Source organism: Nostoc sp., assembly GCF_036919575.1.
GTDB lineage: Bacteria > Cyanobacteriota > Cyanobacteriia > Cyanobacteriales > Nostocaceae > Nostoc.
In genome coordinates this window covers 1-101,363 of sequence record NZ_JBALBY010000051.1, presented here as the reverse complement: position 1 = coordinate 101,363, position 101,363 = coordinate 1, and the positions used below count along the sequence as shown (strand labels likewise).

Here is a 101,363-nt window from a genome sequence, read left to right as displayed (position 1 = left end):
GGAGTTCAAAGACTCATTAATGGAGTTCAAAGACTCATTAATGGAGTTCAAAGACTCATTAATGGAGTTCAAAGACTCATTAATGGAGTTCAAAGACTCATTAATGGAGTTCAAAGCCTCATTAATGGAGTTCAAAGGCTCGTTATATAGTAGACATCTCCAGAAATTAAATATGCGTTACCCAGAACCCTTGTAGAGACGTAGCAGTGCTACGTCTCTACGTTCTTTTTCACCAGATGTCTAGTCTAAACCTAACTTCTACCTTAAGTTGACACGTATGAGGATTGCTGTGCCCCTACTGCGTGGTCTATTTACCTGAAAATAGCTGTAAAATCTTACCAAACGATGTAAAGGTTTCAAACTCAGGGATGATGAATAATTAGCAATTAAATTGACAAAATCACACTATAAAAAGTGATATTAAGCGATAGACAGCGATCGCAAAGGACTGACGGGCATGATTAAATCTTGGATGGTGATTGGAGGTGTGGCTTTCTTAGTTGCCTTGGTGGCTAACGTAATTACGCCTAGCGATCGCCAATGGTTCAACCGCTTACAACGACCCAGATGGCTAACTTTTGAGGGTGCGATTCCAATTATCTGGACTGTAATATTTATTTGCGGTGCTTGGTCAGCTTATATTGTCTGGGAAAAAGACCCAGGAAGCACCTCAACCTGGTTAATCATGGGTTTATACTTGCTTTTAGAAATTATTACCATTGCCTATACGCCTGTAATGTTTAAGCTTCGCAGTCTGAAAGTGGGTACAATTCTTGGTGGCACAGGTTTTTTCATTTGTGCTTTATTGATACTTGCAATCTTAACTATTTCTGGTTGGGCAGCATTGTTACTAGTTCCTTATTTGCTTTGGAGTCCCATTGGTACTTATACCACTTGGCAGATGATCAGTCTCAATCCTCAAGATGCCTAAGATTCGTACCAGCGAATGATTCAACCTCAGCCCTAAATTGTCAAACTTGCAGTGTAGGACTTGACAAAATACACAAAGCTTGAGTGCATTATGATTCCATCTTGGATAATAATTGGGGCTGTAACTTTCTTTATCGCTTTTGGTAGTTTCTTGATTACGCCGCGTGATATTAAATGGTTCGCACAGTTAAGTCGCCCTCGCTGGCTAGTTTTTGAGCCGCTAATTCCCCTCATCTGGACTGTGATTTTTATTAGCGGTGCAGCTTCAGCTTATATTGTCTGGCAAAAAAATCCCGGAAGCTTAATTACTTGGCTACTAATGGCTTTGTACCTCTTGGTGGAAATTATCACCGTCGCCTACATACCTCTAATGCTGAGGTTTCGCAGTCTGAAAACTGGGGAAATTCTTGGCTTAATCGGTTTGATTTTAGCCGTTGTCCTGGGAATCTGCGTTTTACCAATTTCTCTAATGGCGGCGCTGTTACTCCTTCCCTATCTAGTTTGGACTCCCATTGGTACTTACACTACCGACGAGTTAAGGGAGTTAAACCCTCAAGATGCATAAAGAAGAATTTAGAAGTCAGAATTCAGAATTCAGGAGTCAGAACAAGAAAGTGGGGAATGAGCGCTTATCGTCCCTTGGGCGTTCCGCAGGAAAGATTTAGTGTAGATATCTCTAAAAAAGAATATAGAGACGTAGCAGTGCTACGTTTCTACAGGAATTCTGGATAACGCATATTTAGAGCAGTTTTCATGTATTTGAACCACATCTGTCGTAGGGGCACAGAAAAAGCTCATTGGTGTCAACTTAACGTGAAAGCCAGCCTAGAACCAGCTTTTAGCAGATTATCTCGTTATCTCGTTAAGAGTCTCCGACTGGGAATGCCCCTCATTGAGGCTCCGCCTCTCTTCCTGGCGGCAGAGCCACCAGGATCTGCATTTCCAGCCAGAGGCTGGAAACGAGGTTTTAAAGGGGTTTGAGCTTAGGTTGACACGCATGAGCATTGCTGTGCCCCTACCCGCGTGGTCTATTTACCTGAAAATAGCTGTAATTTCTGGAGATGTCTTGTGATGTTTCACCATTTATGGGACTTCCAAGAAATAAATTATCCAAAGAAACGAACCACAGAGACGCAGAGAACACAGAGAGAAGAGAAATAGAGAGGATTTTTGCGTCAGTTTTGGGATATTTTTTTATTTGGAAGTCCCTATTCAGACGCTCACGGACTCCAATTCAATTCTGATAGGACTTACGCACTCAAAACCTGAAACCTCGTTCGCGTAGCGTGCGCGAAGCGCACTCCCCCCTAACCCCCCGATAAATTGGGGGGGATCTAAAAAGCCCCCTTTTTAAGGGGGTTGGGGGATCTCTTATGCGTAAGTCCTATCTGAATTCTGAATTCTGACGCCTCGGCGGAGCGTCTCCGGCTCCGCTCGTGAATTCTTTTGTGATAACGCATCTATAGAAGACGCCCATAACGTGCGGTGACAGGATTGGCTGGATTGGATTGATTATTCAGCCAAGCCCACATTTGATCGCCAACAGAAAAATGCCACCACTCTCTAGGATTGCGTTGAAAGCCTGCTTTTAACATGACATCCCGCAATAGCTGACGGTGAGCATGATACTTTTGTGATTGTTGATGGTCGCTATTGGCATAATAATCGGGATGCGATCGCTCTGACATTTCATCAATCGGCGAACCCATATTCACTATTTGTCCGGCATCATCTACTAGCGTCACATCCACCGCCGCACCTGTACTGTGAGGAGGGGGAGTTTTTTCATCTAAACTTGGTACAGCCCAAATTTCATAAACCGCTTTCCAAATCTCTTGGCGAAGATTCGGTGATAATTCCACCTCAGTCAGTCCCCTGTCCTGCACTGCTTGGGCGAAGCTGTAATCTACCATAAACTGTTGGACTGCGATCGGGCGATAGGCATCAAAGATTTGGATACGCCAGTTAGGATGCAAAAGATAAAGGTAATTTTGGGCTTGGAGCAAATTTTCAATCACGCTTTCACGGAGATAATAAGGGGAGTGTTCGCCATAAATGGCACCCAACTTTTCATAAGGATGGGGAGATTCCACCGCAAACAGTTCTAAAGGAATCTCTATTAGCAGTTCACCACACTCGAAAATTGGGATTTGATGATAAGCCCTCATCTAGTCAGCCACATAAAAATTACTACGGATTTTTACGAAAGCATAGCATTCTGTGTGATTATTAAATAAAAATCGTCACATGCAGCATTGCAACGCCAACATCTAACATCCAAAATCCAAAGTTGAGTATGGAGTTAGGGGCTTTTTTTTGATAATATTGAGCTTTGGGGCGATCGCTACTAAGTCCTTGTGCTAATTCGGTTTTACTTAGGGACTGGACGAGACTCAATCCCAGAGACTTACTAGAAATGCTTTGGGTGTAGGCGGGGTTGAGGTAAGAGACGTATTTTGGTTTTCTTGCGACGTAAGTTTGGAAGAAAGGTAAACTCAAAACGTTCATGTAACGACGCGCCTGGGAAGCATCGCCAATCATATCGGCAGGTAATGCTACTTGTTGATTTGCAGGGTTGCCATTGCCAATAGTGGAAAAGTGCGTTCCACCTACAAGCATGACGAGATACTTTTGTGAATTCGTAAACCAGGAGAAAGGTAAAATTTGCTCGGCTAAAGCTGGTGCAACTGTATCATCACTACTGCTGACAATCATCACTGGAGTTTTTGTTTGACTTAAGCCAGCTTTGCCGAAAATAGAACTAGTTATGGGATTAACTGCGATCGCGGCTTTCACTCTCTCATCCCGCAGGTTATAATCCTTGTGAGAGGTACTGATGCTCAGTTCTAAAGCACGACACTGGAGCAGTAAAGACATATTCCAGGTATTTTGCAGTGCTGCTGGTTGACAGTCTTGTTTTAGCTGCTGAAAGTTGATTTTAGCACCTGCCAAGGCCAAAGCTGTGTAACCTCCCAAAGATTGACCAAATACTCCGACTTGTTGCAGATTTAACTTACCTTTAAACCGTGAATCAGATTGATTATCTTTTTCCAATTGATTCAATATATATGTCACATCCATTGGTCGGTCTTTAAATTCACCTGGTTCTGCAACTTCAATGGCGCGTCTATTCAACAGCGAACGCAATTGTTTAGCATCACTACCAGGATGATTGGGAACGACGACGGCAAATCCGTAGGAAGCTAGATGAGTGGCTAAATATTGAAAGTTGCTGCTGTCTAAACCCAAGCCGTGAGAAATCACAATTATCGGTGCTGTGTTCTGGACGTTGGGAATGTAAACATCAGTTAATAAAAGCCGATTGCGTGTTGAGTCAAAAAACTTCAGGGTGTATTTTTGTGACTTCAACTTTCCCGGAATCTGTAAATCGGGCAATTGTGAGAAATTTGGTTGGGAAATGGTAGCAGCTTCTATTTTAGACTTTTGGGAAACAGCTGCGATCGCCCGATGAGTTTGATTAACAAGTTTCTCCAATTCCGTAGCTATTTCCAAAGTCTCTGCGACATCAAGGCGAATGCTGCTGTTGGGATATTTACGCAACACATTCAAAAGTGTCAAGCCGGACGATTCCGCAGAGGCTAAAATTAGCGCCGAACGCAAAGCATCAAATTCTGGTTCTGACTGAGGAGATTTGGCGATAATCGCTTGCGCCAACCGATGCAGCAAAAATTCTCCTTGTGGTGTGTAGAGAAGTTGCGAAACTACTACCGGACTAACTTTCACACGATTAAGTAAAATCCGCCGCAATCCTTGAAGCTTTTTAAGAGGCAGATATTGCTGATAAGCTGCCAAATCGTTGTCAATTATACCTGTTTTGGCGTAGTTTTCTAAAGCACTGACTGAAATGGAAAGCTCTAAAGCTGAATAAGATGCATAAATCCGCTCTGCTGCCAAGACAGAATTACTAATTCCAAACGTTGGCAGCACCATTGAAAGAGCCAGCAATAAAGAATTTTTTCTGAGGGTGCTAGCCCAATTACCAAACAAACTATTCATCGCTCAACTATTTCGGTGGTCTGGTGTTATCAGGTGTTGGCTTTGGTAGTTATTCGGGCGCCCTGCTTGGTTTACTTAAAGTTATCGAAACAGAATTCAGGAGTCAGGAGTCAGAGGATGTTTGAAAAGTCGTTGGCTGTGATTTTAATTGCATTTTTACCCCCCTTAATCCCCCCTTAGAAAGGGGGGAAACCGGAAAATCTAGTTCCCTCCCCAATCCATCGGGGAGGGTTAGGGTGGGGTAAAAAATATTTGATACATCAATGATAACTTTTCAAACACCCTCTCAGAATTCAGCATGAATTATGGATTTAGCTTGCTTCAAATAAGGGGTATGAATAGGTTTAAAATCCCCACGAAATCTAGGATTTAGTACAATACGGTTCAGTTAGCGCCAAAAAACCCTCAGATGCGTAGGTTGGGTGGAGGAACGAAACCCAACATTTTCGCGGGTTTGTTGGGTTTCACTTCGTTCCACCCAACCTACGATTATCCTTAACTGAACCGTATTGGGATTTAGTAGTAAAAAAAGTAGTGATTCCCAATTAACCAGTAATTGACTCTGACTTCTGATTTCTTCCTCAAGGATTTTTTTGGCTATCAGGTCAAAACTCTACAGAGTTACACTGATGGGTGAAGTATCCATATTTAAATAGGCTAACCAATTCAAAATTCAAAATTAATTACGAATTACGAATTACGAATTACGAATTATTTTGACTCCAGTAGTTTGCCTTCACTATTAAATCATAGCAAATCAAAAATACCCTGCATCAGTATTTATGTTGTAGCTTTGAATATAGCACGAATTTACTAGATGAAAAACCTAGTAAAAATCCTGAAAATCATTTTTATCGAAACACAATTCAGGAGTTATGAGTCAGTATGAATTCTGTACGACTCGCTCTAATACCATTTCTTTGTGAGGCTGTCGCCAATTTTTCTTTCTTTCTTTGTGTCCTTTGCGCCCAACTCTTAGAGACGCTGCGCGTAGCTTGCTTCTGGGCAGGAGTACGCGGTTCGTTCCTCATATAGTTTGGCGGTTCTTCATGCAGAATTGGTATAAGCATTCTGAATTCTGACCGAAAAAGCGGATGAATAATCGGCGTTTTTGCACCCCCACAAAACTAGAATTTTTGGTGGTGCAACAATTCCTGCGCCGGTCCCAATCCCCGACTGATTGATTCTGACTCCTGAATTCTGACTCCTGAATTCTGACTCCTGAATTCTGACTCCTGAATTCTGACTCCTGAATTCTGACTCCTGAATTCTTCTTCAACAAACTCTTGTGGAGTAAGTATATTAACAGCCCAGCTAATCCAACTTAAATATAGAATAGCTTACCTACCCTAGCCAAGTTTTTGTAGTGATATGGCGTTTTTTGTTCACATAAAATTAGTAAACTACGTAATTACTTTACAAGAATAATAAATTTAAAACTTGCTCACAGATGTATAATTTTTTTCGTTGTTATTTTATGACAAAAACTATGGGGATTATACCCATAATAAGCTTAGTAGTCTTTATTACTGGCTTATCAATTTATTTGCTACTAACCTCAAAAGGTCGATTTTTACTCAAATCTTTGGTGATAAAAATAAAGCGCCAAGGGCAGAGATTCAGAGATGGCAAGCTTAACTACCTCAGATCAAGATTTTCAAAGACTATAACAATTGCTGCCATTATTCTGGTAGCAGTAATAGCTGGAAATAGTGTATCAGCGCAAGTTACGGGGTCGCCTCGAGTTTCGCTCAAGAGCGTATCGGTTCCAGAGCCTAATAATCTTGGAGACTTCGTAAAAGACAAAGTAGCTGCAATCAAGTTAGGAAAAACTCTTTTTTGGGATATGCAGGTTGGGAGCGACGGACAGACCTCCTGTGCTAGTTGTCACTTCCATGCTGGAGCCGATAATAGATCCAAAAATCAGATCAATCCTGGGCTTTTGCGGGTCAACGCCGATGGTACACCGAATCCAGATACAGCTTTTAATGTAGGTGGCGCACCAAACTACCAGCTCAAGCCGGAAGATTTTCCCTTCCACAAGCTGTCGAACTCCAATGATTCTAAAACTGTTGTGTCTGACCGTAACGATGTCAGTTCCTCTCAGGGGGTCTTCAATACGAAGTTTGTTAATGTCAAACCTGGTAGTGCGGAAGACCAAGTAACAAATGAACGCGATCCCGTGTTTAATGTGGGAGGTACGAATGTGCGCCGCGTCCAGGCGCGCAACACGCCAACCGTAATTAATGCAGCATTCAACTTCCGCAACTTCTGGGATGGAAAGGCGCAAAACATCTTTAATGGGGTGAACCCCTTCGGTTTAAGAGATCCTAACGCCTCTGTGGTCAAAGCACAAAACCCAAATCAACTCCAATTTGTCAAAGTCAGCCTGAATAATTCGTCTTTGGCTTCTCAGGCGCTGGGTCCGCCACTCAGTTCCACCGAGTTGTCTGCTGATGGTCGCACTTTTCAAGAAATTGGTAATAAATTCGGAGGAGTTGACAAGAAAAAATCTGTCACCGGACTGCCGCAAGATGATCTTATGCTCGGTCCATTACTCAATTCCATTCAAGAAATTGATGATAATCTCTCGCAAATTGACAACATAAATTCTCTGAGCGGACTGCTGCAAAATGTTCTGTCAATTAGCGGTACAAAGCTCCCCCGAATACTGGCGCAAAAGTTATCTACCCTCAGACCACTAGGCAAACAGGTTGTGCATCCACAAGACAGCGTTTTAGGTGCAAACAGTAGATGGCCTCAACCCGGACTGAAGGATAAAACCTACGAACAGCTGGTTAAAGATGCCTTTAAGCCGGTGTGGTGGAACTCTAATCGACTCATCCAAGTTGATGCTCAAGGTAGACGGACTTTTGTCAACACGCCTGATAACTCTTCCCAAACCAATGAGTACACGGTGTTGGAGTATAACTTCTCGCTATTCTTTGGGCTGGCGATTCAGTTATACGAGTCTACACTCATTGCCAATGATACGCCATACGATCGCTTCTTGGAAGGAAACACCAACGCCCTCACCGTGCAGCAGCAACAAGGGAAGAAACTATTCGAGGGCAAGGGGTGCATCGGTTGCCATAGTGGGTTGGAATTAACATCTGCTTCAGTGAGCAGCGTGGCTCAAGGCGGACGAATCAAACGTGCGCCGTTTGGTGCAAAATCCGCTGAAGACACTGGCTTCTTCAATATTGGTGTCAGACCTGCCACGGACGATCGCGGTTTGGGTGGTAATGACGGTTTATCTGCTAACGGCCCAGGTAATCCCCTCTCTGAGGCACGGTTGGCTCAACTGGGGACATTTAAGAATCTCCTGGGACAAGACCCCCCTATCCTGACTCCACCGTTGAATTCAAGTGAGAGCGTAATTGCAAACGGAGCTTTCAAAGCACCTGGGCTTCGCAATGTGGAACTCACCGCCCCCTACTTTCACAACGGAGGTCAGGGGACTCTAGAGCAAGTGGTTGATTTTTACAGTCGGGGTGGTGACTTTGGAGCTCTTCCCCCGCTGAATCTGTCACCAGCGGAAAAACAGCAATTGGTCGCCTTTTTAAAAGGACTCACCGATGAGCGAGTTCTCCATGAGAAAGCACCTTTTGACCACCCGCAACTGTTCGTCCCCAATGGACATCCGGGTAACTCTACCTCTGTTACCAATGACGGCACTGGTAACGCTACAGATAGCTTACTGGAAATTCCTGCTGTTGGTAGAAATGGTGGTAGTGGCACTCGAAATTTCCTGAATTAATCCCATTTCAGGAAATACTTGTAGGACTTACGCATAAGAGATCCCCCAACCCCCGATAAATTGGGGGCTTTTTATATCCCCCCAATTTATCGGGGAGTTAGGGGGGAGTGCGCGAAGCGCACGCTACGCGAACGAGGTTTCAAGCTTTGATTGCGTAAGTCCTGTTCTTGCTGGCAATGCAACTCCTGGTGGCTCTACCGCAAGTTACGGAGGCGGAGCCTCAATGAGGGGCATTCCCAGTCGGAGACTGGGAACGAGATAAGAGCTACGGTGTATACACAAGTCAAATTACCCCCCTTAACAAGTTTAGGGGTTTAAATCCCCGTCACAAAACGTAATTGCGAATTGGGAATTGGGAATTGCGAATTGCGAATTGCGAATTGGTTTAATCCCCCCGATATATTGGGGGGAAACAGGAATCTGGTTCCCTCCCCAATATATCGGGGAGGGTTAGGGTGGGGTAAAACTGACGCCAAAACACAGGTGAGTAAACTATTTAAGACTTGTGTATACACCGTAGCCAACTAAGAGAGGAACAGACTTGAACTAAAGTTCAACGCAGAGAGAAGTTCGTTGACAGATCACGTTAAAAGAAATCAGCCATCCAAGGCGACGCACCTGCAAATATTTGCGTAGCTGCTGAAATAGCCGTTTCTGTCCCATGCAGTTTTCCCACTTGTTGCAAATGGTAGGGGGTGAACAAACTTGTATATAGTGGTGCTAGTTCTCGAACATCTAACTGCAACTCACCTTTTCCACCTTTTGTAACTTCACCGCGTCCATTGGCGACAGAAAGAATAAATTTACCATTATTTCCAGTTAGCAAATTATCTTGAATATCTAAGTGCAGTTCAGCTTGGATTCCCGAAGGATAACCCCGCATCTCCAGCGCCTTGACTACATCTACTACCCGCAGCAGCCAACGCATCGTCTGCCTGAGTTTGGCAGTTTGCTCTGGTAGCAGCAATGTCAGGGAATCAATCACAGAACTTCTCCATCGCACCCGTTCAATTTGAGAGCGATGAGTGGCAAGAAAAGACCAAAAACTTTGTGCAGCCACATCTGTGAGAATTACCCAATCTTTGATCCGCAGAATTGCGCCATCCTCTTTTGAATGTTGGCTAAAGAGGATGTAGCCTTGGGGTTTCTCTTTGCTACCGATAAAATATGCGTAAAATGTTTCTTTCTCATCTGGCTGGATTAAGCGCTCCCAAATTGCGGGATGTCGGTCTAAATATCCAGGCGTTTGTCTCGCTTGCTGCTGATATAGTTCATGAAAGACTTGAGGATTGATACTCACTATTGGTTGCAAAGGTAGGGGTTGCTCCCGCACTTGGATAGTGTTAGTAGCAACTTCCCAATTACACCAGCTACCCCCCTGCTCATATCCGACTTTTCGATACAAAGTTTGCACTGCTGGATAAAGAGCGGAGAGCGGTATACCTCTAGCATAAAGTTCTTTGAGGGTGTGCTGCATGAGTGCGATCGCAGCTCCCGAACCGCGATACTCTGGAGCAATACCTACTACCGCAATTCCGGTCATTGGTACACGCACACCACCCCACCACTGACCCATATCCAAAGTTGCCAATCCACCAATTAATTGCTGTGACTCACGAATAATGCGGAAATTTTCTACGCCAAGGAGATTGATATAAGCTTCCTCGCCACCAAGCCCACTGATGAAACATTGCTCAAAGATAGTTTCAAGCTGTTTAATATCCTGTGGATGGGCAAGAGTGCTGTATTCAAATTGAGACATCATCTCTCATACCATTAATAATACAAAACCACAATCATACTATCTCAGCCCCTTTCGAGCCAGGACAGACATGATACTCAGCCCTGCTGCGCCATCCAAGCGAGAAAACCCAAAATTTGCTCAACTGGAGGGAGGGGGTAATCTGTAAGGTCAATGGACGCGCATTGCTCTTCCAGCTTCAGAAACCGCCAAACCGTGCCACTACTCACTGTTCCGTAAATCGTCGAAATCGGCTGTTGCTTTTGTTGGTTAAAGCGTTGAGCTGCAACCATTTCGGCGAGGCATTGACCTAGCGCTGGTTTCAGGTCTTCCTTTTTTGCTTCCACTAGAATCACCGCAGGAGCTTTGATAAATAGTTGTTCTGGGGAACGACTAATGAGAAACTCAACATAGCCAGTGAGTTCAGCCTCCGGTTCTACATTGAATTCCTCGCCAGAGAAAACGCTAATCTGTCCTTTGAGTTGGCGTTTCACTTCCAGTAAGACAGGATTGATGATGCCCTCAGAACGGGCTTTCTCACTACTCACTGCGATCGCCCAGGGAATTGTTTCTTTAAGAATATCCACTAGCAAAGAGGTAGGGGTGAGTGAGGGAATTTCTGGCAGGAAACGACCCCCTTCAACGATTGTGAGTTGGAAATCCTCTACAGCTTTTTGAAGAGTGAATTTACTATAAGGCATAGATTTATAATTATTAGAAAGTATGAAGATTAACTAAACATTTTACAGGCTTGTCTTTGCGATCGCTCGCTTGTAGAATGACGGTAGAAAGTAGCGAAGGTTAAAGGGCATGCCTGCGGGGGTTGTCTCTTTCATGGGGTGTTACTTCGACGTGAAAGCTATGCTGGTAAAGCATTATACTCTATTTTTAACTTCTATTTTGTTTAAGTCCCGATAACAGCTTTATAGTCCTCAAGTTGGACTTTAAAACCCAAAATTTTGACCTTCTGAGGCTCGACTTTGACCTTCTGAGGCTCGACTTTGACCTTCTGAGGCTCAACTTTGACCTTCTGAGGCTCAACTTTGACCTTCTGAGGCTCGACTTTGACCTTCTGAGGCTCGACTTTGACCTTCTGAGGCTCGACTTTGACCTTCTGAGGCTCAACTTTGACCTTCTGAGGCTCGACGTTGACCTTTTGAGGCTCGACTTTGACCTTTTGAGGCTCGACTTTGACCTTCTGAGGCTCGACGTTGACCTTCTGAGGCTCAAAACTTGGACTTTAAAACTTGGCTGATATTAAAACTAGCATTTACGCAAAAGGTTTGAGAATAAGCTGCATATAGGAATCATATTTGATTTCTGAAAAAATCTCGGTAGTAGGTTGGGTGGAGGCTTTGCGTAACCCAACATCCTGATATAGGACTCGTATTTAATTTATGAAAAAAATCAGTACGCCCCAAAAAGGCTTCTTCTCCACTCCCTGTCTACGCAAATAATTATGGCTAGGCCACACTGCACGAACACAAATCAAAGCAGACTGCTATATATGTTGGGTTGCGCTCCGCTCCACCCAACCTACGTCTATGTCTACGTCTAATGCACTATTTTAGTCTAGAGAGTCCACTACGTGCATTTCACTAATCTTATACTAGTACAGCACGGCGGAAGTAAACCACCCATTCCAAATCAATAAAACGTTTACGTTGTATTAATTTTGACTTGTAAAGTACTTCTCAAAAAGGATTAACTTTATTTAATATTGTAGCGAGACAATTTTGATGGCAATGTCTCAATTAAGTTGTACGATGGGAACAAACTTATCCAAAACATTTCTTCCCGGACTGCTAACGATAAAGTTTATGAATGGACAACACCACGTATTCCCTTAAAATAAGGCTATTTTGTTCCCATTTCTAGCTGGAAAGACCAAAATCAAAATATATTCGGGCAGTTGCAATTGTAGCGGAATGGGAAAATGAAAAGGATAGCTGGCTAAACGCAAACCTCTCAACAAGGTTGACAGTGTGGCAGTGGTTGGAATTGTCATCGTTTCTCACAGTAAACAACTAGCTCTGGGTGTGCGGGAACTCGCCGCGCAAATGGTTCAAGGCCAAGTTTCCATCGCTGTTGCAGCAGGTATTGAAGATTCGGAAAATCCATTGGGGACAAATCCCATTCAGGTTTATGAAGCGATCGCTTCTGTTTTTTCTGATGATGGTGTTTTGGTATTAATGGATTTGGGTAGTGCTTTGCTGAGTGCAGAAATGGCAATAGAGTTTCTGCCAGAAGCACAGCAGCAAAAGGTGCATTTGTGTGAAGCACCTCTAGTAGAAGGGGCGATCGCTGCTGTAGTGGCGGCGGCGGCTGGTAGAAACATTCACCAAGTCATAGCGGAAGCACGCGGCGCACTCCTAGCAAAAGCAACTCAATTGGGTGTAGTTAGTCGGGCGTTGTCAATTGTCACCCCAACAACCCATGTAGAATCAGAATCACCAACGCGAGAAATCCGGCTGATTGTGAGCAATCGTTTAGGATTACACGCCCGTCCCGCAGCGCAGTTTGTGGCCACCGCAGCCCAATTTAAATCCCAAATTCGGGTGCAGAATTTAACGAGAAATACTGAGCTAGTCCGGGGTGACAGTATTAACCAAGTTACAACTTTAGGAGTGCGTCAAGGACACGAACTGGTAATTACTGCTACCGGTTCTGATGCAGATGAGGCGCTGGCGTCATTACAGGCATTATTCGCAAATAATTTTGGTGAAGATAATGCTGCCTTGAATTATCCACTAGCATTTCACCATGCAGTTACCTCAGCAACTCCCGGCGAACTTTTGGGAATAGCAGCTTCTGGTGGAATAGCGATCGCACCCGTTGTTAATTATCAGCCTACTCACATTTCTATTCCGCAATATCATGTAGATGATGTGGAGGCAGAGTGGCAACGAGTACAAGCAGCAATTCACGTTGCCCGACAAGAAATCCAAGCAGTTTTCTCACAAGTATCTGTTCAAATTGGTGACGCTGAAGCCGCGATCTTCGATGCCCAACTACTATTTTTAGAAGATCCAGTACTGCTGGAAGGGGCTAAAGAGCGCATCTTAGAACACCATCTAAATGCTGAAGCAGCTTGGCAAGCTGTTGTAGATGAAGTAATTACTTCCTACCACAGACTTGAAGATTCTTACCTGCAAGAGCGAGTTGACGATGTTGTAGATGTCGGCCAAAGAGTGCTGCGATTACTAGCTGGGAATGCCCCCGCTAATCTGCATCTTCAAGAAGCTGCAATTTTAGTGGCGACTGATTTAACCCCCTCTGATACGGCTCGACTAGATCCGACAAAGGTCTTGGGTATTTGTACTACTTCTGGTAGTGCCACTTCCCACAGCGCAATTATCGCCCGGACATTGGGTATTCCCGCAGTTTTGGGAGTGGATGCTCAGGTGTTGCAGTTGGCAAATGGTACACTTATGGCACTTGATGGTGAAAGTGGCAAAGCTTGGATAGAACCAGAATCACATATCCTGGATTTGCTGACAGCAAAGCAGTCAGCTTGGCAAACTACCCAACAGCAAGCACGAGCTACAGCCCACCAGCCAGCAATTACTCGTGATGGTCAGCAAGTTAGCGTCTTCGCCAATATTGGTAGTATAAATGATGCCCAAGTTGCTGTGGCTAACGGTGCAGAAGGCGTGGGACTACTCCGCACTGAGTTTCTTTATCTAGATCGGACAAGCACCCCCACTGAAGAAGAACAACTAGCAGTGTATCAGGCGATCGCCCAAGTTTTAGATCATCGTCCGTTGATTATTCGTACCTTGGATGTCGGTGGTGATAAGCCACTTCCCTACCTGAGAGTAGGGTTAAGAGAAGCTAACCCTTTCTTAGGCTGGCGGGGAATTCGTTTCTGTTTAGATCATCCAGAACTCTTCAAAACTCAGTTGCGGGCAATTTTGAGAGCTAGTATAGGACACCAAATTAAGATCATGTTGCCGATGATTGCCACTGTCAGCGAGGTACGTGCAGCTAAAGTAATTTTGGGCCAAGTGCAGGCGGAACTAAATCAAGCTGGTATCGCATTTGATGCCGCGATCAAAGTCGGAATTATGGTGGAGGTACCGTCAGCAGTAGCGATCGCTGATCGGTTAGCGGCGGAAGTAGACTTCTTTAGTATCGGCACTAATGACCTGAGTCAGTACGTTATGGCTAGCGATCGCACTAATCCCCGCGTGGCAAATTTAGTTGATGCGCTACATCCAGCAGTGTTGCGAATGGTGCAGCAAACTGTTCAAGCTGGCCATGCGGCGGGGATTTCGGTGGGATTATGTGGAGAATTGGCAGCAGATATTTTAGCAACACCAATTTTATTAGGTTTAGGACTGGATGAATTGAGCCTGAATCCCCAAAGTATACCTGCAATCAAACAGGCGATCGCTCGGTTAAGTAGAGTTGAAAGTGAAGCGATCGTGGCATCAGCATTACAACAAGATTCCGCAGTTCATGTCAGGGAGTTAATCTCAACTTCAGTTACTCCCCCTGCCTAATAGCTCATTATCAAGCGTCAGGCAAAGCAGCTTGGTAGCGAGCCTGGAGCCGTGCCATCACTTCTTCCCCATTTAACAGTTCGCCCCTGTCAGCTTGGTCAATACCCTTTTGAATTTCCTGTTGCAAGCTTTCTAGCTTCAGTTGGTTTAGCTCCTCTTCAAGCTGCTGCAATCGATTCAGCATCTGCTGGAAAACACGAGCATCTTGAACCACCACTGCTGCTTCGCCATTCACCGTTAAGATCAGTGGAGCTTTCGTTTCTTTGATTTGCTCAACATAGTTGCTGGCATTGCGCCGGAAGTCCGTTAACGAGTGGATATTTTCAAGGTTAACCATAATAGCATCTAATTAAGAACCTAATTCGATACTATTTTCTTTTGGTCTACGCGTCAACGAGAAAAGCAAATCCGTATCATCGGGAATCTTTGTGTCAGCTAATCGAGGAATGGAGACGGCGAATAAATCCGAGAGCGGTTCCCATACACGAGTTGATTCAAAATATAAAGCATTAAATTTTCTGACTGCCTTCTCGTGCTAAATTACTAAAACTTCGAGTTGGGAAACTCCGGTGAAATTCCGGGACTGTGCCGCAGCTGTGATGGGATCACCCAAGTCAGAATGCCAACTCTCAGGACACACTCACCGTCTACTCTCCGCGTTGCACGGGGAAGGAGTTCTAAGTTTGGTTTCTGGATTTGCCACTTGTCCTGGCCTGTTTTATGCTACACCCGCCGCAGATGGGATATTATCTCGCATTAGAATACCAGGTGGGATTATTAGTAGTCAGCAGTGCCGTGCGATCGCAGATATAGCAGAACAGCACGGTGGCGGCTATGTGGATGTGACTAATCGAGCTAACCTACAAGTCCGCGAAATTCGCACGGGGATAAATGCTGAGGTTTTGAAGCACCTACAAGATATGGGATTGGGTTCTGGCAATCCTGTTGTAGACCACATCCGCAATATTATGACGAGTCCAACAGCTGGTATCGACCCCCAGGAATTAATCGACACTCGCCCTTTCGTCCAAAGTTGGGATGATTATATTGCTGCACATCCGGCGCTTTCGGGACTGTCGGCAAAATTTAGCGTTTGCTTTGATGGTGGTGGGATAATTCGGGTGTGCGATCGCTTGAATGATATCGCCTTTGCTGCTGTCTTAGTTAACGGTAATGTTTATTTCCGCCTCCATCTCAGTGTAGGCGCAAAGGGTCAACCGCCTAGCGATATGGGAATTTTGTTACCACCAGATGAATGTTTGCCCGTCTTGGCAGCTTTGGCGGATGTCTATCTAGTTCATAGTAATACTACGAGTCAGAGTCGGCTACGTCTCTTAGAGTTATTAAATACTTTGGGTTGTGAAAATTATCTCCAAGAAGTTCAGCAGCGTCTACCTTTTTCTGTTTTATACAGTGAAACAAGAAAAGACCTAACCCCCCAACCCCCTTCCCTGCAAGGGAAGGGGGAGCAGAAGTATCAGCATATTGGCATCCATCCCCAACGTCAGCAAGGCTTATTTTACCTTGGTGTAGTCTTGCCCCTTGGACGATTGGAAAGTAAACAGATGCGGGGTTTGGCAGATTTAGCAGCAAAATATGGTAGCGATACTCTTAGGTTAACTCCTTGGCAAAATTTACTCCTTACAGATATTCCTCAGCAATGGGTTGTTGATGTTCAAAGAGAAATTGCTTTCTTAGGATTAGATACCTCTGCAAGCAATATCAAGAGTGCATTAGTTGCCTGTTCTGGGAAAAAAGGTTGTGCTGCTTCTGTAACGGATACCAAAGATCATGCGTTGACATTGGCAGAGTATCTTGAAACTCGCCTTACTTTGGATTGCCCAGTGAATATCCACTTTAGCGGCTGCGAAAAATCCTGCGCCCAGCATAGCAAGAGTGATATTACTCTGCTCGGTGTCAGCATTGAGGCTGACAATGGAACTGTTGAGGGCTATCACGTTTATGTTGGTGACAGCAAGCAGAAATTCGGACGTGAAATATATCAATATGTGACTTTTGCCGAACTACCTGCATTAATAGAGCGGATGCTATATGTATATAAAATTCAACGGATAAATTCTAATGAGTCCTTTGGGGAATTTGCTAATCGATATGCGATCGCCCAATTACAGAAGTTAATAAATACAGATAATTAATTACTCCCTTCACGGTGCAAGATTACCTAATTCCTCTGTTTCTGTTCCTCTGTGTTCTCTGCGCCTCTGCGGTTAATTAAATTAGCTATTCTTCTACTCAGAAATGAGTATCTATATTAACAAATCAATCCAAAATCCAAAATCCCAAATTGAATGCCCGACTACATCCGAGACGCCAACGAAATTTACCGTAATTCCTTTGCAATCATCCGGTCAGAAGCAAACCTAGATGCGCTACCACCAGATGTAGCAAAAGTTGCGGTACGTCTCATTCATGCCTGTGGGATGACGGATATTGTCACTGACTTGGGATATTCATCAACAGCAGTACAATCCGCCAGAGCCGCACTAGCAGCAGGAGCGCCAATTCTATGTGATTGCCGGATGGTTGCCGAAGGCGTTACCAGACGGCGGTTGTCTGCAAACAATCAAGTTATCTGTACGTTAAACTATCCAGAAGTGCCAGAAATTGCCCAGCGTCTAAATACTACAAGGTCGGCAGCAGCTTTAGAATTATGGCGATCGCACCTTGAAGGAGCAGTGATCGCAATTGGTAATGCGCCCACAGCACTATTCCGGCTCTTAGAAATGCTCGATGAAGTAGCTGACAAACCTGCTATAATCTTAGGCTTTCCAGTGGGGTTTGTCGGTGCAGCCGAATCGAAAGCAGCACTGGCAGCAGACAGCAGAGATGTACCATTTTTGACATTATACGGTCGGCGCGGTGGAAGTGCGATCGCGGCAGCAGCAGTTAACGCCCTGGCAACGGAGGAAGAATGAATATGAAAACCAAAGGTCGTCTCTATGGAATTGGTGTCGGCCCAGGCGATCCCGAACTATTGACTCTGAAGGCGCTGCGGCTATTGCGTGCGGCTCCGGTGGTAGCATATCAATCAGCCACAGATAAAGCAAGTATTGCGAGAGCGATCGTCGCACAGTATCTTCCTGGCAATCAAATTGAGGTGCTATTTCACCTACCCCGCGCTTTGGAGCCAGAAAAGGCAAAGTCTATTTATGATAAAGAAATTCAACCAATCGCCGACCATTTAGCGGCGGGTCGAGATGTCGTAGTGCTGTGCGAGGGTGATCCATTTTTCTATGGCTCATTCATGTACCTGTTCACACGGTTATCTGACAAGTACGAAACAGAAGTTGTCCCCGGAGTTTCCTCGCTGATGGCTTGTCCGGTAGCCTTGGGTGTACCTTTCACCTACTATACTGATATCCTCACAGTCCTACCCGCCCCATTGCCAGCAGAAGAACTGACTACACATTTGCTGATCACCGACGCAGCCGCAATTATGAAACTAGGTCGTCACTTTACCAAAGTGCGCGATATCCTGCATAAATTAGGGCTAGCATCACGGGCAAGATATATTGAGCGGGCATCAACGTCACAGCAACGCATCGTACCCCTAGATGAAGTTGATCCAGCCGAAGTACCCTATTTCTCGATGATTGTGATTCCAACTAAGAATCGACTGTGAACAGTCAAGCAAGCGTTTGTCTTGATACCAATTCTGTATGAAGATGCACTAAACCATATTTAAGTACAAGAAAGAAAAACGAACCGCAAAGAACGCAAAGGAGAGGCAGCGCGTTGCGGGGGTTCCCCCCGTTGTAGCGACTGCCGTCACAAAGAAAGAAAGAAAGAAAGAAGTTAAAAGGGTTTGGCGCAGCTTCACAAAGAAATGGTATGGGGAGCATCTCAGTGAAAGCAAATACACTACACCAGAAGATTCCTGCTCCCTCTCCGAACTCACGGAGAGGGCTGGGGTGAGGTTTAGGCTTTCTACGAAAGTGAGACGCTCCCAATGGTGTGAGCTATTTCAATGAAAGTTAGACCTACCTTTCTTTTTGGTAAAGGTATTGTTTAGCATAAAGAAATACTTCAATAAAATTTGATGGCTCCTAATAGCACCTTCACTCCTGAAACGATCGCTGCTGGCTTTCATGCCCTGTCTGACCCCCTACGGATTCAGGTATTAGAACTGCTGCGCTCTCAAGAACTATGCGTGTGTGACCTGTGCGACCACCTGGGAACCACTCAGTCTAAACTGTCTTTTCACCTGAAAACCCTGAAACAAGCTGGTTTAGTTCGCGCTCGTCAAGAAGGGCGCTGGATTTACTACAGTCTCAATCTGCCGCAGTTTGTTGCCCTAGAGCAGTATCTAGCAGAATTCCGCCGCTTTAGCCCAATATTACCGATTCGTCCTCCCTGCGAGACTTAAAAATCCATCAATTTTTTTTTGTAATGTTTTGTTTACTTCTACCTCTATAGAGATTTACAAATCAATTTTTTTTGATATGATTTCAGCAGGTCGGCACAACAAAACCCATGTATGTTTAGTTTTATAAAAACTGTGTGGTCAGCGATTTATAAGCTGTTTGCTGATTTTACATTTTGTTACATAGGTTAATTTTTTAACACCTACTTACTTAGATATACTCTTGATATAATTTACAGGGATGGTGTCTATGAAGACAACAGCAAAGGAATTAGCGATGCCTGGGTTGGGCTACGCCTACGTACTGGGGATGTTGGCTTTGATGACCAGTTGCACAGTAGCATCCAACCCATCTGCTCAAACTCAGCAGTCACAGAATGGGACTAAGGGAAGAGATTCTGGTAAGGCTGCAACAACAATAATTGAAATTGATGGTTCTAGCACGGTATATCCTATTACGCAGGCGATCGCTAAAAACTATCAAGCTGACTCAAAGAATCAGGTGCAGGTTGCAGTTAATATTTCTGGTACTACTGGCGGGTTTGAAAAATTCTGTGCTGGAAAAACCGATATTAACGACGCTTCCCGACCGATTTTGAAGGCAGAGATGGAAACTTGCAAGAAAAATGGTGTGGCGTATATGGAGTTTCCCATTGCTTTTGATGCGCTTACCGTCGCTGTTAATCCCCAAAACGATTGGGCAAAAGACATCACAATAGCAGAATTGAAAAAGATTTGGGAACCCGAAGCCCAAGGGAAAATCACTCGCTGGAACCAAGTACGTGCATCTTGGCCAGATCGCCCACTTAATTTGTATGGTGCTGGGAAACAGTCTGGTACTTTCGACTACTTTACAGAAGCAACTGTAGGTAAAACTAGAGCCAGCCGTAATGACTACACAGCGAGTGAAGATGATGAAGTATTGGTAGATGGCATCAGCAAAGATCCAAATGCTTTGGGTTACTTTGGCTATGCCTATTACGAAAAATCCCAAAATAAATTAAAAGCGCTGGCAATTGACAACGGCAAAGGTGCAGTACTGCCATCACGTCAAACTGTAGAGAAAGTTCAGTATCAGCCCCTTGCTCGACCTTTGTTTATCTACGTTAATTTGCGGGATAACCAAAACAAAGTATTAGTAAACAAATTTGTCGAATTTTACATTGATAAAGCACCAACAATAGCAAGTTCTGTGGGCTATATACCTTTACCAAATGATAGCAAACGCCTCAATTACGTTCACTTATATCAAGGCAAAGTGGGAACAGTATTTGAAGGAAAAGCAGAGATGAAACTGACAATTGGGGAATTATTACGAAAGGAAGGACAGTTTTAGGTTTGGACAATCATCCAAACCAACTAACTTGTTCATTATGAAACTTTGAATGTAGCAATATGAACCCCATGATGAACAAAAATGCTTCAAAACGCCTCTCCTTTATTGACCGCTTCCTGACCTTGTGGATTTTTTTAGCAATGGCTATCGGTGTTAGTCTGGGCTATTTCTTTCCGGGAGTAGAAGCGTTTATCAATCAGTTCCAGGTGGGAGCAACCAATATACCGATCGCCATCGGGTTAATTCTGATGATGTATCCGCCCTTAGCCAAGGTGCGATATGAAGAATTAGGGGATGTATTTCGCAACGGAAAAATTCTGGGTGTGTCACTAATTCAGAATTGGATCATTGGGCCAATTTTGATGTTTGCTCTAGCGACTATCTTCTTACACGGTTATCCAGAATACATGACGGGATTGATTCTGATTGGATTAGCCCGATGTATTGCAATGGTAGTTGTGTGGAGTGACTTGGCACGAGGCAATACAGAGTACACGGCTGGATTGGTTGCTTTCAACAGTATCTTTCAGGTCATCTTTTATAGTCCTTATGCCTGGTTTTTCATCACTGTACTGCCGCCACTATTTGGGTTGCAAGGCAGTGTTGTTAATGTCAGCATTGCCGAGATTGCCAAAAGTGTGTTTATCTATCTTGGTATTCCCTTTTTAGCTGGATTTTTCACTCGTTACTTCTTAGTAAAAGTCAAAAGTAAGCAGTGGTATCACGAGAAATTTGTGCCTAAAATCAGCCCGATCACGCTGATTGCTTTGTTATTTACAATCGTAGTTATGTTCAGCTTGAAAGGAAATTTGATTGTTCAAATTCCCTTAGATGTGGTGAAGATTGCAATTCCGATGATCATCTACTTCGTGATCATGTTTGTGGTCAGCTTTTACATGGCTTGGCGCGTTAAAACAGACTATTCTAGAGCCGCAAGTGTAGCGTTTACATCGGCAGGAAATAATTTTGAACTTGCGATCGCAGTGGCGATCGCAGTGTTTGGCATTAATTCGGGTGTTGCTTTTGCTGCCGTTGTCGGACCTCTGGTGGAAGTGCCTGTATTGATTGGTCTTGTTAATGTTGCTTTCTGGTTGGAAAAACGTTATTTTTTGCCATCTGAATCGAGAACCTGATAAATTTACTCAGATTATTTGGAGGAGTTGAACTATGAAACGTGTGATGTTTGTCTGCAAAAAAAATTCTGCGCGTTCCCAAATGGCGGAAGGTTTTGCTAAAACTCTTGGTAAGGGAAAGATTGAAGTGATTAGCTCTGGGTTAGAAGCAAGTCAAGTTAGACCAGAAGCGTTCACGAAGTGACTCTGAAAGAGTATCGCTACCATGAAAGAAATTGGTATCGACATTACCGACCAACACTCCAAACCCTTGAGTGATTTTAAAGCGCAAGACTTTGATGTAGTAATTTCTTTGTGTGGCTGTGGCGTGAATTTGCCGCCGGAGTGGGTGACACAGGAAGTATTTGAAGACTGGCAATTAGATGATCCAGCAGAACAACCAGAAATTTTTTCGAGAGTCCGCGATGAAATCAAAGAACGGATCACTCAATTGATCGAGTCTGTCAATAAAGAAATTATACCTGTTCAATAAAGATTGCGATGACTTATGCTGTCTCGGTGTTGGCGAAAATGGAGATTTGGCTTTTAACGATCCAGGAGTAGCAAATTTTCAAGATCCTTATTTCCCACTGAAGAGCGATGCCTACGCCGGGCTACGCCTACGCACTTGCGGGTTAATCTGGCGCTGAATACTTTACGGTAAGCGGTTTTGTCCCGATGTCGTCAAAATCTCAAATAACGACATCTATATCTAAATATATGGTTTGTGATAATGAAATAGATTTTTTGGGAATAATACAGCTAGTCCTTCTCTAAGATGATGTTCTTCATGATGAATATGCCAGAAAATATATTAGACCAATTCGATCACCTTTACAAACTACAGCCAGGAGTAGCAACAAAAATAAAAAATTTTATTTTAAAAACGTTTAATTATCAGCCCAAAATAGGCATTCTTGGTAAGACAGGTGTAGGTAAATCAAGCCTCTGCAACGCTCTTTTTGGAAAAGACGTTGCACCTATCGATCACGTTACGAGTACTACACGAAAACCTGAGGAATATCCAGTAGGTGTGGGTTCAGGAAATATCAAACTAGTTGATTTCCCTGGTGTAGGTGAGAATCAAGAGCGAGATATGGAATATAAGACTTTATATTCTGAACAGTTACCAGAATTAGACGTAGTTTTGTGGGTTCTAAAAGCAGATGACAGAGCTTTTAGTACTGATGAAGAGTTTTATCACAATGTCGTCAAGCCTCACTTGGTATAAGGTAAGCCTTTTATCATTGTGCTGAACCAGGTTGATAAGGTTGAACCGATGGATGAATGGAATTCAAACAACTGTATTCCTGGGTGTGAACAGCAAAAAAATATTGATGCCAAGATAAAGGATGTTGCTAAAAAGTTTGGTCTTGATACCAAAAACGTTATCCCAGTCTCCTGTGGTAAAAAATATAACATGGTAACACTTGTGGAAACAATTACCTATGCAATCCCTAAAGAGAAAAAGTTAACGTTTGTAAATTCTGTACTAAATGAAAATCGTTCAGAGAAAGCTAAGGAGGAAGCCAAAAGTGGTTTTTTTAAAGAATTCGGTGAATTTACGAATACTGTACTAAATGAAAATCGTTCAGAGAAAGCTAAGGAGAAAGCCAAAAGTGGTATTTTTGAGCGATTAGGAGAAGATATCGGAAAATCTCTAGCAGGAAACTCAGGTAAAGATATTGGAAAAACCCTTGGTAATTTTGTAGATAACAATATTGTTATTAAACTTCTTAACGAGTTTGCTAAACTTGTTTTTCCTTGGTGGCCATTCTCATAAACTGAGAATGGTTTTAAACCATCCTCAGTGGCTAAAGCATATCAGGAGTTTAACGAAGACGACACTATCAAGGATTCGCCCTACCGCGATCGCATCATAGAACAAAGCACAGATTTCTCATAAGTTAAAAAAATACTCATTTAAAAAGCTAATCAAGAGCGATCGCGTTGCCAACGCCAAAGGCGATCGCACTCATGGGCAGCACTTTTGTTCAACTCACTGTAATAACTGTTCCCATACTCTCATTCGCCAATCTATCCACCGCACATACGGCATAGGTTCCCGCTAGTTGGACAGTAGCGAAGGTTGTGCCAGCAGACAAAATTCGCCCAATCGTCCAAGTATCGCCACTCAGCCGATAAAGTGTCCAAGAACGAACTGGCTGATTATCTCCGGGCTGCCAACTTAGTTTGCGGTTATTAACTTGTAGTCCAATGGGGGGAGGGAGTGGTGTTGTATCCTGCCAAGACAAAGTTGGCGGTAATGCAGGTTTGTTATAAAGCAGACTTTGGAATTTATCAGCAATGCCTTGACTATTTTCCCTCAAAACACTGAGATTAAAGAAGATATTCCCCAGTGATAACTGTCCAGCTTGGCTACGACTAATTTTCACCTGCTTTTCAATCTCATCACTCTCCCGACTCTTGTTGCTTGGTTCTGTCAGATTGTTACCAGCGTAAACGTGTCTTTGCTTTGTATTTACCTCTGTCCACCACTTTAGCAACGCCGAATAACTTTGTTGGGTTTGATCTGTGCGCCAGTAAAGTTGAGGAGCAATATAATCAATCCAGCCTTGTTCTAACCATTTCTTCGAGTCAGCATATAGCACATTGTAAGCATCCAAGCCAGTAATACCAGCAGGTTGTCCGGGGCGATAAATCCCAAAGGGACTAATACCAAATTTAACGTCAGGTTTGGTTGTTTTAATCCCCTGCCAGAGGCGCTGTACCATTTTGTTAACATTGTCCCGTCGCCAGTCGCCAAGGCTGAGTGTACCACCAACTGCCTTATATGCAGCATAAGTTTTATCATCGGGGAAAGACTGTCCCTCGATGGGATATGGATAGAAATAATCATCTAAGTGAATGCCATCAACATCGTAGCGCTTCACTACGTCGATAATTACGTTGTAAGCTCTGTCCTGAACTATTTTCAGTCCTGGGTCCATCCAGCGTTGAGTTTTCCACAAATAAACGCTTTCTGGATTGGTAACTGCTATGTGGGGACGGACAGTTTTGGTTGAGTCGGTGGAAGTGCTAGCGCGGTAGGGGTTAAACCAAGCATGAAGTTCAATATTGCGCTTGTGACATTCTGCGATCGCAAACGCTAAAGGATCATAAAATGGTTCTGGTGCTTCACCCTGAGTTCCTGTAATCCAAGCACTCCAAGGCTCTAATTTGGATTCATATAAAGCGTCTCCCTCCGGTCGCACCTGAAAGATCAGGGCATTGAAGTTGAGCGCTTGTAATTTAGTAATAATCTCGCTGAGTTCAGCTTTTTGTTGGGCAACAGAAAGTCCCGGTTTGGAAGGCCAATCACCATTCCACACAGATACTACCCATACCCCCCGAAACTCCCGGCTATGATTTACCCTAACACTACCGATAGGTGTGGGCGTGGGCGTGGGTGTTGGTGTTGGTATGGGCGTGGGTGTTGGTATTGGTGTTGGTATGGGTGTTGGTGTTGGTGTTGGTGTTGGTATTGGCGGCTGCACTAGGTAACTAGAAGCAATTTTTTCTGCCTGACCTAAATACACCAAAGCTTGATAAATAATCACTGCCACATCTGCGCGGGTGGCTGCGAGATTGGGATTGAGTAATTTCAGATTTGGGAAACTAACCACCAATCCAGCCCTAGTAGCAATAGCTATGTGATTTCTACCATACCCAGGAATCTGAATAGAATCTTGATAAATTTGTGGGAGTGCTGAGAGGAGGTCAGGTTTCACTTTGGTAGCAATTTCTAAGCCTGCTACCAAGGAAACGAAAACTTCTACTCTAGTAATTCGGTTAGCGGAACGGAAGGTATTATCAGGAAACCCACTAATAAATGCTTTTTCGTAAGCTGCTTGAATGGCCGCTGCTGCCCAATAATTAGTTGGTACATCAACAAAGGGGACATACTGCCGCTTCTTGGGAACTGTGGGAAACGCCTTAGCAATTATGGCGGCAAACTCAGCGCGGGTGAGTGAGTTATCGGGGCGATAAGTTTCATTCGGCAATCCACTGACAATACCACGTTGGGCTAAGGCTGTAATAAATAAGCGTGCCCAATGGTTTTTAAGATCCGAGAAGGGAGGAGTAATAGATACCATTGATGAAAAGCAGCTAGCTGATCTTGATTTTGATTTCCTTAGTTAATTTAGCAATATTCACAGCGTAGGCGTAGCCAGCCGTAGGCATCGCTGCTGCAATGTCTGGTAAACTTTCACTCTTGAAGTTTGGGCATTGGGCATGGGGCATGGGGCATTGGTTATTCTCCTTGTCTCCCCCATCTCCCTCATCTCCCTCATCCCCCCATTCCCCACTCCCCACTCCCCACTCCCATCTACTAAGCAGTTTGGTCAGAAGGATTCGAGGTAGAACGCACGTTCAATGACAACATGACGCGTGAAATGCCGGTGAAAATAATACTGATACCAAGTAGTGTCCCAATCAGCCAGGGCGCATTGAAAGGCCACTGGAACCAAATCATTGCACCTAAGACCAGCGTAATAATACCATCACCTAGTATCCACGTCCAGTTATCTTGCGGACGTAACTGGAATGCCAGAATTAACTCAAATGTGCCTTCAGTCAGCAAAAAAGTGCCAAGCAATAGAGTCAATGTCAAAACACCCGTATAAGGGTAAACAAACAGCATTATACCGGTTGCAATATAGAGTCCGCTCAAGAGAAGCTTCCAAATAAAACCGCCTCGATCGCGGGTTTGAGTGGCATAAACTAGTTTTGTAAATCCGGCGAAAATCAAAATCGCTGCAATCCAAGTTTCGGCGAATATGGTGCTGAAATTAGGCACTGCGATCGCAATAATCCCCAAGATACTCAGGAGAACACCAGTTATCAGTGACCCATTAATATCCTTGTTAGGCTCTCTAGAAATGTTGCTTGTCATAAAAATCTTTTCCCTATTCTTAAACTCAACTCTACATTTAGGTTAGGGAATTTATGAGTAACAGGGTATGAACCCTAAGATAGACTCATCAGTATTAACTTAATCCCGATCATAAGAGTTCTGCAAGATTGCTTAGGCGTTCATAAACAGCAATGAGACGATCGCCTTCAAGTTCAACAGAACTATTTGGATAATTCTGAATGGCTCCAAGCAGTGTAACTTCACCCTTTTGTTTAATAGATGCACTTAAAGCGCTTCGCAACGCCTGTTGATCTAGTTGTCCTGCGGGAGGGTGAACTACTTCACCAATTTGGTTAACTAAAATTGGCCCAGCCCAACTAGACAGTAAGCTATTTAAAAAGGCAGGATCGGCTTTGATTGGGGCTTTCAGTGCCTTACGAGCTAATGCGGGGTCTTGTTGAGCCGCCTGCAAATAAGCCGTTAACGTCGGGGTAGTCTTGCCCATTTCTGTAAACTGACTTAATTCTTCAACAGATATTTGCCCCTGAAAAGTACCATACTTTAAAACAACTTGCTCGGCAGCATTAGCATTACTTGAGAATAGAACAATAGCGCCTACGCCTAAAGCTAGTGTTTGAGTGAGTAACTTAGTGAAGTTCCTATTGTTGAATCGATTGAAAAGTTGATAAATCTGCATTTTGTCTAAGTTGATAATGGTATGGAGTGTACATAGGCAAAAAACGCCTATGTCTTAGTATTAAGCGCTTTCATTAGGCGAAACAGCATGAGGTAGTATTGATTTATCTTCGTCTAAAGTTGGCGCAGGTAGTCCCAAATGTTTTCTTGCAGATTCTTCAGCTAGCTTTCGATCTTGCTCGTTCTCGAACTGACTTTCATCTAACAAATGAGGGTTTTTTGCCGCTTCATCTCGGCTTGGTCGATAGCCATTTTTCCACCTGTACTTCCAGTCCATAATTTGAAAAGCAGATATACTGCAATTTGATTTCCTAGTTCTTCATCGTAGGCGTTTCATAGAAAATGATACTCCTGCTATAGGTTGAAGAGGCTCATTCAGAGGGTACAAATTCACATCTTCTGAGAGTAAGAATACTCTAATGGGCAGGAATTGATAGATTAGCACGCTGAGAACAGGTTATGAGTGGCTCGCATATAATAACTATTGTCATCATCTGCGTAGGCGTAGCCAGCCGTAGGCATCGCTGCTGCAATGTATTTTGAAGAAGAATTCAGAATCCAGAATCCAGAATTCACCAATCTTTCAGTCGGGGATTCAGACCCGCGACTTTCTTGTTGACCACCAAATTTTCTTGTTTTGTGGGGGTGCAAAAACTCCGATTATTCATCCGCTTTTTCGTTCAGAATACCCAACTGAATTCTGACTCCTGACTCCTGAATTCTGTTCGATAAACTTTCATTGAAAGCGGCGGGAAACTCCATCTCCAGGTGTCTGTAGAGGGATAGCCGCCCCGCCGCTTTAGTGATTAAGCTGTTGCGCCTTTAATTTGCACTAATATTTTTTCAATATGATTGTGGGGTGGGGTTCTTGGGCCGAGAACCCCTATATTCAATTTAAACAGCACCTGCTAAAAGTTAGGTGTTGATTAAAGCAACAGGTACAGAGACATTTGCCACAGAGGAATTATTGAGGATAGGTTGGCGGGTTTTCAAGTCAAATTTGAAGCCATGTGGCAAAATATGAAGCTTTGCTCCGCAAATTGCCAAAGATTCATCCTTTAAAATTTCGCCCATATTGTTATATGTAGCCTCTGATTCATCAACAATCGTAACTGCACCTGCACCAATAACTTCAATTTGGTTATCTGTAACTACCATAGCGGTATTCTCGTCAATACCGAATCCTAAAACCGCAGGCTGTAGTATCAAAGCTGAAATTAAGCGTCCCAAGCGTCCGCGCTGGGAAAAATGCTGGTCAATTACCACCCCTGGTAAGAAGCCTAGACCGGGACCCATTTCGACAGTTTCAATCCGAGGATGTGTTTCTGAGTCGCCTTCCACAATCATTACGTCTGGCATCACGGCAGCTCCAGCGCTTGTGCCTCCAATAACTATACCTTCAGAGAAGCGTTTGTGAATCGCCACATCAATTTCGGTGTCCTTGAGGATGCTGGTAATGCGAGCCTGGTTTCCCCCAGTAAAAAATATCCCAGTTGCTTTATTAATTGCTTGCAATGCGGTAGATGAAGATGCATCTTCGCGGGTTTCTGTATCAATAATGCGAACATTCTCCGCTCCCAGCCGCTCAAAAACTCTAATATAATTCTCTCCCACTTCTCTTGGTAATTCTGTCGCCGCCGTTATAATTACAATGTGCGCCTTCGTTCCCCCAGCCCGTCGTACAAAGTCCCGCAAAATTTGGCAATCTCCATCCTTGTCTTCGGCTCCCCCAATAATTACCAGTTGTCGTTTGGGATTACTCTGTACCATGATGCCTCCTAATTTAAGTTAATAAATTTCACTAAACCATGACAATTAAAACTATCCAAACATCCCTTTGGTAGATTACCTGATAGAAGGTAGTAGTGAACTACCCTGCCGTAAGACGGACATAGCTCTCCCAATTCATCGGGAATAGCCTCCAGAACTGCGTAGTTCTATTGGTCTTACATTCCCTCCTCTTGTCAGGAGTCCTGGTTCCCAAGACCCAAATCTTTTTCTTGCAACATATACCTGAAAGCTAATGGTTTTCGCTTATGGCATTGATGGTCAAGACATAAGCTACCTTACCAAAAAATGCTGGGGATTGGTCATACATCTGGTATTGATTTTTTGCATCAGCAAAAAATCAATACCAGATGCAATCCTCACCCCCCGCTCACAATCCCCACCCTACTAAGAGTTGAGGGTGGGGACTTCCGGGATATGTTAAAATTTGCCTAGACGCAAAGCGGTGAGGGTGTCGCAGTCTTCTCTACGAGACGCTGCGCGTTGGCAAAGCCTCTCGTAGAGAAGGCGCTTGGTGTCGATTGCGAACTCCCGTTCGCCCTTGGCGTGCCGGAGGCATCACCCGGAGGGCTAGTCGTTAGATATGGCAATCAAACCAAAAGATTTCTCCGAAAAGTTACATCCAAAATAACTATTTAATAAAATCCACAGCGTCAACTGCCTCTAGAGAGATTTTCTAAAGGCATTATTGACTATCTTGCTAATTGATTGGAAATTTATGGTGCGATCGCGAGTGAGTGCAATTAGATAATCTGATGGCAAGTCCTAATGAATGCGACTTCTGTAAAGCAAGTTAGTTAAGAAAAAACGTGCTTGTTCTAGTGGCAGATGCCTGGGTTTGCCTTGGTAGACAATTTGATACTCATTTATGTCTGGGCCATCACCATGCCCAGAGATCAGCTTTTGGTGAAAAGCTTCCTCAGCAAGTTCTCGAATTTCATCTCTTAGAGCAGCTTGTGTGCTATTCATAACTTTGCTGTCTTTTTAATACCCCACATTTATTATTTATACAGATTATTGGGTTGCTGTTGCACCTTTCAAAGGTTATATCTTTAACTAGTCATGAGGATGAATTGACTGTTCTTTATTCTTGACTGAAGAAAGGGGGTTTAATTATGCCTTGAGATAGTTGAAAATGCTTACTAATAGAGTTAGTGTGGGTTCTGAATTAGAGTAATGACTTTGCCATCACTCTCTAAAATTAATCTGAATCAATCTACAATCAATAAGTCTGAGTAACCATAACTCAGCATCTCAATTTCAGGGTGTTTAGCCAAAGGTTCGGAATCAATGGTTCTACAAAAAAGCAGTGATTTAGTCCGCATTAATGCTCGAAGAACGGACGTGTTTGATATTTTCAACTTCAAGCATTATATTGGTCCCAACCCCTATTTAGATACAGGGGCGCTAGTATTTGACTTTGCTTTAGTTGAGTCTAGAGAGCCTTTGCCCATTGAAGATTATATTGCCAGGATTGGCACAGACGCAGAGCGGCTTGTCGAGAGACATCACTATCGACACCTGGCCAGCCAAAGCTACGAATCTTATGCCCATCTATTTGCCCAAGTTGTGTCCGAAGTCGGAAAGCTGGACATGGATTTGCACCTTAACCATTGGAGTGTCAAGCCATATCCAAATTGCGCGCGGATTAGTGTGCAATCGCTACATGAACGCACAACTAGGGAGATAGTTTATTTTGTTTGGGATTGGTTTGAAGCCATTACCCAAGACGAAGACTTTAGCTTTGATGAGCAGCTAGTGAAGCTGCAAAATAGATTCCGCGCATCGGTCTATGGTGGTCCCACGGTTTACGCCCTATTGCGAACAGCCTACGAAAAAGGTATTCCCGCCTTTTATTTGCGGGAAGAAGGATTGATGCAATACGGCTTGGGAAAAAAACACGTCCGGGGGGTAGCAACAACATTTAACTGTGATAGTCATCTAGATTCGGAGTTTACGACCCGTAAAGATGACTGCAAGGCATTTTTAAAGACTTTGGGTTTCCCAGTACCTGAAGGTGATATCGTCTTTTCCGAGAAGGAAGCTGTAGTAGCAGCCAGACAAATTGGCTACCCAGTGGCAGTTAAGCCGGTGGTGGGTCACAAAGGAATTGGCGTCACGGCTGACGTTCAGGACTCAAAAGAACTGGAATCTGCTTATAATAGGGCACTGGCAGCGATTCCCGAAGATCAGCTAACCCGGATAATTGTTGAGAAAAGTATCTCAGGATCAGATTTTCGCTTGTTGTGTGTGAATGGTAGATTTGTTGCTGCCACAGAACGCCGTCCAGCATCGGTTGTTGGTGATGGGTATTTAACACTTGCAGAGTTAATCCGCCAAGAGAACCGCAAACCTGCACGTTTAGACACGCCAACCTCGCCGATGAGTAAAATTCAGATAGATGAAGCGATGGAACTCTACCTAGAGGAACAGCGCTTATCATTAGACAGCGTGATTGAGAAGGGACGCACTGTTTACCTGCGTAAAGTCGCCAATCTTTCAGCCGGAGGTATAAGCATCGATGCAACCCAGACAGTTCATGATGACAATATTATCTTGGCGCAAGATATTGCCCAACATTTCCAGCTAACTTGCCTGGGGATTGATGTCATGGCCAAAAGTCTCTCAGAATCTTGGAAGTCCAGTAACTTGGCCATTTTGGAAATCAATGCTGCACCAGGCGTTTTAATGCATCTTAAACCTTCTGTTGGTGAAAGCGTTGATGTGCCTTCTCATATCTTAGAAACCTTTTTTGAGTCGGGTACAGATGCGAGGATACCAATTATTACCTTTAATAAAATTTCAGTTGAAGAACTGCAAGCAACGATTGACCATATCCTTTTGCAACATCCCAATTGGACAATAGGCGCTATTTGTCGTGATGCAGTTTTTGTGAATCGCTCGAAAAAAGTATTGAGCAAAAATTACAACAGCAATGTCCAAACTTTGCTGCGTCATCCCAAACTTGATTTGCTGATTGCTGAGTATGCGGAAGACATCCTCAATGAAGAGGGTATGTTTTACCAGAGTAGTAATATCGTAGTTTTGGATAATCCCACCGAAACTGAGATGATCCTAGTGCGGGATGTTTCCGATGGTTCTACTGTGGTGATTAGAAAAGGCAACGGTATTTCTGTGCGTCGCAAAGGGTTGATTGAAGATTATACTTTGGGTGAAGATGAACCATTTACACGGGTTTATTTGAAAGAAACTGGAGCGATTTTGTAAGCTATAGCGGTTCTCGCTTGAGTGAGGTAGAAGAACCCCACCCCCAACCCCTCCCCGCTCTTCGAGAGGGGAGTATGATGTACCTTGTATGATTAGTAAACGCTATGAGTAAATAAACGCTCAACCCAATATTTCTGAATTCAAGGGCTAATCAACAGCACTCAATAAGCTAACAATTACAACTATAGGAATCCGGTTTGATTCGTGAAATTATTTGCGTAGGCTGGGAGTGGGGAGTAGGGAGTGGGGAGTAGGAAAGAAAACTTTTTGAGTGTACGCAGTTTTTTCAGAAATCAAATATGAGTCCTATATTAGAGCAGAAAGCCCACCAGTAAGAACCTGAAAGCCAAGCAGGTTTCAGGTTTTTACGTTCTTAAGAGGTGGGACGGGGAGTGGCTACAAGTGGGCATTAGTGCTAGGGAGTGTCAAAGAGTCTGGTAATGTGATAGAGATGGCTTTTGATGATTGATAATATTGATCGCTATCTTCAACCAATCAATATAAGTCTGTTCTCTTCGGATCACTAACTCCAGCACGAGCCTTTGCATCACCTGCTCACGGTTGGCAGACTCATCACTGAGTGATGGCAAATCGATGGTTTCACATTCAACAAGCTTTTTGTTTCGAGCCGCCAGTTGTTGCTCCAGTAGGTGAATTATGGTTTCATTCGACAACTGATCGGCAAAATGCAACTGGACTAGCATTGGTTCTCGGATAGTCGGTAAGGGCTGATGAGTCCCAAGCCATCGGGCAAATTCGGCTTTCCCTGGCTCCGTCACACTGTAGACTTTGCGGTTGGGGCGATCGCGCCCAATCTCAATCGTACAGGTAATCCAGCCTTGCTCAACTAGCTTATCAAGAGTTCTGTAAATTTGTGCCTGGTCTGCTGGCCACAAATGGGCAATGCATTGATCAAAGCAGCTCGTTTTCAGGTCGTAGCCTGTCATTTCTTGCTGCTGAAGAAGACCTAGAATTACATACGCTAGCGACATGAAGACTGTTTTCCCATAATTGACATTTTCTCGATCGGTTCTACACTATGTACTTCTTATAAGTTTATGCTAATATATGATTAATCCAATATAAGATATAACGGTTATAAAAAGATATGTTGATTATAATGCTTCTTAGCAAGGAAACCAAATACATCAACTGAGGTTGGGCAGATGGCTAATGGTGCTATTTGTACAAGACAGTCAGAAAGTGCCGCTCCTGTACCCCTACGGGGAAGCAAGCTATTTGAAAAGAAGGGAAGGAGGAAGTTATCACAAGAGCGGCAAGCCTTCTAGCGAGCGTCTATGCCACCATTGCTTATGCTATTCATCGCTAGCGGATCACTCAACAAACTAGTTGTTCGCTACGGTGTATCGTGATGAATACCGACGCAGAATTTATTTAAGGTATCGAAGATTATTGTAACGAGAGGATGGGTAACATTGACTTCTAACATACTTTCACAAAGAATACGTCAACATCAATATCTGCGTGATTTACGAAACAAATTACTCCACCTTCACAAGATGTTGCTGGAAACAGAACGCATTGCCTACGAACAGGTTAGTGGACGAGTATCAAGCGGAGAACTTCTTCAGCTGGTTATCGCTCATGAACAATTTGCTTGGCTACATCGCATTTCTGAGGTGGTTGTGCAAGTTGATGAAATGCTCGAAGCAGATGAACCGATAGCACTGGACGATTTTCAAAAGTTGATTGCTGATGTCCGCACGCTGATTGTACCGTTAGAAACGGGCAATACCTTCGAGAGAAAATATTACAATGCTCTCCAGCGCGAACCTGGTGCTGTGTTGGCACATGCGGAGATATCAAGGTTTCTCACGTCTGAGGTTTAAGGGTAACTTAGAGCGATTTTCAATACCTGACTTTTCACGGCAAGTCTTCTTGTATCAGAGAACGTGGCCATGAATAATATCATGTCCGCCAAATTACCCTGAATAAAAGAACCCCACCCCCAACCCCCTCCCCGCAAGCGAGGAGGGGGCTAAGATATAGCTCATATGATTAAGGAACGCTATATTCTCAAGATATTTTATGCAGAGACACAATTTTACTCGCATCTCTACAATGTCTTTCCATGACTTTTATTCGGCGTTGATAAATTCCAAATACCCATTGCTAAGTTCTTTCACCGCCAAGTCATAAAATTGCTTACCGTGTTCTGGCGTTGCTAAAGCCGGATTTGATCCCATGCGTCCATCTGGATAACGCACTCGAAAGTCAGCTGCACTATAAATCCTGTGTCCGCTTGCAACTTCTGGTGAAAGGGGTGCTTGCTTAATCGCCTCTGGATAAACGTACTGCGTTAGCGCAACTTCACTTGGGGTTGCATGAGAACCTTCTTGATCCCCATATAATTCTTTGGCTAGCTTATATACAGAACCACACATAAACCAGTTTGCCACTTGACATTGCACCTGTTGAGCATTGGGAATCTGCAAATCTTCTAAATGAGCATAAGTTTCTGAGAAAGCAGCTTTGAGAGTGGCGATGTTACCGCCGTGTCCGTTAATAAAGTAGAACTTGCTAAAACCAGCTTTGGCTAAACAAGTTACATAATCTCGTACTACTTGAATTAAAGTGCTGGGACGCAGACTGATTGTGCCAGGAAAGGAAGTATGATGTAGTGCCATCCCCACATTGATTGTAGGGCCAACGATCGCTTGAGTTGCATCACCTACACCAGATGCGATCGCTTCTGCACAAATAGCATCAGTACCAATTAACCCCGTTGGCCCATGTTGTTCTGTGGAACCAATAGGGAAAATAATCCCCTTTGATTGCTGTAAATAAGCTTCGACTTCTTGCCAAGTACTTAAATGCAGTAACATTTTTGATGATTTTCCTCAATAAAATTGCGGTGGGATGAAACATTTTTCTGTAATTAAACTCCCAATACGGTTCGGTTAAGGCAAGAGACGCGATAAGCGGCGTGTCATCAAAAAACCTTATCCGAACCGTATTGATTAAACTCCCACTAATACGATTATGAACTCTCTGGATTTGAAGTGGCCGCGATCGCACAAGATCCCCGACAACTTTTACGAAATCGGGGATCTATTTCTGCCACCACTTTTGTCTATTGACTAATCAAAGTAATAATGCTTCTTTACGTCCCTTGTAATTTCCCATATACAAGACATACCAGCGGGAAAAATTACTAAATCGCCTTCACCCATTTGCACTGGTTGTCCACCATCAGGAGTAACAACTACATCACCTGCCAAAAAGTAGCAAGTTTCTTGAGAATCATAAGTCCAAGGGAATTTTGAAACTTCCTTTTGCCAAATTTCCCATTTATAGACACCCAATTCATTGAGATGTTCTTCACTGGGTTGATGCTCAATTTTAATTTCCATATTGTGTATTTTTCTAGTTATCTTTAGCAGTAGGATTGAATATCCTCTCCACACTGATCTACTAGATAACACAAAGCGCGAAAACGCAAGTAGACGAGTTCGTTATAAAGCGGATTGAGTTTGCACATTGGCGGAATGTGGCCGATTTTGCGACCAAAAACCATGATATCACGCTCAAATGGACACTGGGCGGGAATCAGTTTAGCAATAAATTTGGCTAATTTCCGATTCTGAATCTCAATTTTGTCGAGCCGTTGACGTAATGGTTGCAATAAATCTAGTTTAGGTTGAGCAAATTGCTTTTTACTACCTGTTTGATTCCTTTCTTCAAAAGGGTTAATAAAAGCAGGCAGAAAAATACGCTGATTTTTTGTTTTAAGCATGGTTGTAGGCAAGGTTTTCCTTGTGTAGATGAACTATTTGCCGATTAGGAATCTTAGCATGTAATATGTCTGGTCAATTTGCATTGTGCTTGTAAACTCAGAAGCAAAGTAAGCAGAATGCAAATAATTTACATGGATCTTTGGGGTGAGAAACGGTTTAACTAATTGTTATTTAAACCCACCAAATGATCAATAACTGTCCCGTTAAATACAAAATAACAAAGAAAATATAAAAATGGCATTTCTTTAACTTATGGATTTCTAATCTGGAAGATAGTAATCTTATATATTATATTTAAGTACCTAGTTCTGAAACTGCCTAGTATCTACAGATGTAGTTTATGGCAGACAAAAACAGTTTTGTTGTTACCCCATATACATTTCACTAGGATTAGCTGCTAATATCTCTTCATTTTAGGGTATTGAATATCCATAAATTTGTCTGATAAGATTAGTGAAATGCACGTAGTGGACCCTCATGGCTTTAATAGTGCATTAGACGTAGACGTAGGTTGGGTGGAGCGGAGCGCAACCCAACTGATTATCAGGATGTTGGGTTACGCTTTGCCTCCAACGCCACTTGCTATAACGCGGGGAACCCGCGCAACGCAGTGGCTCCCCAACAAAGCAATTTTTTTGCAACTACGAACTTGCGAAATTCTGCACCTAGTACAGTACGGCGGAAGTAAACCATCCATTCCAAATCAATGAAACGCTTACGCTGTATTAATTTTGACTTTTGACTTTTGACTTCCGCGAAGCGTTACTAGTCCCTTTGAAGATCGGAATATTTAGCTGGTGAAATCTACTGGTGCAGTTAACTAACGTTTTGTTCTTTTACCAGAAGTGGTATATTGGCACTTGACCCGACCGAGTATAAACTATGCATAAGCCCACAGAACAGCGAAGTCGAGGTGTTGTACTCAGTACTAGAGGACACTCAGGGGTAGCAAGGAGAGTGGGCAGATGAACAAAAATACTGGGCAAGGTGGTCTTTTTTCGCTGTTTAAAGGCGTACCCCTAAGTTGCATCCTGGTAGCATTGTTCGTGGTGCAAATTTTCCTAGCTGTGGGATTGACTGCATATTTATCAATCAGCAACGGGCAAAAAGCAGTAAATGAGGTAGCTAGCGAATTGCGCCGTGAAGTTGCCAATGGAGTCGAGCAGAATTTACAAACTTATCTGTCAACCCCGCGTCAGGTACTACGTAGTAATCAAAATATCATTGATATGGGGTTGCTGAAGATAGAGAATCTTGCAACCTGGGAACCATATTTAATCGAGCAGTTAAAGATTTTTCCAGATGCGTTGGCCTTAACGGCAAGCAATGAACAGCAAGAATACTTAGCGGTCCAGAAGCTCAACGATCGCCAATTTTTACTCAGAAAAGCCTCTAAGTCAACTGGGTACGATCTCTACACTTACAGAATTGACTCTCAAGGTCAACGTACCCAACTACCAGAGGTGATCAAAAACTATGATGCGCGATCGCGTCCTGATTATCAAACGGCAGTTACCGCTAAAAAATTCAGCTTTAGTCAGATTTTTACACCCCTGACTGAACCAACACTCTTCATTAGTGCTTCTCTTCCCATTTATAACTCACAAGGTCAGTTACTCGGAGTCAATAGCACTCTAACTCACTTATCAGAGATTGGGGATTTGCTGCAAAATATCAAAGTTGGCAAGTCTGGGCAAATTTTTATTATCGAGCGATCGGGGCTATTAGTAGCAAGTTCTACAACGGAAGAACCATTCCGCTTACAAAATGGTAAACCAATTAGGTTGGCAGCTTCTCAGAGTGGGAATTCCTTGACTCAAGCAACTGCCAAATATTTAGCAACTAAATTTAGTAATCTTGACCAGATTCAAAGTTTACAGCAACTAGATTTCAGCTTTGACGGCAAACGACAATTTTTAGAAATTAGACCGTTACAAGGCGAACCAAATGTCAACTGGTTGATTGTGGTAGCTGTCCCAGAAGCAGACTTTATGGGACAAATTGATCAAACTACAATTTTTCTTTGCCTGGGAGCATTGGGACTAGCTACTATATTGGGGATTGTCAGCGCCCGTTCGATAACTCAGCCAATTTTGGACTTCAGCACGGCGACAAAAGATTTAGCTGATTTTACCAATGGTGAAGATTCGGTGGTGAAAGTACAGGGCATTAAAGAACTAGAGGTGCTGGGTGAATCTTTCAACGAGATGGCGCAGCAGTTACACAAAACCTTTATTGCACTAACTACCAAAAATCAAGAGTTAGAATTGCAAGTTAAGCAGCGAACTCAAGAATTACAGCAACAGATTCAAGACCGCATCAACAGTGAGCAAAGACTAGGACAGCATAATCGAGTACTGGCAGAACTGGCAAATCACAAAGCGGTTTTTGAAGGAAATCTGGAAACAGCATTTAAAATTATCACCGAAAAAGCAGCGAATGCTTTAGAAGTAGAGCGAGTGGGTGTGTGGTTATTTAATAGCGATGCCCTTCCCTACGAGACGCTCCGCGAACGACAGGCTCAGGGTAAGACCTACGGTGGGCTGCGCCAACGCACCAAACTACAATGTATAAGTCTCTATGAACGTAGTAAACAGAGACATTCGACAGATATAGAACGCAACGTTGCAGATTATCCGATCTACTTTAAAGCTCTGGCGGCTGCCCATACGATCACCGTCACCGATACTCGCACCGATCCCCGCGTACAAGAATTATGGAATGAACTGCTAGAACCAAATAATATTGTATCCCTAATTGATACCGAGCTTTGGGTTGATGGCGAAGTGGTGGGAACAGTATTGTATGAGCAGATTGGTATTAAGAGGACATGGGAACTGAGTGAGGAAAACTTCGTTAGCTCAATCGCGGAATTTGTCGCTCTGACTTTAGAAATATGCGATCGCAAACGGGCAGAATCCGCTCTGCGTGAGGCTAAAGAGGTCGCCGATATGGCAAATCGTGCCAAAAGTACCTTTTTAAAAAACATCAGCTATGAATTGAGAACTCCCTTAAACTCAATTCTAGAAATCACAGAGTCACTCCAAAATCAAGTGTACGGTCTTGTGAGTGAAGAACAGCGCCAGTCCTTAAATATCCTCGAATCCAGTGGTAAGAACTTACTAGAATTGATTAACCAGATCCTTGACCTTACCGACATCGAATCCAGCAAAATAGAACTGCAACTAGCTAATACTTCAATTCGGGGATTATGTGACTCCAGCCTAAGTTTTGTCAAACATCTGGCGTTCCAGAAAAATATCCATCTGAGTCTACAAATACCTGAAGAACTCGAACCCATCCAAGTTGATGAACGCCGCATCCGCCAAGTATTTATCAACTTGTTGACTAACGCGATCAAGTTTACTAAAGAAGGAGGCAAAGTCTGGATTGAAGTCCAGCCAAATTTCACAAATCACTATATCTTTTTCAGCGTGGTAGATACGGGTATTGGTATGCTTTCCGATGACCTTTTCAAATTATTTCAACCTTTTATGCAGGTTGAAAATGCCTCCACTCGTCGTTCCACAGGCACCGGTTTAGGATTAGTGATGGTGCAAAAAATTGTCGAATTGCACGGTGGGACTGTCCATGCTGAAAGTCAGTTAGGGAAAGGCAGTCGATTTACAATCAAACTTCCTTGGAAAAAGCTAGGGGAGTAGGGAGTGGGGAGTGGAGAGTTAGAATTAATTATTAATTTCACATCAAAAAAATGGCAGCAGAATGTTATTTCTGTTGCCAGTTTATAAGCGCTCATAATTCAATACGGTTTAGTTAAGCTTCTCTTCCTTTGCGACGGCAGTCGCTCATGGGGGAAACCCCCAAGACCGCGCTGCCTCTTCTTTGCGTCCTTAGCGGTTCGTTAAAAAATTGAATTTGACAAAGAGTGCTAGCCTTAACTGAACCATATTAGCCTATAACTCTAAATTGTTAAGCTAATGTACTTTTAATTTACATAACCAGGGCGGGCAAGATGCCCACCCCACAAGAGTCTTAGTTCCAGCTAATAAGCTGTTGCGTATTTAATTTGTATATTGGACGCGGGCTTTTCGGCCCGCACTACAATATTTTTTGGTTTTCGTGTTATACAATTTAGCTGCACATCAACTTATGCAAGTTAAATGTACAACAGCTTATCTAGTTTCAGGCAAGTTTACTTGCGGCTGCAAACCGCTTATTAATCTCATCCCAATTAACCACATTCCACCAAGCATCTAAATAATCGGGGCGGCGATTCTGGTAATTGAGATAATACGCATGTTCCCATACGTCATTACCCAAGATGGGATATTTGCCTTCACTTAAGGGACTATCTTGATTAGCTGTAGTTGTTACTTCCAACTTGCCACCTTTGTTACGCACTAGCCAAACCCAACCACTACCAAAACGACCCGCACCAGCTTCGTTAAACTGTTTTTTGAAAGCTGCAAAAGAGCCAAAATTTTGATTAATCGCGGCGGCTATACCTCCTGTTGGTTCTCCCCCACCTTTCGGCTTCATAATTGTCCAGAACATTGAGTGGTTGACATGACCACCGCCATTATTGCGTACTACTTTGCGAATATCTTGTGGTACATTGTCAAGTTTTTGCAACAGTTCTTCAACTGTTTTGCCTTTGAGTTCTGGGTGTTTGTTTAAGGCCGCATTCAGGTTTTTAACATAAGCTGCATGGTGTTTATCATGGTGAAACTGCATCGTTTTAGCATCGATGTGTGGTTCCAGTGCTTCGTAGGCGTAAGGTAAAGGCGGTAGTTGGATAGCCCCTGTTGTATTTGCTGTTGTGTCGGCAGTTGCAGTGTTTTCCTTAGGAGATTTCTCTGCCAATGCACAAGCATCTAACGCAAAAGTCCCCGCACCTGCTGTAAGTAAGAACAAGAAATGGCGTCGATTAATAGTCATATAAGTTTTTGCAGCGAATCCATTAACTCTCTATTGCAGTTTTTATTTTCTTAGATTATGGCGACAAAAAATTGGAAATTGGCGATTATTTATAAGAAGAATTCAGAATTCAGGAGTCAGAATTCAGTAGGAATTTTGTACGAGTGGGTGATAGCGTACTCCTGCGTCGAATTACCCCCCTTAATCCCCCCTTATAAAGGGGGGAAACAAGAAATCTACTTCCCTCCCCCTTATAAGGGGGGAGACAAGAAATCTACTTCCCTCCCCCTTATAAGGGGGGAGACAAGAAATCTACTTCCCTCCCCCTTATAAAGGGGGAAACAAGAAATCTACTTCCCTCCCCCTTATAAGGGGGGAAACAAGAAATCTACTTCCCTCCCCTTTATAAAGGGGGGAAACAAGAAATCTACTTCCCTCCCCTTTATAAAGGGGGAAACAAGAAATCTACTTCCCTCCCCTTTATAAGGGAGGAAACAAGAAATCTACTTCCCTCCCCTTTATAAAGGGGGGAAACAAGAAATCTACTTCCCTCCCCTTTATAAAGGGGGGAAACAAGAAATCTACTTCCCTCCCCTTTATAAGGGGAGGGTTAGGGTGGGGTAAAACTTTGGTTAATCATGAGGTAAGATTCTGTCGCCAGTTTTGGGATCAAATATAAACAAATGATTTAAATCGAGTTGTAGAGAAAGGCGATCGCCTGAACGCAAACGCACATCCCCACCCACCTGAATATTCAACACTACCGCCGAACCAGGTAAACCAGCCCGAATCAAAGTTTCCCTTCCCAAAGGTTCCACGACTTTAACTTGAACTGATAACAATCCTGAGTTTTGAGTACTGAGTTCTGAATCAGTGTTAATTTTTATATGTTCTGGACGAATTCCCAAATCAAAACTGTATCCCTGACGCAACTGGAATTTTTCTTTGACAACTGCTGGAATTGCTAATAACTGTCCACTGATATCAAAACCGTTATTTTCATAGATTGCAGGCAAAATATTCATTGGCGGACTGCCTAAAAAACTTGCCACCATCTGATTAGCAGGACTTGCATAAATAGTTTGGGGATCGCCGATTTGTTGAATCCGCCCGCGATTTAGCACGACAATTTTATCAGCCAAAGTCATCGCTTCAACTTGATCGTGGGTGACGTAAATAGTTGTAATGCCTAATTCTTGATGTAGCTGTTTCAATTCTGCCCTGGTATCATCGCGCAATTGGGCATCTAAATTAGATAAAGGTTCATCAAGTAAAAATACTTGTGGTTCACGAGCGATCGCTCTCCCTAATGCTACCCGTTGTTGCTGTCCCCCAGAGAGTTGTTTCGGTTTACGATCCAGCAGGTGATCCAGAGAAAGCGATCGCGCCACATTCATCACCCGTTCTTGAATGATTTTCCGGTCAACCTGACGCATTTGCAAGCCAAAGCCGATGTTTTGCGCCACACTCATGTGAGGATAGAGAGCGTAGTTTTGGAAGACCATCGCCACATCCCGTTGTCTGGCTGGGACATTATTCACCAAGCGATCGCCAATAAAGAGTTTACCTGATGTGGCAGTTTCTAAACCCGCGATCGTTCGCAAAATTGTAGACTTACCACAACCCGATGGCCCGACTAAAACCCAAAACTCGCCATCAGGAATTTCAAAGGTAATATCCTCAATAGCGGTGACGTTATTGAATCTACGCTTAATGTCTTCTAAACGAACGTTTGCCATTATCCAATTTGATATTTTGAGTTTGGGATCTGCGGCACTTTCAACTCAGCACTAGGGGCTTTTGTCCGCCCCCTCTCAATACGGTTCGGTTAAGGCAAGAGACGCGATAAATCGCCGTCTCTACAAAGGACTGATTATTGTAAAGACGGCGATTTATCGCGTCTTTGCGATCTAGGGCGTGTCATTAAAAAACCTTATCCGAACTGTATTGCGCCCCCTCTGAGAAACTGTGAGGCTGCTTTGTAAGTGCAGAAACTTGGTTTTTCTGCACAACTCTAATTAGAAATCTTAGAGCCTCATTGACGGCATCGGCATTGGGAAAAACCTCTGCAACATCAGGTTCTAAACGAATTGTTGTGTTACCAAAACTCTTGCGTTCAGAGCCGAACTTTCTGACCATTAGGCTCTTTAAGTCATACTCTGATCGTAGTTCGTCTTCCATTTAAATTCCTGAATTTGTAGGTACTCTTTCATCACTTTTTCTTTCCAAACAAAGTTCAATTACTTCTTTCATATTAGCCATCAACTCATCAATTGTTTCTCCCTGACTGTAACAGGCTTTTAGCTGAGGGACTTGTCCAATATAGTAGCCATCTTCATCCCGTTCAATGATCACGTAAAATTCTCGGTTGGTGGGATTGATCATAATCTGTTTATACGTAGGCTCAAAATCATTTTTCTGAATCCTTCAACCAAGCTGGGTGAGAGAGTAAAGAAGCAAAGACTCGTACCCCGCGAAGTTGATTAGAGAGGGGTAAGTGACCTCTAGGCGCACTCAAATCCCAGGTAAACTCGTTGGGGTATCGCGTCCAGGTATTACCTGCTTTCCAGCCAATTTTCGGCCAGAAATTCTCCCAATTTTTACCCAAACTTAACCAGATTTCTCGCTGGACTGAAAAGCCAAATTTACCTTCGGAGTGGACTAACCAGAGATTGTTAATGGTTTGTAAGTCAACAGCCGAGGTATTTTCTACCTCAGTAAAATACAACCATTTTCGTTGTACAGCCGTTGTCCCTGATAGTTCACACATTTTTTCGATGGTGACGCGATCGGCTGCTTGGAAGTCTTGAGTCGCCAGTAGTTGTTGCAAAGAATTATAGTTAATGCCGCACTCTGATTTTAGAGGTACAATTCCCTCAGGAAAACAAGAGTGCAGAAATTCTTTGACTTGAGGTGCATCAGAGTTATAAAGGACTTGGTAAGCTTTGCCATCAACCCAAGTCGCTGGGTTCTCACGTCGTTTCAGTAAAAATTCCATCAACACGTCTAATCCCTCATTACCCAATTCAGCTAACTGTGGGATTATCTGTTGTTGGACTTTTTCAGACCCAGCGATTAACGGTCGTCGGAGGGAGTCGATGTCATTTGCAGGGTCTGATAAAATCATTGGGTCTGTCATGCCATTCTCGTGTTAGCGGTCAGTGAAAGAGTGGTAAGCTATCGGGCATTCTCCAAGGCGAATCACTGATAGCGAAAAGTAGTTTACTATTTTTGATCGTACAAAATTGCGATCGCTTCACTGAATCCCACACTTAATCCCCAAATAAGGTACAAGGAGAATAGGGGGAAAATCTGCGCCTCATGCTTTGGTAAACAAAAGACACAGCAACATATACAAGCCTGCTAGATAAGGATTTTTTGACTAGCAGCGTATCGATTAGGAGTGTGTGAACTATGTACGACAAGATTACCCCCCCCGCAGCCGGAGCAAAAATCACCTTCAAAAATGGTGAGCCAATCGTACCGGACAATCCAATTATCCCCTTTATTCGTGGCGACGGCACAGGTATAGACATCTGGCCTGCTACCCAAAAGGTGCTAGATGCTGCTGTAGCCAAAGCATATAAGGGTCAGCGTCAAATTAGCTGGTTCAAGGTTTACGCTGGGGACGAAGCCTGTGATTTATACGGTACTTATCAGTATTTACCTCAAGATACTCTCACGGCAATTGAAGAATATGGTGTAGCTATTAAAGGACCTTTGACTACTCCCATCGGGGGGGGAATTCGTTCTTTAAATGTGGCGCTGCGGCAAATTTTTGACTTGTATGCCTGCGTGCGTCCTTGCCGTTACTATGCAGGTACGCCCTCACCCCACAAAAATCCTGAAAAACTCGATGTAATTGTTTATCGGGAGAATACGGAAGATATTTATTTAGGAATTGAGTGGCGACAAGGTAGCGAAATCGGCGATCGCTTAATTAAAATTATCAATGAAGAACTGATCCCCGCCACCCCAGAACATGGGAAAAAACGAATTCCTCTTGATTCTGGTATTGGCATCAAACCCATCAGCAAAACTGGTTCTCAGCGTCTAGTCAGACGTGCCATCAAACACGCTTTGCTATTGCCCAAACACAAGCAACAGGTGACTTTGGTGCATAAGGGTAATATTATGAAGTACACCGAAGGCGCTTTCCGCGATTGGGGTTATGAATTAGCAATTAGCGAATTTCGCCCAGAAACTGTCACTGAACGGGAATCTTGGATTTTGAGTAATAAGGAAAAAAATCCGAATATTTCCTTGGAAGAAAATGCCCGCCAGATTGATCCTGGGTTTGATTCTCTCACCGAAGAGAAAAAAGCCGAAATTGTCAAGGAAGTTGAAACTATTCTTAACTCGATTTGGGCAACCCACGGCGATGGCAAATGGAAAGATAAAGTTTTGGTGAATGACCGGATTGCTGACAGTATTTTTCAACAAATCCAAACTAGACCGGATGAGTATTCGATTTTGGCGACGATGAACTTAAACGGCGATTACTTATCTGATGCCGCCGCCGCCATTGTTGGCGGTTTAGGAATGGGGCCAGGGGCAAATATTGGCGATGCTAGTGCCATATTTGAGGCTACCCACGGCACCGCACCCAAACACGCGGGTTTAGATCGGATTAATCCTGGTTCACTGATTTTGTCTGGTGTGATGATGCTGGAATTTCTGGGTTGGCAAGAAGCCGCAGACCTAATTAAGAAAGGTTTAAGCGATGCGATCGCAAATAGTCAAGTCACCTACGATTTAGCAAGGTTACTAGAACCACCAGTTGAACCCTTAAAATGTTCTGAATTTGCCGAGGCAATTATTCAGCATTTTGGTTAATTATAGGACTAGCCCTTTCAAGGTGGGTAAAATTTTTGGATAATAATTCCTCTTTTCTCTGTGTTCTCTGCGCCTCTGTGGTTCAATAAATAACTTTTAAACCGCAGAGGCACGGAGAACGCAGAGAGGAAAGCAGAGATTTTATCAGTGACCTTGAAAGGGCTAATTATAGGACTTACGCATTGACAAAAAACGCCAACTGTGTTTGATGCAAAAACCGGATCTGTGGTAGGGGTTTAGCAATGCTAAACCCCTACGGCGCGGATCTATTTAGGGCTTGCTGAATAGATATGGAAAGGAGTTCACGCTAACTCGGTTTTATAACCGCAACTGCTAACATTATTTAGAGAAATTGAGAAGCATTGTCCGATCTAAAAAACTGATTTTTCGTTAAATCAACTTTTTCATCTTCTTCAGCTTCTTCATCTCTCAATGGCGGGTTTCTTTTCTCCTTCTCCAAATTTTTATCCAAATACATTAAAACGTCGTCTGAAACCCTTCTCAGTATTTCGATTTCATAATCAGCAATCACTTTCGGGAATACCTGATTAACCTCTTTCTGCAAATCAGGTAATATTCGCGTTTTATTGTTCAACCTAGTAAGAGGAATATTGCTAGATTTTATTATTCCTTTAGCGTTTACTATCAGCCACCCTGATAGCGAATTTATTGGTAAGACTGCGAATGCTGTTTTATATCCTTCATCCTCTTTTTTTTTCAATCCTTCCACATCCTTCTCACCAAGATGCACACTATCTTTAATTGTTGTCTTTACTTCAACAGAGAAATTAGGATATTGTGAGTGATTCCAAATGTCTATGTCTACCCCCTGAGAAGAATAATTTTCTACTTGAAACCCCAATCGGCAGAAAGTGATCGCCAATAAAATCTGGCAAGTCTTTCCAAATCCATTATCTTTTTTAGATTTGGCATTCAAGTGTAGCCAAATCTTGTTTAGGGCATCGTAGGTATCTACATTCATTTCCTACTCCACTGTGATGGAGGGACCAGCATCTTCAGTCCAACCTTCTAGTCGATAGACTTTTCTCGGCTTGGTTAACTTGCTATTCAAGTGAGTAGCAAAATCATCTTCGGATGTAGCTATGATTAATTGCTTGTTTTTCAGTACGTCATTCAAAACACCAGCTAGCCTTTCTTTATGTGCTGGATCAAGGTTTTGAGATGGATCATCTAAAACCATGAAGCTGATATTGTGAGTTAAATTGTTAGAGGTTGCTAATCCCAAGAAGATACTCAATGCTGCACAGTTAATGTCGCCTTTATTTAAAATCCGCAAGGCAATTTCAGTCTCTCCATTTCCAACTGCCATCACTTCATACTTCTCCGAATCTATTTTAATATCTGGATAATCAGTGCGGACAGCTAATTGACGATAAATGTTGGAGATTAGATTTTTGGTGGATTCTATTTTCTCTTTGGCAGAAGTTCGGAGTACATCTTCAATAGCTTCCCCCATAGTCACTACAGAGTCGCAAAGAGAAGATAATTTCTCGCGTTCGGATTCAAATTGCTTATATTCAGGGCTATCTTGAATCTCAAATAGCTTTTCAACTTCTTGCCGGCGCTGGAGTATATTGGTAATTCGTTTGATATCTTCTAGTTGTTCTTCAATGATATCAATCCGATGATTTCCTTGCTGAATAGCTTGTCGAATCTCTGCTAAATCTTTACTCACCTCACTAATTGCTTGTTCGAGTAAAACCAAAGGATCTGCCTCCTCGGAAATTTCTGTTTCCAAAGCTACTGCAATAGCCTTTTTTGCATCTCGAACATCTTGACGTTTGTCTTCTAAGTCGCGTTGGAACTGCTCAAATTTCTTGAGAACTCCCGACAAGGCTGATAATTCTGTTTCAAGTCTGCTTATTTCTGTTTCAAACGGCTTTATCTCTGATTGCATTTCCTTTTGCAATGCTTCTATTTGCTGCCGAAGTTTACTAGGAGCAATTTTATTAGAACAAACCGGACAGTGCGACTCGGTATCTTGTCCAGAATCCAAAAACTTTAGTGTTTCCCTAATCACCCCTGCCTTGTTGTTGATTGTGTAAAGCCGTTCCCTGACTACTGGTAGGTGTTCGTTCTCAATTTGGTTTTTCTTAGCTAATACAGATGAGAGACTTCCGTGCTTATCTTTAAATTTCTGAATCTCCTCATCTTGTCGCTTTTCAGCATTACGCTTGCCATCGAAACTAACTTTCAAACGAGTTAGTTCATTTTCCTGATTGAGCAAGGCTTTCTGCCTTTCAACGTCCGGCTGCTCATTGCGTAGCTTTTTGATAGCTTGCTTGCCCGATTTTAAAAACTGTTCTAAGTCTTCATTGGTCTGATATTTAGGCAGCATTGGCAACAACAAACTATAGTCATTAGCAAACCTCTGCATTGTTTCAGCAACAGTTTTACAACGGGACTTTGCCCCGTCTAATGTTAGTTCTTTTTCTGCAATGTCATGGCTTATTGCCTCCTCTTTAGCAGTAGCTAAGTCTCCTTGCTTAATTTTTTTTGCGGTTTCTATTTTGTTATTAATTTCGGCATAATCCTGATCAATTTTCTTAAATTGGTCGGTGGCTTTAGCATTTTTAATCCCTTCTGCAAGATTACGCCAATTCGTTAATCCCATGAGTCTATCAAGGGCATTACGCCGTTCTTTGGGTTCTTGGACAAGTAATGCATTTATCACCTCTTGATGAAGATAAATACAACTCATATAGTCACTTAATTCGACACCAAGTAACACCGCCAAACGGTTTTCATCTTCATGAAGAGTTCCATCATTGGTTTGATAATAGAATGATGGTTTTCCCCTTCGCTTACGATCGCAACGATATACTTTGAGCAATTCCCCGTCGTCCCGCTTAAAGATAACTTCGACAGTTGCTTCGCTTGACGTTTTATTTTTGACTAACCAATCCTTGCGCTCATCAATCTTTGTAGCAGACTTATTGGCAACTTTATCTCCAAACAAACACCATTCGATTGCGTTGAGTGTACTGCTCTTAGCTCCACCTTGGACGCCCAACAAAAGAGTGCAGGAGTTATCAAAAAGAAATTCTTTCTCCCCGGCGCGGTCTGGAAAGCCTCGAAATCCTTTGACTTTAAGCGAGATAAGCTTGTAGTTTTCCATGTCCATCCTATAAACCCATTGCTACCGTTAGAGCTTGTAAGCTTCGGTTGTAAGCTTTACGCTGTTGCTCAATTTGACTGCTAATCATTTCAGTCACCGCTTTAGATGACCCATGTTCAAATTCGGTAATCAGTTGCTCCCCCAAGTCTGCCAATGCCTGTTCGTGGTCTGAGTCAATCGCACGATTTTTCAATTGTTCTGCAAGCTTCTTCTGGTCTTTCATATCAACTCCCATCTAGTTTTTTGCAAGTGTTCTGTGCCTGGGGATGGCACGCATCTTACCCGCAGACGCGGTTTTTTGATTCCGATGCCCTGATTATCCCCGTTTGAACCTCTAAATCCCAGTCTCCCCATAATATCGGTCGAAGCGGCAACATCATTCACCGTAATTCTACTGGTAAATGAAAGTCTTTAATTGCCGATTGATACTTTTATTCATAATTTTATTGCTCCTGAAAGTGGTGATTACACCTAGCGCAATCACCACTTTGAATAGTATATTTGTATTTGATAACCCGCAACTTGGGTTATTAATAGATGTTAAGCGACTTGCTTTAGCTGAGATTTCACTAATTCCCCCGGTGCGATCGCTCCATTTTCTGTAATGATGGCTGTAATCAACTCAGCCGGAGTCACATCAAAAGCTGGGTTGTAAAAATCTACACCCGCAGGTGTGAGAATGGTATCACCAACTTGATAGATTTCTGTTGGATCGCGTTCTTCAATAGGAATTTTGCTACCATCGGCTAATTCAAAATCAACGGTGGAAAGGGGCGCAGCCACAAAGAAGGGTATATTATGGGCTTTAGCTGCGATCGCTAAACTATACGTACCAATTTTATTAGCAGTGTCGCCATTAGCAGCAATTCGATCAGCACCCACAACTACAGCATGAATCAAACCCTGTTTCATGCAATGGGCTGCCATATTATCAGTAATTAATGTCACGGGAATACCTTCTTGAACACATTCCCAAGTGGTGAGTTTTGCGCCTTGTAAGCGGGGACGGGTTTCGTCGGCAAATAAACGTTCTAAACGTCCTTCCCTCCAAGCTGAACGCACAACACCCAAAGCAGTGCCATAACCAGCAGTTGCTAGCGCCCCAGCATTACAGTGAGTAAGCAGCGTCAACTTTTCTGGGGTAGTGGGCAAGACTGCCAAACCATTGTCACCGATCGCCTGACAGGTTTGCAAATCTTCAACGTTGATTGCTTGGGCTGTTTGGAACAGGGTTTGCTTAATCTCTTCTACCGTTCCCAGCGTTTCGTAAGCGGCTGTCATCATCCGGCTAATTGCCCAAAATAAATTTACTGCCGTCGGACGAGTAGAACGCAACAACTGGGCTACTTTATCTAAGTGTTGCAAAAATTCGTGGCGATCGCTTGTGGCAATTTCCCTCGCACCCAGATACATTCCATACGCCGCAGCCACACCAATTGCCGGCGCACCTCGGACAATCATCGTTTTAATCGCCCGCGCCATATCTTCACTGCGGTGAATTTCCACAAATGTATATTCGTTAGGTAAGCGCGTTTGATCAATTAGTGACACTGAGTTGTTGTGCCAAATAACGGGATAAACTTGGTTTGTAGAAGGTGTCATAGAAAGAAGCCTGAATAAATTCTTTAAAATACCATAAAGTATGTTATCAAAACGCTAACAAGTCTTTAATTCAGTTTGGGGGTTTAACTAAAGAGCCTAAGAATGGCAACAAGTTTTGTGGCGGGGTCTAAATCCTATAAAACTTAATTACGTTCGCGTAGCGTGCCGGAGGCTCTATTACGAATTAGGAATTACGAATTATTTTAACTCTCTTGATTGCCTCGTCTTAAATAGCGGACTTCTTCTAACAAAATATTAAATCTCTGATCATTTTCTTCTTGTCGTTGCTTTATTAATTCCATATCTCGCTGACTTTGAGCAGCCACTTGTAATAAAGCTTGAACAGTTATCCTCAGACCATCAACACTATCACGCACCTCAGTAACGCTTTCCCGCACCTCAGTAACACTTTCTCGCAGTTCAGTAACGCTTTCCCGCAGTTCAGTAACACTTTCCCGCAGTTCAGTAACGCTTTCCCGCAGATTTTCTCGCAGTTCAGTAACACTTTCCCGCAGTTCAGTAACGCTTGAAGCCAATCCATCCAGCATTTCATCCGTCCATCTCTCAACCGCCATTTGATTTTTCCAAATTTAATCCAGTTTATTTTTATTCTAATTTATCAATTCTGTATTCTGAATTCACCAATTCTAAATTCTGACTCCTGAATTCTGAATTCTGTATTCTGACTCCTATTTTATTGCGATCGCCCACACCTGAGTAACAAGTGTGGGCGATTCATTCTATAAAGAATTAGCTAAACAACAGTGGATAGTTGCCGTTTAAAGAAAGCTTCTAAAACTCTCTCTGCTATTTGATGACTAGTTAAACCTAGTTCTGTTTTAGATTCATTGGGTTCAGCATGATCTACTAACACATCTGGTACACCAAATCGCTTGACAGGAACTAGAATATCTGCATCTAGTAAAGCTTCCGCGATCGCACTACCAAAGCCACCCATTATACAGCCTTCCTCCAAGGTGACGACGCGGCCGATTTTCTTAGCCAAAGGTAAAATCAACTCAGTATCCAAAGGCTTAACGAAACGGGCATTAATTACAGTTGCTTCAATGCCGTGTTCACTGAGAAGTTCAGCAGCTTGCATTCCTGGATAGACCATTGTGCCATAGGCGACGATTAACACATCATCGCCAGTGCGGAGAATTTCGCCTTTGCCAATTTCCAAAGGTTCCCAACCTTCCTCCATCAGGGGGACACCGTAGCCATTGCCACGAGGATAACGCATCGCGATCGGTCCAGTATGGTTAACACCAGTTACGATCATGCTTTGCATTTCTGCTTCGTCCTTGGGTGCCATCATTACCATGTTGGGAATGCAACGCAGATAGGCAATGTCATACATACCTTGGTGGGTGGGGCCATCAGCACCGACAATTCCTGCCCGATCCAAGCAGAAGAATACTGGCAGATTTTGGATGCAGACATCATGAATTATTTGGTCATAGGCGCGTTGCAGGAAGGTAGAATAAATAACGGCGATCGGGCGCATACCCTGAGTTGCAAGTCCCGCAGCTAGCGTAATCGCGTGTTGTTCAGCAATGCCGACATCAATATATTGATTGGGCAGTTTTGCTTGAAGTTTATCTAAGCCTGTCCCCGTTGCCATCGCCGCAGTGATCCCGATGATTTTCGGGTTTTGTTCGGCAAGTTTCACCAGAGTGTGAGAAAAGACTTTGGCATAAGCCGGGGGTTTGGGTTTAGTGGAAGGAATGGCTTTGCCAGTTGCGACGTTGAAGGGGCTTTGGGCGTGGTAGCCAACTTGATCTAGTTCGGCAATTTCATAGCCTTTGCCCTTGACTGTTGCTACGTGTACCAAAACTGGGCCTGGGATCTGATGTGCCTGTTGGAAAGTGGCAATCAATTCTTCGAGATTATGCCCATCCACTGGCCCAATGTAGGTAAAGCCGAGTTCTTCAAAAACTGCACCTACCTTAGGAACAGCCAAGCGCTTCATACCTTCTTTGATGCGTCCGAGTTCCGGTGACAGGGATTCGCCAACGAAGGGAATTTGCTTAAACTGTTCCTCAAGATTATCCTTGATAAATTGCACCGGTTGACTGAGGCGCATTTTGTTGAGATAGCGGGGAATCGCGCCGACGTTGCGAGATATAGACATATCGTTGTCGTTGAGAACAACCAACAGGTTAGTTTTCGGCAAGTGTCCAGCATGGTTGATGGCTTCTAAAGCCATACCCCCAGTTAGCGCCCCATCGCCGATAACAGCAACAGCTTTAAATTTTTCCCCTTTTGCGTCTCGCGCTAAAGCCATGCCCAATGCGGCGGAAATACTTGTAGAAGCATGTCCAGCCCCAAAGTGGTCGAACTTATTTTCACCGCGTTTGAGATAACCAGCAACTCCGTCCTTTTGTCTGAGGGTGTGGAAGCGATCGTAACGTCCTGTCAGCAGTTTGTGGGGATAAGCCTGGTGTCCTACATCCCAAATCACTTTATCCCGATCTAAGTCCAGCGTCTGGTAAAGTCCTAGTGTTAATTCAACAACACCCAACCCTGGCCCCAAGTGTCCACCGTTAACTGCTACCGTTTGGAGATGCTTATCTCGAATCTGACGGGCAATCTGTTGCAGTTGGCGAACAGATAAACCGTGCAACTGATTAGGATGGGTGATTTCGCTCAGATGCATATTATAGGGTTTTCCTCTCTAATTTCGAGTTTCGGTATTTTGATTTTCCCACGGCCGGGTTGTCCACAGAATCAAACTCTTACATTGTTACTAAGTTGTAGTGGAAAGTATAACTTCGTAATTAATAATGGTGAAAAATTTGTTCCCTATTAACAATTCGTCAAAATGAGCTTGCAATCAGCTAAACTTATAACACATTTTTGTCAATAAGTAATGCTACTTAAAAATAGTCATTTAATCCGTATATAAAAATAAGCTTTTTAGGAGCAATTTGGGGAAATTCCATAAGTAGATTAATCAGTTTTGCCTTTTAAAGTTAGTCCAAAAGAAAGTTAAATATCTCATTTATAACTATATGTTCAGCATAATTGCTGGTAAATATTTCCCAATTGTTCCTTTTATTCTTGGTTAAGAGTAGCTAATTTTCTCAGCGATCGCTAGTTGATCTGAGCGCGACAAATATGTATGTAAAAATACTTAGTTATTTTATCGAAACAGAATTCAGGAGGGGAGCAATCCCAAGCTTCGCTTCTGAATTCTGAGTCAAGCATCTCTGCATCCCATTGATTTAAAAACAGATCCTCGGATTACTGATTGGGATGAAGCTTATCGTCAATTTGGCTCAAATTTCAATAAATTCATCCCGGCTCATCGGAATTTACTGAAACGAGTTCAAAAACCAGGCACATCTATTCCTTTTATCAATAAGGTGGTTGCAATTATGAATATCAACTCTATCCGAGATGTGATTCCTGTAAGAGGAGATGATTTAACAAGTGCAGGAACTCTCTTAGAACTGCGTTATAGCAATGGTAATGAACGCTTTACTCCCATAGGATTACCAGAAACCATTGAAAATCCTGATGTCGGGGAAGTAATTTATGTTGCTGTTGATTCAGGAGAAGTAATGTGTCGTCGCTGGAATTGGCGCAATGGACTAGGACTTACGCAAAACCACACGCCCTCTGGGGCAATTCATGAATTGCCCTAAGAAGAAAATAAGGGTTTCGGCTATTGTTTGCGTAAGTCCTGCTAGAGATAGAAAACTTGGTTTTAAGCCTCGCCCGATGTTAAGCGGCTTAGTTTCCCCACTCATCTTGGTAGGCACAATTCATGAATTGTGCCTACCTCATTTTCAGATGTCTTCTCTACTTGCTAAAAGCATCCTTGATGTTTTCAACGGTGCGTTCAACAGCATTCTTTGTCTTGTCTACTGCTTTTTTAGTCCGACTGGCGTCTTCGTCTGCTCTTTCCTGAATTCGAGCCGCATCTCTCTTAGCTTTGCGCTCAATAAAGCTACCATTGTCTGTTGCTTGATCAACTTTACTTGCGTTGCTCTTGGCAGCTTCCTTAACTTTATCTTTTGTATCTTCGATGAAATTTTTGGCTCGTCCAGCATCTTCACTGGTTTTTTCTTGAACTTTATCACCTGCATCTGACGATGCAATCAAGGTTGCAATAGGATCAGCCATTGCTGAGGTGTTTGAGAAAAATGCACCTTGCCAAACGAAAGCGATCGCTAACATACAAAACAGTGTTGTAGCCATCCAGTGTTTTACGGTGGAAAACTGTTTTGTAAAATAATTCAGTTTCATAGAATACAGTCTCATGTGATTTAGTATACTATTTTTACTTCATTTAGCTGATTTGCCATATCGTTCCCTAGATAGAGGTTTTTGCGTCATAAGTTGTTAAAGGAATTCACTATTTAGATAGATTGAATTTTGAGTAAAGATTTTTTCTCTAGTAATCAAGGAGCGAATTAAAAAGTTTAGAGCTTTTGACGTTCCACAAGATTAAGAAACAGCGTCATTGGCATCACCACGGAGAACAGCTTGAGAAAAATGGTATAGACCACGAAAGACCATCTCTGTAGAAATCAGGTCTAATGGTTGATTCAAAGCGCTAGCAAAATCATCCCTCGCGTCTTCAAGAGAAACTGCGTTGGTCGGTAGTTCGGTCGAGTAGTGGGAGCATCGCGTTCACCTCTAGCAATCCCTGCCCGAATTGTTATTGCTCTTTGTCAGCATGACTATTATACGCTTTGAAAATAATTCATTTGTTTGCGATCGCTCCTTTATGATTTACTCCATTGCGTAGGCGTAGATTGCTCAAACTGTTCTTTGCTAGGTTCCTAAACACTCAAAAGTTTTTAGGATGACAAGAGAGCTTTTAGTTAGATTCCTCAAAAAGAGACGGAAAGTTACGACGACCACTTACAACCCGCAGAATTTCTATACCATCATCTAGCACTTTGTAGAAAATGATATAGCCTTGCAATGATACACCTCGGAGGTCTGGACAAATTTTTGCGTAACTTTTACCGCTGTTTGGAAAGGTAACAAGTTGTTGACACTTGCGGTTGAATTCACTGAAAAATCGCTCTCCTGCTTCAAGGCTAGTTTCAGCAAAGTAGTCGCCAATTTCATTGATATCTCGGCTGGCTAGAATGTTGATGACGTAGCGACTCATGCTTGCGCCTGATGTCCTTGTCGAAACCGCTCTATAATTTGCTTTAGGAATGTCTCCCCATCAATAGGTGGCGTTTGGTCTGAAGCTAAAATCGCCGCATCAATTTTTTCTCGCACATCCTCGATCCATTCAGCATCAGCGCGATCGTATTCATCCAGTAATCTTAAAGCAATTTCAAGGGCTTCCTCTGCGGAGCGATATTTCCCAGCCTGGAGCTTGGTTTGAATAAAGCGTTCTTGGTCGGGTGTGAGACTGATGCTCATAGAAAACCTCTATTCAGATTATTCACAATTTTAAGTCAAAAAACTCACCAGAATACGGGCGGCGAGGAGCGATGTCTACGATGGTCACTGACTTGTACTGAGCGTTGTCGAATGTCTTTACCAATAACTTGAGGATCTAACGTTACGCGGCGTTGATTATGCTGATTCTAGATGAGTGACCGGAATTTTTTCGGTTCTTTCAGGGGGTTTCGCTCCAGTTGCAACAGCATGAACCGCATGAAGAATATCGGCAGAATAGTACCGATGAGGAATTGTTCATAACGTTGTGTTGGGCAGCTGGCGCTGGGCGACTTGGATTAACAACCTTAATGCCTCATTCACTGCTTCATCGTTGGGAAAAGCTTGGGCAACATCGGGATCTAAAAGTACTAGGTTCGTTTTTGTACGATATCGCTCAACATATTTACCTCTAACCCCGCTTGCCATTTGAGCGAAGTCGTACTCAGGACGTAATTCATCTTCCATTTCGTTTTCAATTTCCTTGTTCATAGAACTTAAATCTATACACACCACCTTCGCTCAAATGTATTATAAGCCTGTGCCAATCTCATGTAGGTGCTTTTGTTAAATTCAGCAGAGTTTCACAAAAATCTGATTTATTGCAATTCGTTAGTCCCGTTCTTAAATACTGAATTGAGAATTCCTTAAAGCCTGGGCGCTGATTTAAGAAAATACGATGGAAAGTAGCCTGATCGCCAGAGAGAATATAATCTTCTATGCCACCCTGACCAACATAGTTAATCCAACGTGCTTGAAACCTTACTTCTAAGAAATATAGTGTTGAGTATTGCTTCCACTCTGACTCAAGATTATTCTTATATTCGTATAAAGCATTTTTCCAAGTACCACTGGAAATTATAAATGTTGGAGAATGATATTTAATAGCATTTTCAGCCATGTGGAGTTTTTGAAGACTGAAGTAGAATCCTGCTGTTCGATCTGAAGACTTTGGTACGTAGTATTCACCTAACTTATTTAACTGGACATATATAGGGTGATAATAAGTGCGTTGTCTAGATGCAAATGGTGTTTTAGGCAGAGAATTTGCTGTGTGGTTATACCTTGTTTTGGAATTTTCTATTAAATAACTCTCTAGTTGAGACAGGAAAGGTACTAATTCGCATTTAGGCATTAATGGTGCTTGCCAATAGCGGACTCTGACACATTTTTGACCATACTCCTCAACAAGTTGCTCAAAGGCATTTTTTCGATGATGTCCAATAAAACGAGTTTTGAAACATCCGGCTTGACCAATATAAGCTGTAGGCTCCTGATCAGTGCCTACAAAATAAATACCACCAAAGGTAGGAAGTGATTTTTTATCAATATATAAAACCCAAGGAAGTTTAGTTACATCAATACGGTTAGCAGTAGCAATAACTTGAGATGTATAAAATTTAGATTTCATTGCTAGATGTACAGCTATATTGTAAAGAATTTTGATCAGCAAGTTCTATTTCTAGAATGCCCAAAATTTACTCACATATAACGTCAATACACTTTATATTGCAATACAGTTCAGTTAGAGCCAAAAGCCTTAAACTGCGTAGGTTGGTTTGAGGAACGAAACCCAACATTTTTCGAGGTTTGTTGGGTTTCACTTTGTTTAACCCAACCTATAATTATCCTTAACTGAACCGTATTGCTTTATATTGCACTCTTATTCTACGTGTGAGAAGAGAAAGAAAATCCAGTAGGTAGCAAAATAAAAAGCCCACTGATGTGGGCTTTCTAAATCAATTAAGTAACTTTACTTAACGTTTTGCCAACTTTTTCGACATCTTCCGCAGACGAATCGATTGCGGTGTAACTTCCACCAATTCATCGGCGGCGATGTATTCCAAAGCACGCTCTAGGCTCATGTCTATCGGTGCTTGCAGTTGCACCAATTCATCGCCACCAGCAGCGCGGTGATTGGTTAACTGCTTAGTCTTACAGATATTTAGTTCCAAATCTTGGGAACGAGTGTGTTCTCCCACAATCATCCCTCTGTAAACCTTTGTGCCGGGAGTAATAAAGAATGCTCCTCTATCTTCGGCATTTCTCATGGCGTAGAAGGTAGAAACGCCTTCTTCAAAGGAGATTAAAACACCTTTATTACGGGCTTCAATGTCGCCACTGAGTTGACGATAGTCTAAGAAGCTGTGATTCATGATGCCTTCACCACGAGTCATCCGCATGAATTCACCTCGGAAACCAATCAAACCACGGGCGGGAATGACAAACTCTAACTGGGTGCGATCGCCACTACCTGGCTGCATATCTTGCATTTCGCCTTTGCGTTGTCCCAAGCGTTCAATACAACTACCCACACCATCAGCAGGAATGTCTAACACCAAGAGTTCGTAAGGTTCGCAAGGTTGACCGTTGATTTCGCGGTAAATTACCTGTGGCTGAGATACCTGAAACTCGAAGCCTTCCCGACGCATGGTTTCGATTAAGATACCCAGGTGTAACTCACCACGACCGGAAACGAGGAATTTATCGGGAGAATCGGTTTCTTCGACACGCAAAGCCACGTTGGTTTCGAGTTCGCGGAATAGGCGATCGCGTATTTGTCTTGATGTCACCAACTTGCCTTCTTGACCTGCAAAGGGCGAATCATTCACCCAGAAGGCCATTTGCAAGGTTGGTTCATCCACTTTAATTAGTGGTAAAGCTTGCGGATCATTGGGGTCAGTAATCGTTTCCCCAATATAAGCATCAGCGAAACCAGCCACCGCGACAATATAACCTGCGGTTGCTTCTTCCATCTCTACGCGCTTCAGTCCATCAAAGCCCATCAATTTGGTAATTTTACCCTTGACAATAGTACCATCTTCTGTTACTAAAGCTGCTTGTTGTCCTGAGCGGATAGTACCGTTGTGAATTCTGCCAATCACAATCCGTCCCAGATATTCAGAATAATCTAGGGTTGTAACTTGCAATTGCAAAGGCTTATTGCTGTCGCCTACTGGTGGTGGAACGTGTTGCAGAATCGCGTTAAACAGGGGTTGCATATCTACCGATTCTGCTTCCAAGCTTTCTTTAGCGAAACCTGCCATACCGGAGGCAAACAGATAGGTAAAATCACACTGGTCTTCATCTGCCCCTAATTCTAAGAACAGATCCAAAACTTTATCAACAGCAATGTGGGGGTCAACTTTACCACGGTCTATTTTGTTGATAATAACGATGGGGCGCAGCCCTTTTTCTAAAGCTTTTTTCAGGACAAAGCGTGTTTGGGGCATGGGTCCTTCGTTGGCATCGACAATCAGAAGACATCCGTCAACCATGCCGAGTACGCGTTCAACTTCGCCGCCAAAGTCAGCGTGTCCAGGAGTATCAACAATATTGATGAGTGTTTCTTTGTAGCGAACTGCTGTATTTTTGGACAGGATAGTAATACCCCGTTCCCGTTCTAGGGCGTTGGAATCCATGACGCAATCCGGAACGTCCTCGCCTTCGCGGAAAATGCCGGATTGTTTGAGGAGTGCGTCAACCAGGGTGGTTTTGCCGTGGTCAACGTGGGCGATAATGGCGACGTTGCGAATTGGGAGCGTCATAAGAAGCTTTTAGTGAACTCTAGAGAGGGTTTTGAGATTTACATTTTAATGCTAGGCTGTTTTAACAGAATTAAGTATGATTAGCAAACTCTGTAAAGAACCTTTAATAATTCTAGCGTAATCGTCACAATTGCGGTGAGGTTTGTCAAGGCTGCATTGCGATCGCCTGAGTATACATCACCGTAAATAGTAAAAGTGTACTAAAATAGTATCTGTAAGTGACCGTTAAAAATAGAAAAAAATTGTAGGTTGGGTGGAGCGGAGCGCAACCCAACATCCTAATCTATGTTGGGTTACGCAAAGCCTCCACCCAACCTACGTCTACGTCTAATGCACTATTTTATCGTAGACGGTCTACTACGTGCATTTCAAAAATCAAATACTACTACTTTTAGCAGCATCCCTTCAGGTATTACGGCCTTCCAAATAAAAAAATATCCCAAAACTGACGCAAAAATCCTCTCTATTTCTCTTCTCTCTGTGTTCTCTGCGTCTCTGTGGTTCGTTTCCTTGAATAATTTATTTCTTGGAAGTCCCTTACAGTAATACCAAATAATAAAAAAACACAAAAACTATCTATCTAAAGATATAGTTTAAATGAATATCTATCTAAAGGTATAAAAGCATAATTTGTAACGAAAAGTTTTGTTTATCTACCCCTAGTGGTGAGAGCGATCGCTCAAAAGAAAGAGGCAATATACCTAACCCCTATGTCAAGCTTATATTAGTTAAGAATTATGAACACTTTGCCGAGGAGAACACGGATGGTAGCTACTTTAGATGATACCAAACGCAATGCTATTGCTGTAAAGTTAGCAAGTATCAAAGCGCTTCAAGAGTTGGTAATTGAAAATGAGAAATTGCTTTTGAAAGAAGGACTTGATGCCGAAATTGCCGATCGCATTCGGAATTTCCTCAATGATGACGAAAAAAATCTTGGTGTTCTGGAAACTGTAATTGTTCAGTATGGCATTCAGGCTGAACCCAAAAAAACTGTTACACAATTCATTGAAAAAGCTGGCGAATTGTTCAAAGGTTCCGAGTTGAGCCTGTATGAAAAAGTATTTCAGCATGAATTGCTCAAACATCAACTAGTAATAAGTGGCTTGATAGTTCACAAGGCTGCTCAAAAAGTTGGTGCTGACATTTTGCTAGCGATCGCACCTTTGAATACGATTAACTTTGAGAATCGCGCTCACCAAGAGCAACTCAAAGGTATTTTAGAAATTCTGGGCGTCCGCGAACTCACTGGACAAGATGCAGATCAAGGAATTTGGGCACGGGTTCAAGACGCTTTGGCCGCAGTCAGTGGTGTAGTCGGTAGCGCTGTTACCCAAACCAGCGACAAAAAGGATCTAAATATCCAAGATGTCATCCGCCTCGATCACGGAAAGGTAAATACCCTGTTCACCGAATTGCTGCAAAGCAACAATCCACAGAAGATCCAAGAGTACTTCGGTCAAATTTATAAGGATTTAACTGCTCACGCTGAAGCTGAAGAGGAAGTGGTCTATCCAAGAGTACGTCCTTTCTACGGTCAAGTTCAGACTCAAGAACTGTTTGATGAACAAGCTCATGCGAAGCTGGCGTTAGAGGAAATTAAGGCTCTCAGCCCATCTTCACCCCAATTCAAAGATAAAGTGAAACAGCTATTTGATGCTCTCGGCGATCATATTCGCCAAGAAGAAACCACACTGTTTGCTGCCATTCGCAACAACTTGACCACTGAGCAAAGTGAACAACTAGCTACTGAATTCAAAGCTGCTAAGACTCGAATTCAACAAAAACTCGGTGTTGTTACTGAATCGAATGTGTAGGATGCTTTCGGGCTTTCTATATCCGCTAAAAAAGGTTAGTTAAACAAAAACTCCCAGCAGATAAGCGCTGGGAGTTTTTGTTTACAAATTTTACCAAATTCTGGGGTTTTAAGTAAAGAGCAACTAACAAGTATTGACGCACTCCCCCGCATGAATGACGGGGGATTCTATTCTATTCGCCCTGGCTCTAAGTTGACACGTATGAGCTTTTTCTGTGCCGCTACCGCATGGTCTATTTACCTGAAAATATCTGTAATTACGAATTACGAATTACGAATTACGAATTATTTTGCTGACAGTATTTATAAGCGGCATAGGCCATAGTTACAACCCCGGTGATAATCGCAGATTCATCGACTTCAAATTGGGGATGGTGTAATGGGTGGTTAATGATTCTGTCTTTGTAGCCTACACCCAAGCGAAACATAGAACCGGGGGCGTGTTCCAAATACATCGAAAAATCTTCAGCACCAAGGGAGGGTTCAAGTAAGACTTGAACGCGATCGCTACTCCAAGCTTCTTCGGCGGCTGATTGTAACAATTGCGTCAGCGCGTAATCATTTTGAACGCTGGGTACACCCTGGCGATAGTTGACTTGATATTTTGCCCCGTAGGTATGGCAAACATTAGATACAATGTTTTCAATCCAGTTCGGGAGATGGGCGCGGGTTTGGGGATGGAGCGATCGCACGGTTCCCAATAACTGCACTTTATCAGCAATTATATTCGGCGCTCTGCCACCGTTAATCTTCCCAATGCTCAATACTACAGGACGCAAAGGATTCTGCGTCCGGCTGATGGCTTGTTGCAGTGCAGTAATGACTTGGGAAGCAATCCAAATTGCATCAATCGCCTCATGGGGACGCGCCCCGTGCCCAGATTCTCCCATAATCAGAATTTCTAAATCATCGGCGGCGGCTGTCAATGCGCCGTAACGCACCCCAATAGATCCTGCGGGTATAGAAGGGAAAACATGAATCCCTAATAAAGCCGAGACATTTTCCATCGCCCCATCTTTCACCATCCAGCTTGCGCCTTGGGCAATTTCCTCGGCGGGCTGAAATAAAAACCGCACTTTCCCACCCAACTCCTCTGCCACTTGGGACAGCACCATTGCCGTTCCTAACCCCACAGTGGTGTGGACATCGTGACCGCAAGCGTGCATAACACCCTCTGCGCGAGAGGCATATTCCAAATTGGTGCCCTCTTGAATTGGCAAGGCATCCATATCGGTGCGAATTGCCAATAAACGGTCATTTTGGCTAGTGCATTGCAGTTCTCCAATGACGCCCGTTTTGCCAACTCCCTCTTGTACGTGCAGACCACTGGAAGACAAAACACCAGCTACGAAGGCTGCTGTTTGGTACTCCTGACCGCTGAGTTCTGGGTGAGAGTGGATATGGCGGCGAATTTCAATTAAGCGAGGCGCTAGTTTTGCTGCTAAGTCTTTAATACGGGTAAGCATCGATTAAATTAATCTACAAGCTTTTTTCCCATGATAAAGAACTGTTAACAAAGAAAATGCTTTTGCTATACAAGCTGAGGGAGATGAGGGAGATGAGGGAGATGAGGGGGATGAGGGAGATGAGGGAGATGAGGGAGATGAGGGAGATGAGGGAGATGAGGGGGATGAGGGGGAGTGAGAATTTGAGATTTTAGACTTCGGCGTGAGCGCTCAGTCGAACGCTTTTGGATTAAAGAATTGAAATTTAATCCAAAATCGTCAATCCAAAATCCAAAATTGAATTGCCCCATGCCCACTTTATTTTGAATAACAGGTTGTGCCTCGGGTATTTTCGGGTTTAAACTCGTTACATTCTCTGAGATTTTGACGCTCTAATGACCAATCATAAGCTTTGTCGGAGGTGACGATACCATTAGCCAGAGTTGTTAGTCGGAAGTTTGCCCCCCGAAAATTGGTAAACTGCAATTTGGCATCTTTTAAGTTTGCTGCTTCTAAATTGGCGCTGATGAAACCGGCATAAGATAGATCGGCATTTTCTAGGGATGCTGATTTCAAATTCGCTCCTGTTAAGGAAGCACCACTGAGATTCGCCGAATTCAGAATCGCAGCTTCTAAATTTGCACCGGTGAGATCAGCATTCGTGAGATTAGCTTGAGATAATGTAGCGCTGCTCAAGTCAGCCCCTCGCAAATTTGCTCCAGTTAGATTCAGTTTACTTAGGTCAGCACCACTTAAATTACACCGGGGACAGGCACTTGTTGTCTTCAACTGATCTAAATCTAGCTGATTTAACGCAAAAGCCTGCTCTGCAAATCCAAAACAAGCTAACAGGGCGACGGTAGCAACAATCTTAAGTTTCATATTTTTTACAGATATCCACAAAAATGACAATTTCCGCAGATTGCGTACTGTCATACTTACATATACCACTTCTCTAAGGAAGAACAGGGATGAAGCATTGATTAAGAATCTGTAAAAATACTATGAATTCTAATGGTAAGACTACTCAAACTGAAATCTAGGCTATAGAATCGAGTCGTAACCAACTATACCGAACCAATTATAGACTACCACATATGTGATCCCCCTAGCTCGATTCAAAAGACGACTAGGGGGATCTTGTTTTTGGGTACTTGATTAATTACGGTGCGATTCGTTCAGTCTAAACCCGAAAAGGAGGACGACTGGCTTTTGTTGAGTAACCCAATTCGGGTAGAGTTCGCACTTTAATCCTCAACAAATGACAACTCACTATCCATGTAGGTGAGGACATCTAGCCGAGCTAACAAGCAAAGAAAGCTAGAGGAGAAAGGGAAACATTCAAAGGATAACTCGAATTATAACCCAATCAAAATACACCAAGTCCTACTGTCCCGGTGCGGGATTAAAAGCACACAAAACTACCAATATAAATTGGTATCCCCTACATCCGAGACTGATTATCAAAGGTGTAAAGCGGGGGTGAAAGCAGGAATAGGTGGTAATTGCTGAAAGCACCTACTGCAAGCAAGAGTCTATGGGTAGAACAAGCAAAGTGTCGTCTGAACCATCGTTAAATCACGCCAAGGGTTATAAAGCTAGTGGCATAAGCCACCCTACTTGGAACGGGAAGAACCGACAAAGGTAGAGACTATCAGGATTCGTAAACCGCGATAGCGCACCACTCATAACCTCGGTGGATAGACACGCCCTAAAGACTCAATTATGGATATTGGGAACGAAACAACCCCTCATGTTCTCCTGAAATATATAACAGGTAGGCATCAGCCATAAGACATGAAGGCGCAGGATGACTCAAGAAGCAAAAGCCTAACCCGAATTAACGGGTAATGCCTTAAAAGGGATGGCGTAACTGCCAGGATAAGCAGACGTGAGCCGCAGTGTGGGAAAGCTAGAGGTAACATTAGCGATGAATAAACCTAATTCGGATTTAGCAATAAATATCGAGGGATGGAAAACAATCAATTGGCGACAAGCCGAAAGATATGTTTTTAAGTTGCAAAAACGCATCTATGCTGCTTCCCGCCGTGGTGATGTCAAGCAATGCCGTAAAATCCAAAAGACGCTGATGAGGTCTTGGTCTAATAGGGTGTTAGCGGTACGTAGGGTAACAGTTGAAAACCAAGGTAAAAAGACGGCAGGTGTGGACGGTATTAAATCACTGCCCCCAAAAGCACGTCTCGAACTGGCAGGGCAATTAAAGCTAACTGGCAAATCCAAGCCTACTCGTAGAGTTTGGATTCCAAAACCAGGAATAGATGAAAAACGCCCATTAGGAATACCCGTAATGTACGACCGCGCACTACAAGCTGTAGCAAAAGCTGCACTTGAGCCAGAATGGGAGGCAGTATTCGAGCCAAATTCCTATGGTTTTAGACCCGGAAGGTCATGCCACGATGCGATAAGACAGATTAAAAATTGTATTCAAAACAAGGCAAAGTACGCATTAGACGCGGATATAGCCAAATGTTTTGACCGCATCAACCATGAGGCACTGCTCCAAAAGCTAAACATCAAGGGTAAAGTCAGGCAACAAATTAAATCCTGGTTAAAATCTGGGGTGATAGACAAAGGAGCATTTACTGCCACATCTGAGGGCACGCCGCAAGGTGGGGTCATCTCTCCACTTTTGGCAAACATCGCCCTCCACGGTTTAGAAAATCGGATAAAGCAATACGCGGAAACACTACCAGGAGTAAAACGGGATAACCGAACCAGCCTGAGCCTAATCCGCTATGCCGACGATTTTGTGGTTCTCCACAAAGACAAAGCCGTTCTCCAAAGATGCCGAGAAATTATCTCGGAATGGTTAGTTGGTATAGGACTTGAACTAAAACCTGAAAAAACCCGGCTAACTCATACATTCAACCATGAATTAAGTGAGGATGGTAAAGCCGGATTCGACTTTTTAGGTCATCACATCCGACAATACCCCGCAGGGAAGTACCGTAGCAGCAGAAATGGACACGGGAAAATATTAGGTTTTAACACCCTCATCACCCCATCCGCGAAGGCGAGTAAGGCTCATATTGAGGAAATCGGAAGAATCATCACAAAACATAGGTCATCGTCCCAAGCGGTTCTCATAAAAGACCTTAATCCTGTAATAAGGGGATGGACTTCCTATTATTCAAACTCCGATGCCAAAAACGTCGGAGAACTATCGAAACAAGATTACCTCATATACCTGAAACTTCGACGATGGGCAAAACGCCGATGTGGAACAGCAAAAGCAGGTTCATATAAATACTGGACTTCCATAGACGGTGATAACTGGGTATTCGCAACCAGGGAGAGGGAAGCGAACCCCCTTCGGTTACTAAAACATAGTCAATTTGAATGCAGTAGTACTGACTATGTGAAAGTTAAAGGCGATAAAAGCCCCTACGATGGCGACCTAATTTACTGGAGTAAAAGACTAGGGACACACCCCCAAATGCCTAATCGTAAGGCTAAGTTGCTTAAGCAACAAAAGGGTAAATGTCCTTGGTGCGGTTTAAGCTTCCAAGAATGGGATGTTTTAGAAGTAGACCATAAAATCCCCAGAGCATCAAGCGGCAAGGATGAATACAAAAACCTACAACTACTGCATCGGCATTGTCACGACGAAAAGACCGCATTTGACTTAATAGAAATTCGGAAAAAAGACCGCTCAAAATTCCGAGAGAAACTTTCTCAATTCTGGAATAAAACTAACTGGGAGTGGATACATGATATTCCTAATTTCATAAGTCATGCTGTCAGGAAGTCCGATATGACAAGTGGATAACATACTGAGTAGCCGTGTGCGGTGAAAGTCGCAAGCACGGTTCCGAACGGGAGGGGTGATGCAGTAATGCACACCTCGACCCTACCAATTACGAATTACGAATTATTTTAACGCCACCCCAAAAGGCGCAATCCAGGAACAATTAGGTAGTAACTCACTCCTAACCAGAAGCTGATAAAGAAGCCCACAGAACCAAAAAAAATCAGAGGCTTGTATAACTCTGACCAGCCTGGTTGACTAGAAAATTCCCAGATAGTCGGTGCTAACTTCAAAAGAATTAAAACTGCATAGCCGATCGCACTACCAAAGGCAGCGAACACAGCGTAAACTAGGTGATGGCTGCGAAGTCCTAAGCTCAAGGTGAGTAGACAAACTGCCACTAAAATCACTGCCACTAAGCCCTCGCCGCTATCTTTTGGGGTGATTAATTGCAAAATCAACCAGCCGAAACCATAGCTAATCATCCCCATCAGCGACGCTACTAAAAACCGCCGCCGTTGACCAAAACACCCTGATACTGTCAGTCCCCAAGCGGTTCCCCAGCCTGCTGCAACGAATACCAAAATATCTGCCCCGAAGACGAATTGAGTATTTGGCACTAATTCGTTTAGCTGAGTCAAAATAAATTCCCCAATCTGGCGGCCTAAACTTGTCCGATAGGCCAAAATAAAACCAGCGATCGCACCAAAACAACCGCCGATACTACTCAGGATTATCGCCCAAATCGTCGCCAAACAAGCTTGGAAAATTTTGATAATTGCCTGAGCGATGAAAATAACGGTTTTGGTTACAGCTTGGCTAAAGTTAGCTAAAACTTGTTCAATAGCTAACTTTAGCAGTGTAAATCTCCGGTAAGCTTGCGTTGAAGCTTGCTTAACGTTGTGCCGCAGTTGGGAAAACAACCCTGGCGGCGGTAATGGTTGAGAAATCTTCGCCAAACGTTTTTGAATTATCGCTGCATTTACCGGACGCGATCGCACATCCGCCTGCACCATCTCATCTAGCAAATCTGCTAATTGGGGGTTGACATTTATCGTAGTTCGCCACTGCAATTTCCCAGTTTGCTGATCTTCCAACTCTAGCGGGTATTTGCCTGTTAGTAGTTCAATCACTGTTCGACCAAGAGCATAAAAATCGGCACTTGGCCCAACAATCCCGCCAGTCACTTGTTCTGGTGGACTGTAGCCAGAAGAAAATAATCGGGTGGAACGAGACTGAGAACGCAGCTTAGAGGGGCTAAATTGTTTTGCCCCGCCAAAATCAATTAGTACCAGGCGATCGCCCTCTGTTTGCCCTTTAAGTGGGGTTAGAGTTGGCGAAGAGGTTCCCAGCATTAAATTAGAAGGTTTGATATCCCGGTGAATAATCTGATGTTTGTGTAATTCCTGTAAAATTTGTATAGCTTGGGCAAACCAGTTTAAAACCAAATCCTCTGGACACCCTTGAGGAAACTTTTTTAATATCTCCTCTAAAGTCCGCCCATTGATTTTTTCCATTACCAGACAGGGGAGTTGGTGCGGTTTGGGATTAAACAGGTTTACGTGAAAATACCCATCGACATCGACCGTGGGGACACCCGGATGCTGCAAGCTAGATAAAACCGCCGCCTCTTGGGTAAATAACTCCAGTGCCTTTGGTGAAGCTTCTACCAACACCTTCAGCACTTTCTCGGATTGAGTTTTTTCATCCCAAACCGTGTATATTTGAGCAAATCCTCCCGACCCCAAGGGCTGAAGTGGAACATAGCGATCTAACAACTCTAGCGGTGCGCCACAGCTGTTGCAAAATTTGTTTCCCCAAGGCTGAGGATAAGGACGTTGACAATCAGGATTTATGCAGTGAACCGCACTCTGAGTGATGTGGGACACAACCGCTACAATACAAAGGCTGACTTGATTTTAGCGTTTCTTGAGAAAATACCATTCTGAGTTTTTGATTACCGAAGAAGAATTCAGAATACATCCGCCAGAATCCAGAATGGATTCTGTACAATGGTTACTGAGCTTGTCGAAGTACTAGATGTATAATATCATGCTCAGTTAATTAAGCATAATACCCGGAACCCCACCCCGCCAAAGCTGCGCTTTAGCTCCCCTCCCCGCCGGCGGGGAGGGGTTGGGGGTGGGGTTCTTTTATTATGGGTAGCTACCGGACATGATATAAGAAGGGGTTTAGAGCGAGCGATTTTAAACGCAAAGAAGAAAAAATTCTTTCCGTAACTCTTCGCCCTAACTTCAAGCGTGGGGAATTCAGAATTCTGAATTCTGAATTCTGTTTTCAGCAGGACTTCTCATTCGTGTTGATTCCCACAAAGAAAACCCTCATAAAATCTATGAGGGCATTCGTTTATATCTTGTCAGTCCTTAATTACGAAAACTTCTCTTACTCTGTCTGTGTTTCGCAACTTCTTTGCGCTTGCGTTTTTCTAGGGGCGTTTCAAAATGGCGATGCTTTCTCATGTCTGGAAAAATTCCAGCCTTGGAAACTTCTCGCTTAAATCGTCGTAAGGCTGACTCAATGTGTTCATTGTCACCTACAATTACTTGGGTCATTATCTCTCCTACTAAGTTGACTTAATCAATGAATATGCAGATGGTAACAGTGCAAAAAAAAGACAGACTCCTTGTCTGACTTTAGACTCTAGGTAAATTTTTTTGGTTCCAAGATTAGTAGCGAGAGCGTCCGCCGCCACCGCCGCCGTATCCTCCTCGATTACCACCAAACGAACCTCTATCACCTCTGTCTTCCTTGGGTTTAGCCTTATTCACTTTCAGGTCACGACCCATCCACTCAGCACCGTCGAGAGCTTCAATGGCAGCTGTTTCTTCAGCTTCAGTTCCCATTTCCACAAAAGCAAAGCCTCGCGGACGACCTGTTTCACGGTCAGTAGGTACTTGAACTCGCTTTACAGTTCCATATTCTGCAAAAATACCACTTAAATCCTCTTGTGTAACGTCATAAGAGAGGTTACCTACATAAATTGACATCGATTCTCTCCAAAATCATCACTGTGTAGAGATTTTAATTTCTCTCAGAAGTCTGTAAATACTAAAAGGAAAATGCCTTTCAATACTAAAACTAAAGACATCACTAAATTAACTCTCCTAATCTAGGATGACATAGGAGCCAACTCTCTGCATCCAGTAGATAGTTGATAGATAGTTAACCAGTGATGCGATCGCACCTAAGCGATCGCCCGCCCCCACCTACCCTAAGTACAGCCCATCGTCAAAAAGGGTTGGAAATGGAAGAAGATAAATTCTGTAGGGTGATACAGGAAATCAGACATGGAGGGGCGCATCTTTAATATCCGAATTGAACGTTTGACTGCATTAACCATGAAGCATTACTCCCAAATTTTAATATGAAAGGCAAAGTCAGGCAACAATTCAAAATTCAAAATTCAAATGCTGTTCATCACCTTTCCAAGCTGTTGACAATTCGGCTTTGACAACTTGAGCAGCCTGATCTTTGCCGAGTGCCTGCAAACTTGCCTGCAAGCCAAATAGAGAACGCCCATTATGGGGATATTTTTTTAGATCGGCACGAAAGACTTTCTCGGCCTCTCTATAGTCGCCTTTAGCCAAAAGCACAGCGCCCAAATATTCCCGCGTGGGAAAATACCAGTCTGGTGGTTCCACATAATCGAGAGCATCTTCTGCTACTACTGCTTTTTCTAGTAATTGAATGGCAGATTCATAATCATGCTTTTCTCTAGCAATTTTGGCGTCTAGAACTTTTGAGGCAATGTCTAAAATACGACTGGCGGGACTCAATCCAATGGTTGCTTCAGTGGAAATTACCTGTTTGGCGGCCAGTAATGCCCGACTTTCACTTGCTGCATCTTCAAGTTTGTCGGTGGCTGCGTAGGCGCGAAGCGACTTGTCGCCAGACATCGCCATGCCGCGAGCAAAATGCCAAAGTGCTGTAGTGGTGGGCAGTTTCGCATCGGGGGCAGGAGTTTTTAAGATGGCATCCCAATCACTAAAACGTGTCTGAATCAGGATTTTGCTGCCCAGGAATCCCTCAAGCATTGGTGCATACGGGTCAATAGCAGTAGCATTTGCGACTAAAGTCTCTGCGGCTTGGAGAGCATCTTGATATTTTCCTGCCATGCTGCTGGCCACCATGAGAAAATCTATGTTGTGGTTGTAGTACATCATGGGGTAAGTGCCCTGGACTTGATATTTTTTGATGTAAATATCATCTTGAGCGATCGCCTGCTTGTTTGCCCGCATTGCCCCTTCATAATCTCCCACACGAAAATAAATATGGGAAGGCATGTGTACCAAGTGTCCCGCCCCTGGTGCTAAGGTTCCGAGTCGTTTGGCACTCACAAGCGCCCGTTCTGGCGAAGGTGAGGCTTCCACTGCATGGATATAGTAATGATTAGCTCCCGGATGATTTGGGTTACGTTTGAGAACTGATTCTAAAACAGCCACAATTTCTTCTGTATCTGGCTGTGGCTTGCCATCTTTAGTCCAGTGTTGCCAAGGATGCAGATCCATCAAGCTTTCAGCGTAAAGCGTCGCCGCATCCAAATCATCAGGATAGCGCTTGACTAGGGTTGCCATTGCTTTTGCGTAGTCTGTCGCTAGTTGATACAAGTTGACACCAGTATCTTGGGAGTAGCGTTTTGCTAAGGCGGTAATGTAGTCTCGTTCTTGGGTAGATGCTTGGGTAGAAAGTGCCAAAGCTTGTTGTACTGCTTGGTAAGCAGCTAATTCCCGGTTGGGGTCTATTTCTAAGTTAATATTAGGCCCCTGAGCTAGAGCAATACCCCAATATGCGATCGCTAAATGTGGATCAAGTTTGGCAGCGTATTGAAAAGAACGCACCGCCTCATCATGATTGAAAGCGTAAATTAAATTTAATCCCTGATCGAAAAACTCTTGCGCTTGGGGATTAGAAGTGGAAACTGGATGGTGGGTTGTGCCAAGTCCAGATATTAAAGTATAGGGCTGTCTTACTTGAGCGTAGACGCGAAGCGGCTTGTCGTCAGACATCGCTGCACTAGGAGCGACTAAAGAGAGTATAAGCACCCAAACTAGAAATAAGTACTTCATAAGAAAATCCCCGAAACGGATGGAAACCACTTGGCTTTCTTACGTAGAGGAAAGCCGAACGGCAGTAATAATAGCCGTGGCTCTCCAGGAAGAATATCCTTTGAATTTACACTGAGTTGGTAATGCATTCTGTGTTAATCGTTTGCCAGTATTTAGGCAATGTAAGCTGATTGTTTTTCTGCCTGGATTTTTTTTAGTTGCAGATTCCTGCCAACCACCGACATAACAAAATCCAAATTTTGGATGTTTGATCACTGAACCGCGTTTAAATCCCGCACTGATCGTCCCACCGTATCTAGAGCGGATATGTCCAGCAGAGTGTTGCAATCGGTGAAGTTGACGGCGATGAAATTCCAAAGGAATAACTTCAATTAGTTGAGTGTTTTCAGGCTTTATATGTCCACCAACAAACCAGTTAGCTAGCACCCATGAATCCACACAGTGGGCAGAAAAGTTATTCGACAATTTATTTCTAGACTTTTTCAAACCTAAACTTTGCCGCATGGAGTAAGTGTCTTTCCCTGTGCGAATTTCCAGGTTGGCAAGCCTTTTAAGTTCTGAGTAAAACCACTTTTTACCAACTTCTAAAGGGCTAAACATCAGGTTCCACTTACGTCCATTTTTCCAGGTTTTAGCTTTGATATCCTCAACCACAAAAGTTGAGATTGGAAATATTAATGCTAACCACTTGCAAATACGCAACTTCCATTGCCACCTCGCCTTAGTAGATGGGGGTATTTTTTGTTTATTTACAAGTCGGTTCTTGCGATTTTGTCGGCAAGGGGTATTACGAAATCGCCTAGAACGTCGCATATTACGGCGAACCAACAAATGGTCTTTTACCCAATCAACGGCATGAGTTTGGATATTTAGATATGTATGCATCTTCGATTTAACAGTGAACCCCTCACGCTTACTACCAGGGTCAATTCCAACGGCAATTGGCTGAGTATTTCTATTACTTGGCTCTTGATTTAATCGAACACAGAATACTCCCTTTTTAAAGAATGGTGTAGCTTTACCTGATTTAATCCAACGCTTTGCTCTACTAGGTGTCGTTGGCATCAGGGGACGGTTATTTTTGTCAACTACTGGTACAAACATTTACGATAAATCCTCATCTTGAGGTGTGTATATCCCATCGCTACTGATTGTCTAAGAGGTTAAAAACTTGGGAAGCATTCAAAACGTTTTGTAGGCTACCACGCCCAGGCAATTCAGTTTAGGCTTTAAGCCTGCAAGCTAGACACTTTTTTAGTCTTGTATTTAAAAGGTGGTTAGTCTTTCTCTTACAAGCCCTGTCTCTAAAGAGGCAGGGTTTGTGACTGTCTATATTCTTTTTCTTCAAGCTCTTTTTTATTTATATCCACATACCACAGTTTCCCTAAAAAAGCAATTTGTTCTTCTCCAGCTTCAGATTCTATCGACCACCTAATAATGCTTGGAAGACTCCACACCCTGTTGACATATTTACCATATCCAGTGGTAATAAGCCAAGTTGCGGTTTATCATCATCGCTATCTATCTGAAGTCATAAATGATTTTATCTCAAGATAGAACAATATAATGATACCTTTCTCTCTTTTGGATATTACTTGAATTCTCCAAGATGAATTTAACCTTTGAATAACTATGTACAACGGACACAAATATTCTTCATAAAAACATCGTCAGATAGAAGAATTAAAAGTTGTCTAAAAGTAATCTATAGATATTGCAGCGCTTTTCGAGCAAGCAACAACTAATCAACACGTAACATACTTTAGGAACAAAGAATATGAGTATCGAAGATAAAGCAAAAGCTTTTGCTAAAAACGTTGAAGGTAAAGTACAAGAGGCGGTTGGCGAAGTAACTGGCGATCCTAAAGATAAAGCTGAAGGTAAAGCTAAACAAGCTGAAGCCCAAGTCCGCCATACTGCTGAAAACATCAAAGATGAAGTTAAAAAGACTTTAGAATAGTACAGGCGGAAGTTTCCCTACCTTTAACAAGTTGCTCATGTAGGGACAGGGCTATTTCCATTGGTGTCAACTTAGAGCAATGGCGAATAGAATAGAGCCTCCGGCACGCTGACGCGTAGCTTGCTTCTCCGTAGGAGTAGGCGGCTACACAAACTCTCGTCCACCTCCGTGGACTAATACAAAATCAAGAGTCTTTAACCGACGGAGGTGGGTAAAGTCTCGTGTAGACAAGCCAGTGCGTTGGGCGAGTCCGCCGACTTGAAGCAAGTGGCGTGCGGTTTATAACCGCCCTTTTAACGTTAAGTTGACACCAATGGGCTATTTCGTTTTAGACAGAAACCGCCCAGAACTGAAGTTCGGCGAAGCTCTTTTTTTATTAATATTCAAATACCACAATTTCTCTCAGGAAGCAATTTGTTCGCCAAGAACAGCAGCACGGTGTTTATTATAGATAATAACATCGCAGCTAGCAAAGTGTTTTAGTGCAAACTTATACTTTTGAGTTATCTAGAATTTCCCCTACTTCATAGTTTGAAAAATCACCTAAGAAAAGCTGACGCATAATTGAATAATTGATGATAATTTTGTAGATAATATATGAAATAATCAATGCACCTATTACCCTAATTCCTTGAACTGCGAATATTGGGTACTTTTTTATAGTTATTTGTATCGGCTGATGCAAATACATAATGAGCATAGAAGCATTACCAAGTTCACGCAGGGCATTTCCTATGTAAGGTTTATTATGAAGCAATACTGCCAATTGCTGTGTAACAATAATGCCAGACAAAGCTATGATAAAATCAAAAATAAATACTCCATAGCTTGTACCTTTCATATTAAAAGTGAAATGCAGCAGAGTCCCTGCATCTATTAAAATCGCAGCTACAAATATTATTATTCCTAATATAATGAGTTTAGAATTAATTAATAATGATTTAGCTGCCATGTGTCCTAACCAGTAAAATGGAAGTGCCATTGCAACTACATTAATATTCCAAGGAAAGACATTTTTTATCAAATAATAATTAATCATTGCTAAACAATAACTGCAAAGCATAATTCTGATCATCAGCCAATTATTAGAGCCAAACTTTATATAGATCAGGTTATATAACTGCTGGGTAAAAAACAAACAAGTTACAAACCAAAATACACCAAACCAAAGTACCAGATTTGCTCCACCATACAATTGTTTCCAGATAATCGGAAATGTAAATATTATAATTTTATCTATTGGCAAGAATTTTTTTTGCTGCCAACTATCGATTATTAATGGTAGATACTGAACTAGAGTAAATAAAAAAAGGAATGAAAAATAAGGTACTATAAGATGAAAAAACTTTTTCTTAAAAAAAGCAGAGTAGTCAGTTTTTTTGCTATAAAGATATCCACTGATAAAGAAAAAAAGCGGCATATGAAACCAGAAAATATATTTCGATACTGGGTCTACTATATGTCCGACAACAACTGTAATTATGGCAAGACCTTTCCAACAATCAATCCATTCAATTCTTTTCGACATTAATGATACGTCTTAATATTAGCTGTGTACTGTCTTAATATTTCTAGGAAATGACTATTTAGGGCGTAGAACTTAATAAAGATGGTAGAAATATTTGGGAAATGCGATCGCTAGAGATTGATTAACTGCCTCGGAGATGGCCGAGGCGATCGCTTGTGTATGCATAAAAAACCTTTTGGCAGAATAACTGGCAGAAAGAGGCGAGGGTTTCTGCGTTCTTCTGTCATATTTTTACTTATAGCCGATTACACAACAAAGATGTAAGGGGAAACATACTGGCATTGCAGTGTGGGGTCAAATTTGCTCCTGGTTACTGCTTTTAGGGCTAAAAGTAGCGAAGACACATTTTACTCCCACACAAAGTTTGAAAACCTTGCTGTGAATATGAATCCCTACTTTTAGTTTTCGCCAACTACAGGTAGACGTATAGTGAATGTACTACCCTGCCCTGGTTCAGATGTCACACCAATCGCACCTTGATGTGCTTCGATAATGCAGCGAGATAGATATAGTCCCAAACCACTGCCAGAACGCTGGTGTTTACCTTGGCGAAATCGCTCGAATAATATTGCCTGATCTGGTTTAGAAATTCCTGGCCCTGTATCTTGGATATCAATATTCACAGCTACCGGAGTGAGATAGCAGTGAATATCTACAGAACCTTTATCTGTAAATTTGATGGCATTGCCGATGATATTTGTCAAAACCCGCCGCAGTTCTACGCGATCGCCCATGATCGTGCTTGCAGTTTCACCTCGATTAAGGTTTACAGCTAATCCTTTTTCTTCAGCTAAAGGAGTTAATTCTTGGGAAACTTCACTAACTAATTCCTGAATATTGCAGGGATAAATTTTTAAAGTTTTACAGCCCGCTTCATGACGATAAACTTCTAACAAGGTATTTACCATTTCCAGCAGGTCTTGATTACTGCCAATCATGGTATCAATTATTTCTTGCAATTGTGGCGAAACTTCGCAAAACCTGCCTTCCAGCAATAATTTTAATACGCGGTTGGAGGCTACTAGTGGTATGCGTAAATCGTGAGTAAAACGGGAGACAAAATCTGCCCGGAGGTTAGCCATCTGATCCCGTTCGTCGATACTATGCTTGAGGCGCAGGAGCGATCGCACTCGTGCATGAAGTTCATCAGGATCGAATGGTTTACGAATAAAGTCATCTGCACCCGCGTCGAGTCCTTCAACAACGCTAGACTCATAGTGAGCCGTGAGCAGCAGAATGGGAATAAATGGCAACGCCTGATTCTGTCGGACACGTCGAGTAAATTCATAGCCATCTATCTCCGGCATCATCACATCTAACAGAATCAAGTCTGGCGGTGACTCCTCAACCATAGCCAGAGCGATTTTGCTATCTTCCACCAAGCTAATTTCATAGTCCTCATCTTCTAGGACTGCTTCTAAGACCAGTAGATTGTCAAAAACATCATCGACAACGAGAATTTTATCTTTTTTGACAGTTTTAGTTAAAGACATGGCTAAATAAAAAAAGAAGTGCTTGGCTATCCCTAGCAAATCTAGTAATAGCTTACTTTACCAGCGCTGAGATTATTAAGGATTCACATTTTCCTTTAAAGTTTCCTGAATTAAATATCGGAATTGCATACGTAATTGCACTGAACTTTTATTTAAAAATGTATTAATTCATTAAATAATTCAAGCTTTTTACAAGTATCTTAGCCGTCTGATTATCCAACCAATATCTATGCCTGGGTGCTAGGGTGAGGTAGTTTAGTCCTTTTTCTGTGCATAATCCTAGCTACTGCAAGGCAACTATTTAATAGTCACCCGCTCTTGCTTTAGAAAAACTTACGAGATCAGGTTATTTATGTCTAATGGTAGATGAAGTTCAGGGCATAATACCAAACGTATTGCTTTTTGTATAAGATACCGAATAGAAGAACGAGATTATTTTAATCTGTACTTGAGATAAATAACAGTAAAGTTAAGCAACTATGAGTGAAATCAAGATCCTTGTGATTGAAGATCACAACCTGACAAGAATCGGCTTACGGGCTGCCTTACAAACCCAGCCAGAGTTAAACATTGTTGGTGAAGCAGCCAATGCAGCCGAAGGGATCAAGCTTCTGAAAACTCTCAAGCCTGATGTTGCTACTATTGACATTGGCTTGCCTGACATGGATGGTATTGAGCTAACACGCACATTTAGGCAATATCAAGCAGAGAATGAAGATTATACCACAAAGCTGCTAATTTTAACGATGCAGAATAGTGAACAGGCAGTTTTAGCAGCATTTGCAGCAGGTGCAGATTCTTATTGCATGAAGGATATCGAAACTGAGAAACTAGTGGAGGCTGTGCAAACGACCTATGCAGGTAGCTCATGGATCGATCCAGCGATCGCAGACCTTGTACTACAACAAATACGTCAAGATTTCCCCGATGGCAGCAAAGGCGCAGCTGGAAAAAGAGTCTTGATTGAAGGTATTGACCCGGATGTTGAGAAAAGTATAGTTGGCTATCCTTTAACTAATAGAGAGATGGATGTTTTAGAGTTGATTGTCGCTGGGTGTGACAATGCAGAAATTGCTAAAAGGCTCTATCTAACAGTCGGTACTGTCAAAACTCATGTTCGAGGTATTCTCAATAAACTCTGTGTTGCTGACCGGACACAGGCTGCTGTCCGTGCTTTGCGTGCTGGATTAGTACCCTAAGCAAGTAAGTAGTCATCATCAACTGCATACACAAGAACACGTAACAATTCAAAATTAAAGACATTGTAAGAGGCAGATATTAAACCTAGTACTTACGCATTGACAAGAAAACCAAAATACGTGTAGTCGGAAAATCCATATCTTTCGTAGGGGCAATTCATGAATTGCCCCTACGCGCGGGTATGTATATTTACCATCAAGTAATGATTAATAAAAGCCTAAAACGACCTATTTTGGTAAATGCATAGCATGATTAGTTTGTACAGTGCGTAAGTCCTAAAACCCTTTAATTTACGATAAAAATCTTTCTTCCCCACTCCCCACTCCCCACTCCCCATTTTTAGCGGTTAACTAGCACAAAGATTTATGAATAAATTGTTACAAAGTTTAGTAGAATAGCATCATTCACAAATAAGTATTTTTTATCATATACATGATAGCGGCTCAATTTCCCTGGCTTACCGCGATCGTCTTACTGCCACTCGTTGCTGCCTTGCTCATCCCTCTGCTGCCTGATAAAGATGGCAAGCGCGTGCGGTGGTATGCACTGGGTGTAGGTATTGCAGACTTTGCCTTGATGTGCTACGCCTTTTGGAAACATTACGATGCCAGCAGTGCTAGTTTTCAAATGGTGGAGAATTATGCCTGGATGCCTCAGTTAGGTTTGAACTGGGCGGTATCAGTTGATGGACTTTCAGTGCCACTTGTGCTTCTAGCAGGATTTGTCACCACACTCTCGATATTTTCGGCTTGGCAAGTTGATCACCGACCCCGCCTTTTCTATTTCTTGATGCTGGTGCTGTATTCTGCACAGGTAGGGGTGTTTGTTGCCAAAGACTTGCTGCTATTTTTCATTATGTGGGAAGTAGAGCTGATTCCCGTATATTTACTAGTCTGCATTTGGGGTGGGCAAAGGCGTCGTTATGCGGCTATGAAATTTTTGTTGTATACCGCAGCCGCTTCTATATTTATTTTGGTGGCAGCCCTGGCAATGGGGTTATACGGCGGCGGTGATATGACATTTGATATAACCGCGATCGCCAGGAAGGAATATCCCCTTGGTCTACAGCTGCTACTTTATGCAGGGTTGCTGATTGCATTTGGTGTCAAGCTTGCTGTTTTCCCCTTGCATACCTGGTTGCCTGATGCCCACGGTGAAGCATCCTCTCCTGTGTCGATGATTTTGGCTGGTGTGTTGCTGAAGATGGGCGGATACGGGTTGATTCGCTTGAATCTGGAACTACTCCCCGATGCACACATTTACTTTGCGCCGGTTCTAGCCATTCTGGGTGTTGTCAACATTATCTATGGTGCATTGAACTCCTTTGCTCAGACCAATATGAAGCGGCGTTTGGCTTATTCGTCGATTTCTCACATGGGGTTTGTATTGCTTGGGATTGCATCCTTCACTGATTTGGGAATCAACGGCGCGATGTTGCAGATGATTTCGCATGGTTTAATCGCATCAGTGCTGTTCTTCTTAGCAGGCGTTACTTACGATCGCACCCACACAATGGTAATGAAAGATATGGGCGGTATTGGTCAAGCCATGCCCAAAGTCTTTGCGCTGTTTACAATCGCAGCAATGGCATCTCTAGCGCTTCCCGGTATGAGCGGCTTTCCTGGCGAACTCTCGGTATTCGTTGGTCTGACAAGCAGTGACGTTTACAGTTCGACCTTCTGCACCGTCACGGTTTTTCTAGCTGCGGTTGGAGTCATCCTCACACCGATTTATCTACTTTCCATGCTGCGAGAGGTATTTTATGGTGACGGTGCAGCACTCATCTGCGACATTAATAATGCCGGCTTGGAAAATCAAGAAGATGACGGAACAGTTTGTTTTGGTACAGACTGCTTCGTGCCAGAAGATGCAGTCTACGACGATGCTAGACCGCGTGAGGTGTTTATCGCTGCCTGTTTTCTGCTGCTGATTATTGGTATTGGTTTCTATCCGAAGATGGCGATGCAGATGTATGACGTGAAGACAGTTGCAGTCAATGCTAATCTTCGCCAATCTTATGCCATAGTTTCGCAAACAAATCCTCAGATTTATGCTAATGGATTCTTGGTTCCGCAAATTTCAGAGGTTGAGGTAGCGCCCGTTTTGGGAACTTTGAAGTAAGCTTTTTGACTAATAGACTTGTCGAAAAGAGCCAATGCTAGGTATTTTTCTGAGGAAGAACAAAATATTGATAGTCGATCGCTATGGGTAGGCTATCAATGCCAGATTGGAGTTATAATAATAAACTAAAAATCAGGCTATGAATACCACAAAAGAAAAAGTTTAATCTCTGGTCAAACAATTGCCAGATGATTGCTCAATCGAAGATATCCAATATCATCTGTATGTAATTGAGAAAGTTAGTTGGGGATTAGAAGCAGCCGACATAGAAAGAGCGATCGCACAAGAGGAAGCTCAAGAACGTTTGAGCAAATGGCTTATCAAGTAGTTTGGTCTTCCAAAGCAGTAGAAGTGACATTGACATATTTGTTTTCGGAGTAAGAAACCGATGGGAACGCAATCATATTGAACTAGCAGTCTCCCTAGCAGCTTCTCGCAGCCGCTCCACATCGCGCATCGGTGGTGAACCAAAGAGCCGCTTGTACTCCCGGTTGAAGTGCGAGGCATCGTCGTACCCCACTCGGTAGGCAGCACTGGTAGCGTCAAGGTTTTCCCCCAGCATCAGACGGCGAGCCTCCTGGAGCCGCAGTTGCTTCTGGAACTGCAAGGGACTCATTGCAGTGACAGACTTGAAGTGATGGTGAAAGCCCGAAACACTCATTCCCATTTCTCGTGCGATGTTTTCAATCTTGATCGGCTCGTTAAAGTCTTTACGAAGTCGCTCAACGGCTCTGGCGATGTGGTAGGTGTAGCCACCCAGAACTGCAATATGACGGAGCCGATTACCTTGCTCTCCCATCAGGAGTCGGTAAATGATTTCCCGCTTAATCAGTGGTGCGAGAACATGAGCTTCAGCAGGGGAATCTAGAAGCCTGACAAGCCGCACCACAGCGTCCAACAGATTTGCATTCAACGAACTTACATCAATCGCTTTCACATCAACAGGGCTGCGCGATGAGGGATACCCTGCCTCGAGCATCACTGAGCCAACGAGGGTGGGGTGAAGATCGAGGCGAAGGCTAAAGTACGGTTGCGCCTTGGACGCTTCCAGAATTTGGCTGACAATCGGCAGTTCGACCGTAGCAAGCAGATAATGCATCGGGTCGTACTGATAGCGATCGCTACCCAGAAGGACTTCTTTGCTGCCCTGAGCAATTACACAAAAGGCAGGGATAGAGACACTATGAAGGCATTCCGAAGGTGAGGAGGCGCGGTTGAAATGCAATCCTTTCAGTGGCTCAATCGTCCCATCATGACCAATACCCTGTGCAATACGCTCTTTCAATTCGTCTCTGTTGGCTTGCGCTCTGTCTGCCTCGCGCTTTGCCTGCGGGTCGTTCATTAAATCGATATCGGACTTTTCACTCGTTTTGGCAGGGTTCATTTCTAAGTTTGCAGGATTGTACAACAATCTTAGACGATCGTCCTATTACTTATTCTTCAGGATTCTTAGAATGAAGCTAAAGCAACGAAAAATGATTTCGGCTTCTTGTAAGCATTCTGGATTTTTATTTAAGAGAAAACTCAGTTTTGATTGGGCAAGAGACTTGCCTGCTAGCCACCAAAATGGCATCAAGTGAAGGAATTAAGAAAATGGATATCAAAAGAAGTGGCTCACAGCCTTCCGCCAAAGGACCGGCTGAGTATTTTACCGGCACTGTCCGCGTTGACCCCCTGTTCGAGGCACACGATCCAGCACGCACGTCTGGTGCTAGTGTCACATTTGAGCCTGGTGCTAGGACAGCATGGCACACCCACCCGTTGGGACAAACCCTAATCGTGACGGCTGGCTGTGGCCTAGTACAACGCTGGGGCGGTGCGATCGAGCAAATTCGACCAGGGGACGCGATCTGGATCTCGCCGGGTGAGAAGCATTGGCACGGTGCTACAGCAACCACGTCCATGACGCACATCGCCATTCAGGAATGGCTTGATGGTAAGCCTGTGGACTGGCTGGAGCATGTCAGCGACGAGCAGTATGAAGGAATACTTTAATTGCTTTTGAGATGGTTTTCCATCAAGGGGAAAAACTGCCAGCAGAGAATGTTGATTTTGGTTCTCGCCCTAGTGATGTCCCTGAGTTACTCAGCCTGCCGTGCCGACAACAGTATGACTAGCAGTGCCTCGTTGAAGATGCCGACTGAAATATCAACCAAGCAGGCAGACAGTATGCAGATAAACATCAAGGTCAAAGATAAAGTCGTTAGAGCCACTTTGATCGACAGCAAAACTACTCAGGATTTTATTTCCCTGCTGCCATTAACGCTGACGTTAGAAGATTACGCAAGAACCGAAAAAATCAGCGATCTGCCAAAAAGATTATCTACAGAAGATGCACCCCCAGGCAGCGATCCTGCTGTTGGAGATATTGCTTATTACGCTCCCTGGGGGAATTTTGCGATATATTATCGAGATTTTGGATACTCAAACGGACTCGTGATCCTCGGAAAAATAGACGGTGGCATCGAGGCATTGAATGTGCCTGGTTCTGTAGAAGTAACAATCAAACGAACTCAGTAGAAACGTCAAAGGAGATAGAAATGAAACTGCTTGCGACAACGATCGCGTCATCTTCTCTGCTTGCTTTGGGTTTCTCTCCTAATGTAAACCAATAGGGGCATAAACCTACCTATGTACAAGACGAAAGCCTACTACTCTGCCAGCACCCCACGGCGCAATCCGACTCGCCGAGACCTCAGTCGCCGTAACTTTTTGGCTAATACTGCCCTTATCGCGGCAGCATTGGCCGTCAGCCCATCTTGCACATCATCGGATCAGCGCGAAGAAATTAACAACCAGAACGACAAAGGACTCCGTGTAGGAGAAAACAAAATGAACACACGAAAACTCGGAAAATTAGAAGTCTCGGAAATGGGATCTGGGTGCATGAGTATTAGCGCCAACTACGGACCCTCCGCAGACAGAAACCAAGGCATTCAGGTCATTCGTACAGCCTATGAAAAAGGCGTGACGTTCTTTGATACAGCCGAGGTTTACGGCCCATTTACAAGCGAAGAGGTTGTGGGAGAAGCACTTGAGCCTTTCCGCGATCAAGTCGTTATCGCAAGCAAATTTGGTTTTGACATTGAAGCTGGTGGTCTCAATAGCCGACCACAGCACATCAAGAAAGTAGTTGAGGAATCACTTAAGCGCCTTAGAACCGATCGCATTGATCTCTATTACCAGCACCGAGTCGATCCAAAAGTGCCAATCGAAGAGGTAGTGGGTGCAATTAAAGAGCTGATCCAAGAGGGAAAAGTTTTGCACTTTGGTCTCTCTGAGGCGAGTGCAAAAACAATCCGCCGAGCGCATGCGGTGCAACCGGTGACAGCAATTCAAACTGAATACTCGTTCATGAATAGAGATCCGGAACAAAACGGTGTACTTAAAGCTTGTGAGGAATTAGGAATCGGCTTCGTCCCCTGGGGTCCAGTCGGAATGGGTTATTTGACCGGGAAAATAGATGCCCGCACGAAGTTCGACCCGAAAACAGACCTTCGATCCGGGTTCGACCGCTTTTCCCCCGAAAACTTAGCAGCAAATATGGCTGTTGTTGATTTGCTAAAACGATTTGCAGAAAAAAAGAACGCGACACCTGCTCAAATCGCACTTGCATGGCTCTTGGCGCAGAAGCCCTGGATTGTTCCAATTCCAGGGACACGCAACCTAGATCACCTGAGCGAGAACTTAGGGGCAATTCAGGTTCAGATGACCTCTGAGGATCTTCGTGAAATCGAAATGGCTTTTTCTAAAATCACCGTGCATGGTGGTCGTATGAATGAAATGCAGATGCAAATCGTTGACCAAACAGTGTGACCGATCGTTGGTAAGAGCCGGTTCGTTCTAGCGATCAAAGTCATGGTACGACCTTAATTCTCAAAGACAGGAGTGCAAACAATGCAAAAGCGCAAACTTGGAAACAGTAATCTGGAAGTCTCGGCGATCGGGCTGGGCTGTATGGGGCTAAACCATGCCTACAGCCATACCCTCAGCAAGCAAGAAAGCATCTCTCTACTCCAAGCCGCAGTTGAGCGTGGCGTTACCTTTTTTGATACAGCCGAAATGTATGGGCCATTCACCAATGAAGAATTGGTGGGCGAAGCGCTCAAACCCTACCGCGATCGCATCGTAATTGCCACGAAGTTCGGCATCAAGGTACAGGACAGCAAGCAGGTGCAGAACAGTCATCCATCAGCAATCAGGGAATCCATAGAAGGTTCGCTGAAGCGCTTAAACACCGACGTGATTGATTTATACTATCAGCACCGCGTAGATACCCAAGTGCCGATCGAAGACGTAGCCGGAACCATCAAAGACTTGATCGGTGAAGGCAAAATCAAACATTGGGGGCTTTCAGAAGCGGGTGTACAGACCATTCGCCGAGCGCACGCAGTCCAACCCGTGACTGCCGTTGAGAGTGAGTACTCCCTGTGGTGGCGACGGCCGGAAGAAGCCCTGTTGCCTGCCCTGGAAGAACTCTTAATCGGTTTTGTGCCGTTTAGTCCTTTGGGTAAAGGCTTCCTGACGGGCAGTATCAGCAAAGACGCAAAATTCGACAAATCCGACTTCCGCAGCATTGTTCCCCGGTTTACGCCGGAGGCTCTCGACGCCAACCAGTCCTTGGTGGATTTGTTGAAAGAGGTGGCAAACCAGAAGAAAGCTACAGCAGCGCAAATCGCCCTGTCCTGGATACTGGCGCAAAAACCGTGGATTGTGCCCATTCCCGGCACGACCAAATTGAGCCGCCTGGAAGAAAACATTGCGGCAGCAGATATCGAACTGACGCAGGACGAGTTGAAGAGCATCGACGAGGCATTGGCGCAAATTCCAGTGTCAGGCGATCGCTATCCAGAAGAGTTGGAAAAGCGAACAGGATTATAGACAAAATCGCTGGACACAGAACTGTGATTAAAAGAAGGAGGTGCGGATGACAAATACACAGCAGAAAGACTCTGTGAGGCTAAGTGAAGCGGCAGATAAAAATCATGAGGAACTGTTTCCAAACCACAAATCGACCCTGAAAGTAACCGACCCGGAACTGATCGAAGTCTTTGATAACTTTGCCTTCGACGAAGTAATTGCTGAGAGCAAGCTGGATACAAAGACAAGAGTCGTGCTGATTCTGGCATCTATCATCGGCAGTCAGGCAGTAAGCGAATACAGGGTTATGGTGAACGCTGCCCTCAATGTCGGAGTAACGCCGATTGAAATCAAAGAGATCCTGTATCAGTCGGTACCTTACGTGGGTATGGCGAAAGCATTTGACTTCGTTCATGCCACGAATGAAGTGATGTCCAGCAGGGGCATTCAATTACCTTTAGAAGGGCAATCGACCACCAGCCCGGAAACACGCTACGACAAAGGGCTGGCAATACAGAAAGCTGTGTTCGGCGAGACGATCGATCAAATGTATGAGCGATCGCCCAAAGACCAACTGCACATTCAAAGGTTTCTGTCTGCCAATTGCTTTGGCGATTATTACACCCGCAATGGCGTAGATATAAGACTCAGGGAGCTGATCACACTGTCTATCCTCATTGCTCTGGGCGGGGTTGAATCACAGATAAAGGGGCACATTCAAGCCAATCTGAATATCGGAAACGGCAAAGACATACTGCTGGATCTGATTACACAATTGTTGCCTTGGGTGGGATATCCTCGAACACTGAATGCGTTGAAATGCCTGAATGAAGTGGCGACGGAGTAATGGCAATGATAACGATTGACTAGCGAAGAATATGTTCTCACATTCCTTTAATTCAAAGACAGGAGTTTAAAAATGCAGAAGCGCAAACTTGGAAACAGTAATTTGGAAGTCTCGGCGATCGGTCTGGGCTGTATGGGCATGAGCTTTTCCTATGGTCCAGCCAAAGACATACAGGAAATGACCGATCTTCTCCGGGCCGCTGTCGAACGCGGCGTTACATTCTTTGACACCGCCGAAGTCTACGGCCCGTTCACCAACGAAGAGCTTGTGGGCGAAGCCCTCGCTCCCTTCCGTGGGCAAGTGGCGATCGCCACCAAATTCGGGTTCGACGTCAGTCCTAATTCCGATCCCCGTGGGATGAAGGGTTCGCCAGGATTGGATAGTCGGCCGGAGCATATCAAGCAGGCCGTGGAGGGATCGCTCAAGCGACTCAAGGTCGAGACAATCGACCTACTCTATCAGCACCGGGTTGACCCGAACGTGCCAATCGAAGACGTGGCAGGAGCAGTGAAGGAACTGATTCAGTCAGGTAAGGTTAAGTACTTTGGACTCTCTGAAGCAGGAGTGCAAACGATTCGTCGCGCGCACGCGGTTCAGCCGGTCACTGCTCTCCAGAGCGAATACTCGCTGTGGACGAGGACTCCTGAGAAGGAAGTGATACCGACCCTTGAGGAACTCGGAATCGGCTTTGTCCCGTACAGCCCTCTGGGTAAGGGTTTTCTCACTGGCAAGATGGACGAAAGCACGACCTTCGATAGCTCCGACTTCCGCAGCACCCTGCCTCGCTTCACAACCGAGGCCCTCAAGGCGAATCAAGCCCTGATTAATCTGCTTGGCGGCATTGCAGAACAGAAGCAGGCGACACCTGCTCAGATTGCGATCGCCTGGCTGCTGGCCCAGAAGCCGTGGATTGTTCCGATCCCAGGCACCACGAAGCTGCATCGTTTGGACGAAAACATCGGGGCAGTCTCAGTCGAACTCACGCCCGACGATCTCCGTGACATCGATGACGCCGCCTCCAAGATCGCGGTGCAAGGGGCTAGATACCCCGAAAAGCTGGAGCAAATGACCGGTCGCTGAACGGCAAAAAATGTGTTCCCTGGTTGCATTCCTTAGCTCACTAAGCAAGACAGATAGCTGGCAGCGATAGACCTTTGGGCTATTTTTGAGCATTTGGTGTATTTCCCTTACCCTGCATGGGTTTGAGGCTTGTTTCTCCCTCAAAAATGTTTAAGTCCCGCTAATGACCAATGACCAATGACCAATGACCAATGACCAATGACCAATGACCAATGACCAATGACCAATGACCAATGACCAATAACCAATGACCAATGACCAATGACTAATGACTAATGACTCCATCCCCTTGTGGGTGGAGTTTTTTATGAGCAAATCAACCCTTTACATGGGATGCTGGTTGATGATTAGTGAGTTTTGCCAATGTCTGTTGTTTCTACTATCACTATTACCGTTCCCGCCACAACTGCAAATTTGGGGCCTGGTTTTGATTGCATCGGTGCAGCTTTAAAGCTCTACAACGAGTTTAAGTTCACTCGCCTAGAAGAGGGTGGGTTAATTATTCATGTCACTGGTACGGAAGCTGAACGAGTCCAAACTGATGAGAGTAATCTCCTCTACCAAGCTTTTGTCAAGTTTTATCAACATATAGAGCAGACGCCGCCGACTGTGAAAATAGAGATAAAGTTAGGTGTTCCGTTAGCGAGGGGTTTGGGTAGTTCGGCGACAGCAATTGTTGGTGGGTTAGTTGCTGCTAATCAACTTGAGGGTGTGCCTCTCTCTCAGTTGCAGGTGATGGAGTTAGCGATCGCAATGGAAGGACATCCTGATAATGTAGTTCCAGCCTTGTTGGGTGGATGTCGTCTAGCTGCTACCAGTGGCGCAGCTTGGGAAATTTGTGATGTTCCCTGGCATGAAAATATTGTACCAGTTGTGGCTATTCCTAATTTTGAACTTTCTACTTCAGAGGCGCGGGGCGTTCTCCCAACTAAAGTCAGTCGCGCCGATGCGATTTTCAATACCGCACATTTGGGGTTATTGTTGCGCGGCTTGGAAACTGGTAACGGACAATGGTTAAAGACAGCTTTGCAAGATAGATTGCATCAGCCCTATCGCAAAGCTTTAATCCCTGGTTATGATGCTGTCAACATAGCGGCTGTTAGTGCTGGTGCTTATGGTATGGTGATTAGTGGTGCAGGACCGACACTGTTAGCTTTGGCGGATAAGTTACACTCAGAGGCTGTGGAGGCGGCGATGTTAGCTGCTTGGCAACAAGAAGGAATTATAGCCGAGGTGCGATCGCTTTCTCTCGATACCCAAGGCGCAAAAAGCTAGAAGATAAGGGAGATGAGGAGCAGCATAAAAATTTTTAACTCCCCTACTTGCTACAGACGCGATTAATCGCGTCTCTACCCACTCCCCACTTAGCTACAGCAGATGGTTGCATAATTCCTAGCTTTTAATAGTTGCTAAAAAATCATCTGTGGATGAATTAACTGATATCCAGCCTCTTTAAGCTTTTCATTCGACACCCAAGCATTATAAGGGCGGGTACTCTTGATAGAAGTATCCCATTTAACTTTGGGTAAATTATGTTTTTCAAATAGGCTATCTAGCAAGTCTCGGCTGGTGAGATGTGCATCATCTACCAGATTGTAAATCCCTTGCAAACGACGATGACGGGCAAATTCTATCGCACTAACAATATCATCCAAATGAATCCAATTTGTGATATCCTCGCCATTGCCAGGACGGGTTGCACCAGAATATCTGCTAAATATTTTCAACAGTTCCCTGCCAGTCCCATAAATCCCTCCTAAACGGAAGATACAAACACGGAGATTTTCGCTAGATGCTGATAGCAATACATCCTCTGTTTTTCGGAGAATTTGTGCATTTAAATTAGCGGGTGCAAGCGGTGTTTCTTCATCTACCCATACACCATTTCTGTCACCATACACTGCATAACTACCTGTGTATATTAATTGTTTCACACTCTTAATCTGCTGCAAGCATGAAACTAAACTTTGGGCAGTTTGTAGATAAGTTTCTTCATAAACTTCCCCACCTTTTGCACCAACACTCAAAAGTACAACATCTTGATTGTGCAAAACTGATTTTAGACTATCTAGGTCATTCCCACGGGTAACTAAAACTCTTTGGGATACTGATTCTAGTGCCGGAACACGCTCAGGGGAAGTTGTAGTTACACTGACAACAAAATCCATTTTTTGCCGCCAATATTGAGCAAGTTTATAACCAACATAACCACAACCAATGATTGCAACGTTCATGACAAATTAGACACAAATAAATTAAACTACTCATCGAGACTATATTCTCAATTAAGGGACTGGACGTAAATAAATTTAACAGTCCAGAGCTAACAGTCAATAGTCAATAGTACAGAGATTTTTACCTATGTAAGTAGGCAAGAATAAATCAAACCATGCTACGCAATTTAAGATTAATTAAATTGGTTTTTAGTAAGGGCGTCAGCCCTATTTTCAGGGCTGAAGCCCTTATTATAAACCTTTAATTATTCACGCCCACTTACTTAATGACTAATGACTATTTTGCTAATTCTTTCTCAATTATGGCAATTATTTCTGGTGAATTTGGCTGGACACTACTATTAAATCTAGCTATGACTTCACCTTGTTTATTAACTAAAAATTTTTCAAAGTTCCAAGCAACAGTTCCCGTTGGCTTAACGGCTTTGGTAAGTCGTTCATAAAGTGGATGCTGCTGCAAGCCTTTGGCATGAACTTTATCGAATAGTTCAAAGGTAACACCATATTTACTCGTGCAGAATTGCACAATCTCTTCATTGCTTCCTGGTTCCTGCGCTCCAAAATCATTACAGGGGAACCCCAAAATACGTAACCCTGCCTCCCCATACTTCTGGTTCAACTTTTCTAGCCCCTCGTATTGAGAAGTATAACCGCAGTAGGAAGCCACATTCACAATTAAGAGTACCTTCCCCGTGTAGTCGTTTAATTGCTTATCCTCACCGTTGATGGTCTTGACTGCAATATCCGTAATTGTGTTACTCATCTAGAATCTGATTTATAGGGAATATTGCCAAGTCTCCCATATTACAGGTACTCTAAACCCGGTTTATTTAAGGAAATTAGGTTTGTTAGTCTTGTTACCTCTACGATTCTGCCTATAGCGGTTCTCAATTACATGGAATACAGACCACACTCGTAGGGGCACAGCAATGCTCATGCGTGTCAACTTACAGCTATTTTCAGGTAAATAGACCACGCGGTAGGGGCACAGCAATGCTCATTGGTATCAACTTAAGCCTTGGCGAATAGAATTCGCGGCTACACAAACAAAGTCCACCTTCGTGGACTAATACAAAATCAAGGGTTCTTAACCCACGAAGGTGGGTTTTGCCTGTGTAGACGCGGTTTCTAACCGCCCTTTTAGCTTAAGTTGACACGTATGAGCAATGCTGTGCCCCTACGACAGATGTGGTTCAAATACATGATTTCTGCTGTAACGTGAAAGCCTTTTAAAACCTCGTTTCCAGCAAGAGGCTGGAAATGCACCTCATAGCGGCTCTGCCGCAAGTCTTGAGGCGGAGCCTCTATGAAGAGCATTCCCAGTCGGAGACTGGGAACGAGATAATCTCTAAATGCTGCTTCTAGACTAACTTTCACGTTAAGTTGACACTCATGAGCTTTTTCTGTGCCCTTACCATGTGTTGCATCCGAACGAGAACTGCTATATTTTGGGCTAAATATTCTGGGTATGGTTTTTAGCGATGTCTACGACGAACTCATCACCTATTATAGGACTTACGCCTTTGAAGTTCATCGCTGCGTAAGAAGGTTTCAACGCAGAGATTGTCTTGGCATTCAAGAGCGTACTCGATTTTGCGCCATTTGCACTGACTGGAGTAATCATTCTACCGCGTGGTTCATGGGTCATCGACTGGGACTGAGGGCAACGCCCGAATTGAGTTTGATAACCTCTCCCTGAACCGTTGAAGCAGAAGGAACGCCCAGTAAATTATTGATAGTTGGAGCCACATCAATATTGTGAATCGTGCCGATACTGCCACGACGACTGATATCGGGGCCAGCCGCGTAGAAAATGGCACTCAGTTTGGATATATTCGGGTCATAGCCATGCGCTCCGTAGAAATTAGGTACTGAAAACACTAAATTGTTGGCATCCCCCAAACGAGTCACTACAGGACTTTGAATTCCGTCAAAGTTATAACCATCGCTCATAATTGCGAAGATATCACCACTATCCTGACCAACAAATTCGCTAGTATCCAGTCCAAATTTCGGCTCGTTTAAATTCGCTGGCAACGGACGAGTATAAATCTTATCAAAAATGGCTTGTCGTTTTGACGACACATAGTTGTAATTCGTGTCTACCAATTCCTTGAGAGCGGCGACAATTTGTTTTTGGATAGTGACATATTCAGAGCGACTGACGATGCCGTTGGGTTCCCGTCCCTGAAGATTAATATAAATGTTAGCTGCTGGCCCCGATGTTACACTTCGGACTTTATTTGAGTCAAAACCTTTACTCTTGAGGAAGTTATTCAGGTTAACTGTGGTGTGAAAGGTAGAAAAACCATGATCTGATACGACAATAATGTTACTATTTGGTCTTCCCTGATTATCCGTACCTACTGCATTAATGATCCGTTGTACAGCATCATTAGCTGCCCGATAAGCAGTCTGTACATAAGACTTATATCGGGCGACTTTTGCTTTGTCTTGCGCTGTACCAATTGTATTCGGATTGGTCGGATTAGTTGCTTGACGTGAATCAGTTAACAGAAACTGGTGTTCAGAGCCGTCTGGCTGCTCAATATAAACCATCACCAGTGAAGCATTGGGATTTTGCTTGATTGCTCTCAAAGCAACCCGCGTCTGATAATCTACAAACCCTCGAACTTGGTCTTCATAGATAGCTTCTAGTTCTCTGTCGGGGAAAGTGTTAAATCCCGGACTCAATCGTTCTATAATCCGGTAATCAGACTGAGGCGACCAGAAACCAACGTTATTATTAATGTCATCAACTGTAGTTTGGACTGCGGGATTATTAGGAATAGCGTTAGCACCGTAACGCCCAATCCTCACACTACTCAAATCAGGAGCCAGATTAGTGACATAAAAAGCAGTTCCGGCTTTGTTAGAACTACCTTCTAAATAAAATAAGCTGGATTTTTTATCCCGCGCTCTGACGTATGCTGGCCCAGTTGAAGGTAAATTGAAAGGTTGATGTTGAATCCCAATATTAGAATCAAAAAATACTAGGGTGTCATAGTCCTTTTGATGATTATTGCTGGTGTCAAGTGCAGCAACTTGGATATTATAGTTGACACCACCAACAAGAAATTGATCGCCAAGAGGTGCTTGCACAATTGGGCTGTAAGAAACTTTTCCTGCTGTTTTGAGTTGACTGACAGTTTGACTGGATGCCAAGCTGAAGTTAGCTGCCGTCAAACTGAAACCTTTCGCACTTGCACCAGCAAAAGCTCCAAAAGGGACTGTATAAGATACGGTTCTCTTACTAGCGGGTTGAATAATTGGGCTATTAGTTAAACCTGGTACTGGAACATCAACTCCATCTGCTCCAGGAAAAGTTGCAGTCACAACTTTCTTCCCCTTTTGCTGGAGTCCAATCCACAGGGGTTCAGCAGTTGGGTGCAAACTTGCAGCAGGTTCAGTAGTCAAATATCCGCCAATTGGAGCCGCAAAACCACTTATGTTAGAAGTGAATGGGCTGGCTACTAGGTGAAATGTGTTGGCATTAATATCATTGCGTGCAGCCGTAGAACCTGTACTGATTGCAATATGGCAAGCAGCAGTCAGAGATGCGCTACAGGTTATGTTCCGTTCTGCATAAACTCCCTTGTTTTTAATCAGTCCTAATCCTTGCTTTGGACTCAGGACACCACTCTTGAGATACTGTTCAACAAAATCTGGAGTGGCTCCATCTAGAGAAATCAAAATCACTTTGGGTTGTGATTTGCTTACTCCTGGTTGAACTGCTAAAGAATGCACACTTATAGTTAATAAACAAGCCACAAGTAAAACAACAGTTAACCGCAGGAGCCATTTATGCCTTGACCATCGAAATATTTTATCTAACTCAAAACCTCTACTTTTTTTAAGTGAATAAAATTTTCTCATATTTCCTCCCTAAACATACTGTCATATTTTTAACATGATTACTGATCTTTAATTTACTAAAAGTATGTTAAGTAAAAACTATGAAAATCTTAAGTAGAGCGATTTTTACATCCAAGTATCAGATATATTAATCTTGACAAGCAATAACTCCTATGCGTCAAAAAAAAAGGATATAAATGACGACAACATTAGATGCCCTGATTAATTCTCTAAAAGGCATAGAAACCATCACCGACTCTGCCCAAGTCGCAAAATTATCCCAGGATTATCACACCTTTAGCCCCGTACTAGTACCCAAACTAGAAGGAAAAGTTGGGGATATAGTAGTGCGTCCCGCCAATGAAGCAGAGGTTATAAAAGTTGCAGCCGCCTGTGCAAAACACCGTGTACCCGTAACAGTGCGAGGTGCGGGAACTGGGAATTATGGGCAATGCGTACCGTTGCACGGTGGTGTAATTTTAGATATGACGCGGATGCAAGAGATTCCTTGGGTAAAACCGGGGGTAGCGCGGGTAGAAGCTGGGGTGAAGCTGGCGGCTTTGGATAAAAAAACCAGAGAAATCGGCTGGGAAATCCGTATGGCACCCTCGACTTACCGCACAGCTACAATTGGCGGATTTATTGCTGGGGGGAGTGGGGGCATTGGCTCGATACAATATGGGTTACTAAGCGATCGCGGTAATATCCTAGCATTGCGAGTGGTAACTGTAGAAGATCAACCCCGTGCGATCGAATTACGCGGCGACGATGTGCAAAAGGTGAATCATGCTTGGGGTATTAACGGCATTATCACTGAAGTAGAAATCCCTTTAGGACCAGCTTATCCTTGGGCAGAAGTCATTGTTACATTTGACGAGTTTATGACAGCAGCAAAGTTTGGTCAAGCTCTTGGCAATGCTGATGGGATGATTAAGAAGTTGATTTCTGTCTTTGCATCCCAAATTCCCCAATACTTTCACGCCCTACAACAGTACATTCCTGAAGGTACTCACCCAGTATTTTTGATAGTTGCTGAATCGAGTTTAGAATTCTTACCGAGTTTAGTGCAGCAATACGGCGGCCAGATTACATATAGAAAACCAGCCGAGGAAGCAGCCAAAGGTACACATTTAGCAGAATTTTGCTGGAACCACACTACTTTACACGCCCGGAGTGTAGATACTACAATTACCTACTTACAAAGTATGTTTCCTAGCGATGGCAGTTTGCAACTAGTAGAGCAGATGTATCATCACTTCGGCGATGAGGTAATGATGCATTTGGAATTTTTTCGGGTGAACGGTGCCGTAGTTCCTGGTGCTTTGCAACTTGTGCGCTACACCACAGAAGAACGCCTCAACGAGATTATCCGCTATCACGAAGAACAAGGTGTGAGTATTGCCAATCCTCACACGTATATTATTGAAGACGGGGGTAGAAAAGTTATTGATCCTGAACAGTTAAAATTTAAAGAAATAGTTGATCCCTATGGGTTGATGAATCCTGGTAAAAGCAAGGTTCTTCAATTCCAAATTCAAAATTAGCAAACTACAGAAACACTTATCAGAACTTTCTCTGTATATTTGTGTAACCTCCCTCCAAAAACCTAGCTGTTGGGCGTTTATAATTTATGGTTTGATTTTAACCGAGTACCGTGGGTTTAAATCCCCCGGTTCAAAATCGCGCAAGTTTTGGGTCGGGGTCTGTCTTGAGAAATCGCTCCTCTTGGGCTTTGCCCAAGACCGCGTTTCTCGCTAAATCCCCGTCACAAAAGTACAGACGCGATTAATCGCGTCTCTACGAATTACGAATTACGAATTACGAATTACGAATTACGAATTACGAATTATTTAAGAGCCGTGGGGATAAAGCAAAATCCAACATCTCAAAATCGCCCATGATTGAAATTGACGGTTCCTACGGAGAGGGAGGCGGACAAGTTCTTCGCACTTCCTTAAGTCTAGCCGCCATCACTGGCGAACCCATCCGAATTGCAGGCATTCGCGCTGGACGCAAAAAGCCAGGATTAGCAGCACAACACTTAACAGCAGTTCGGGCGGCGGCGAGAATTTGTAATGCCCAACTCCGGGGTGATGCTTTGGGTTCAATGCTATTAGAATTCATCCCAGGTAGTGCTGTGCAAGCTGGAATTTATACCTTTGATGTTAGTAAAGCACAACTTGGTGGTTCTGCGGGTGCGATCGCACTAGTTTTACAGACAATTCTCTTACCTCTGGCACTAGCATCGGGCAATTCCCAAGTAACACTAAAGGGTGGAACTCATGTAAACTTTAGCCCGACAGTGACGTACATTGAGCAAGTTTATCTGCCGATATTGCAACGCATGGGTGTAGAAGCCCAAGTCAAGTTAGGCGCTTGGGGCTGGTTTCCTCAAGGTGGTGGAGAGGTAGAGTTACAGGTGAGTGGCGGTAGTCAACTCGGCGGAATCAACTTGCTGGAACGGGGAGATTTACAACAGGTGCGAGGACTAGCAGTGGTGACGCAATTACCTTCGCATATTCCGCAACGGATGGCGAATCGTGCCGAAAATTTGTTACGGTCAGCCCATTTGAAAGTTGCTGTACACGCGTTGCGAGAAAGAGGCGTGGCACCGGGGGCGGGTATTTTCCTAACTGCTGAGTATCAAAATAGCTTGACTGGCTTTGGTGGATTCGGGCGTTTACGGTTGTCGGCGGAGACAGTTGCAGAGATTGCTTGTCAGCAACTACTTGAGTTTCACCAAACCGGTGCAGCAGTGGATGAACATTTAGCAGACCAGTTATTATTGCCAGCTGCTTTAGCTTTACAGGAAAGTCAGTATCGGGTGGCTGAGGTGAGTAGACATTTGACGACAAATGCAGCAGTAATTGAACAGTTTGGGCTGGCGCAGATAACAGTAGATGAAGCTGAGAAAATAGTGTCAGTGATTCCTGTAATTGGTGGATGAGATTAAAGACTAAACACTTTCTTAAGAGCCTTGATTTTTGCACGTTGACGAGCATTGAACTGTTGAGTCTCGAAGTACATGGTGGAATAGCCAGAGTTCAGAAAGCGATCGCACTGGAAAAGGCTGTCCGAGATAATTAACTGATTGACAAAATACGCTCTATTCTCTATTTTAGCCTCTCACGAATCATATTTAAGAGTCTATTTAATAACTTGATAACTGCTTGTAATGGTGTAATTTTTTTTCAATCGTGGAATATTTTAAAGTTTTTACATTAAAAAATAATCATTAGATGTAATCTAAGTAATAGCTAAATTGATGTTTTTATTTATATCCCATTGAAAACTTTATCACAGCAGTAATATATGCAGGGTAAAGCTTTCAGACGATTGAATTGAAAATTTTATTTTTTCCATTTTGTCAATGTTTTTTTATATTGTCACCTTTCACCTATATTTAGTGGGGGTTATGTTTAAAAAACGCAAAAATGATATAACATGAATCTTGGCACTATTTTGATGTCAACATCATCAATATATCCAGTGCTTCTCAAATCTTCTGAGTTAATAGCAAAGACCTGTTCAAATCAGGCGTGGTTCTGTTATCTCTTCCCACTAATTATTTCTCCAGTTTATTTTCTCGGCGTTGGTGAATAAAAGTGTGAAATTCAAAAATTCCATGTTTGAAACTATTTCCTTTGTGCCTTTGGGGGAAACCAAATTCATGCTTTTAATCAGCAAAGCCGTTTTCTGATGGGGAAGTGACGAGATAATTTTTTTTACACTCTAAGTTAAGGAGAAACTCATTAATGGCAATTTTAACTTTTAACGGTACTAATGGCCCTGACCGTCCTCTAACTGACTATAATGGACGTGATTACTTAGATACTCTATTTGATCAAGTTTTTATCAACGGATTTGACGGTGACGACGTTATCGGCGGTGTTTATGCGAGCAACTATATCATCTTTGGCGGTGCTGGCAACGATACCCTCCTTGGCTATACTAACGACGATGTCCTCATAGGGGATGATTTCAATGGCAGCACTGGCAATGACTCGCTATTTGGCGACTCTGGCAATGATCTTCTCAATGGCGGTGCTGGCAATGATACACTCAATGGCGGCACTGGCAATGACACGCTATTTGCCGGTACTGGGAATGATATCCTGGTTGGCGGTACTGGCAATGACACGCTATATGGCCGTGCTGGTAATGATACACTCAATGGTGGCGCTGGGAATGATATCCTGGTTGGCGGTACTGGTAATGATATACTTACAGGTGGTGCCGGAGGCGATCGCTTTACTTTCGACTCTCGCAGCGAAGGAATTGACCGGATTACTGATTTTAGCGTAGTAGATGATACGATTATTGTGTCTGCGGCTGGTTTTGGTGGAGGGCTAGTTGCTGGTGCGGCGATCGCTGCTAATAAATTTGTGATTGGCACAGCAGCCACTACAAGTAGTCAAAGATTTATTTACAACAAAGGTAATGGTTTTCTCTTCTTTGATCAAGATGGCACAGGAGCGATCGCCAAAATCCAAATTGCTACACTCAATACCGGATTGTCCCTCAGTAATGCAGATATTTACGTTACTGCTTAGTTATTCCGGCGGTCTAGGATTTATATAGCAGGCAAGGAAGTTTTTATAAGCGCAGACAGAAAACTTTTGATAGTTTATTTACAGCAGAAATCATGTATTTGAACCACATCTGTCGTAGGGGCACAGCAATGCTGTGCCCCTACCGCGTGGTCTATTTACCTGAAAATAGCTGTAAGAGGATTTGCAATCCAACTTGTAAGCTGCATGTGTTGCAACAATAAGCGACTAACCAATTTACAAGGCGACTGCAAATGTAGTTGAGACTGAGTTGAGTTGTCTCTGATACTTGCTTTTTACTTAAATATGGAACAGAGCATTTGAATTTACCTCTGTCAAAGGCATATATTTAGGTTAAGTCAGCTTGCGATCGCAAGCTACCACAACTTATCAAGAGTTAAACTAAAAAAGACATTATTGGTTGGTTTACCGACTGTTATTACTATATTTCAGCCAACTTAGAACCGCTATAATCGGTGATGACGGAGTAAAGAGCAATCTCTAGTTGCTTCCTCATAAACTGAAGTGCTTTCCTAGCAAGGCTTTGAAGAGTGTGTGCTACAATTGGAGAATTATGCAGCAAAGCTGTTACTCTTTAACTTGGCACACCATCACCAGCCAGAATGCTTACTATAATTTGATTTCTTAATTTTGAATTTTAAATTGCTTATATATCGTACTTTGTATGAAAAAAGTCGTCGTTGGTCTTTCTGGTGGCGTTGACAGTTCCACCGCCGCCGCTATCCTGCACCATCAGGGCTATGAAGTGATTGGTTTGACTCTTTGGCTAATGAAAGGCAAAGGTCAATGTTGCTCTGAAGGTATGATTGACGCAGCTGATCTCTGTGAACAATTGGGCGTTCCCCATCAGATTGTAGATATTCGGGATCTCTTTCAGACGCATATTGTCGATTATCTGGTGACTGGTTACAGTGCTGGGATCACGCCTTTGCCTTGTTCCCAGTGCAATAAAACGGTAAAGTTTGGGCCAATGGTGCAATATGCCCATGAAGAATTGGGATGCGATCGCATTGCCACTGGTCATTATGCCCGAATTAGCTATGACGAAGCAACTGGACGTTACCAATTATTAAGGGCTGTTGACCGCAACAAAGACCAGTCATACTTTCTCTATGATTTGTCTCAAGATTTACTTGCAGCAACTATATTTCCTCTAGGCGAACTAGAAAAAACTGACACGCGCCGCATCGCTACTGAATACGGGCTGAAAACTGCTGATAAGCCAGAAAGTCAAGACTTATGCTTAGTGGAAAGTAACGGTTCCATGCGGGCATTTTTAGATAAATATTTAGCTCCCAAAATAGGCGATATTGTCGATGTCACAGGCAAAATTTTGGGACAGCATGATGGTGTGCATCACTACACCATTGGACAGCGCAAAGGTTTGGGGATTGCTGCGGCCGAACCGTTGTATGTGATTGAATTAGATGCGGAAAATAATAAGGTAGTAGTAGGCGATCGCACTAAGGTAACTCAGCCAGAATGCACTATAAATCGGGTAAATTGGGTTTCCATTGCTGAACCATCGTCCCCAATTCATGCCGAAGTGCAAATTCGCTATCGTTCAACGGCTACACCAGTGACGGTGATTCCGTTGGAAAACTCCCGTGTGCGTTTGGTGTTTGATGAACCCCAAATCAGCATCACTCCCGGACAAGCGGCGGTTTGGTACGACGGGGAAAAAGTGTTAGGTGGCGGAATTATTGAACAGTTTAATCATTGAAGAATAATTCAGAATTCAGGAGCGGAGCCGGAGACGCTCCGCCGAGGCGTCAGAATCAATACTTCGGTAAGCTCAGAGGCTATTTCGTTCTACACAGAAACCGCCTAGAACTGAAGTTCGGGGCTAATAGCTAAAGTCCGTTAAAACGGACTCTAACCTTTTATTAGTCGTCTAAAGACGACTTTCGCTATTAGACTCAGAATTGATTCTGAGGCGGACTAGATGAGAATGAAATAGCCCTGCGATCGCATATCCTAAAAGTGATGCGTAAAATACTCATAATTATTATTCCAAGTCATTCTCTTCTAAATCTTCATCCAAGATTCTTTCAACATCTTGTCCACCATAAATGACTCTAAGAATCTGTACACCCGAATCCGAAGGAAGATAAAAAACAAGATATTTTTTAAATCCTTTTATTGCTTGCTGTCGAACACCAGCTAAATTTGGATGAGAGAATTGACAAGGTTTTCCCATTCCTGGCTTTTTATCCAGTTGTTTGAAAGTTGTTTCTGCTGCTGCAAGAAACCTACAGCAGATTTCAAGTTGATGAAGTACACAAGCTAAGTCTCAAACCCAGGTATAAAGCCTGTTTTACTTCTGAATTCTGACTCCTGAATTCTGAATTCTGCTGTATCTGAAGCTTCCAAGTTATCTTGTGCAATATAAGTTGCTAATTCTATCAAATCGCGGATGACTTGCGGTCGTTTGCTTACGTCGCTCATTAACCTTGGTTTGACCCTTTATGCTTGGCGATTCTTTCGCGCACAGCTTGGCGGATGTCTTCCCAATCGTCAGGAGTCATCTCAGTTGCATTCCCAGAATTTAAACCTTCTAAAAGCATCGCTTCCAAACGTTCAGCCGCTTGACGCTTTTGGTCTTGGCGCACTAACTCACGGAAATATTCACTGACACTGCTATAACCACCAGTCGCCACTTTCTCTTCTACATAAGTCCGCATCGCATCAGGGAGAGATATATTTATACTTTTCACTCGCACTACTTCCCTAATTTTTCTTTCATAATATTATTTTATGGCAATTTATGCCATTTATTGCCATATTAGGCTCAATTAGCAAAAGCGATATGTGTGGCAGGCTACACCTATGTACTCTCTATTAAAAACTATTTCTATCTAATACCCCTTCAAATTCTTCTAAAGCTTGTACAGTTCCTACTTGCCAAGCCCGTTCTACTGTCGCGGGAATAATTTGAGTTAGAGGGATATTTGGAAAGTTAGGACTGTCATCTGATTCGATGTAATGTCCATTGCTGAGTAAATAAATCCTCAGCTTTTTACTATTGTAAATCCATAGTTCTGGAACAGCGATCGCTTCATAAGCATCAAGAGTTGTTTTTGATGTTACATCTGTTTCAATAGCCAAATCAGGAGGCGGATCATCTGGTTCAAGTCTGCGACGGCTAATCATTCTTTGGTAATTCTGGATGTAGAAGCAAGCATCCGGTTCTACCCCTGCTGTATTTTCACGCTTGAATGTAGTTGAACCAAAAGCTTCGTACCTTCTCCCTGTCTTCTTCAGCAAGATTTTTACAATATCTGAGATTAAGTCTTTTGACTTTTCGTGTTCGGGTAGAGGAACCATAATTTCTAACGTAGACTTGCTATAAGCAACTCGTAGCGATCGCTTTTCACCGAGTTCTTCCAAGATAGACTCAAATTCTTCCCAGCTGACATCTTGAATAGACACTGTACTACCGGGTGCTAGCCGCATCTGGCTAACAGGTTTAAAAACAGGTGATACAGCAGTCATAAGCAATTCAAAATAAGGGAACTCTTCAACTACCAAAGCGGAGATTAACTTTAGCCTAACTTAAAAAGTATAGTAAATTTTAAGTTGGGTTTTTGGCGCTAACTGAACTGTATTGATATATAGCAATCATATTTGATTTGCTCTCCACCGAGAGGCTCAGATCCCCGACTTCTTAAAGAAGTCGGGGATCTTTTTGTTCGTAACTCATTTAGGACTGCTATATAAGGTGCATTATGCTAAAGCCGATCACACCTTGAATTGTCGATGATACCCTTTTCATCACCAAAAAGATCCGTTTCGTTCACAAGAGGCTCCCTTTCGTTCACAAGAGGCTCCCTTTCGTTCACAAGAGCCTCCCTTTCGTTCACAAGAGCCTCCCTTTCGTTCACAAGAGGCTCCCTTTCGTTCACAAGAGGCTCCCTTTCGTTCACAAGAGCCTCCCTTTCGTTCACAAGAGCCTCCCTTTCGTTCACA

92 protein-coding genes, 6 pseudogenes and 1 riboswitch are annotated in these 101,363 nt (G+C 43.4%); of the genes and pseudogenes, 42 read left to right on the top strand and 56 right to left on the bottom strand.

Features of this window, described 5'->3' with window-relative positions; genetic code table 11:
• The 4 genes and pseudogenes from V7K27_RS14895 to V7K27_RS14880 form a co-directional block, all read left to right on the top strand.
• Window positions 1-196: pseudogene (locus tag V7K27_RS14895) on the top strand (hypothetical protein); the annotation flags it as partial.
• A gap of 261 nt (window positions 197-457) precedes the next feature.
• Complete coding sequence (locus tag V7K27_RS14890; RefSeq protein WP_334948407.1) at window positions 458-931, top strand: TspO/MBR family protein; 474 nt, start codon at window positions 458-460, stop codon at window positions 929-931.
• A gap of 90 nt (window positions 932-1,021) precedes the next feature.
• On the top strand, window positions 1,022-1,495 hold the full coding sequence (locus V7K27_RS14885; RefSeq protein WP_334948405.1) for a TspO/MBR family protein: 474 nt from the start codon (window positions 1,022-1,024) through the stop codon (window positions 1,493-1,495).
• Window positions 1,496-1,683: 188 nt separating this feature from the next.
• Window positions 1,684-1,911, top strand: a complete 228-nt coding sequence (locus tag V7K27_RS14880; protein WP_334948403.1) for a hypothetical protein — start codon at window positions 1,684-1,686, stop codon at window positions 1,909-1,911.
• 479 nt (window positions 1,912-2,390) lie between these two features.
• Here the strand turns inward: V7K27_RS14880 and V7K27_RS14875 are convergent, their stop codons facing one another.
• Both V7K27_RS14875 and V7K27_RS14870 read right to left on the bottom strand, forming a co-directional pair.
• A complete protein-coding gene (locus tag V7K27_RS14875) occupies window positions 2,391-3,098 on the bottom strand; it encodes a M15 family metallopeptidase (RefSeq protein WP_334948401.1) in 708 nt (235 codons plus the stop codon).
• Window positions 3,099-3,159: 61 nt separating this feature from the next.
• Window positions 3,160-4,947: an alpha/beta hydrolase gene (locus V7K27_RS14870; RefSeq protein WP_334948399.1), complete on the bottom strand. Its 1,788-nt coding sequence runs from the start codon at window positions 4,945-4,947 to the stop codon at window positions 3,160-3,162.
• A gap of 1,489 nt (window positions 4,948-6,436) precedes the next feature.
• On the opposite strand from V7K27_RS14870, the gene V7K27_RS14865 reads away from it, so the two are divergent.
• The gene (locus tag V7K27_RS14865) at window positions 6,437-8,707 is read left to right on the top strand and encodes a cytochrome-c peroxidase (protein WP_334948397.1); all 2,271 of its coding nucleotides are present in this window, start codon (window positions 6,437-6,439) and stop codon (window positions 8,705-8,707) included.
• 586 nt (window positions 8,708-9,293) lie between these two features.
• Here V7K27_RS14865 and V7K27_RS14860 read toward each other — a convergent pair.
• A complete protein-coding gene (locus V7K27_RS14860; protein WP_334948395.1) occupies window positions 9,294-10,472 on the bottom strand; it encodes a GNAT family N-acetyltransferase in 1,179 nt (392 codons plus the stop codon).
• 74 nt (window positions 10,473-10,546) lie between these two features.
• Entirely contained in the window at window positions 10,547-11,149 is a 603-nt protein-coding gene (locus V7K27_RS14855) for a hypothetical protein (RefSeq protein WP_334948393.1), read from the bottom strand.
• A 236-nt stretch (window positions 11,150-11,385) separates the two neighbouring features.
• Between V7K27_RS14855 and V7K27_RS14850 the strand changes: the two genes are divergently transcribed.
• Complete coding sequence (locus V7K27_RS14850) at window positions 11,386-11,703, top strand: hypothetical protein (protein WP_334948391.1); 318 nt, start codon at window positions 11,386-11,388, stop codon at window positions 11,701-11,703.
• A 736-nt stretch (window positions 11,704-12,439) separates the two neighbouring features.
• Window positions 12,440-14,953, top strand: coding sequence for a phosphoenolpyruvate--protein phosphotransferase (gene ptsP / locus V7K27_RS14845; protein ID WP_334948415.1), 2,514 nt, complete (start codon window positions 12,440-12,442; stop codon window positions 14,951-14,953).
• Window positions 14,954-14,963: 10 nt separating this feature from the next.
• Here the strand turns inward: ptsP and V7K27_RS14840 are convergent, their stop codons facing one another.
• Window positions 14,964-15,290: a type II toxin-antitoxin system Phd/YefM family antitoxin gene (locus tag V7K27_RS14840; RefSeq protein ID WP_334948389.1), complete on the bottom strand. Its 327-nt coding sequence runs from the start codon at window positions 15,288-15,290 to the stop codon at window positions 14,964-14,966.
• A 206-nt stretch (window positions 15,291-15,496) separates the two neighbouring features.
• Window positions 15,497-15,586, top strand: a riboswitch (adenosylcobalamin-variant (AdoCbl-variant) riboswitch).
• A gap of 50 nt (window positions 15,587-15,636) precedes the next feature.
• On the opposite strand from V7K27_RS14840, the gene cobG reads away from it, so the two are divergent.
• From cobG to V7K27_RS14785, 11 genes and pseudogenes are all read left to right on the top strand, one after another.
• Window positions 15,637-17,109 (top strand): precorrin-3B synthase, encoded by a 1,473-nt coding sequence (gene cobG, locus V7K27_RS14835; protein ID WP_334948387.1) that lies wholly within the window; start codon window positions 15,637-15,639, stop codon window positions 17,107-17,109.
• 153 nt (window positions 17,110-17,262) lie between these two features.
• Window positions 17,263-17,889, top strand: coding sequence for a precorrin-8X methylmutase (locus tag V7K27_RS14830; RefSeq protein ID WP_334948385.1), 627 nt, complete (start codon window positions 17,263-17,265; stop codon window positions 17,887-17,889).
• Between the two features lie 2 nt (window positions 17,890-17,891).
• Window positions 17,892-18,596, top strand: coding sequence for a precorrin-2 C(20)-methyltransferase (locus V7K27_RS14825; RefSeq protein WP_334948383.1), 705 nt, complete (start codon window positions 17,892-17,894; stop codon window positions 18,594-18,596).
• Window positions 18,597-19,013: 417 nt separating this feature from the next.
• Window positions 19,014-19,340: an ArsR/SmtB family transcription factor gene (locus V7K27_RS14820; RefSeq protein ID WP_334948381.1), complete on the top strand. Its 327-nt coding sequence runs from the start codon at window positions 19,014-19,016 to the stop codon at window positions 19,338-19,340.
• A gap of 247 nt (window positions 19,341-19,587) precedes the next feature.
• Window positions 19,588-20,673, top strand: a complete 1,086-nt coding sequence (locus V7K27_RS14815; RefSeq protein WP_334948379.1) for a PstS family phosphate ABC transporter substrate-binding protein — start codon at window positions 19,588-19,590, stop codon at window positions 20,671-20,673.
• A gap of 68 nt (window positions 20,674-20,741) precedes the next feature.
• Complete coding sequence (gene arsB, locus V7K27_RS14810; RefSeq protein WP_334948377.1) at window positions 20,742-21,806, top strand: ACR3 family arsenite efflux transporter; 1,065 nt, start codon at window positions 20,742-20,744, stop codon at window positions 21,804-21,806.
• Window positions 21,807-21,840: 34 nt separating this feature from the next.
• Window positions 21,841-22,278, top strand: a pseudogene (gene arsC / locus V7K27_RS14805) (arsenate reductase, glutathione/glutaredoxin type).
• A 10-nt stretch (window positions 22,279-22,288) separates the two neighbouring features.
• A pseudogene (locus V7K27_RS14800) lies at window positions 22,289-22,369 on the top strand (glucosamine-6-phosphate deaminase); the annotation flags it as partial.
• 206 nt (window positions 22,370-22,575) lie between these two features.
• The gene (locus tag V7K27_RS14795) at window positions 22,576-23,016 is read left to right on the top strand and encodes a GTPase family protein (RefSeq protein ID WP_334948375.1); all 441 of its coding nucleotides are present in this window, start codon (window positions 22,576-22,578) and stop codon (window positions 23,014-23,016) included.
• 18 nt (window positions 23,017-23,034) lie between these two features.
• Window positions 23,035-23,568 (top strand): hypothetical protein, encoded by a 534-nt coding sequence (locus V7K27_RS14790; protein WP_334948373.1) that lies wholly within the window; start codon window positions 23,035-23,037, stop codon window positions 23,566-23,568.
• A 21-nt stretch (window positions 23,569-23,589) separates the two neighbouring features.
• Window positions 23,590-23,670: pseudogene (locus V7K27_RS14785) on the top strand (arsenical resistance protein ArsH); the annotation flags it as partial.
• 109 nt (window positions 23,671-23,779) lie between these two features.
• On the opposite strand, the gene V7K27_RS14780 reads toward V7K27_RS14785, so the two are convergent.
• The 7 genes from V7K27_RS14780 to V7K27_RS14750 form a co-directional block, all read right to left on the bottom strand.
• The gene (locus V7K27_RS14780; protein ID WP_334948371.1) at window positions 23,780-25,882 is read right to left on the bottom strand and encodes a glycoside hydrolase family 10 protein; all 2,103 of its coding nucleotides are present in this window, start codon (window positions 25,880-25,882) and stop codon (window positions 23,780-23,782) included.
• A 13-nt stretch (window positions 25,883-25,895) separates the two neighbouring features.
• Window positions 25,896-26,102, bottom strand: coding sequence for a hypothetical protein (locus tag V7K27_RS14775; protein WP_334948369.1), 207 nt, complete (start codon window positions 26,100-26,102; stop codon window positions 25,896-25,898).
• A 16-nt stretch (window positions 26,103-26,118) separates the two neighbouring features.
• Window positions 26,119-26,682, bottom strand: coding sequence for an HdeD family acid-resistance protein (locus tag V7K27_RS14770; protein WP_334948367.1), 564 nt, complete (start codon window positions 26,680-26,682; stop codon window positions 26,119-26,121).
• Window positions 26,683-26,791: 109 nt separating this feature from the next.
• Complete coding sequence (locus V7K27_RS14765) at window positions 26,792-27,340, bottom strand: alpha/beta hydrolase (RefSeq protein ID WP_334948365.1); 549 nt, start codon at window positions 27,338-27,340, stop codon at window positions 26,792-26,794.
• Window positions 27,341-27,400: 60 nt separating this feature from the next.
• Window positions 27,401-27,616: a bromodomain-containing protein gene (locus V7K27_RS14760; protein WP_334948363.1), complete on the bottom strand. Its 216-nt coding sequence runs from the start codon at window positions 27,614-27,616 to the stop codon at window positions 27,401-27,403.
• A gap of 638 nt (window positions 27,617-28,254) precedes the next feature.
• Window positions 28,255-29,109, bottom strand: a complete 855-nt coding sequence (locus V7K27_RS14755; RefSeq protein WP_334948361.1) for a cyanophycinase — start codon at window positions 29,107-29,109, stop codon at window positions 28,255-28,257.
• A gap of 783 nt (window positions 29,110-29,892) precedes the next feature.
• A complete protein-coding gene (locus V7K27_RS14750) occupies window positions 29,893-30,096 on the bottom strand; it encodes a hypothetical protein (RefSeq protein ID WP_100900450.1) in 204 nt (67 codons plus the stop codon).
• Between the two features lie 321 nt (window positions 30,097-30,417).
• Here V7K27_RS14750 and V7K27_RS14745 point away from each other — a divergent pair, with 321 nt between their 5' ends.
• The gene (locus tag V7K27_RS14745; protein ID WP_334948359.1) at window positions 30,418-32,355 is read left to right on the top strand and encodes an acetate--CoA ligase family protein; all 1,938 of its coding nucleotides are present in this window, start codon (window positions 30,418-30,420) and stop codon (window positions 32,353-32,355) included.
• Between the two features lie 425 nt (window positions 32,356-32,780).
• On the opposite strand, the gene V7K27_RS14740 is transcribed toward V7K27_RS14745, so the two are convergent.
• A complete protein-coding gene (locus V7K27_RS14740; protein WP_334948357.1) occupies window positions 32,781-33,347 on the bottom strand; it encodes a PadR family transcriptional regulator in 567 nt (188 codons plus the stop codon).
• A gap of 444 nt (window positions 33,348-33,791) precedes the next feature.
• On the opposite strand from V7K27_RS14740, the gene V7K27_RS14735 reads away from it, so the two are divergent.
• Window positions 33,792-34,205 (top strand): hypothetical protein, encoded by a 414-nt coding sequence (locus V7K27_RS14735; RefSeq protein WP_334948355.1) that lies wholly within the window; start codon window positions 33,792-33,794, stop codon window positions 34,203-34,205.
• Window positions 34,206-34,454: 249 nt separating this feature from the next.
• On the opposite strand, the gene V7K27_RS14730 is transcribed toward V7K27_RS14735, so the two are convergent.
• The 3 genes from V7K27_RS14730 to V7K27_RS14720 form a co-directional block, all read right to left on the bottom strand.
• On the bottom strand, window positions 34,455-35,201 hold the full coding sequence (locus V7K27_RS14730; RefSeq protein WP_334948353.1) for a creatininase family protein: 747 nt from the start codon (window positions 35,199-35,201) through the stop codon (window positions 34,455-34,457).
• A 255-nt stretch (window positions 35,202-35,456) separates the two neighbouring features.
• Window positions 35,457-35,729, bottom strand: a complete 273-nt coding sequence (locus V7K27_RS14725) for a cupin domain-containing protein (protein WP_334948351.1) — start codon at window positions 35,727-35,729, stop codon at window positions 35,457-35,459.
• A gap of 23 nt (window positions 35,730-35,752) precedes the next feature.
• The gene (locus V7K27_RS14720) at window positions 35,753-36,112 is read right to left on the bottom strand and encodes a Mo-dependent nitrogenase C-terminal domain-containing protein (protein WP_334948349.1); all 360 of its coding nucleotides are present in this window, start codon (window positions 36,110-36,112) and stop codon (window positions 35,753-35,755) included.
• A gap of 459 nt (window positions 36,113-36,571) precedes the next feature.
• Between V7K27_RS14720 and V7K27_RS14715 the strand changes: the two genes are divergently transcribed.
• Both V7K27_RS14715 and V7K27_RS14710 read left to right on the top strand, forming a co-directional pair.
• Window positions 36,572-36,823 carry a hypothetical protein gene (locus tag V7K27_RS14715; protein ID WP_334948347.1) on the top strand — a complete coding sequence of 84 codons (252 nt, stop codon included), beginning with the start codon at window positions 36,572-36,574 and terminating at the stop codon, window positions 36,821-36,823.
• Window positions 36,824-37,078: 255 nt separating this feature from the next.
• A complete protein-coding gene (locus tag V7K27_RS14710) occupies window positions 37,079-39,775 on the top strand; it encodes a sensor histidine kinase (protein ID WP_334948345.1) in 2,697 nt (898 codons plus the stop codon).
• A gap of 481 nt (window positions 39,776-40,256) precedes the next feature.
• On the opposite strand, the gene V7K27_RS14705 is transcribed toward V7K27_RS14710, so the two are convergent.
• The 5 genes from V7K27_RS14705 to V7K27_RS14685 form a co-directional block, all read right to left on the bottom strand.
• Window positions 40,257-41,012, bottom strand: a complete 756-nt coding sequence (locus V7K27_RS14705) for a superoxide dismutase (RefSeq protein ID WP_334948343.1) — start codon at window positions 41,010-41,012, stop codon at window positions 40,257-40,259.
• Between the two features lie 611 nt (window positions 41,013-41,623).
• Window positions 41,624-42,730, bottom strand: a complete 1,107-nt coding sequence (locus tag V7K27_RS14700) for an ABC transporter ATP-binding protein (protein WP_334948340.1) — start codon at window positions 42,728-42,730, stop codon at window positions 41,624-41,626.
• 184 nt (window positions 42,731-42,914) lie between these two features.
• Window positions 42,915-43,172 (bottom strand): hypothetical protein, encoded by a 258-nt coding sequence (locus tag V7K27_RS14695; RefSeq protein WP_334948338.1) that lies wholly within the window; start codon window positions 43,170-43,172, stop codon window positions 42,915-42,917.
• Entirely contained in the window at window positions 43,173-43,376 is a 204-nt protein-coding gene (locus tag V7K27_RS14690; RefSeq protein ID WP_334948336.1) for a type II toxin-antitoxin system HicB family antitoxin, read from the bottom strand.
• A 25-nt stretch (window positions 43,377-43,401) separates the two neighbouring features.
• On the bottom strand, window positions 43,402-44,130 hold the full coding sequence (locus V7K27_RS14685) for a GUN4 domain-containing protein (RefSeq protein ID WP_334948334.1): 729 nt from the start codon (window positions 44,128-44,130) through the stop codon (window positions 43,402-43,404).
• A 275-nt stretch (window positions 44,131-44,405) separates the two neighbouring features.
• On the opposite strand from V7K27_RS14685, the gene V7K27_RS14680 reads away from it, so the two are divergent.
• Entirely contained in the window at window positions 44,406-45,827 is a 1,422-nt protein-coding gene (locus V7K27_RS14680; RefSeq protein ID WP_334948332.1) for an NADP-dependent isocitrate dehydrogenase, read from the top strand.
• A gap of 343 nt (window positions 45,828-46,170) precedes the next feature.
• On the opposite strand, the gene V7K27_RS14675 is transcribed toward V7K27_RS14680, so the two are convergent.
• The 6 genes from V7K27_RS14675 to dxs all read right to left on the bottom strand — a co-directional run bounded on the left by V7K27_RS14675 (window position 46,171) and on the right by dxs (window position 53,227).
• Window positions 46,171-46,809: a hypothetical protein gene (locus V7K27_RS14675; protein WP_334948330.1), complete on the bottom strand. Its 639-nt coding sequence runs from the start codon at window positions 46,807-46,809 to the stop codon at window positions 46,171-46,173.
• A gap of 3 nt (window positions 46,810-46,812) precedes the next feature.
• Window positions 46,813-48,966 (bottom strand): ATP-binding protein, encoded by a 2,154-nt coding sequence (locus tag V7K27_RS14670; protein ID WP_334948328.1) that lies wholly within the window; start codon window positions 48,964-48,966, stop codon window positions 46,813-46,815.
• A gap of 7 nt (window positions 48,967-48,973) precedes the next feature.
• The gene (locus tag V7K27_RS14665) at window positions 48,974-49,189 is read right to left on the bottom strand and encodes a hypothetical protein (RefSeq protein WP_334948326.1); all 216 of its coding nucleotides are present in this window, start codon (window positions 49,187-49,189) and stop codon (window positions 48,974-48,976) included.
• Window positions 49,190-49,506: 317 nt separating this feature from the next.
• Entirely contained in the window at window positions 49,507-50,568 is a 1,062-nt protein-coding gene (gene mtnA / locus V7K27_RS14660) for an S-methyl-5-thioribose-1-phosphate isomerase (protein ID WP_334948324.1), read from the bottom strand.
• A gap of 203 nt (window positions 50,569-50,771) precedes the next feature.
• Window positions 50,772-51,143 (bottom strand): hypothetical protein, encoded by a 372-nt coding sequence (locus tag V7K27_RS14655; RefSeq protein WP_334948322.1) that lies wholly within the window; start codon window positions 51,141-51,143, stop codon window positions 50,772-50,774.
• 179 nt (window positions 51,144-51,322) lie between these two features.
• Entirely contained in the window at window positions 51,323-53,227 is a 1,905-nt protein-coding gene (gene dxs, locus V7K27_RS14650) for a 1-deoxy-D-xylulose-5-phosphate synthase (protein WP_334948320.1), read from the bottom strand.
• 535 nt (window positions 53,228-53,762) lie between these two features.
• Between dxs and V7K27_RS14645 the strand changes: the two genes are divergently transcribed.
• Complete coding sequence (locus V7K27_RS14645) at window positions 53,763-54,218, top strand: phenylalanine--tRNA ligase beta subunit-related protein (RefSeq protein WP_334948414.1); 456 nt, start codon at window positions 53,763-53,765, stop codon at window positions 54,216-54,218.
• Window positions 54,219-54,375: 157 nt separating this feature from the next.
• On the opposite strand, the gene V7K27_RS14640 is transcribed toward V7K27_RS14645, so the two are convergent.
• The 7 genes and pseudogenes from V7K27_RS14640 to typA all read right to left on the bottom strand — a co-directional run bounded on the left by V7K27_RS14640 (window position 54,376) and on the right by typA (window position 59,528).
• Entirely contained in the window at window positions 54,376-54,822 is a 447-nt protein-coding gene (locus tag V7K27_RS14640) for a hypothetical protein (RefSeq protein WP_334948318.1), read from the bottom strand.
• 179 nt (window positions 54,823-55,001) lie between these two features.
• Window positions 55,002-55,143 (bottom strand): annotated as a pseudogene (locus tag V7K27_RS36500) (IS4 family transposase); the annotation flags it as partial.
• Between the two features lie 256 nt (window positions 55,144-55,399).
• Window positions 55,400-55,699 (bottom strand): type II toxin-antitoxin system RelE/ParE family toxin, encoded by a 300-nt coding sequence (locus tag V7K27_RS14635; protein ID WP_334948316.1) that lies wholly within the window; start codon window positions 55,697-55,699, stop codon window positions 55,400-55,402.
• The gene (locus tag V7K27_RS14630; RefSeq protein WP_334948315.1) at window positions 55,696-55,962 is read right to left on the bottom strand and encodes a ribbon-helix-helix domain-containing protein; all 267 of its coding nucleotides are present in this window, start codon (window positions 55,960-55,962) and stop codon (window positions 55,696-55,698) included. Before V7K27_RS14630 ends, V7K27_RS14635 begins: the two co-directional genes overlap by 4 nt.
• A gap of 276 nt (window positions 55,963-56,238) precedes the next feature.
• Window positions 56,239-56,472 carry a hypothetical protein gene (locus V7K27_RS14625; RefSeq protein ID WP_334948313.1) on the bottom strand — a complete coding sequence of 78 codons (234 nt, stop codon included), beginning with the start codon at window positions 56,470-56,472 and terminating at the stop codon, window positions 56,239-56,241.
• 58 nt (window positions 56,473-56,530) lie between these two features.
• The gene (locus V7K27_RS14620; protein ID WP_334948311.1) at window positions 56,531-57,391 is read right to left on the bottom strand and encodes a hypothetical protein; all 861 of its coding nucleotides are present in this window, start codon (window positions 57,389-57,391) and stop codon (window positions 56,531-56,533) included.
• 346 nt (window positions 57,392-57,737) lie between these two features.
• Window positions 57,738-59,528, bottom strand: coding sequence for a translational GTPase TypA (gene typA / locus V7K27_RS14615; RefSeq protein WP_334948309.1), 1,791 nt, complete (start codon window positions 59,526-59,528; stop codon window positions 57,738-57,740).
• A gap of 764 nt (window positions 59,529-60,292) precedes the next feature.
• Between typA and V7K27_RS14610 the strand changes: the two genes are divergently transcribed.
• Window positions 60,293-61,345 carry a hemerythrin domain-containing protein gene (locus V7K27_RS14610; RefSeq protein ID WP_334948307.1) on the top strand — a complete coding sequence of 351 codons (1,053 nt, stop codon included), beginning with the start codon at window positions 60,293-60,295 and terminating at the stop codon, window positions 61,343-61,345.
• 277 nt (window positions 61,346-61,622) lie between these two features.
• Here V7K27_RS14610 and V7K27_RS14605 read toward each other — a convergent pair whose 3' ends face one another.
• A complete protein-coding gene (locus tag V7K27_RS14605) occupies window positions 61,623-62,810 on the bottom strand; it encodes a M20 family metallopeptidase (RefSeq protein WP_334948305.1) in 1,188 nt (395 codons plus the stop codon).
• A gap of 56 nt (window positions 62,811-62,866) precedes the next feature.
• Here V7K27_RS14605 and V7K27_RS14600 point away from each other — a divergent pair, with 56 nt between their 5' ends.
• Window positions 62,867-63,004, top strand: a complete 138-nt coding sequence (locus V7K27_RS14600; protein WP_334948303.1) for a hypothetical protein — start codon at window positions 62,867-62,869, stop codon at window positions 63,002-63,004.
• 103 nt (window positions 63,005-63,107) lie between these two features.
• Here V7K27_RS14600 and V7K27_RS14595 read toward each other — a convergent pair whose 3' ends face one another.
• The gene (locus V7K27_RS14595; protein WP_334948412.1) at window positions 63,108-63,671 is read right to left on the bottom strand and encodes a pentapeptide repeat-containing protein; all 564 of its coding nucleotides are present in this window, start codon (window positions 63,669-63,671) and stop codon (window positions 63,108-63,110) included.
• Window positions 63,672-64,680: 1,009 nt separating this feature from the next.
• On the opposite strand from V7K27_RS14595, the gene ltrA reads away from it, so the two are divergent.
• On the top strand, window positions 64,681-66,579 hold the full coding sequence (gene ltrA, locus V7K27_RS14590; RefSeq protein ID WP_334948301.1) for a group II intron reverse transcriptase/maturase: 1,899 nt from the start codon (window positions 64,681-64,683) through the stop codon (window positions 66,577-66,579).
• Window positions 66,580-66,686: 107 nt separating this feature from the next.
• Here ltrA and V7K27_RS14585 read toward each other — a convergent pair whose 3' ends face one another.
• The 5 genes from V7K27_RS14585 to V7K27_RS14565 form a co-directional block, all read right to left on the bottom strand.
• Entirely contained in the window at window positions 66,687-68,447 is a 1,761-nt protein-coding gene (locus V7K27_RS14585; RefSeq protein ID WP_334948299.1) for a serine/threonine protein kinase, read from the bottom strand.
• 495 nt (window positions 68,448-68,942) lie between these two features.
• Window positions 68,943-69,131: a 30S ribosomal protein S21 gene (gene rpsU / locus V7K27_RS14580; protein ID WP_012407716.1), complete on the bottom strand. Its 189-nt coding sequence runs from the start codon at window positions 69,129-69,131 to the stop codon at window positions 68,943-68,945.
• 114 nt (window positions 69,132-69,245) lie between these two features.
• Window positions 69,246-69,566 (bottom strand): RNA recognition motif domain-containing protein, encoded by a 321-nt coding sequence (locus V7K27_RS14575; RefSeq protein WP_273762368.1) that lies wholly within the window; start codon window positions 69,564-69,566, stop codon window positions 69,246-69,248.
• Between the two features lie 402 nt (window positions 69,567-69,968).
• Window positions 69,969-71,645, bottom strand: coding sequence for a hypothetical protein (locus tag V7K27_RS14570; RefSeq protein ID WP_334948297.1), 1,677 nt, complete (start codon window positions 71,643-71,645; stop codon window positions 69,969-69,971).
• A gap of 39 nt (window positions 71,646-71,684) precedes the next feature.
• Entirely contained in the window at window positions 71,685-72,749 is a 1,065-nt protein-coding gene (locus V7K27_RS14565; RefSeq protein ID WP_334948295.1) for an RRXRR domain-containing protein, read from the bottom strand.
• A 673-nt stretch (window positions 72,750-73,422) separates the two neighbouring features.
• Between V7K27_RS14565 and V7K27_RS14560 the strand changes: the two genes are divergently transcribed.
• Window positions 73,423-73,605 (top strand): CsbD family protein, encoded by a 183-nt coding sequence (locus V7K27_RS14560; RefSeq protein WP_273762370.1) that lies wholly within the window; start codon window positions 73,423-73,425, stop codon window positions 73,603-73,605.
• A gap of 490 nt (window positions 73,606-74,095) precedes the next feature.
• On the opposite strand, the gene V7K27_RS14555 is transcribed toward V7K27_RS14560, so the two are convergent.
• A complete protein-coding gene (locus tag V7K27_RS14555) occupies window positions 74,096-75,133 on the bottom strand; it encodes an acyltransferase family protein (protein ID WP_334948292.1) in 1,038 nt (345 codons plus the stop codon).
• 398 nt (window positions 75,134-75,531) lie between these two features.
• Window positions 75,532-76,626: a hybrid sensor histidine kinase/response regulator gene (locus V7K27_RS14550; RefSeq protein ID WP_334948290.1), complete on the bottom strand. Its 1,095-nt coding sequence runs from the start codon at window positions 76,624-76,626 to the stop codon at window positions 75,532-75,534.
• 479 nt (window positions 76,627-77,105) lie between these two features.
• Here V7K27_RS14550 and V7K27_RS14545 point away from each other — a divergent pair, with 479 nt between their 5' ends.
• The 3 genes from V7K27_RS14545 to V7K27_RS14535 all read left to right on the top strand — a co-directional run bounded on the left by V7K27_RS14545 (window position 77,106) and on the right by V7K27_RS14535 (window position 80,275).
• Window positions 77,106-77,825 (top strand): response regulator transcription factor, encoded by a 720-nt coding sequence (locus V7K27_RS14545; RefSeq protein WP_334948288.1) that lies wholly within the window; start codon window positions 77,106-77,108, stop codon window positions 77,823-77,825.
• 433 nt (window positions 77,826-78,258) lie between these two features.
• On the top strand, window positions 78,259-79,947 hold the full coding sequence (locus V7K27_RS14540; RefSeq protein WP_334948287.1) for an NAD(P)H-quinone oxidoreductase subunit 4: 1,689 nt from the start codon (window positions 78,259-78,261) through the stop codon (window positions 79,945-79,947).
• A gap of 181 nt (window positions 79,948-80,128) precedes the next feature.
• Window positions 80,129-80,275, top strand: coding sequence for a hypothetical protein (locus tag V7K27_RS14535; RefSeq protein ID WP_334948285.1), 147 nt, complete (start codon window positions 80,129-80,131; stop codon window positions 80,273-80,275).
• A gap of 72 nt (window positions 80,276-80,347) precedes the next feature.
• On the opposite strand, the gene V7K27_RS14530 is transcribed toward V7K27_RS14535, so the two are convergent.
• On the bottom strand, window positions 80,348-81,331 hold the full coding sequence (locus V7K27_RS14530) for an AraC family transcriptional regulator (protein ID WP_334948283.1): 984 nt from the start codon (window positions 81,329-81,331) through the stop codon (window positions 80,348-80,350).
• 182 nt (window positions 81,332-81,513) lie between these two features.
• On the opposite strand from V7K27_RS14530, the gene V7K27_RS14525 reads away from it, so the two are divergent.
• The 6 genes from V7K27_RS14525 to V7K27_RS14500 all read left to right on the top strand — a co-directional run bounded on the left by V7K27_RS14525 (window position 81,514) and on the right by V7K27_RS14500 (window position 86,734).
• On the top strand, window positions 81,514-81,942 hold the full coding sequence (locus V7K27_RS14525) for a (R)-mandelonitrile lyase (protein ID WP_334948281.1): 429 nt from the start codon (window positions 81,514-81,516) through the stop codon (window positions 81,940-81,942).
• Window positions 81,943-82,467, top strand: a complete 525-nt coding sequence (locus V7K27_RS14520; protein ID WP_334948279.1) for a cyclophilin-like fold protein — start codon at window positions 81,943-81,945, stop codon at window positions 82,465-82,467. It begins immediately after the preceding gene.
• Between the two features lie 111 nt (window positions 82,468-82,578).
• Window positions 82,579-83,763: an aldo/keto reductase gene (locus V7K27_RS14515; protein WP_334948277.1), complete on the top strand. Its 1,185-nt coding sequence runs from the start codon at window positions 82,579-82,581 to the stop codon at window positions 83,761-83,763.
• 81 nt (window positions 83,764-83,844) lie between these two features.
• A complete protein-coding gene (locus V7K27_RS14510) occupies window positions 83,845-84,828 on the top strand; it encodes an aldo/keto reductase (RefSeq protein WP_334948275.1) in 984 nt (327 codons plus the stop codon).
• Between the two features lie 46 nt (window positions 84,829-84,874).
• Window positions 84,875-85,654, top strand: coding sequence for a carboxymuconolactone decarboxylase family protein (locus V7K27_RS14505; protein ID WP_334948273.1), 780 nt, complete (start codon window positions 84,875-84,877; stop codon window positions 85,652-85,654).
• 72 nt (window positions 85,655-85,726) lie between these two features.
• Complete coding sequence (locus tag V7K27_RS14500) at window positions 85,727-86,734, top strand: aldo/keto reductase (protein WP_334948271.1); 1,008 nt, start codon at window positions 85,727-85,729, stop codon at window positions 86,732-86,734.
• Between the two features lie 150 nt (window positions 86,735-86,884).
• Here the strand turns inward: V7K27_RS14500 and V7K27_RS14495 are convergent, their stop codons facing one another.
• Window positions 86,885-87,049, bottom strand: a complete 165-nt coding sequence (locus V7K27_RS14495) for a hypothetical protein (RefSeq protein ID WP_334948269.1) — start codon at window positions 87,047-87,049, stop codon at window positions 86,885-86,887.
• Between the two features lie 48 nt (window positions 87,050-87,097).
• Here V7K27_RS14495 and thrB point away from each other — a divergent pair, with 48 nt between their 5' ends.
• Window positions 87,098-88,009 (top strand): homoserine kinase, encoded by a 912-nt coding sequence (gene thrB / locus V7K27_RS14490; RefSeq protein ID WP_334948267.1) that lies wholly within the window; start codon window positions 87,098-87,100, stop codon window positions 88,007-88,009.
• 134 nt (window positions 88,010-88,143) lie between these two features.
• Here thrB and V7K27_RS14485 read toward each other — a convergent pair whose 3' ends face one another.
• From V7K27_RS14485 to V7K27_RS14465, 5 genes are all read right to left on the bottom strand, one after another.
• The gene (locus tag V7K27_RS14485) at window positions 88,144-88,968 is read right to left on the bottom strand and encodes an SDR family oxidoreductase (RefSeq protein WP_334948265.1); all 825 of its coding nucleotides are present in this window, start codon (window positions 88,966-88,968) and stop codon (window positions 88,144-88,146) included.
• 277 nt (window positions 88,969-89,245) lie between these two features.
• On the bottom strand, window positions 89,246-89,731 hold the full coding sequence (locus V7K27_RS14480; protein ID WP_334948263.1) for a glutathione peroxidase: 486 nt from the start codon (window positions 89,729-89,731) through the stop codon (window positions 89,246-89,248).
• Window positions 89,732-90,108: 377 nt separating this feature from the next.
• A complete protein-coding gene (locus V7K27_RS14475; RefSeq protein ID WP_334948261.1) occupies window positions 90,109-90,345 on the bottom strand; it encodes a hypothetical protein in 237 nt (78 codons plus the stop codon).
• Window positions 90,346-90,421: 76 nt separating this feature from the next.
• Window positions 90,422-90,616, bottom strand: coding sequence for a hypothetical protein (locus tag V7K27_RS14470; protein ID WP_334948259.1), 195 nt, complete (start codon window positions 90,614-90,616; stop codon window positions 90,422-90,424).
• Window positions 90,613-92,844 (bottom strand): alkaline phosphatase family protein, encoded by a 2,232-nt coding sequence (locus V7K27_RS14465; RefSeq protein ID WP_334948257.1) that lies wholly within the window; start codon window positions 92,842-92,844, stop codon window positions 90,613-90,615. Before V7K27_RS14465 ends, V7K27_RS14470 begins: the two co-directional genes overlap by 4 nt.
• Before the next feature lie 176 nt (window positions 92,845-93,020).
• Here V7K27_RS14465 and V7K27_RS14460 point away from each other — a divergent pair, with 176 nt between their 5' ends.
• The 3 genes from V7K27_RS14460 to V7K27_RS14450 all read left to right on the top strand — a co-directional run bounded on the left by V7K27_RS14460 (window position 93,021) and on the right by V7K27_RS14450 (window position 97,376).
• Window positions 93,021-94,367 (top strand): FAD-binding oxidoreductase, encoded by a 1,347-nt coding sequence (locus tag V7K27_RS14460; protein WP_334948255.1) that lies wholly within the window; start codon window positions 93,021-93,023, stop codon window positions 94,365-94,367.
• A gap of 353 nt (window positions 94,368-94,720) precedes the next feature.
• Window positions 94,721-95,770, top strand: a complete 1,050-nt coding sequence (rtcA, locus tag V7K27_RS14455) for an RNA 3'-terminal phosphate cyclase (protein ID WP_334948253.1) — start codon at window positions 94,721-94,723, stop codon at window positions 95,768-95,770.
• An 808-nt stretch (window positions 95,771-96,578) separates the two neighbouring features.
• On the top strand, window positions 96,579-97,376 hold the full coding sequence (locus V7K27_RS14450; RefSeq protein ID WP_334948251.1) for a calcium-binding protein: 798 nt from the start codon (window positions 96,579-96,581) through the stop codon (window positions 97,374-97,376).
• A gap of 439 nt (window positions 97,377-97,815) precedes the next feature.
• On the opposite strand, the gene V7K27_RS14445 is transcribed toward V7K27_RS14450, so the two are convergent.
• The gene (locus V7K27_RS14445; RefSeq protein ID WP_334948249.1) at window positions 97,816-97,956 is read right to left on the bottom strand and encodes a hypothetical protein; all 141 of its coding nucleotides are present in this window, start codon (window positions 97,954-97,956) and stop codon (window positions 97,816-97,818) included.
• A gap of 102 nt (window positions 97,957-98,058) precedes the next feature.
• Here V7K27_RS14445 and mnmA point away from each other — a divergent pair, with 102 nt between their 5' ends.
• Window positions 98,059-99,117, top strand: a complete 1,059-nt coding sequence (mnmA, locus tag V7K27_RS14440; RefSeq protein WP_334948247.1) for a tRNA 2-thiouridine(34) synthase MnmA — start codon at window positions 98,059-98,061, stop codon at window positions 99,115-99,117.
• 285 nt (window positions 99,118-99,402) lie between these two features.
• Here the strand turns inward: mnmA and V7K27_RS14435 are convergent, their stop codons facing one another.
• From V7K27_RS14435 to V7K27_RS14415, 5 genes and pseudogenes are all read right to left on the bottom strand, one after another.
• Window positions 99,403-99,594, bottom strand: coding sequence for a type II toxin-antitoxin system RelE/ParE family toxin (locus V7K27_RS14435; RefSeq protein WP_442947620.1), 192 nt, complete (start codon window positions 99,592-99,594; stop codon window positions 99,403-99,405).
• An 86-nt stretch (window positions 99,595-99,680) separates the two neighbouring features.
• Window positions 99,681-99,842 carry a hypothetical protein gene (locus tag V7K27_RS14430; protein WP_334948245.1) on the bottom strand — a complete coding sequence of 54 codons (162 nt, stop codon included), beginning with the start codon at window positions 99,840-99,842 and terminating at the stop codon, window positions 99,681-99,683.
• Window positions 99,842-100,111, bottom strand: a complete 270-nt coding sequence (locus V7K27_RS14425; protein WP_334948243.1) for a type II toxin-antitoxin system ParD family antitoxin — start codon at window positions 100,109-100,111, stop codon at window positions 99,842-99,844. Before V7K27_RS14425 ends, V7K27_RS14430 begins: the two co-directional genes overlap by 1 nt.
• Before the next feature lie 124 nt (window positions 100,112-100,235).
• Entirely contained in the window at window positions 100,236-100,889 is a 654-nt protein-coding gene (locus V7K27_RS14420; protein ID WP_334948241.1) for a Uma2 family endonuclease, read from the bottom strand.
• A gap of 236 nt (window positions 100,890-101,125) precedes the next feature.
• Window positions 101,126-101,363: pseudogene (locus V7K27_RS14415) on the bottom strand (hypothetical protein); the annotation flags it as partial.

Excerpts from the sequence above, each read along its gene's own strand:
- V7K27_RS14890 (WP_334948407.1), top strand. The coding sequence starts at position 458 with ATGATTAAATCTTGGATGGTGATTGGAGGTGTGGCTTTCTTAGTTGCC.
- V7K27_RS14885 (WP_334948405.1), top strand. The coding sequence starts at position 1,022 with ATGATTCCATCTTGGATAATAATTGGGGCTGTAACTTTCTTTATCGCT.
- V7K27_RS14880 (WP_334948403.1), top strand. The coding sequence starts at position 1,684 with ATGTATTTGAACCACATCTGTCGTAGGGGCACAGAAAAAGCTCATTGG.
- V7K27_RS14875 (WP_334948401.1), bottom strand. The coding sequence starts at position 3,098 with ATGAGGGCTTATCATCAAATCCCAATTTTCGAGTGTGGTGAACTGCTA.
- V7K27_RS14870 (WP_334948399.1), bottom strand. The coding sequence starts at position 4,947 with ATGAATAGTTTGTTTGGTAATTGGGCTAGCACCCTCAGAAAAAATTCT.
- V7K27_RS14865 (WP_334948397.1), top strand. The coding sequence starts at position 6,437 with ATGGGGATTATACCCATAATAAGCTTAGTAGTCTTTATTACTGGCTTA.
- V7K27_RS14860 (WP_334948395.1), bottom strand. The coding sequence starts at position 10,472 with ATGATGTCTCAATTTGAATACAGCACTCTTGCCCATCCACAGGATATT.
- V7K27_RS14855 (WP_334948393.1), bottom strand. The coding sequence starts at position 11,149 with ATGCCTTATAGTAAATTCACTCTTCAAAAAGCTGTAGAGGATTTCCAA.
- V7K27_RS14840 (WP_334948389.1), bottom strand. The coding sequence starts at position 15,290 with ATGGTTAACCTTGAAAATATCCACTCGTTAACGGACTTCCGGCGCAAT.
- V7K27_RS14830 (WP_334948385.1), top strand. The coding sequence starts at position 17,263 with ATGCCCGACTACATCCGAGACGCCAACGAAATTTACCGTAATTCCTTT.
- V7K27_RS14825 (WP_334948383.1), top strand. The coding sequence starts at position 17,892 with ATGAAAACCAAAGGTCGTCTCTATGGAATTGGTGTCGGCCCAGGCGAT.
- V7K27_RS14820 (WP_334948381.1), top strand. The coding sequence starts at position 19,014 with ATGGCTCCTAATAGCACCTTCACTCCTGAAACGATCGCTGCTGGCTTT.
- V7K27_RS14815 (WP_334948379.1), top strand. The coding sequence starts at position 19,588 with ATGAAGACAACAGCAAAGGAATTAGCGATGCCTGGGTTGGGCTACGCC.
- arsB (WP_334948377.1), top strand. The coding sequence starts at position 20,742 with ATGATGAACAAAAATGCTTCAAAACGCCTCTCCTTTATTGACCGCTTC.
- V7K27_RS14795 (WP_334948375.1), top strand. The coding sequence starts at position 22,576 with ATGATGAATATGCCAGAAAATATATTAGACCAATTCGATCACCTTTAC.
- V7K27_RS14780 (WP_334948371.1), bottom strand. The coding sequence starts at position 25,882 with ATGGTATCTATTACTCCTCCCTTCTCGGATCTTAAAAACCATTGGGCA.
- V7K27_RS14770 (WP_334948367.1), bottom strand. The coding sequence starts at position 26,682 with ATGACAAGCAACATTTCTAGAGAGCCTAACAAGGATATTAATGGGTCA.
- V7K27_RS14765 (WP_334948365.1), bottom strand. The coding sequence starts at position 27,340 with ATGCAGATTTATCAACTTTTCAATCGATTCAACAATAGGAACTTCACT.
- V7K27_RS14760 (WP_334948363.1), bottom strand. The coding sequence starts at position 27,616 with ATGGACTGGAAGTACAGGTGGAAAAATGGCTATCGACCAAGCCGAGAT.
- V7K27_RS14755 (WP_334948361.1), bottom strand. The coding sequence starts at position 29,109 with ATGGTACAGAGTAATCCCAAACGACAACTGGTAATTATTGGGGGAGCC.
- V7K27_RS14750 (WP_100900450.1), bottom strand. The coding sequence starts at position 30,096 with ATGAATAGCACACAAGCTGCTCTAAGAGATGAAATTCGAGAACTTGCT.
- V7K27_RS14745 (WP_334948359.1), top strand. The coding sequence starts at position 30,418 with ATGGTTCTACAAAAAAGCAGTGATTTAGTCCGCATTAATGCTCGAAGA.
- V7K27_RS14740 (WP_334948357.1), bottom strand. The coding sequence starts at position 33,347 with ATGTCGCTAGCGTATGTAATTCTAGGTCTTCTTCAGCAGCAAGAAATG.
- V7K27_RS14730 (WP_334948353.1), bottom strand. The coding sequence starts at position 35,201 with ATGTTACTGCATTTAAGTACTTGGCAAGAAGTCGAAGCTTATTTACAG.
- V7K27_RS14725 (WP_334948351.1), bottom strand. The coding sequence starts at position 35,729 with ATGGAAATTAAAATTGAGCATCAACCCAGTGAAGAACATCTCAATGAA.
- V7K27_RS14720 (WP_334948349.1), bottom strand. The coding sequence starts at position 36,112 with ATGCTTAAAACAAAAAATCAGCGTATTTTTCTGCCTGCTTTTATTAAC.
- V7K27_RS14715 (WP_334948347.1), top strand. The coding sequence starts at position 36,572 with ATGCACGTAGTGGACCCTCATGGCTTTAATAGTGCATTAGACGTAGAC.
- V7K27_RS14710 (WP_334948345.1), top strand. The coding sequence starts at position 37,079 with ATGAACAAAAATACTGGGCAAGGTGGTCTTTTTTCGCTGTTTAAAGGC.
- V7K27_RS14705 (WP_334948343.1), bottom strand. The coding sequence starts at position 41,012 with ATGACTATTAATCGACGCCATTTCTTGTTCTTACTTACAGCAGGTGCG.
- V7K27_RS14700 (WP_334948340.1), bottom strand. The coding sequence starts at position 42,730 with ATGGCAAACGTTCGTTTAGAAGACATTAAGCGTAGATTCAATAACGTC.
- V7K27_RS14695 (WP_334948338.1), bottom strand. The coding sequence starts at position 43,172 with ATGGAAGACGAACTACGATCAGAGTATGACTTAAAGAGCCTAATGGTC.
- V7K27_RS14690 (WP_334948336.1), bottom strand. The coding sequence starts at position 43,376 with ATGATCAATCCCACCAACCGAGAATTTTACGTGATCATTGAACGGGAT.
- V7K27_RS14685 (WP_334948334.1), bottom strand. The coding sequence starts at position 44,130 with ATGACAGACCCAATGATTTTATCAGACCCTGCAAATGACATCGACTCC.
- V7K27_RS14680 (WP_334948332.1), top strand. The coding sequence starts at position 44,406 with ATGTACGACAAGATTACCCCCCCCGCAGCCGGAGCAAAAATCACCTTC.
- V7K27_RS14675 (WP_334948330.1), bottom strand. The coding sequence starts at position 46,809 with ATGAATGTAGATACCTACGATGCCCTAAACAAGATTTGGCTACACTTG.
- V7K27_RS14670 (WP_334948328.1), bottom strand. The coding sequence starts at position 48,966 with ATGGAAAACTACAAGCTTATCTCGCTTAAAGTCAAAGGATTTCGAGGC.
- V7K27_RS14665 (WP_334948326.1), bottom strand. The coding sequence starts at position 49,189 with ATGAAAGACCAGAAGAAGCTTGCAGAACAATTGAAAAATCGTGCGATT.
- mtnA (WP_334948324.1), bottom strand. The coding sequence starts at position 50,568 with ATGACACCTTCTACAAACCAAGTTTATCCCGTTATTTGGCACAACAAC.
- V7K27_RS14655 (WP_334948322.1), bottom strand. The coding sequence starts at position 51,143 with ATGGCGGTTGAGAGATGGACGGATGAAATGCTGGATGGATTGGCTTCA.
- dxs (WP_334948320.1), bottom strand. The coding sequence starts at position 53,227 with ATGCATCTGAGCGAAATCACCCATCCTAATCAGTTGCACGGTTTATCT.
- V7K27_RS14640 (WP_334948318.1), bottom strand. The coding sequence starts at position 54,822 with ATGAAACTGAATTATTTTACAAAACAGTTTTCCACCGTAAAACACTGG.
- V7K27_RS14635 (WP_334948316.1), bottom strand. The coding sequence starts at position 55,699 with ATGAGTCGCTACGTCATCAACATTCTAGCCAGCCGAGATATCAATGAA.
- V7K27_RS14630 (WP_334948315.1), bottom strand. The coding sequence starts at position 55,962 with ATGAGCATCAGTCTCACACCCGACCAAGAACGCTTTATTCAAACCAAG.
- V7K27_RS14625 (WP_334948313.1), bottom strand. The coding sequence starts at position 56,472 with ATGAACAAGGAAATTGAAAACGAAATGGAAGATGAATTACGTCCTGAG.
- V7K27_RS14620 (WP_334948311.1), bottom strand. The coding sequence starts at position 57,391 with ATGAAATCTAAATTTTATACATCTCAAGTTATTGCTACTGCTAACCGT.
- typA (WP_334948309.1), bottom strand. The coding sequence starts at position 59,528 with ATGACGCTCCCAATTCGCAACGTCGCCATTATCGCCCACGTTGACCAC.
- V7K27_RS14610 (WP_334948307.1), top strand. The coding sequence starts at position 60,293 with ATGGTAGCTACTTTAGATGATACCAAACGCAATGCTATTGCTGTAAAG.
- V7K27_RS14605 (WP_334948305.1), bottom strand. The coding sequence starts at position 62,810 with ATGCTTACCCGTATTAAAGACTTAGCAGCAAAACTAGCGCCTCGCTTA.
- V7K27_RS14600 (WP_334948303.1), top strand. The coding sequence starts at position 62,867 with ATGCTTTTGCTATACAAGCTGAGGGAGATGAGGGAGATGAGGGAGATG.
- V7K27_RS14595 (WP_334948412.1), bottom strand. The coding sequence starts at position 63,671 with ATGAAACTTAAGATTGTTGCTACCGTCGCCCTGTTAGCTTGTTTTGGA.
- rpsU (WP_012407716.1), bottom strand. The coding sequence starts at position 69,131 with ATGACCCAAGTAATTGTAGGTGACAATGAACACATTGAGTCAGCCTTA.
- V7K27_RS14575 (WP_273762368.1), bottom strand. The coding sequence starts at position 69,566 with ATGTCAATTTATGTAGGTAACCTCTCTTATGACGTTACACAAGAGGAT.
- V7K27_RS14570 (WP_334948297.1), bottom strand. The coding sequence starts at position 71,645 with ATGAAGTACTTATTTCTAGTTTGGGTGCTTATACTCTCTTTAGTCGCT.
- V7K27_RS14565 (WP_334948295.1), bottom strand. The coding sequence starts at position 72,749 with ATGTTTGTACCAGTAGTTGACAAAAATAACCGTCCCCTGATGCCAACG.
- V7K27_RS14560 (WP_273762370.1), top strand. The coding sequence starts at position 73,423 with ATGAGTATCGAAGATAAAGCAAAAGCTTTTGCTAAAAACGTTGAAGGT.
- V7K27_RS14555 (WP_334948292.1), bottom strand. The coding sequence starts at position 75,133 with ATGTCGAAAAGAATTGAATGGATTGATTGTTGGAAAGGTCTTGCCATA.
- V7K27_RS14550 (WP_334948290.1), bottom strand. The coding sequence starts at position 76,626 with ATGTCTTTAACTAAAACTGTCAAAAAAGATAAAATTCTCGTTGTCGAT.
- V7K27_RS14545 (WP_334948288.1), top strand. The coding sequence starts at position 77,106 with ATGAGTGAAATCAAGATCCTTGTGATTGAAGATCACAACCTGACAAGA.
- V7K27_RS14540 (WP_334948287.1), top strand. The coding sequence starts at position 78,259 with ATGATAGCGGCTCAATTTCCCTGGCTTACCGCGATCGTCTTACTGCCA.
- V7K27_RS14530 (WP_334948283.1), bottom strand. The coding sequence starts at position 81,331 with ATGAACCCTGCCAAAACGAGTGAAAAGTCCGATATCGATTTAATGAAC.
- V7K27_RS14525 (WP_334948281.1), top strand. The coding sequence starts at position 81,514 with ATGGCATCAAGTGAAGGAATTAAGAAAATGGATATCAAAAGAAGTGGC.
- V7K27_RS14515 (WP_334948277.1), top strand. The coding sequence starts at position 82,579 with ATGTACAAGACGAAAGCCTACTACTCTGCCAGCACCCCACGGCGCAAT.
- V7K27_RS14510 (WP_334948275.1), top strand. The coding sequence starts at position 83,845 with ATGCAAAAGCGCAAACTTGGAAACAGTAATCTGGAAGTCTCGGCGATC.
- V7K27_RS14505 (WP_334948273.1), top strand. The coding sequence starts at position 84,875 with ATGACAAATACACAGCAGAAAGACTCTGTGAGGCTAAGTGAAGCGGCA.
- V7K27_RS14500 (WP_334948271.1), top strand. The coding sequence starts at position 85,727 with ATGCAGAAGCGCAAACTTGGAAACAGTAATTTGGAAGTCTCGGCGATC.
- thrB (WP_334948267.1), top strand. The coding sequence starts at position 87,098 with ATGTCTGTTGTTTCTACTATCACTATTACCGTTCCCGCCACAACTGCA.
- V7K27_RS14485 (WP_334948265.1), bottom strand. The coding sequence starts at position 88,968 with ATGAACGTTGCAATCATTGGTTGTGGTTATGTTGGTTATAAACTTGCT.
- V7K27_RS14480 (WP_334948263.1), bottom strand. The coding sequence starts at position 89,731 with ATGAGTAACACAATTACGGATATTGCAGTCAAGACCATCAACGGTGAG.
- V7K27_RS14470 (WP_334948259.1), bottom strand. The coding sequence starts at position 90,616 with ATGACCCATGAACCACGCGGTAGAATGATTACTCCAGTCAGTGCAAAT.
- V7K27_RS14465 (WP_334948257.1), bottom strand. The coding sequence starts at position 92,844 with ATGAGAAAATTTTATTCACTTAAAAAAAGTAGAGGTTTTGAGTTAGAT.
- V7K27_RS14460 (WP_334948255.1), top strand. The coding sequence starts at position 93,021 with ATGACGACAACATTAGATGCCCTGATTAATTCTCTAAAAGGCATAGAA.
- rtcA (WP_334948253.1), top strand. The coding sequence starts at position 94,721 with ATGATTGAAATTGACGGTTCCTACGGAGAGGGAGGCGGACAAGTTCTT.
- V7K27_RS14450 (WP_334948251.1), top strand. The coding sequence starts at position 96,579 with ATGGCAATTTTAACTTTTAACGGTACTAATGGCCCTGACCGTCCTCTA.
- mnmA (WP_334948247.1), top strand. The coding sequence starts at position 98,059 with ATGAAAAAAGTCGTCGTTGGTCTTTCTGGTGGCGTTGACAGTTCCACC.
- V7K27_RS14435 (WP_442947620.1), bottom strand. The coding sequence starts at position 99,594 with ATGGGAAAACCTTGTCAATTCTCTCATCCAAATTTAGCTGGTGTTCGA.
- V7K27_RS14430 (WP_334948245.1), bottom strand. The coding sequence starts at position 99,842 with ATGAGCGACGTAAGCAAACGACCGCAAGTCATCCGCGATTTGATAGAA.
- V7K27_RS14420 (WP_334948241.1), bottom strand. The coding sequence starts at position 100,889 with ATGACTGCTGTATCACCTGTTTTTAAACCTGTTAGCCAGATGCGGCTA.